Genomic DNA, 112,379 nt, shown 5'->3' with positions numbered 1-112,379 from the left:
GTGCCGAACACCGCCTACTCGGGACCGCAGAAGCCCTACCTCGACGAGGTGGACTTCGTCCCCTACACCTCGGACACCACCGAGTACGCGGACCTCAAGGCCGGCAGCGGCGGCGCCAACGCCATCGACGTCGGCTACCTGCCGGCCGAGGACTCCCCGACCTTCAACGCCAAGAACCCGGACGCCGGCAACCCGCTGAGCGGCGCGGGCTACTACATCCCGGCCCCGACCTACCTGGACGAGATCTCGTACTACCAGATCAACTTCGCCAACCCGGACGTGGGGCCGCTGTTCAGGCAGCCCTACTTCACCAAGGCGGTCCAGGACACCGTGGACCAGCAGGGCATCATCAACGGCATCTGGAAGGGCTGGGGCTACCCGAGCACCGGCGCCGTGCCCAGCCTCCCGGCCGGCAACCCGCTCTCCCCCAAGAGCCAGTCCGAGAAGGCCACCTACGACCCGGCGGCCGCCAAGCAGCTGCTGCGCGGCCACGGCTGGAACACCGACAGCACCCCGGCCACCTGCACGAACCCGGGCACCGGCCCCGACCAGTGCGGGGCCGGCATCGCGGCGGGCACCAAGGCCGCGTTCACCATGAACTACCCCTCCGGCCAGGCCGCCCTGGACACCATGGCGGCGGACATGCGCTCGGACGCGGCCAAGGCGGGCATCGGCATCACCGTCGTCAGCCAGACCCAGAACACCATCGGCAACGAGGGCGTGGCCTGCACCGCCGCCCAGCCGGCCGGATGCCAGTGGCAGGCCCTGCTCTACGGCGGCTGGGTCTTCGCCCCCGACTACTACCCGACCGGCGACGCGCTGTTCGCCACCGGCGCCGGGCCGAACGTCTGGAGCTTCTCCGACCCGAAGCTGGACCAGCTGATCGTCAAGACCACCACCGGCAGCGACGTCAACGACCTGTACGCCTACGAGGACTACATCGCGGGCGACCAGCCGGTGATCTACACCCCCAACACGCTCACGGTCAGCGAGGTCACGAAGAAGCTGCACGTCGACGCCGGCGACCCCTTCCAGGGCTACGAGCCGGAGTACTGGTACTACACGAAATGACGGCCACCCGTGAGCGCGCCGCGGCCCCCCTCGGGGGGCGGCGGTGACGGCCTACCTGATCCGTCGGCTGTTCCAGGCCCTCGTGACGGTGCTGATGGTCACGGTCATCTCCTTCGGCCTGATGCAGCTCATGCCGGGCGGCCCGGTCCGGGCGATCCTCGGCTCCCACGCCACCCCGGCCACCATCGCCCACCTGACCCACCAGATGGGCCTGGACCGCCCGGTCTACGTGCAGTACTGGACCTGGCTGGACGGCCTGCTCCACGGCGACCTCGGCTTCGACTACATCCAGCAGCGCCCCATCTCCGACCTGCTGTTCAACGCCCTCGGCGCCTCCGCCTACATCGTCGGCGCCTCGCTGCTGCTCGCCCTGCTGATCGCGGTACCGGCGGGCCTGCTCCAGGCCACCCGCCGCAACAGCGCGCTGGACCACGCCTTCACGGTGTTCTCCTTCATCGCCTACGGGGTGCCGACCTTCTTCATCGGCTTCCTGATCCAGCAGTGGTTCGAGGACGACCTGAAGTGGGTCTCGGTGCACGACCAGGTGGCCACCTTCGGTGAGGCGCTGACCCACCCCGGGGCCGTCTGCCTGCCCGTCCTGACCCTGACCCTCACCACCGTGGCCGGCTACAGCCGCTACATGCGCTCCGGGGTGCTGGACCAGATCACCCAGGACTACGTCCGGTCCGCCCAGGCCAAGGGCGCCTCCCGGCGCCGCACCCTGTACGGCCACGTCCTGCGCAACGCCCTGATCCCGATGGTCACCCTGGTCGGCCTCTCGATGCCCGCGCTGGTCGGCGGCGCGCTGATCGTCGAGTACGTCTTCAACATCCAGGGCATCGGTCTGCTGACCACCCGCGCCGCGCTGCAGAGCGACTACGGCATCACCCTGGCCGCCACCCTGCTCACCGCGGTGGCCACCGTGGTCGGTTCGCTGCTGGCCGACCTCGGCTACGCCGTGCTGGACCCCCGAGTGAGGCTCACCTGATGGCCCCGACACCCGGCACGACGCCCAACCCCCGGCCCGGGCCCCGACCCGGCACGACGCCCGGCCCGCTCGACGCCCCCGGCGGGGAGCCCGCCGGGCGGCCCCGCTCGATGCTCCGGCGCGGCGCGGAGGTCTTCGCCGAGAACCGGCTCGCCCTGGTCGCCGTCGCCGTCCTGGTCGCGATCACCGCGTTCTGCTTCCTCGGCCCGCTGTTCTACCGCGCCGACACCTCGGTGGTGAACCTCTCCGCCGTCACCCTGCCGCCGGGCGCCGGGCACCCGCTCGGCACCGACAACGACGGCATCGACGAGCTCGGCAAGGTGATGGCCGGCGGGCAGACCAGCCTGGAGATCGGCCTCGCCGCCGGCCTGATCGCCGCCGTCATCGGCGCGCTGTACGGCGCCGTCGCGGGCTACCTGGGCGGCTGGGTCGACGCGCTGATGATGCGGGTGATCGACTCCTTCATGTCCTTCCCGCTGATCTTCCTGCTGATCTACCTCAGCAGCGTCTACGGGAAGAGCAAGACCATGCTGATCCTGGAGGTCGGCCTGACCTCCTGGTTCGGCATCACCCGCCTGGTCCGCGGCGAGGCCCTGGCGATCAAGGTCCGGGACTACGTCTCCGCGTCCCGGATGATGGGCGCGGGCGGCGGGCGGATCGTGCTGAAGCACATCCTGCCCAACACCATCGGGACCACGATCGTCAACACCACGTTCTCGATCGCCGACGCGGTCTTCGCCCTCTCCACCCTCAGCTACATCGGCCTGGGCCTCCAGGCCCCCGACAACGACCTGGGCGGCATGCTCGACGTCGGCACCAACTACGCCGGCCAGGGCTACTGGTGGATGATCTACCCGCCCGCCGCCGTGATCATCCTGCTCATCCTCTGCTTCAACGTGATCGGCGACGCCCTGCGCGACGCCTTCGAAACCCGCCTGCGGAAACGGTGAACCGACGGAGGTTCCGGCAGTGGCGCTCCTCGAAGTGACCGGCCTGCGCACCGAGATCCGACTGAAGCACTCGGTGGTGCGGGCCCTGGACGGCGTCGACCTCGCGGTGGACGCGGGCGAGACCCTCGGCATCGTCGGCGAGTCGGGCTGCGGCAAGACCATGACCGCCATGTCGATCATGCAGCTGCTGCCGAACGGCGGCAGCGTCGTCGGCGGCAGCGTCCTGCTCGACGGCCGTGACCTGCTCGCGCTCGGCCCCACGACGATGGACCGGGTGCGCGGCAACGACATCGGGATGATCTTCCAAGACCCGACCACCTCGCTCAACCCCACCATGACCATCGGCCGGCAGATCTCCGAGTCCGTCCGCATCCACCGCCGGGCCTCCCGCAAGGAGGCGCACGAACGCGCCGTCGAGATGCTGTCCCTGGTCGGCATGCCCAGCCCCGCCCGGCGGGCCCTGGTCTACCCGCACGAACTGTCCGGCGGCATGCGCCAACGGGCCATGATCGCCATGGCCCTGGCCAACGAGCCCAAACTGCTCATCGCCGACGAGCCGACCACCGCCCTCGACGTCACCGTCCAGAAGCAGATCCTCGAACTCATCGACCACCTCAAGCAGCAGCTCGGCATGGCCGTCATCCTGGTCACCCACGACCTCGGCGTCATCGCCGGACGGGCCGACCGGATCGCCGTCATGTACGCCGGGAAGGTCGTCGAGACCACCGGCACCGAGGCGCTCTACGGCAACCCCCGCCACCCGTACACCGAGGCGCTGTTCGCCTCGCTGCCGGAACGCTCCGCCCGCTCCGGCGGCCGGCTCTACTCGATCCCCGGCCTGCCGCCGGACCTGACCACTCCCCCGCCCGGCTGCCGCTTCGCCGCGCGCTGCCGCTACGCCACCGAGCAGTGCCACGCGCAGGAGCCGCCGCTGTCCGGGGAGGTCCCGGACCACCGCTACGCGTGCTACTTCCCGGTCGGCGAGGCCGGATCGGGCGTCCGGTCCGCAGCACGGACGGCGGCTGTACAGGCTCCGGCGGTGACCGACGAGGTGACGGCAGCGGCTGACGGCCCGGCGACCGAACCGCTGCTGCGCGTCGAGCACCTGGTCAAGCAGTACCCGGTCACCAACGGCCTCGTCCTGCGCCGGACCGTCGGCGCCGTCAGCGCCGTCGCCGACCTCTCCCTGACCGTCCGCCGGGGAGAGACGCTCGGCCTGGTCGGCGAGTCCGGCTGCGGCAAGACCACCGTCGGCAAACTCATCGTCGGCCTGGAACGGCCCACCAGCGGCAGCCTGGTGTTCCAGGGCCGCGACCTCGCCCTGGCGCCACGGGCCGAGCGGCGCCGGCTGCGCCGCGACGTCCAGCTGATGTTCCAGGACTCCTACGCGGCCATGAACCCGCGGATGCCGGTCCACTCGATCATGCGCGAACCGCTCGACATCCACCGGGTCGACGGCCCGGCCGAGCGCGACCGGCGGATCCGGCAGATCTTCGACCTGGTCGGCCTGCCGCTCACCGCCCTCGACCGCTACCCACACGAGTTCTCCGGCGGCCAGCGCCAACGCATCGGATTGGCCCGCGCCTTGGCCCTCAGCCCCCGGCTCATCGTCGCCGACGAGCCCGTCTCGGCCCTCGACGTGTCGATCCAGTCCCAGGTGCTCAACCTGATGCGCGACCTCCAGGGCGAACTCGGCCTGTCGTACCTGTTCATCTCGCACGACCTGTCCGTGGTCCGCTACCTGTCCGACCGGATCGGCGTGATGTACCTCGGCAAGCTGGTGGAGATCGGCCCCGCGCCGTCGGTGTACGCCCGGCCGGTGCACCACTACACCCGCGGCCTGCTCGACACCGTCCCCGTCGCCGACCCGGCGGTGGAACGGGCCAGGAGCAACCGAGGCGTCGCCGGGGAACTCCCCTCCGCGATCGACCCGCCGTCCGGCTGCCGCTTCCGCACCCGCTGCGCGGCGGCGCAGCAGATCTGCGCCGAGGTCGAGCCACCGCTGACCGCCTACGGCCCCGACGACCACCTGGCCGCCTGCCACTTCCCCCTGCGGCCCTCACCTCCCGGGTGAAGCCGCACCCCGGACCGGCTTCGTCCCGTAGCGTTTTCCTTCCACCGCGGGGACCCGCGGTGTACGAAGGGGAGGGTTACCCATGAACTCGCTTGTCTCGACGGCCCGCTGGTTAGGCTCCCTGGCGGTGGCGGGAGCGCTGCTGCTCACCGGGTCCGGCTCCGCCGGCGCTTCCATCGGCACGTCCAGCGGGCCGGTCCCGGGCGTCCCGCAGACCGTCGAACTGGACTCGTCCCCCGCCTCGGTGGCCGTCAGCCCGGACGGGCACAAGGCCTACGTCGCGGTGAAGGACACCACCAAGGGCGCCAAGGTGAAGGTGGTCGACACCCAGAGCGGCGCGATCACCGCGGTGGTGACACTGTCCACCGGTCTCGGCGCCGGCCCGGGACCGCTGGCCGTCAGCCCTGACGGCTCACGCGTCTACGTGCTCTTCTCCACCGCCCGCAAGGCACCGCTGTCCAGCCTGGGCGCCATCGACACGGCCACCGACACCGTCGTCTCCAGCACCGAGGCACCCGACCAGCCGCGACCCGACGGCACCTTCCCCGGCGCCCTCACCTCCCTGGCCGTCAGCCCCGACGGCGCCACCGTCTACGTCGGCCAGGACGGACCGGCCCGCTACCACCGCCCGGCCGAGCCGGGCGCCCGGGTCCTGTCCTTCTCCCCGCAGCAGCAGGCCTACACCACCGCCGTCCCGGTCCCCGGCCACTACCTCGGCTCGATCGTCACGCCCCCGGACGGCGACACCGCGTACACCGCCACCGACGAGAACCTGGTCCGCCTGGACACCAGCACCGCGACCCCGACCATCACCGGAACCACCGCCGCCACCATCGGCTCCCGCCCGATCCTGGCCCTCTCCCCGGACGCCACCCGCCTCTACGGCGTGGGCAACAACGGCACCGGCTACGCCGTAGACCTCGCCACCGACACCCTCACCACCCTCGACCTCGCCCCCGGCCAGTGGCTGCAGAACCCCTCGGTGTCCGCCGACGGCACCCGGCTCTATCTGGTCCTGCAGGACCTCACCAGCGGCGACAGCAAGGCCTCGGTCCTCGCCCTGGACACCGCGACCAACACCCTCGTCCCCGCCGAGGAGATCACCGGCCTCAACTGGGTCACCGCCCTGGCCCTCGGCCCCGACGCCCACACCTTCTACCTCACCGTCAACTCCACCCTGCGTATCCTCGCCCACTGACCGCACCCGCCGCACCCCGCCCCGCCTTCGGGGCGGGGTGCCCCCGTCGGGACCCCCAACCCCAAGGGGGTCCGCCGGGGGCTCCCTCCAGCGTTTCCGTCGCCCGCACCGTCCTCGTCCTCAACGGAATCCGGAAGTGACCACTGCCGGGAATGAGTCAGTGGAACACGATGGCGTGGCCGCCCTCGATGCTTGCCAGGCATGCCCGATAGAGCTGGTACCAGGTGAAGCGCTCCGTCGCGAACGGTCCGTCCACCGCGAGATCCCGAGCCTCCCAGGCCTCCCCCGAACCGGAGGGAACGCTCTCGTCGTCGACGTTGATGCCGATCGACGGCGCCAGGTCCGACAGTTCAGCCAGCAGACGCTGACTGGAGCCGACGATTCCGGCGCCCTCGACTGCCGCCTCATCAGGGAGGAAGAGCGGATCCTCGAACTCGACCGGCACGTAGTAGCCGGAGCTGTCGGAGTGACAGAGCAGATGGGAGGCCAGCCTCGACGTCTCATCCTGGATCTTCTCGCAATCGCGGTCGAACTGGCGCCCGCTGACCTCCAGAGCCGACGTGACAGGTTCGCCGAGGTTCACGAGCACCAGGATGCGGCGCAGCTGGGTCAGGTACCCGTAGGGAAAGCCACCGGAGAAGGTACGGGCACGAGGCGGATCGGTGATCTCCGGCTCGTGCCAGCCGATCCCCTCCTCCACGAGCGCCCGGCCGAGGCGGGCGAAGGCCGCCCGGTGATGGTCGAGACCCTCCGCATCGTTGCGAGCCTGGTCGTAGAGGAGTCCCACTGATATCGAAAGTCCCATGGGCCGGAGTCTAGGAACGACCCCTGACGACGACGGTTCCGCCGCCGCGCCGACAGCCTTGGAGCCCGTGCGAACCGAGTCCGTTGCTCGCCTCCTGGCAACCCGCCCCTCCCTTCGTGAAAGGCTTTCCGGCATGCACGACGTACCGGAGGACCACGCCGTACGGAGCCTTCTGTCAACGATCCGCGCCGGCGACCTGTGTGGTGGGGTCGCATCAGAGGTCACCCGCTCCGGGGTGGCGGTGGCGTTGGACGGGTTCCCGACGAGACCGCTGGGGTTCGTCGGCTCCTTGGACCTGCCCTGGGGGCGGCGTACTTGCGGGCTACGCGGCCGGACCCCTTCCAGGACTTCTCGGAAGAGCACGTCCTCGCCGCCGGGCTCGGGTGTCCCGATCACACAGGTGGGACCGGGGTCGTCGGGCACGGAGCGAGGGCGCGTCGGGGGTGGACAGGAAAATCGGGCGCTCGTTCGTACCGCCTCGGGTACCGTGGCGCACTGCCCTGTCGGGAAAGGCCGCAGCGAGGCGGGGAGGAACCGGTGGAGATGGACGAGGCGGCGCGGGCCGCATGGTGGGAGAACCTGCCCGCGGGGATCCGCGACGAGATCGACGGGTACGTCCTCCAGGACTCCCTCTTCCACGCGCTGCGGACCGTCGTCGATGTGGGCCGCGTCCCCTCCGGCATCGGCATCCGCATCGCACAGGACATCGTCAACGACCGCTACACCCACCACGGCGACCGGATCGCCCGGAGCCCCGACAGCCCCCTCGACCTGGAGTCCCTGGCGTTCCGTGCCGCCGGCTGCCCCGGCCGCGTCGTGGCGATCGAGGTGGTCTGGGACGGCGACACCGTCCACGACTGGTTCACGGTCCTGCTGGCGATCACCGAGGACCCGGTGCGGGAGCACCCGTTGGCCACCGTCTACTCCACCACGGCCAGGAGCTACCTGGACGGGGAAGGGGTCGGCAGCGGACAGCTCGTGTGCGCCGCGGCCGCCGAACACGCGGGCCGGGCCCTGGCCGAGCGCCTGTCGGTCCCCTTCCACTTCGCCAGCCCTGACACCCCGGACGACGAGGCTCCCCGCTGGCGGGAGTGAGAGGTGCGGCGCTGTCGGCCGGAGCTCGGCCGACAGCGCCGCTCAGCGTCGCCGCCCGCCGGGGCATAGACGCGACCGTCTCGAACCCGGCCGGACCGCCGAGCTCGCACACGCCCTCGCCGCCTGCGCACTCGGCTCCGCCACCCTCCCCGAGCCCCTCCGCGACCAGCTGGAGGCCGCCCTCGCCGACGCCCGGGCGGTGCTCGAAGCCTCCCCTCCGGACCCGGACCCGGCCCCGGCCCCGCCGGAAGGCGGCCCGTTCGAACCTCGCGCCCCAGCAGCAAGGAGCTGAACCGCGCGCACCCTGACCGGCGCGCGTCGTGCGGACGGGGGTACAACGGCTGCGGCCGGGGGCGCGGGAGGCCAGGATCGAGCCATGGCCATTCGCTTGGGACTCGGGCTGCCGCAGATGAAGTGGTACGACCTCGCACGTGCTCCGGCGGCGGTGGCACGGGCGGCGGAGCGGGTCGGCTACGACAGCCTGTGGGTCTTCGAGCGGGTGCTGGTCCCCGAGCGGCCGCGGCAGGGCCTGTACGACGTGCCGGGGCTGGCCTGGCCGGACTCCTACCGGTCGGTCGCCCATCCGCTGGTGGTGCTCTCGCTCGCCGCCGCGGCGACGGAGCGGGCCCGGCTCGGCAGCAGCGTCCTGGTCGCGCCCCTGCACGGGCCGTTCCAGCTGGCCCGCGCCCTCGCGACGCTGGACGCGGCGAGCGGCGGCCGGGTGGTCGCGGGGCTGGGGACGGGCTGGTCGCTGGACGAGCACGCGGCCGCCGGGCACGCTCCCTTCGAGGAGCGCGGAGCCGTCCTGGACGAACTGCTGGACGTCTGCGCGGCGGTGTGGGGCCCCGACCCCGTGTCGTACCGGGGCAGGCACGCCCTGATCGACGAGGCGGAGGTCGGGCCGAAGCCCGTACGCCCCGTGCCCGTCTACCTGGCGGCGTCCGGCGGCAATGCCCTGGACCGGGTCGCCCGCCGCGCCGACGGCTGGCTGCCGACAGGCATGACGCCCGGGCAACTGGCCGTCCTGCGGCGTGAGATCGGCGAGCGGGCCGCGTTGTACGGCCGCGATGCGGGCGCGATCCAGGTCTGCGCGAGGGCGAACGTCCGGATCACCGAGGCCCCGGTCCGCGATGCCGAGCGGAAGCCCTTCGTCGGCACGGTCGAGCAGATCGTCCAGGACACGGCCGGCTACGCGGCCGCGGGGGCTGACGAGGTGCTGCTCGACCTCCAGACGAACGCGCGGGACGCCGACGAACTCGCCGATCTGGCGGCCCGGGTGCACGCGGATATCCGCGGCGCGGGGATCTGAGACCCCTGGAAGCCGCCGTCGCCCCGCCGTCAGCGGCTCACCGGACTCCTTCCCAGAGCGACCGCTCCCGGCCGCCCGGGTCCTGCCTCAGCCGGAAGGCGTCACCGGTCAGGTGCAGCACCGAACGGTCCGGGCCGTAGGGCGGCCAGTCGGGCTCCGGCCGTCCCTCGCGGGCGAAGGCGAGCCAGGCGGCGCGCATCCGGTCGGACAGCTCCTTCGGAGGCTCCGCCCCGAGGAGCGGGTCGGTGGTTCCGAAGACCAGGCCGATCTCCGCCATGTGGCAGGCGCCCAGCCGGCCGTCCAAGGCGGGCGAGGGGTGGGCGAACTCGTAGACGAAGGTCCGTGCGCCCAGGGCGGCACGGGCCTCCGCCACGCGGACGGCCGGGATGCGGTAGGAGTGGTCGGTCATCACGGCCGAGAACAGGTCCCCGGGCGTGGCCTCCGGACGGCCGGCCCGGTAGGCGGCGGCCGCCTGCGCGGCGTCGAGCCCGAACGAGGCCAGGAATCCGTGCAGGACCTCGTCCGTGATGCGGTCGGCCATGCCCAACGCGACGAGGAAGAGCCGGAATTCGTCGGTGGTCGTACCGGTGAGCAGGTCGATGTCGCGGCCCGCCCCGGCCGCGACGGCGTCGACGGGCCGGGCGCGCAGGGTCGTCCCGTCGACCACCGGCAGCACCGTGGTGCCGCCGCCGGCGGACTCGCCCCACCGGCCCGGGGCCGTGTCCCGGGCCATCTCCTGGCCGAGGGCGGCGTTGGCGGCGATCAGCCGTTCCGGGGGCACGGCTGCCAGGGCCTCCGTGGTGTGCTCGACCCCGGCGATGGCGGCCAGCCGCTCGGTGATCCGGCGCCCGGTCTCCAGGAAGTGGCAGTGGTGCCCGGCGCCGCTCTGGGTGATCGCGCGGTGGAACAGCCCCTCGGCCCGCTCCATGGTCATCAGCGCCGTGATGCTGATGGCTCCGGCCGACTGGCCGAACACCGTGACGTTGTCCGGATCGCCGCCGAACGCCGCGATGTTGTCACGGACCCACTCCAGGGCGGCTATCTGGTCCAGCAGGCCGAGGTTGGCCGTTCCGTCGGGCAGCAGCAGGAAGCCCTCGGCGCCCAGCCGGTAGTTGAGTGTGACGCACACCGCGCCGTCCGCGGCGAGCCGGGTGCCGTCGTAGCCGGGCAGCGAACCGGATCCGTTGCGGAACGCCCCGCCGTGGATCCAGACCAGGACCGGAAAACGGCCGGCGGCACGCCCGGGTGCGGGGGACCACACATTGAGGTTGAGACAGTCCTCCCCCGTCTCCACGGGCTCCACCAGGAGTTCGGCCATGGCGGAGGAATAGCCGGGCTGCGGCGCGGCCTGCCCCGGGCGGCCGCAGTCGCGCTCCCCCGCCCAGGGCTCGGGCGGCCGCGCCGGACGGAACCGGCGCGGCCCGAAGGGCGGCGCCGCGTACGGGATGCCCAGGAAGGCCGCGACGCCTTCGCGCTCCTGGCCCCGCACCTTGCCGTACGCGGTGGAGACGGTCACGCTCGCCAAAGCAGCACCTCGCATGATGGTCGATCAGCCGACGCGTCACTCCACCACGGAACGCCCGGGAAGCGCCAAGGGATTTAGCCCCAGGTGAAGGCGCCGCAGGGAGCCGGCGGGTCCTCCGGGCCGAGGTGGGGCGGCGCGTACTGGCAGCCCCAGGGCCCGCAGTCCTGGACACGGACCGCGAACGTACCGGTGGCCCTGGTCGGCGCGGCCGCGGCCGGTCCGGCGGGTGCCCGGGGCGCGGGAGCTGCCTGGGCCGGGACGGGAGCGCCCAGGAGGGACAGCGCCAGCACCAGCGGGGCGGAGGAGACGAGGCAGGGGACGCTTCTGCGCATGGGAGCCTTCCTTCGGCCCGGCACCGGGGGACGCGCCGGGCGGCGAGCGGCCGTCCCTCGCCGGGCCTGTTGCCCGGGGACGCCCGCTCCGGTGACCTCCTTCCTCCCCAGGCCCGGGAGCCCCGCACGCCCGACGCAACTCGAACAGATGAACCCGCTGCGCCCGCGCCCCCTCGCGCGCCCCGGCGACGAGCCGGTCGCCCACTTCCCCGCCACCGAGTACGGCCCCGGGCCGCCGCGCGAGCAGTCCACCCGGCACGGACACCAGGACAGCAGCTCCAAGGAGACCCCGGTCGGGGCCAGGCGTGTGCCCGGACGGCGCCGAGCAGCAGCCCAAAACCTCGTGGCCATCCCGCCCACCCGCTGTGAAACTGGCCCGATGGAAGAAGCGCCCACCGCACCGACGCCCGTCGTCCTCGGCATCGACGACCTGCGACCGCTCCCCCGGGCCACACGGATCGCCCGCACCAGCCGCGAAGGCACCCGGCTCCTGGAGGAGCACCGCGACGGCTTCATCGACGAACTCTGGCTCGACCACGACCTCGGCGGCGACGACACCGTCATGCCCGTGGTGGCCCTCCTGGAAGAAGCGGCCTTCGAGGGACGGCCCTTCCGGATCGGAACGGTCTACGTCCACAGCGCCAACCCCGTCGGCTCCGCCTCCGTCGTCCGGTCACTCACGCGCTGGAACTACCGCGTCCGGCGGGCATCGGCCCAGGATCCGGCCGCGCCCACGACCCGTCGACCGAGACGCTAGTGTGTGCGGATGAGTGAGGAGCCGCAACCGCAGGTGTTCTCGAACCTTTGGGCTGACGCCGGCGGTCCCGGCGGCCACGGTTCGCCTCGCGATCGCTGCACGTGCATCGAGCACGTCCGTACCAGGCCGCAGGGGCCGACCCGCTTCCACCGGGAACGCCAGGACACCACCGCACCGGGATGGATCCGCCTTCTCGAACTGGTCGAAGAGGCGGCGGCCGACGGACGTGAGGTCTTCAAGCCGCTCGTGGACCTCACGGCGGAACAGCGGCGCCAGGTCGTCACGCTCCCGCCGACCATCGCCAAGCTCACCTCGGTCAAGCACCTCGTGCTGTACGGCAGCAACCTGGTGCGCGTCCCGCCCGAGATCGGCGCGATGCGCGGCCTTGAGGAGTTCACCCCGTACACCTCCTACCGCCTGCACTGGTTCCCGTACGAGATCACCCGGTGTGCCGGCCTGCGTCGCAGTACGGTGAGCACCCGGGCCGTGTACGGGAACTACAAGCGGCGGCCGCCCTTCCCGCAGCTGCCGACGGCGGCCTCCGCCCGGGGCGTCGACGTCGAGGACCTCGACCCCGGTGTGTGGGGTGCCTCGGCGATCCGTACGTGCAGCGTCTGCGACCGGCGCGTCGAGGGCGTGAACCTTCGTCAGGCCTGGATCTCCCTGTGGACGTCGGGCGCCGACGTCCTGCCGCTGCTGGTCAACGCCTGTTCGACGGCGTGCATCGACGCGCTGCCGGTGCCAGCCGAGGGCTACGTCCAGGTGCCGCACGCCGGCGGGCCGGGTGTCGAGCAGCCGACGGCCGGCCGTCGGCCTCGCTGACGCGGTGCGGCCACGACCGCCGGGGGCGGGGCCCACGACGCAAGGTACGGTCCGTCACATGTCGAAACACGGACGACGGATCCGCCTGACCGCCGGGGCTGCCATAGCCTTGCTCGGCGGCGGCTTCGCGATCAACGCCTGGATGAACCGGGTTCCGGAGACCAGGGTCTACGAGGGCACCGAGGCCGGCCGGTTGCTGCTGGTCGGCTCGGACGGCCGGACCCTGACACTGAGCATCGGGTGGGGTTGTGAGAAGCAGCCCGAACTCGTGGCCCGCGAGTCCGCCGACGCGGTGAAGGTCTCCCTGCGGCACACAGTCCCCCCGGGGTTCTGCGACCCGGGTGGCATCGGACAGATCACGACCCACCTGAACAAACCGCTCGGGGCCAGGGCGCTGAACGACGCCTCCGGCAAGCCCGCCGTCCACTTCGACGAGCGCGACCTCCTGCGGCCCGTGTTCCTGCCGGAGAACTACTCCCCCTATCCCGCGGGCAGGATGGTCCACCTGCCCGGTCTGGCCCCGCTCCCGACCGACACTCCGGCCTGGGCCAGCGGGTACCGACTGGGGACGGGCCCTGAACAAGGCAATCTGATCATCAGCCAGACCCTCCGGAACAGCGCACCACCGGAGGGCCGGGCCGCCCTGGTCAAGGGCCACCCCGCGGCCATCACGCAATCCGATCCGAACGGCGGGCCCCGTTCGCTGACATGGTCGGACGGGACCTACACCTTCGTCGTCACGACCGGTGCTCCCCCGCGGCTCTCGGACGAGGAACTCGTCCGCGTCGCCGAGAATCTGCGGTGACCGACACCACGACGACGTCCGGCGGCCGTCCGTCAGGCCGACCCGGCGGAGTCGCGGCCGCTCCTTCGCCGGTCAGGGCGGAGAGGCTTCATCGAGTCGGACGCCCCCGCCTCCGGGACGTGCCGGGGGCGGGGGCGTCGGGTGCGGGGTGGGCCCGGGGTCAGCTCCGGGTGGCCACGAGCTGGCTGGAGCCGTCCGGCAGGCCCGCGATGGCGGCGCGCAGGGCCGGGAAGGTGCTCGCGCCGTACGGGCCCTGGACGGCGGCGAAGCCGGACCAGGAGCCGTTGCCGAAGCGGGTCTCGTGGTAGACGTTGCCGTCGTTGCCGACCACCGCCACCTGGGACGAGCCGTCCGGCAGGCCGGCGATGCCGACCGTCCGCGCGCCCATGGTGGGCGCACCGACGCCGGAGAGCGGGGCGAAGCCGCTCCAAGTACCGTTGGGGAAACGGGACTCGTGGTAGACGTTGCCGTCGCTGCCGATCGCCAGGACCTGCGAGGAGCCGTCCGACAGGCCCGTGATGGCCACCCGGCCGGCCGCCATCCGCGAGCTGTTCACCCCGGGGAGCGGGGCGAAGCCGCTCCAAGTGCCGTTGGAGAAGCGGGTCTGGTGGTAGACGTTGCCGTCGTTGCCGATCGCCAGGACCTGGGCGGAGCCGTCGGGCAGGCCGGCGATGGCGACGTCCCCGGCCGCCATGGTCGGGGTGCCGACGCCGGGGAGCGGGGCGAAGCCGGACCAGTTGCCGTCGGAGAGGCGGATCCGGTGGTAGACGTTGCCGTCGCTGCCGACGGTCAGCACCTGCGAGGAGCCGTCCGGCAGGCCCGCGATGGCGGCCCGGCGGGCCTGGGTGGCGGGCGTGCCGTCGTCGGGGAGCGCGGCGAAGCCGCTCCAGCTGCCGTTCGCGGCGCGGACCCCGTGGTAGAGCCGGCCGTCCAGGCCGATGCCCAGCTCCTGCGAGGAGCCTCCCGGCAGCCCGGCGATCGCGGCCTCCGAGCCGCGGAAGACGCCCGCCCCGCCCGTCAGCGGGCTGAAGCCGGGCCAGGCGCCCGAGCTCTGGCGCACGCCGAGGAAGAGCGCGGAGGACAGGGAGGGCGGGGCGCTGGTGAGCTGGATGTCGACGTAGTCCTGGTCGATCGCTATGGAGTAGCCGCCCCAGCTCTCCGGGTTCGCCGGCGAGGCGTACTGGTGGGCGCGCTGGTGGTTGGACCAGTAGCCGGCCGGTATCGACGGGTCGGCGGTGTCCTCCTTGCCGTTCCAGTTGGCGCTGAAGACGGCGTCGGGCATGGTGTAGGCGCTGTTGCCGGCGTTGGCGGCGAGGTCCTTCATGCCGGACGAGGAGCTGCTGTAGACACCGGAGTTGTAGCCCCAGGCGTGCAGTTCGTTGGTCCAGGCGGTGAGGAAGGCGAGCACCGTGGCCGAGTACTGCGGGGTGGTGTAGCCCTCCATGTCGTAGTAGAGGAGCGTGCCGGGGCCGAAGCCGAGGGCCTGGGCCTGGGCCACCGCGTCGTCGGCGGCGTTGGCGCCCTCGGTGGCGGGGTAGGCGATCTTCGGGGCCTGCACACCGACGTACAGCGGCATGAAGGACCAGCCCGCGGACTGCTGCTGCTGGACCCAGGAGGCCGTCAGGTTCGGCTGGGCGCAGCCCCGCCTGACACCGCCGATGTAGATGCCGACCGCCCGGTACGGGGAGGAGGTCATCCACGCGTTCATCGCGGCGCCGGAGGGCGCCGTGCAGGCGTCGAAGCCCTTGCCGGTGTAGTTCGTCGCCGACGCGGGCACCTGGGCCGCGGCGGCCATCGGTGCGGCCATGGCCCGGCTGGACGGCGCGGCGGCGGACTTGGGCGTGGCGGACTTCGCGGCGGGGGCCGTCGGGGCTGCGGCGGGCGCCGGCTCCGGTCGGTGTTCCGGCGCGGGGGTGAGCCCGGCACTGGTGATGATCCGGCGCACCAGCGGCTGGTCCGTGTCGTACGTACCGGTCACCGCGACGACGCCGTCCTCCGCGCGGATCGTCTGCGCGACCGGGTTGGAGCCCTCCCGGTCGGGCGCGGCGCCGGCGGCGGGCTCGACCAGCAGGGCCTCCGAGCGGCCGGTCAACCGCGGTGGGCAGACCTGCTGTTCGCCCGGGTGGCCGAGGTACACCGCGTGCTGGTCGAAGCGAACGCAGGCCTGCGGGTCCGCGGCCAGGTCGACGACCGGCCAGGCCGTGGGCACCTGGAAGACGCGGCCCTGGTAGGTCACCTTCTTGGTGTCCGGGCTTCCGGCGGGGGCGGCTACGGCGGAGCCGGCGGCGGGCGCCGCCATGAGGACGGCCGCCGCGACGACCGCGGCGCTCCGGAGCGCTGTCATACGGGTCTTCACCCAGATATCTCCTGACACGACGAAAGGCCGCACGCCGACAGGTCGGCCGCGCGGCACGGGCACGTCACCCTATCCGCGCCCTCGGACAGGTGGTGTCACAGGCCCCTCCGGTCCGGCCGACCGTCCGTCAGCCGTCGCCCCGGGGCCCGTTCCCGCGCGTCGGGCCAGCCCGGCGGACAGGACACGTTCTGTTCTCAACTCCGGTCGCGTGTGGGACCGTTGACAGCGGTAGTCGTCACGGAGAGACCCGGATCGCGGGGGAACGGGGTGGTGGACATGACGGACCGGCCGAGCCCGTACGGACCGAACCGCCGGGGCCTGCTCGCCTCGGCCGGCGCCCTGCTGGCCGGCGGCGCGGCCTCGGGCCTGCCGGGGGCCGCGGGGTCCGCCGGAGGAGCCGCTCCGGCGCAGGCCCCGGGCCGGAGCTCGGCGGTGATCCGGCGGGGCGACCCCCGGTACGCGAGCCTGCTGCGGGGCGACAACTTCCGCTTCGCCGGCGACCCGGACGAGATCCGGGTCGCCGCCACCACCGAGGACGTCGTACGCGCCGTCACGGAGGCGCTGCGCTCCGGGCGGAGGATCGCGCCGCGCAGCGGCGGCCACTGCTTCGAGGACTTCACCGCCGATCCGGGCGTCCGCCTGCTGCTGGACCTCTCCCCCATGGACGCGGTCGGCTACGACCCGGAGCGGCGGGCGTTCGCCGTCCGGCCCGGCGCCACGCTCGGGCGGGTGTACCGGGCGCTGTTCACGGGCTGGGGCGTGACGGTCCCGGCGGGCGCGTGCCCCGAGGTGGGCGCCGGCGGGCACTTCGCCGGTGGCGGGTACGGGCCGCTCTCGCGCCGCTACGGCTCGGTGGTGGACCACCTCCACGGCGTGGAGGTGGTGGTGGCGGACCGGGCCGACCGGGCGCGGACGGTGGTCGCCACCCGTGAGCCGGACGACCCGCACCGGGACCTGTGGTGGGCCCACACCGGCGGTGGCGGCGGCAACTTCGGCGTGGTCACCCGCTACTGGCTGCGCTCCCCGGACGCGACGGGCGACGACCCGTCCCGACTGCTGCCGCCCTCGCCCCGCGAGCTGAAGGGCTACCAGGCGGTCTGGGCCTGGGACGAGCGGATGACGGAACAGGCGTTCACCACCCTGCTGCGCAACTTCGGCACCTGGCACGAGCGTCACAGCGAGCCTGGCTCCCCGTACGCGGGCCTGTACGCGATCCTCTCGGTGGCCCGTCGCGGCGGCGGCCCGATCACGATGTTCGTGCAGGCCGACGCCGCCGTCCCCGACCTGGACCGGATGGTGGCCGAGCTCGTGTCCGCGGTCGGCGCGGGCACCGGCGTCGAACCCGCCGTCGACCACCGGACCGTACCGTGGCTGCACGCCCTCACCTGGCCGGGCGCGGGAGCGGCCGGGGACATGTTCAGCCGGCGCTACAAGCTCAAGGCGGCGTACCTGCGCCGCTCGTACACCGACGCCCAACTCGCCACCACCTACAGCTGGTTGACGGACAGCGCCGCCGTCTCGCACGGCGGTCTGCTGTTCGTCGGCTACGGCGGCCAGGTGAACGCGGTGGCGCCGGGGGCGACCGCGACCGCCCAGCGGGACGCGGTGATGAAGGTCGTCTACCAGACGGTGTGGACGGACGAGCGGGAGGACGCGGCGAACCTCGCCTGGGTGCGGGGGTTCTACCGCGCGATGTACGCGGACACCGGCGGCGTGCCGGTGCCCGGCGAGGTCAGCGACGGCTCGTACATCAACTACCCCGACGCCGACCTCGCCGACCCGGCCTGGAACCGCTCCGGCGTCCCGTGGCACACCCTCTACTACAAGGACGGCTACCCGCGGCTCCAGGCCGTGAAGGCCCGCTGGGACCCGTACGGGCTCTTCCGGCACGCCCTCTCCGTCGAGCCCCGGCCGGCCCCGTGACGCCGCTCCGGAACAGCCGGGTCCCGTACGGACGGACGGCGGGTCAGCGGACGGTCACCTGCCAGGCGCTGTAGGCCGTGGCCATGCGGCCGGCGATGCTGGGGCAGTAGTAGGTCGACGGGTTCATGGTGGCGGCGGGGAAGACGGTCGAGTTGGAGGGGCCGGCGTCGCTCCAGGCGCCGGTGGCGGGGGTGCGGACCTTCAGCCCGGTGGTCTCGACGACCCGTCCGCTCAGGTCCTGGCAGACGCCCACGTTGCCGGTGGCCGTCCGGTCGGAGTAGTACTCGAACATGTCCCAGCCGTAGTCGAGGCCGGTCTGGTCGGTGCCCCGGCTGGTGAAGAACGGGTCCCAGGTGCTGGTGGCGACGTTGTAGAGGGAGGCGCTCCAGGTGTTGGTCCGGGCGTCGGTGAGCTGGACCTGGAGGCTGTAGGCGGAGCGGCCGTTCACGGTGGCGCCGTACTTCCGGAGGAAGGCGGCGTCGATGTCGACGGTCGCGCCGACCGCCTGGGAGGGGTCGGTGGTGCACCAGTCCCAGGCCCATATCTGGGCGCTGTCCCGGGTGTGGACGGTGACCATCTCGATGCAGGAGTTGCTGCGCGGCTTGGTGGTGGGGGCGTAGAGGAAGTCGTTGGCGCCGCTCAGGCGCAGCGCGTCGTCGAGGGTGTGGGTGGCGATGACGGCGTCGTAGCCGGTGTTGCCGTTGGGGCCCAGCTCGGTGCCCCACCACCGGTGGGCCTGGGCGGCGATCGGTGCCGGGGCGGTGCGGTTCGTGGCCGTCTCCGAGGGTCGCGCCTCCGTGGCGAGGCCCGCGCGCAGCTCGCGGAACCGCTGGACGGCGGGCCGGTCCTGCGGCCTGACGCCGGCGTCGCCGAGGACGCGGCCGGACACGGGGGCGCCCGTCGGCGCGTCGGCCCGCGGGGCGGCCGGGTGGGCGGCGTGGGCCGGAGCCGACGCCGGGACCGGGGTCGCCTGGGCGCCAGGTGCGAGGGCGGTTCCGGCGACGGCGAGGGCGCACGCGCCGGCGGCCGCGGCCGCGGTCCTCAGTACGGACGAACGGCGCGACAGCGTCGTGCTCATGACACTCCTAGATGTGGGGGAACCCGAGGGGGTGGCAGCCACCGCCCGCCGGGGAGCGGACCCGGAAGCGTGGGGGGATCCGGTCACCGGCGAACGGAGCGGGTGGCCATCAGCGTGGGCCAGGCCCCGGCACGACACAATCCGGCTGCCGGAAGTACCCATACTCAATCAATCCACCCGGCCTGAAGGCTGGTTGCCCACCCGGGCGTCCGAACCCCGAACCGCGGGCATCCTCACGATCGGGCCCGGCGGGCGGGCGCAGCCCCGTACGCACCGCCAGGACGTACGCACCGTCAGGACGAGCGGAGGCGAGCATGAACGACCCCTGGAAGGCCGTGCTCCACGGTTCCCTCGCCAACCCGGCCCGCCCCGGGACGGTCCTGCTGGTGGAGGGCCCGTCCGGCACCGGCAAGTCGCACCTCGTGGCAGGGCTCCGCCGCCGGCGCCCGGCCGGCTCCAGCTGCCTGACCCTGACCTGCGCCGGCCCGTCCGACGACGACGCACAGCACACCTTCGACGCCCTCGACGCCCTCACCCGCGCCCTCGGCGACCCGACCCGGACCGCCGTCCCGACCCTGCTGGTCGTGGAGGACGTCCACCGGGCCGACGAACGCACCAGGCGCCGGATCCGGCACCTGGCCCGCACCCTCCCGAACGGCTGCGCCCTGGCGCTCACCTGGCGGCCCGAGGACCTTCCCGCCGACCGGCCCCTGCTGGGCGAGCCGCTCTCCTGCCCGCCCGGAACCGCCGTCCTCCGGATCCGGACCGGTCCGCTCCCGGCCGCGGCGGCACGGGAGTTGACCGAACGGACCCTGGGCGCCCGGTGCCCGGACGACGTGATCGAGCGGCTGTACGCGGTCACCGGCGGTGTCGCCCAGGTGCTCGTGGACGTCCTGCCCGTCCTGGCCGGCACCGTCCTCGCCGACACTTCCCCGGGCGGCCCGACCGTGGACGCCGTCGAGGCACTGGAGGCCCCACCACGCCTGGCCGAGACCGTACTTCGCCGACTCGCCCACCTCCCGGCGGACGCCCGGCGGCTGGTGCACGCCGCGGCGGTGCTGGGCGAACCGGCCTCCGAAGCCGAGCTGGCAGCCCTGACCGACCTGACGGCGGAGACGGTGCGCGGCATGCTCCTCGCCGCCCTCACCGCGGCCGTGCTGACCGACCTCGGCCCCCGGCTGTACGGCTTCCGCGTGCCGCTCGCCGCCCGGGCCGCGGCCGCGAGCCTCCCCGCCCCCGAACGCGCCGACCTGCACCACCGGGCGGCGCAGGTGCTGAGACGGCGCGCCGACGTCCCCTGGCCGCAGGTCGCCGGGCACCTCCTGGCGGCAGGGGTCCGCCGCGGCCTGGTCCGGGCCGCCGAGCGCGCCGCCGAGACCCACGCCGCCGCCGGGCGGCACCGCGAGGCCGCCCGGCTCCTCCAGGACCTGCTCGCCGACCGCCGGATCCCCGGCCCCGCCCGCGCGAGGCTCGCCACGGCGGCCCTGCGCCGCATCGCCGGGTTCACCCTCCAGGACGCCGGTGTCCTGCTCGACACCCTCACCGGCGCCCCGCTCCTGCCCGGCCCGCTGCGCGCCCAGGCCCGGGTACTGCAGGGGCTGTCGCTGTGCACCCCGACGACACCGGACCACGACGGCTGGCTGCACCTGGAGCGCGCCGCCAGGACCCTCCCCGACGAACCCGGCCTCGCCGCCCGCGTCCTGGCCGCGATGTCCATGCCGCACTGGCCCGGCATCCCCCTCGCCGAGCACCGGCAGTGCGCGGAGCGGGCGGGCGCCGCGCTGGCGGCCACCACCGACCCCGTCCTGCGGGCCGCCGTCAACGCCAACCTCGTCGGGCTGCTCCTGACCCTCGGCGACCCCGGGGCCGAACAGGCGCTCCCGGCCCGGCCGTTGGGGGAGTACCAGGGCAACGGTGACGCCGCGTCGGCCGGTCACCGGGCCCGCGCACTGTGCAACGCCGCCGACGCGACCCTGTGGCTAGGCCGCTACCACGACAGCCGGTCGTTCCTCGAACGCGGCGCGGCCCTGGCCGGACGCCACCACGCCGGCCCCCACGTCGCCCACGGCATCCGCAGCATCCGGCTGCTCCTCGACTGGGCCACCGGCCGCTGGACCGGCCTCGCCGACCGGGCCGCCGACCTGGTCGCGGACACCGCGCGAACCCCGGTGCTCGGCCACGAGGCACGAACCGTCCTCGCCGCGCTGTGCCTCGCCCGCGGCGAGTGGTCGCAGTGCCGGGCCTGGCTGGCCGGCGGCCTGGCCCCGCACCCGGACCAGCAGTTGGCACCGGTGGCGGCGCTCTCCTCGACCGTACTCGTCCGGCTGGCCCTGGCCCGCGGCGACCACGACGACGCCAGAGCGCACGCGACGCAGGCCTGGGGACGGCTGCGCAGCAAGGGCATCTGGGCCTGGGCGGCGGAACTGGCGCCCTGGGCCGTCACGGCGGCGCTGAGCACCGGCGACCCCGCCACGGCCCGGACGATGGCCCGGGACCTCCGCACGGCCCCCGGCGCCCCGCACCTGCCGCTCGCCGCGGCCGCCCGACGGTGGTGCCGCGCCACCCTGGCCGAGCACGACGGGCACCTCGCGCGCGCCGCCGACGGCTACCGCGCCGCCGCGGACGCCTACGCCGCGCTGCCCCGCCCGTACATGGCCGCCCTGGCGGCGGAGGCCGCCTCCCGCTGCGCCGCGGGCGAAGGCGAGGGCGCCGACCGCGACACCGTCGACCGGCTCACCGACGCCCTCCTCGTGCTGACCGGGCTCGGCGCCACCCACGACGCCGCCCGCGTCCGCTCCCGTCTGCGCGCCCTCGCACCCCCGCGCCGAGGCCGGCCCGCCCATCCCGGGCTCTCCCCGCGCGAACGGGAGGTCGCCGAACTCGCGGCCGGAGGCCTGACCAACCGTCAGATCGCGGCCGCACTGCACCTGTCCACCAGAACCGTCGAGAACCACGTGGCCAGGGTGCTGCGCAAGCTGTCCGCGCCGTCCCGCCGGGACCTCCCCGCACGCCTCTGACGCGCGCCTCTACCGGCTCAACGTCCGGGCCGCCCCGGAGCCCCGCCGTCGACCGGCAGCTCGCCCGGGAGGTAGCCGTAGCCGGCCCGGCCCGGCACCGCCTCGGCGAGGGCCCGGACCAGCGCGGCCGGCGGCGCCGCGAATATCCCGGGGTAGTCGCACTCCCCCAGCTCCGGCCGCACCGGCCAGGCCAGCCGTTCCCGCTCCAGGTCGTACCGCGCGTCGACGCCCTCACGGTTGCCCCGGGCGTCCAGGCGGGCCCAACGGCCGTTCAGGTGCACGGCGTTGAGGGCGTGCAGCACGAAGTCGCCCTCGCCGTCCGCCAGCCGCTGGTAGCACAGGCCCGTCGGCACGCCCTGCGCTCGCAGCAGCGCCGCCAGCAGGTGGGCCTTGCCGTGGCAGATCGCGTTGCCCGCGGCCAGCACCTCCGAGGCGCGGAACGCCCCGCTGTAGGCGCCCGCGTCGGCGGAATGCCGGACCTCGTCGCGGACGTGCTGGAAGGCCGCCTCGGGGGTGGCCAACTCGGCGGCCAACCGCCGCAGTTGCCGGTCCTGGTGGTCGATGACCCCGTCCGCCACGAGGTAGGCGGCGAGGTCGTCGGTCTCCGGTTGCAGGATCATGCCGCCCATCGTGCCCCGCCCCACGGGCCGCACGGGCGGAGTTCCAGCCCGTGGACAGGGCCTGGGGCCCGGGAGCGGGGCGGCCGGAAGCGGCGTTGCCGGAAGCGGGTTCGGACGTACGGCGAGCCGGGGCTACTTGGGGGCGGCGGTCATGGAGGCGACCGCGTCGGCCACGCTGCCCCGGTAGTTGCCCATCTTGGGGTTCAGGACGTGGGCCCCGGCGGGGAGCGGGAAGTTGCGGGTGTTCGCGAGGGGCATGTTGGTGCCCTCGCCGTCGACCAGCACGTTGATCTCGTTGATGCCGGGGGCGGTGCCGGTGGTGGCGCCGCTCGGGTCGAGGTCGATCACCGCGTAGGCGCTCCGGCCCGCCGGGACCGGGAACCGCTCCGTGCCGCTGGCGAGCACCGGCTTGAGGTTCTTGCTCTGGTCCCGGGCGGCCGAGTCGCCCAGGTCGACGCTCGGGGAGGAGCTCAGGCTGCAGGCCTTCGCGCCGGTGTTGCGCACCTCGATCACCCACTGGTTGGCCGCCCCGGCGCGCGCCGACGCGTTGATCGAGAGGCTCTGGATGTCGCACGGCTGGGCGGCGGCACTCCCGCCACCGGCCCCGCCACCGCTCGACGGGCTCGCACCGGCCGGCGTGTGCGCGGCGGTGGGCGCCGCCGAGCCGGCGGGAGCCGGTGCACCCGGAGCCGATGCGCCCGCCGAGGGAGCACCGGCGGCCGCCTTGGTGGGCGCGGAGCTCGCCGAGCCGGCGGGCGCGTCGGTGTTCTCGGGCCCGCAGGCCGTCAACGCGAGCCCCGCCCCGACGACGAGGACGGCGGAGACGAACAGCGGGCGACGGCGACGGACGGACATGGTGGCTCCCCGATGACGATGCGGACTGCTTGATCGAACACACCACAGGACGGCCGGACGACGGCTTTCGGTGCCATCCGCAGCGTCACAATCGCCAGGACATGACAGGGACCGGACTGTGACATTCGGTCAGCCGCAAGGCAGTTGACGGCACCCCTGCCCTGCCGGTATGCCCGGCCTCCCAGCCCGGCCCGGGTGCGGCGTATCCGCGGGAGTACTCCGGCCTGGGCCACCGGGGTTCCCATTCGCCTCACAGCACATGCGTCGGAGGACTCCCGTTGTGACGATGTCCCCATGAACCAGATCTAACGAACGGATAGGCGAATGGCAGCCTCGGGCTCTGTGACACGACGTACGGCAGGTCGGCGTCCACCGCTGCGGCACGCGGTGGTGCCGCTCGGGGCGGTCGCCCTGGTCGTGGCACTGGCCGCTCCCGCCGCCGCGGCGGAACCGGCGAACGACGGGGTGGAGATCGCCACCGCGAGCACGTCCGGCAGCGTCCTGACCTGGACCGGCAGCTACTCCTGCGAGACGTCCATGCTGATCGCCGGCATCACGGTCACCGCCACGGACACCACCGGCGGCTCCGGCTCGCAGACCATCCCGGTGAGCTGCCTGGGCGGTCCCACCGGCCACGCGGTCAGCGGTCACGTCGACAACGGGCTCCTGGGATCGGGCGGCGACTGGGGCGACGACATCACGGTGACCATCACCCTGGACGGCGCACTCGGCACCGCGCTGGGCTACGACCGGATCGTGCTGCTCGACAACCAGGTGGGCGAGGTCTCCCTCGACGGCGCGACCCCGGACCAGAGCGGTAACCTGGCGGTCACCGGCGGGTTCACCTGCCCGGCCGCCGGCACCGGCACCATCACCGCCGACGAGAGCGCCCCGTTCCAGAGCCCCGTCCTGGCGACCGGCTCGCTGCCCCTCAGCTGCTCCGCGCCCGGAGCCCAGGCGACCTTCACCTTCCCCACCGCGAGCACCAGCCCCCGCGGCCGGGCCACGGGCACGGTGAAGTGGTTCAACTCCGAGAAGGGCTTCGGCTTCATCACCCCGGACAGCTCGACCGCCGACGTCTTCGTCCACTTCAGCGGCGCCACGGGAGGGACCCCCGGAAGCCTGGACGCCGAGCAGCGGGTGACCTTCTAGCCGGCCCGCGCCCCGCTCCGACCTCCGGCCGGTCGCACCTGCCGGACAGGCCCGGTACCCCGGGGGCGTACAGAGCGCCTCCGCTCCGGTCCGACGAAGAAAGGGAACCCGCATGTCCGTACGTCGAAGCGCCCTGACCGTGTCCGCCGTCCTCGCCGCGCTGGCCACCGGCGTGGCACCGGCCGCCGATGCCGCCCCGGCAACCGCCTCGGAGATCCTGAACTGCACCGTGAACGCCGCCGTCACCTTCGACCCGGCGTTGTCGGCCGGCCCGGAGGCCACCACCGTGACGATCGGGGGGACGGCGACCGGGTGCACCGACTCCCAGAGCGGCCCGACGGCCGTGGTGGGCGGCACCGTCACCGCGACGCTCACGTTCGGCACGCTCAGCTGCAACCCGCTCACGGTGCCGGCGCTGGTCCCGGGCTCCACGGCGACCTTCACCTGGAACCTGCAGAACGGGACGCATGCCAGCAGCACCATCACCAACATCGCCGTCGTCGAGGTCGACGGCGCCGGCACCCTCACCGGAACCGTCACCGGCTCCTCCTCCCGCCTCGCCGGGGAGACCCTGACCGCGGTCCTGAACATCGACAGCGACCAGCCGATCATCGACAACTGCATCGACGTCCTGCTCGGCGCCCCGCCCATCGCCCACTCGACCCTCACCGCCGCCACCGCCTTCAGCTGACCCCGCGTCACACCGGCTCCGCGCGGCGCCCGGGACAACCGGGCGCCGCGCGGGTGCCGGGTCCGGGCCGGGAGGTACGGGCGGGGCGGACACTCCGATGGATCCACCGGGAGGCACGAACACGAGTGCGATGCAACTGTGTTCGTATAAATACCAACCCCGCTCGTACGCGACCTGCGTGACGGGGCAGCCCGGTTCCAGCGCCTCCACCCACCCGGAGCCCGGCGAGACCTGCGTGGACCTGCTCACCCGCCTCACCCCGTACACCGAGGTCATCACCTGGCAGGACGGCACCAAGAGCACCATCGCCTGGACGTCCGTGGAAGCCACCCTCTCCGGCGCCACCGCCACCGGAACCGTCATGTCGGGCCACTACCTGGGCGACAGCGCCACCAAGGTCGTCGACGCCCTGTCCTTCACCGGAACCAACCCCGAGCTCTGCCCCCTCGGCGACGGCACCGTCTCCGGCGTCAGCGGCACCGTCGCCCTGACCATCGAATCCCTCTGACACAAGTGCCCGGCCGAGCCGCGCCGGCAGCCTCGGCGGCGGGCCAGGGCCGCGACGCCCGCGGCGAGTGCACGGCCCGACTCTCCGGGCCCAGGGTGTCCCGCCCCCGTGCCGAGGCGGGAGCGGGACACCCCAGGAGGCCCAGGCCTAGCAGGACCAGCGGTGGGAGCGGAGGTGGACGCCGGTGCCGCCGTTCTGCGAGAAGTTACCCCTCGCGCCCGCCGCCGTGCACACCACCCGCTGGCCCGTGTAGTTCGCGCCGGGGTAGAACGCCACCGGCCTGCCGGAGCCGCCGTGGTTGTACACCGAGCGGACCTTGGTGGTGGCGGACCAGCTGCAGCGGTCTCCGGCCTGCCAGTCCGGGTCGTCGTAGGGCCAGGCGCAGACGCTGCCCGTCCCGTCGGGTCCGCTGTAGACGCAGACCCGCCCCTCCACGCACGACCACGGGTCGAGGGCGGCGTGGGCGGGCTGCGGGACGGCGAGCAGGGCGGCTGCGGCGAGGGAGGCGATGAGGCCGAGGTGCCTACGGGTGCGTTCCATGACGGTCTGTCCTTCCGGTGGGGGTTGTACGGTGTGCGCCAGGCCGGGCGGGGCCCGGACTTCGGGCGGGCTCAGGCTCCGGGCGAGGCTCAGGCCCCGGGCGGGCTGACGTAGCCGGAGACGTGCTGGTGGTTGGTGCTCACCGTCGACGGGTCGAGGTGGGTACGGAGGGCGACCTTGTCGCCGAGGTTGCCGTCGACGGTGTCGAGGGTTCCGTTCGCGTGGACGGCGGCGACCACGCCGACGTGGCCGAGGGATTCGCCCACGAGGTGGAAGTCGGCGCGCTCGGCGGGGACAGCCGCTGTTCGGCCCCGAAGCCCGGGCCGTCCGGCACTCGGCTGCGAGCCTGTGCGATGGTGCAGCCCCGTCAGGTCCTGTTCGCGGTCCGGATCGACAATCCGACGAACGCGCCGGTCGAGGTGACCGCGAAGGTGGCCGGCTCCTGGTCGGGCATCCAGCACTCCTGCGACCCCGGACGCTCCGTCGTACACACCACCATCGCACCGGGCGCCACCTTCACCAGCGACCCCGAGGAGTGCGTGACCCCCCGCCGCACCGCACCGCTCGCCTACCAGGCGGAGGTCTTCGCCGCCGCCGGAGACGGCCGGCAGTGGACCGGCCACCTGTTCTCACCGCGCGCCAACGTCTACCCGGACCGCGAAACCCTCTGGCGCTGCGTCGGCGACGTCCCGTGCTGAGCCCCTCGCCCGTGCCACCGTTCGACGAGTTCGCTCGAGGCCACGGGGCCGCTCCCACGGGCGGGGAGCGTCATTGCCAGGGCGCGGTATCCGGGCTGGTCCACGGGTCGTCGTGGCACTCCTCGCCGGGATCGGACCAACTCGGCTCCTCGTGTTCCACCCTGCGGGTCCAGAAGCGCCGCTCCTCTTCCCGTTGGGCAGCCGCACCGGGGACGGCGGCGATCGCCTCGGCGAAGCGGCCCTGCTGGACCAGCAGTTCGGCCAGGTATGTCGCGGCCCGGGTACCGGGCAGCGGGCGCAGCCGGGCGATGGCCTCCTCGATGCGGCCGTCCCGGGCGAGCAGCCATGCGATGGTCTGCTCGCGGTCGTCGACCTCGTCGGCCGGCAGGGCCTCGACCTCCGCGATGGCCTCCCCGGCACGGCCCGCCTCTCCCATCAGCCACCACCGGTTGGAGCGGAGCCAGAAGGCCTCGTTCTCGGCGAGGAACTCGGGACTGCGTCCCTCGGTGAGTTCGAGGGCCTGGTCGTGCCGGCCCTGTTCGGCGAGGAGGACCATAGTCGCCTGGAGGAGGTTGCCGTCGTAGAGGTCGTCGAAGGTGTGCTCCACCGCCTTGACGGCGTCATCGAACCTGCCCTGCCGAATCAGCAGTTCCATCAGCGCGTTCTCGTACCAGCCCGGATGCCGGGCGGCGATGAGGCCGCGCAGGTACGCCTCCGCTTCCGCGGCCCGGCCCAGGTTCTCCAGGGCCGTCACGTACGGCCTCGCGGCGACGTACCGCTCGCGGCCGGCGGCGAGTTCGCGCAGTTCCTCGATCCGGCCGTGCCGCGCGAGCAACTCCGCGTAGTCCTCCACGGTTGACCCGCCCCGCTTCGCGGCGGCATCCGCTGCCCGCAGCCCGATCGCCTCGTCGACACGGCCCGACCGTTCCAGGACGCGGGCCTGCGCGGACAGCGCGTCCCGCAGGTCGCGGCCCCCGGGCTGTTCCGGGTCGCGGCGGAACGCCTCGGCGATCGGGCCCAGCAGTTCCAGCACCCGCTCGTCGCGCCCCCGCCCTTCGGTCACCGTGACCAGGGTCCACAGCGTTCGCCCGTCACGCGGCCGCCGGGCGAGCGCGTCGATCGCCTCGTCCACCAGCCCGGCCTCGACCAGCACCTCGGCGTAGTCCCGCCACGCGTCGTACGCGGCCCTCTCCCCGGCCCCGGGGCTCGCCAGTTCGAGTGCCTGCGAGGTACGGCCCCACCGCAGCAGGACGTCGGCGCCCGTCCGTACCGCCGGCCGCCAACCGGTGGCCACGAACGGCTCCACCACCGCCCACGCCCGCTCGAACTCCCCGCATCAGCTCCCGCCTTCCCGGTTCGGGGAGACGGGTGCTGGGCGGGGCGGCCGGGGCCGTCGAGGTTCCGTGTGATGGTCAGCGGACGGTGACCTGGATGCTCTTGGAGATGTCGCACCGGTCCCCCTTGTACTTCGGCACGCCGGCATCGCAACTCCCCTCCCCGAACAACCAGGTCAGTGTGGTGGTTCCGGGCGCCAAGGCGCTGAAGGTCAGGTCGAACTCGGAGCCGCAGCCCGCCATCGGCGGGTCCGTGGGGCAGGGGCTGATGACGAAGTCCTTGCCGGGTCGCAGCACGCCGCCGTCGCCCGCCGAGTAGAGGTACCACTTCTTCTGCAGGGCGCCCCCGGTCGTTCTGACGCCGAGCCGCTGTCCGACCGTCAGGGTCACCGTGCTGGTCGGATACGGAGAGGTGGCGTTCGACGCCTTCTCGGGGAGGGGCACCTCCACCTCCGGTCGGGGGGTGGAGGCGACCGTGGTGCCGGCCGGGCCGGAGTCGGACCACCAGCCGGCGAGGTGGGAGACGAGCAGCAGGGCGCCGACCAGGAGCGCCGCCACGCTGGTGATGACGGTTCGGCGCATCAGCTGCCCTCTTCCCGGACCCGGCGCCGCATGGTGATCAGCCCGGCCACGGCCAGGGCCTTGCCGATCGCGCCGAGAAGCGCGGCGCCGATGAAGAAGCCGGAACCGGGGTGCGTGATGGACTGCTGCGCCTTCTGCAGGTCCGCGACCTTGCTCATCGGGTCTGCGCCGGGGTCAGCGATGCGGCGGCCGTCGTTTCCGCGGCGCGGTAGTTGGCGCTGGTGGCCGACATCTTCTGGACCAGTTGCCCCACGGCGCGCTGTGTGACGTGCAGTTCCTGGCTCCAGTTGGTGTCGAAGCCCGCCCACGCCCGGTCCACCCCGAACTCGCCGAAGTCGGCGGACTGGTAGGGCTTCTGCGCGGTGTAGGCCTGGTTGGCCGAGGCCAGGTCGGTTGCGACGTTGTTGAGCCCCGTGGTCACGTGGTCCAGCGCGTCGGGTTGGACGGTGTACCCCACCGAGTCGGACATCGGCTGCTCTCCCCCAAGAAGCTCCATGGCCCGCCGTAATCGAACGAGCACGGTCGACGAGCATAGACGCTGCGGGAGAAGCGTCGGACCCCGGAGGAGCTGGACATCTTCGGGATCTGGGACGAACAGGTCCTCGCAGGCGTAGTCATGACCTCGGCGTTGCAGTTCACGGACGCGCGACTCGAGCGCGACGTCGCCCTGAGTCGCAAGCTCGGCGCGGATGTGCACCTGCTCGCAGCAGTCGACACGGTGCCGGACGCGACCCGGGCAACAGCGGAACGTCTCTGCAAGCAGGCTGGTCCGGAGCTGCACGTCTACGACCGCAGCCGGCTCCGGCCGGCTCCTCTCCCCAAGTTCGCACCGGCAACTGCCGCCGACGGTCCGCGGTGGGCCCTCTCCGCCGCCCAGGAGCTGCGGGCCTTCATCACCACCGGCAAGCCGATAACCTCGGGCCAGGCTGCGAAGGTGCTGAAGACGGCTTCGGGGGCACCAGCCCGGTCGGTGGTCAGATCGCAGCGCTCACCGAGGCGGTCAACCACCATGGGGCCGCACTGACTCAGCCGCTCGAACACCTGCGACGCGAGGCCCGGTTGCTGCTGGACCCACTCAACACGCGGCAGTAGAACCCGGGCAGTGCGCGGGGCCGAAGGACTGCCCGGCCCCGCGTCGTACGCAGCGCCATCAGGATGGCGCATCCGATTCGGACCCCGCCGGACCCCCCTCCCGTGCCTTATTGCACAATAGTTGCAGTTGCATATCGAGGAGCAATAAGGAGTGGGTGCGATGCCGGCCTCGCCAGTGGTGCTGGGGATCGAGTCCTCGTGCGACGAGACCGGTGCCGGTCTCGTCCGGGACGGGGTCCTGCTCGGGCAGGCGGTCGCGTCGAGCATGGACGAGCACGCCCGGTACGGCGGGGTCGTGCCGGAGATCGCCGCCCGCGCCCACGTCCACGCGATGGCGCCCGTGGTCCGCGAGGCCCTCGACCGGGCCGGGCTCACCCTCGCCGACGTCGGCGCCGTCGCGGTCACCGCCGGGCCGGGCCTCTCCGGTCCGCTCCAGGTGGGGGTCGCGGCGGCCAAGAGCTACGCCTTCTCGCTCGGCGTGCCCCTCTACGGCGTCCACCACCTCGCCGGGCACGTCGCGGCCGCCGCCCTGGAGGGCGAGCCGCTGCCGAACCCGTGCGTCGTCCTGATCGTCTCCGGCGGGCACACCTCCCTGCTGCTGGTACGCGACCTCGCCCGCGACCCGATCGTCCACCTCGGCGACACCCTGAACGACGCCGCCGGCGAGTGCTTCGACAAGGTCGCCCGGATCCTCGGCCTGCCCTACCCCGGCGGGCCCGCCATCGACCGCGCCGCCCGCGACGGCAACCCGAACGCGGTGCGCCTCCCCCGCCCGCTCAGCGGGCCCAACGATCCCCCGTACGCCTTCTCCTTCTCCGGCCTCAAGACCGCCGCCGCCCGCTGGGTCGAGGCCCAACGGGCCGCCGGCGGCGAGCCGCACGTCCCGGACGCGGCCGCGGCGCTCCAGGAGGCCATCGCGGACACCCTCACCCGCAAGGCCGTCCGGGCCTGCACCGACCACGGGATCGGCACCCTCGTCGTGGTCGGCGGCGTCGCCGCCAACTCCCGCATCCGCGCGCTGACCGAACAGCGCTGCGCCGCCGCCGGGATCACCCTGCGGGTGCCGCCGCTGCGGCTGTGCACCGACAACGGCGCGATGATCGCGGCCATCGGCGACCTCCTGGTCCGCTCGGGCGCGGCCCCGTCCCCGATGAACCTCTCGATCGACCCCTCCGCGCCCCTGGAGTACGCGGCGCTCTCCCCCCTCGCGGCAGTCCGAGCCGCGTGACGACCCGCAGGTCCCGATGGCCCGGCCGCACACCCCTCGGCGCCTCCTGACCACCCGGTTCCCGGCCCGTCCGGCGACGGCGACGGCGATATGGGGAGCGACGCTCCGGATCACTGTCCGCACCCCGAGCCGCCCGGGAGAGCGGTCGCGGGAGACGAGCGCGGCCCGGGATCCACAGGTCCGATCCGGACTCCCGAGGGGACGCCATGGCGCCACGCCGGGAACCGAACCACCGCCGCGCCCGGCTCGAGGACGGGTCCGACACGGCCGGACGGCAGGGGCCGCCGGAGCGGGTCAGAAGCGGGGGCTGCACCGGCCCGGCTGCTGCCCTGCTCAAGGAAGCGCGGTAGACCGCTTCGAGCGCAGCACCCGGGGAGCGATCATGGACCGGACGGGTTCGCTGAGTGCCACCAGGCCTCCTGCACAAGGGAGTTGTCCCGACGCTGCGACCGGAGGCCGCGGCCCGCGCCCCGTTCGGCACCGTGCAACGACAGCTGTTCACCATGCGGACCACCCATGCGGACCCGACCGCGATATGTCATGATCGCGGCAAATCTCACCCTCCTCCGTCCTCGACGGCGCGGACGGCACGGACGGCTCCACCTTCAAGGTCCGTCCTCCAATCTCGTCTTCTTGGCCCCACAACAGGGCCACCATTCTTCGGAGTTGGTATGGATACGGGGAAATTCAGCCACGAATCGGCATGCCATGTGTACAGCCACGTGCTGAACCACGAGGCGGACCGCAGTGCCCCGGCCGAGCGTGCGTCGAACTCGCAGAACAACGACTCCCCCGCGCCCTTCTTGAAGGCCTGGCCGGGCAGCTTCGCGTCGAGGTCGAGGACGGACGCACTGCGGGACCGGACATCGATCACGCGGTGGTCCCCAGGAAACCCACCGGGGTGTCAGCGGGCCGTCGCGGCCAGGCTCTGGCGCGTCCGGAAGAGCAGTTCCAGGATGGTGTGTTCCGTCGTGCGGTCCGGGCCGAGCAGGCGGTTGCAGTGCAGGTGGACGTAGCTGTCGCAGAGGTCGGGCAGCGGCTTGCCGAGCAGCCGGTGGCGGTCCAGGTCGGCGAGCCGGGCGGCGACGTCCTGCGCGGCGCGGCGGCGTTCGGCGAGGACGGCGTCGATGCCGGGCGGGGCCGGGCCGCGCAGCAGTTCGCAGAACTCCGCCTTGCGGGTGCGGTACTGGGCGCCGGCGGAGCGCAGTCGGTGGGTCCAACGGTCGTGGATCCGGCGGTAGAAGCGCAGCCGGTCCGGTTCGTCGAGGCCGAGGCCTGCCAGCAGATCGTCGATGGTGAGCAGGGCGAGCGCCGTGTCGTCGAGCGGCAGTTGTCCGGTGCGGCCGAGGGACAGCAGGTCGAGGACGGCGAGGCTGTCGGCGGTGTAGAGCTGCTCGGTGGCGTCCATGGCGGGGAGGCCGCCGTAGCGTTCGATCTCGCGGTCGTAGACGTCGAAGCCGAACCGGGAGAGGTGTCCGTCGGCCAGGAGGGTTCCGGCCCAGTCGCCGAGTGCGGGGATGAGCCGGCCGGGGTCGCCGCGCAGGCGCAGCCGCAGGTGGGGGTCGGGGTCCGCGTAGCGCAGGAATATGCGGCGGTCCGTGTGGTGCGCCGTGGCGCGGACGAGGTCCCTGACGCCGTCGGCGAGCAGGGAGTTCTCGTCCTGCCGGTCGCCGTAGAGCTTGACGTAGGTCCAGTCGCTTCCGGGGTGGCGCAATCGCTCCGTGCGGCCGATCGGGGCGTGGACGGGCCGGGGCCGCCGTGCGGGAGGGGCGGCGGCGCGGCGGGTCATGGAGACGACGAGTTCCACGATGTGGGGCCCGTCGGGCCCGGTGGCCCAGGCGTCGTCGAGGCCGGGGAGGGCTTCTTGGAGGACGACGGCGCCGCCGGGCCGCAGGTGGTTCACGGCGCGGCGCAGTTCCTCCGTGTGGGAGCGCGCGGCGAGGTCGATGAGGAGTCGGTGGTCGGCGGCCTCGTCGCTGCTCGTCAGGTAGGTGTGGCGGGGCACCCGCCAGTGGCGGCGCCAGGCGTCGAGCGCGGCCGGGAACCCGTCCGGGTGCCCGGTGAGCTCCTGTCCCCGGGCGTGGTCGAGGCGCCACTGGGCCGGGCGCAGGACGAGCGGGCCGCGGGTGACGCGGGGCAGGTAGGGGAACCTGCGGGCCGGTCCCCAGTCGAAGCCGGTGAGCAGGGCGGTGCCGTCGCGGCTCAGGTCGGCGAGGAAGCGGCAGACGGCCGGCGCCCGGCTGTGGTTGAGCATGTGTCCGGCGCGGACGGCGATCTCCCGGACGGTGCCGGTGCGGTCGTCCCAGATCAGCGCGAACCTGGCGTCGGTGACCCGGACGGCGAGTTCGTCGAGGGGGATCCAGCGGGTCGGCCCGGGCTCGGCGCTGGTGCGGATGCCGATCTCGTGGTCGCGGACGGCGGGGCGCACGACGACGTTGGCCGAGCGGGTCTTCTCGGGCAGGTAGACCAGTTCGGCCTGGACGCGCTCGGGGTCCAGGGCCTGTTCGGCGTCGGCGATCCCGGCGAGGGCGGGAACGGCTTCGGGCAGTACCCCCGCGAAGCGGCCGAGGTTGCGTCCGGCGGCTCCGGCGCCGGTGTTGGCGCCGACCACGAGCCGGAAGTCGCCCGCGTCGATGGCGGTGGGCGACGGGGCGGCGACCATGGCGTAGAGGTCGAGCGAGGCGGGCAGCCGGTGGGGGTCGGGGTCCGCGAGGGCGATCCGGTCGATGGTGTCCTGGTCGAGGTCGATGCCGGTCAGGTGGTCGTGGAGCGCCTCGGTGGCGAGCCGGAGCAGGGTGTCGGCCCGTGTGGTGTCCAGGGGTGCGCCCGCCGCGGACGGGGAGGGTGTGCCGAGGCCGGCGACGGGGTCGAGGAGTTCGAGGAGGGGCACGTCGCGGTCGGTGCCGTACCGGGCCTCGAACGCGCGCCGGTAGCCGGCGATGTGCGGCGGCCCGTCCGGGAAGGGGGTGAGACGCAGGAGCAGTTCGGCCGCCGCCACGGCCGCGTCGGCGACGTCGCGGGATATCCGCCCGGCCGCGAGGGGCAGCGCCGCGTCGACTTGGAGGGGCGTGGCCGTGGCGAGGCCGGTGACCCGGCGGACGTGGTCGGCGAGTGCGGGGAACGTGGCGGCGCCGGTGTCGGGGGGCTGTTTCTCCCAGTCCCGGACGGCCGCGAGCAGCGCGTCGAGGTCGGCGTGGGCCGCAGCGGCCTCGGGGATGCGGGCGAGGTGGCCGAGCACGTGCGCGGCGGGGTCGAGGCAGGTCAGCGGCGGGTGGAGGTCCGTCAGGAGGAAGGCGTGCCGCCACAGGCGGTACAGCAGGTCGTCGACCTTGTCGGGGGTCGCTCCGGGGACGGTTCGCAGGAGGTCGGCGGCGAGGTCCGCATGGGCGACGGGGGTACGGGCGAGGGCGAGGGCCCGGGTGACCGCGCCGGTGGCCCGGAGGGTGACGTTCTCGCCGCCGGTGGCGGTGCGGGGTGCTTCGACGCCGCTCAGGGTGACCCGGCCGGCGCGGTGCAGTACGGCCGGGTTGGCGATGACCCGGGTCTCCCGGCGGATCTCGGGGACGGATTCGAGGGCGGTGACGAAGTGCAGGAGGGCGTGCATGTCGAGGCGGGCGTGGGCGTCGGGCGGCCGGTCGGCGAGGCGGACGTCGGTGACCGGTGCCCAGTGCCCGAGGGCGGCGCCGGCACTGAGCCCGAACGGGGTGGGCCGGGTGCTGAGGCGGATGAGGTAGCGCAGGAGGCTCGATTCGAGGTGCCGCCGGTCGCGCTCGGTGCTCGCCGGCCGCCGCAGGGCGGCCGCCAGGGACAGCGAGGAGACGACGATGGCCCGCCGGGCGGCGTCGTTGTCCCGCACGCGCGCGGTGGCGGACACGGCCCCGGGGGTGGCGGGCTCGGGCCCTGGGGCGTCGCCCGCGGGGTAGTCCGTGACGGGCAGGACGGGGGTGCGGATCATGACGAAGTCGAGCGCGCGGTACAGCCGCGGCGCGGCGGCGGGCCGTGGCGGGGCGCCGGGCGGGCGGGAGGCGTCGGCGGTCATGACAGGAGGAAGAACCGATCCCAGGCGGGTGGCTCGGGCATGGCGGCGGCCAGCAGGGCGAGGGCGACCCCGGGGGTGCCTTCCAGCAGGCCGACCCGGTCCGCGCGGGTGCCGTCGGGTTCGATGCTGCGGTAGCCGAAGGGCGATCGGGGCTGGTACTCGTCGAGCAGCTGGTCGACGAGCCGGCGCGCCCCCGCGATGATCTCCGGGTCCCCGGTGTCGGCGGCGAACCGGAGGGTGACCTGGAGGAGGCCGGCGATGCCGTGGCAGAAGCCGGGCGAGGCGATGCGCCGCTGGGCGACCGGTCGTCTCAGGACGGCCCGGACGGCGGCCGTGGCCGCATCGGTGAGGCCGGTGTCGGCCAGGGCGGTGCCGGCCAGCCACAGGGCGCGGGCGACACCGGGGCTGCCGTAGCACCAGGCGTCGCGCGCCGGTGAGGGCGCGGGCGCCCGCTCACCGAGCGCGACGACCGCCGGGTACCCGCCGCCCCGGGGATCGTCGACGTGCCGTGCGGCGAGCCAGGACGCGGCCCGACGGATCGCCTCGGTGTGTCCCGGGACGGCCGGGCCGTCGGCGTGGGCGAGGGCGAGCAGGGCGAGCGGTCCGGTGATCCCGTGGGCCAGGCCGCAGTTGGCGACCGCGGACGGGTACCGCTCCCGCATGCCCTCGTCGGCGATGAGGTGGTGGGGGGTGTGCCAGGCGGGCATCCCGTCGTCGTCCCGGCACAGGTCGACGAGCCGGCCGAGCAGGGTGTTCAGGGCGCGGTCCCGGTTCGGGTCGGCCGGCCGGGAGTGGAGGTAGGCGGCCACCCCGGTCCAGCCGGAGACGAGGTCGAAGGCGGCGACGGCGAGGCCCGGTCCGCCGACGGCGCGAGGGCCTCGGGGCCCGTGGTCGTCCAGTCGGGCCACCTGGTCGTACAGGCTGTCGTCGATGTCGTCGAGCAGGCCCCGGTACCGTCCCCGGCCGTTGGCCAGGTAGGCGGTGGTGAACGCCGTTCCGGCGAGGCCGGCGAAGAGTCCCGGGCCCGTCACGGGGTGCCGTGCGGTGCTGTCGACGGCGTGGGCGAGGTGGCGGTGGGCTGCGAGGTCCCAGCCCTCGCCCGGCAGGCAGCGGTCGAGGTGCCCGAAGGCCAGGGCCAGGCCGCAGGTGCCCTGCGCGGTGCTGGACGGCGTCCAGCGCGGGCGCCCGTGGCGCGGGGCCGCGGCGCCGGCTCCCTCCGCGACGGCGGGATCGCGCAGTCGCGACAGCACGTCCAGGCCCGTGGCGCGGACCGTGTCCGCGGTCCGCGCGTCGCCGATGACCGGCTGCCAGGTGGCCGTCGCGTGGGCTGCTACGGCCATCAGCCTTCCCGCGGGTTGCGCTCCACGCGGCGGATGACCTGCTCTCCGGCGGCCCTGCGGGTGATCCCGTCGCCACGGACCTGGCTGACTTCCAGGATGTAGTGGTCCTCGAAGAGCCGGACCTCACCGCATCCGGCCCCGGTCGCGCCGGCGTCGCACTCCGAGGTGCACGACCCGCAGGTCTCACAGGTCTCGGTCTCGTTGTCGGTGCAGCCGCTCTCACAGGTGCTGGCGCAGCTGTTGGTGCATTCGTCACCACAGGTGCTGGCGCAGCTGTCCGTGCCGTCCGGCAGGTTCCGGGTGAACCTGTCGACGGCCTTCGTGACCACCTTCACGCGGATGTCCAGATCGAACTGGTCGTCGGTGATCTCCGCTCCTATGATCCGGTCGTTCATGGCGCGACCTTCCAACGCCTCTTGCCGGGCTGTGTTCCCTCGATTCCACTATCTCAGCGCCGGCGGGGGCCGCAAGCGGGGGCACCGGCGGCCGATCCGGCGGGGATGTCGTCGCGGAACTGGTCCGCCTCCGTGAACACGAACCCGTCCGCGGGCTCGCCGAGTCCCTCGGTGATCATCCGGGGAAGGTTCCGGCGCCAGAACAGGCTCTCGGAGTCGAGGTACACCTGGTGGCCGTCCAGGTGCCGCTTCGGGCAACCGCCCCAGCACACGGGCAGGAACGAGCACCTGGAGCAGCTCGGCAGGCGCGTCGGGTCGAACTCCGCCCACCACGACCGGTCGGGGAAGCTCTCCGGCTCCGGCTCCGCTCCGGCCTGCGCCGGCGGGAGCACCGTCAGCGGGAGCGCCTTCATCGGAAGCGCCGCCGGCGGGAGCGTCGCCGTGGGGAGCGCCCTCAACCGGCCTACGGCACGGTGCTGCTCGCCCACCTGAAGACCGCAGCGGTATTCCAGCCCGTCGGCCCCGACGACGGCCGAGCCCTCCGCGAGGGCTCCGCACACGGACGTCTTCGGGTGCGGGAATCCGCCCACGATGTCCTGGGTGTCCCGGGCCCGCGGCGGAAGCATGCTCCTGGCCGTCTCCTCCAGCGCGGAGAACTCCTCGGTGTCCAGCTCGTGCGGGCGCAGGAAAGCCGAACGGTCCGAGTACCCGGACACCCTGGCCACCGCCAGGACGCAGCGGAAGGGGCCGTCGAACCAGCCGCGGGCCGTCGCGAACCGGATGAACGGCGCGAGGTCGCCGGCGTTGCCGTGGTCGGCGTTGAACCGGACGTCCACCCGGGTGTGCCGGACGAGCACGTCCACCAGGTCGGCGGCCCGCTCGAAGGAGGAGTGGTCGTCCTCCCGGCGGTACCCCTGCCGGTACCGCCGCCTCCGGTCGTGGTTGTCCTTCATCCCGTCGAACGTGATCTGCACCTCGCGGATCCTGTGGCGCCCGACGAAGGACGCGGGGTCCTCGGGCCACCGGGTGCCGTTCGAGACCACGGAGGCGTGGTAGGCGATCCCCTTCTCGCGGCAGTACTCCTGGAGCGCGATCGACCCGCGCTCCAGCGCGTCGATGTTCATCAGCGGTTCGCCGCCGTACCAGTCCACGTGCAGGGACTTCCTGTGGTCGCCCAGCCGCTGCGCCGCGAGGGCGACGAGCATGTCCGCGTCGTCGAGACGGAGCGCGTCGGAGGAGCGCGACTCGTAGCAGTAGTAGCAGCCGAGGTTGCAGTCCATGGTGGTGGTCACCAGGAGGACGGCCGGGGCGTTGCCCCGGGCCGCCCAGTACCGCTCCCGCACCTCCGCGACCTCGTCGAATTCCGGGTCCACCAGGAACCCGTTCCGGCGCAGCCGCGCGGTGAGCCGTTCACCGAAGGAGTCCGGGGCGACCAGCCGGCGGTTCCCGCTCAGCAGCGCCGTGGCCTCCTCGGCCTGCGGTCCGTCGAACTTCATGACGCTGCCGCTACTGGTGTTGAAGAGGGCGTAGCCCTCGGTCAACGGCACTCGCAGGGTGTACCGGGAGGTGGCGAGCGGGGCGGTCATGCCGTCTACTCGGTTTCCAGGATGGCCACGCAGGTCGAGCGGCTGCCGCACAGCCGCGCGGGACTGAGGGTTCTCCCGCTGGAGGTCTCCTCCACGATGTCGCTGAGCTGCGAGTCGACGATCGTGGCCGTGACGATCTCGTACGTCTGCCCCGGGGGTACGTGGACCTGTGGGTCGGTGTCCTCCGAGGCGATGAGGCGGACCTTGGCGCGTGGTGCACGGTCCTTCGGCACGCTGCTCCCCTTCCTGGGCGCGGGCCGGGCACCGTCGCCGGCCGTCTGTGGACGGAGGCGGTTCCCGCTCCGGTGCCGGCCTACCCGCCCGCGCCCGCTGCCGGAGTGATGACGGCGCGGGAGCGAACGCCCGGCTGCCGGTTCATCGCGGAGCGCCGGTGCCCGGCAGTTCGCGCCGGGTGCGCAGCGGCGAGAAGAAGATCGGTATCCAGACCGTGGCGAGCCCGGCGGCCCCGGCCCACAACGCGGTTCGGACGGAGGCGAGTTCGCCCAGCAGCCCGGCCAGGGCCGCGCCGATCGCGAGTGAGCCCGTCAACAGGACGCGCATGGTGGCGTTCATCCGGCCGAGCAGGTGGTCGGGGGTGACGCTCTGCCGGAAGCTGACCTGGATCACGTTGTCGACGCCGATCTTGTACGTGGTGATCAGCCAGGCTCCGGTGGCGAGCCAGAGGGCCGGTCCTCGGTCGGCCAGGGCCAGCAGGGCGCCGAACGGTGCGACGGCCAGGCCCACCGACCACAGCAGCCGCCCGGCGCCGAACCGGCGGGCCGACCAGCGGGCCGACATCGAACCGATGAGCACGCCGAGACCGCCGACGGCGAAGAACAGGCCGATGACACTGCCGGAGAGGCCGAGCTCCCGGGCGAACAACACCGGCACCATGGTCTGGCACAGCTGGACGGACAGGTTCGTCAGTGCTCCGGCAAGCGCGACGGCCCGCAGGATCGGGTCGCCGAGCACGAAGCGCAGTCCCTCGCGTATCTCGCGGCCGAGCCCCGCGTCGGGCCGCTGCCGCGGACGCGGCTCCGGCCGGCGGATGCGCAGCAGGAGGAGCGCCGACCACAGGTAGCCGACGGCGTCGACCACGATCGCCGCCGGGGCGGAGAGCAGGGCCGTGAGGAATCCGCCCGCGCTGCGCCCGCCGATCTGGGCGAGGGCGTCCACCGTCACCAGGTGGGCGTTGGCCTGGGTGAGCCGGTGGCGCCCGACCAGGTCGGGCAGTTGGGTCAGCGTGGCCACGTCGAAGAAGACCGTGGCCACGCCCGTCAACAGGACCACCAGGTAGAGCTGTTGGATCGTCAGGCAGTCGAGCGCCCAGGCGGCCGGCACCGACCCGAGGAGGGCGGCCCGGACCAGGTCGGCGGCGATCATCGCCGGCCGCTTGCGGATCCGGTCCACCCAGGCCCCGGCCGGCAGGCCGATCAGCAGGAAGGCGAGGGTGCTCAGCGTCGCCAGCAGGCCGACCTGTCCGGGCGAGCTGTGCAGGGCCAGGACGGCGGTCAGCGGTATCGCGAGGGCACTCACCGCGGTGCCGAGCTTGCTCACCGCGGCGGCGCCGACGAGCAGGCGAAAGCCCGGGTCCCGCAGGACCGAAGCAGACGGATCGGGGGTGGTAGCGGCCGTGTCCGGCCGCTGGGGAAGATCGGTGCTGGTCATGAGCCGAGGTTCCCGCCGCACCGGCCGGCGGGCGAGGAATTTAGGCTGTACTGAATCCCGGGCCGCCGGCCGCTGGGTCCTCCGCCGTCGAGGGGGCATCGTGCTGGATCTGGCGTTCTCCGTCCGCGACTTGGCCCGCACCAGGTTCACCCTGTCGCCGCTGTGGGAAGTGGTGGCCAGCGTCAGAGTGCTGAAGCATCCGGCCGAGCACCCGCTGCACCGCCCGTGGAGCGTCGAGGCCGGACGCCGGCTGGCCGCCTCGGGGCTGGACTGGCGTCTGCTCGCCGATCTGGTCCCGGATCCGCCCGGGTCGATCCCGATCTTCCTCGCGCCGCCGCCGGCGGGCCCGGCCGCCGATCTGGACAGCGAGTTGGCCGTCCTGCGTGCCACGCCCGCCGAGCAGGTCCGGTCGGGCCTCGGCGCTCCGCGCGCGCCGCGTTCCGAGCGCGTCGACCGGCTGCGCGGCGATCCGCGCCGCGGCCTCGCCGAACTCGCCGACCTCATCGCGTCGTACTGGGAGATCGCGCTCGCGCCGTACTGGCCCCGCATGCGCTCGCTGCTGGAGGGGGACGTGCTGCACCGTGCCAGGCTGTTCGCCGAGCACGGGGCGGACCGACTGCTGGGCGACCTGGGGTCCGTCGTGACCTGGGACGACGACACCCTGCGCGTCGGGCACCACTACGTCCACGGCAGCCGGCGGCTCGGCGGGCGCGGCCTCCTCCTCGTGCCGTCGGTGTTCGTCTGGCCCCGCGTCTTCTCCGTCGTCAGCCCGAACTGGCAGCCCACCCTGCGCTATCCGCCGCGCGGGGTGGCCGCGCTCTGGGAACGGCAGGTCACCGTCCCGCAGGCCCTGGCAGCGGTCGTCGGCCGCTCCAGGGCCCGGCTGCTGGCCGACCTCGACACGCCCGCCTCGACGACCGAGCTGGCCCGCCGCACCGGGATCACGCCCGGCGGGGTCTCCCAGCACCTGACCGCCCTGCGCACCGCCGGCCTGGTCGACGCCCACCGCAGCGGCCGGTACGTCCTGTACGTGCGCACCGAGGCGGCGGAGGTCCTGCTCGCCGCGGCGGACGGACGGCGTGACGGTGCGCAAGCGCCGCCTTCGCCCCGGAGTCCTCCTCGTTGAGGACCGGCAGGAGCGTCCGGTGCGCGGGACGACCCACCAGGGTCTCGGCTGTCACGACGAGGACGCCTTCACCGGCCTCCGCCTGCCGGGCCCGGGCCGTCTCACGATCCGTCCCATATCCCCAGGCGCTTGAGCCGACGCTGCCGGAGCCGCTCCGAGGCCGCGGTGAGGCCGAGGATCAGCCACGTGGCCAGCCCGCCGATCACGACGAACAGGGGGCTGTCGGTCTCATCACCCGACACCAGCCACAGGAAGAGCGTGAGGGGCGCGGCCACCCACAGGCCGGCCTGGACCGGGTGCCGGCCCGCCCACTTCTGGAACCTGGTCGGACGCCGTTGCCCGCCCAGGACCTTGTCGAGAGCCCACAACCCATCAGCCAGAGACCGCCGCCATGTCGCCATGGCAGAAGGATAGGGCCGCTGCGCGGCGGCCCCACCGCCACTCCCGTCACACTCCGCAGGCTCATCCGACGCCCCCCGAGACCGGGTGACCGGCCTGGTCCGAGCGCGATCCGAGAACGGCCGTCGGCCGGACGGGTGGTGGGCAGGGGGTGGACGAAGCACGGGAGCAGGGCAGTAGGGTGCGGCGCTGACGGGTTGACGGAGTGTCGGCAGCGACACGGAGAGGCGTGAGGAACTCGGCGTGACGTACGGAGATCAGGGCTCTTTCCCACGGAGCCCCTACCCGCGGGATCCCCGCCAGTGGCCGCGACCGGCCGGAGTTCCGCTGTGGCAGCGGTTCCGGGGCGAGGAGTGGCCCACCCTGCGGGAGTTGCTGGCGCCCGCGCGGCGGGTGGCCAGGTGGTGGGCCCTGGTGCCGCTGCTGTTCTGCCTGTGGCCGTTCCTGGTCTTCCTGGCGCTCTATCCGATGGCCAGGTCGGCACGGCGGCTGGCGCGACGGGTGTTCATCGTGCCCGGGCCCCGGGGGATCACCGACGAGGTGGTGCTGCGGGTGCAGAGGATACGGGGGTGGCTGGCGCTCGGGGCGGCGCTCGTGGTGCTGCTCGTGTACGGGACGGCGGACGACTGGGACCAGCTCGACGACCAGTTCGAGACCCGGCTGACGGTCACCCCGTTGCTGGTGCTGGTGACCGCGCCCGTGGTGGTCGGGGTGCTGTTCCGGCTCGCCGGGCCGGCCGCGCGCCCGGCCATGCGGGCCCAGGTGCGGCCGGCGGTCCTGATGGCTTCGCAGTACCTGGGCGCGTGCGCGGCGGTGCCGGTGCTGCTGTGGCTCGCCGGTCAGGCGCAGGGGTCGGTCCAGGGGCTGTTCCTCGGGCCGCTGTTCAACCTGCTGGTCCTGGCGTTGCCGATCTGGGTGCTGATGTTCGTGGCCTTCGCCTCGCCGACGGTGGTTCGCACGGCCTTCACCATGGACCGGGTGCACCCGGTGTTCCCGCCCGTCCTGACCGGCGTCCTGGTCTGGGAACTCGCCCTGATCGGGCTGGTGTTCGGCGGCCTGCCGCCCGGCCCGCCGGCCGTCCGGCTGGCCGCCGTGGTCGGCGGGCCCGCGACGGTGACCGCGGTGGCGTGGTGGGAGGTGCACCGGCTCCGGAGCCGCTTCGGGGTCTCCCTGCGCGGGCGGGCGACGGCCGGGAGCGGACGGTAGCCAGACCGGCGGCGGTCTCGGGACCCGCGGCGATAGCGGGCCGGGCACGCCCCGGAGATCGGGCGGACAATCGAAGGCATGGGCGGAGCGGACCGGTTCGACACCCTCGGTGAGATGTACGAGGAGATGTTCCTCCTGCCCTGGCGCCGACACCTGGAGTCGTTCAGCGTGTTCGCCGCACTGGGCACGGTCACCGGCCGCAGCGTCCTGGACATCGGGTGCGGTACGGGCCTGTACAGCCGGGAGCTCAAGCGACGCGGCGCGGCGCGGGTGGTCGGGTACGACGTCTCCGGCGGCATGCTCGACGTCGCGCGGCGGGCCGAACGCGCCGAGCCGCTGGGCATCGAGTACACCGAGCGCCGCGACCTCGTCGAGGACGGCGCCTTCGACGCGTGCCTGGCCGTGTACGTCCTGCCGTACGCGGAGGACTACGGAGCACTGCTCTCCCTGTGCGCCCTGGCATCACGGACCCTGCGCCCGGGCGGCCGGTTCGTCACCCTGCCGGTGAACCCGGACTTCCACGGCGAGCGCACCTACTACGAGCGCTACGGCCTGCGCCTGGTGGAGACCGAGTCGCGCCACGACGCCTCGCGGGTGACGCTGGAACTGTGCTTCGGCCGCTACGACGAACGGATCACCGCACGGTACTGGAGCCGGGCCACCCTGGAACGGGCCCTGCGCGAGACGGGCTTCGCCTCGATCTCCTGGCCCGCCTTCCGGGTCTCAGGGGAAGGAACCGCCCGCCACGGCGAGGACTTCTGGCGGCCGTACCTCGCCTGCCCCCACGCGGCGATCATCAGCTGCACCAGAACCTGATCCCGGAGAACCCGACCCCCGGAGCCCGATCCCAGAGACACCACCATGGCGACCACACCACGGGACCACCGCCGCCCCGGCCCGATCGAGGCAGGATTCCCCCCGTCCCCCGCGGCGGTCGACCCCGCGCGGTGGGACCGGCTGATCGGCCCGGACAACTTCTACAACAGCAGCGCCTGGGTGCGCGCGCTCGAACTCGCCCACGGCGACACCGGCGCGCTCACCGCCGCCTCCGGCGGTCGGCTGCTGGGCGCCCTGTCCGTCTGGCCCGGCGAGAACGACGAACCCGGGCTGTTCCACCTGCCCACGCTGTTCCCGGACCTGGCGGCCGCCCGGTCCGCGCGATGGCTGTGGCTGGGAGCCCGGCGCTCGACCTACAACGAACTGGTCCGCACCCGCAGCGAGGACCGCGACCGCGCCCTGGAAGTCCTGCTGGAAGGGGCGCTGCGGCTGGCCCGCGACCGCGGCCTCGACGGCGTGGTCCTGCCCTACCTGGCCGCCGGCGACGCCCGGGAGCTCACCCGGATCCACCCCCGGGCCGTCGTCCTGCTGCACGACGCGGACGCCAACGTCGCCGTCCCGGCCGGCGGCTACGCCGAGCAGTCGGCGCGGATGAGCCAGCCCGACCGCACCCACCGCCGGGCCGAACGCCGGGCCTGCGAGCGCGGCGGCACGACCGTGGAATGGCGGCCCCTGGCCCACGGGGACGTCGCCCGGCAGGCCGCGGCCCTGGTGACGCAGACCCGTGCCAGGCACGGTGGAACCAGCGACCCCGCCTGGATGCTCCGCTCCTTCGCGGCCCAGGCCACGACGGGCGTGCTGGACCGGGCCGTCGGCTGCTTCGCCGTCCGCGACGGCCGCCCCGTCGCCGTGAACGTCTGCTACACCCACCACGACCGGCTCTACGGCCGCTACTTCGGCTTCGACTACCGCGCCGCCCAGCCCCGGAGCGAGTACTTCGTGCTCTGCTACCAGGCCCCCGTCGACTACGCGGCCGCCGGCGGCTTCCGCCGCTACCGCCTGGCCGTCTCCGCCTGGCAGATCAAGATCCGGCAGGGCGCCGTGCTCTCCCCGCTCGCCGCCGCCGTCCTGCCCCTGCACGGGCGGTTCTGCGACCCGCGGACGGCGGCCCGGCACAACACCCACACCGCCCGGCTCTGGACCGGCCGGTGCGCCGCCCGCCCCTGGGCCCTGGCACCCGAGTGGAACGACTGGGCCCAGGACGGCCCCGACGCTCCCGCCTCCGGCTGACCGCCGCCGACATCGGAAGGAGACCCGCCGTGCTGCACCTGGTCTACCTGATCCAGCCCACGCCGGACGCGGAGACGGACCCGCACGCCTTCTGGGAGTGGGTCCGCGCCCGCGAGTCCTGGTACTACGACGGACTCGACACCGTCCTGCGCACCCGGTGGGCGGTACGCACCGTCGGCGCCCACGTCCACACCATCGAACACACCGTCAGCTTCGCCGACGAAGCCGGCTGGGGCCGCTACCGCCGCCAGGTCGCCGACCGCGGCCGCGACCCGGCCTGGGAACACCGCCGCACCGAACAGACGCGCTGGTGGACCCTGCTGGACGCCACCCTGCTCAGCGACCCCCCGGTCCCCCTCGGCTTCGACCGCACCCCCGCACCGGGACGCACCCCGTGACCGACCCCGACGAACTCCTGCGCCGCAGCGGGCACCTGCTCACCCACGCCCGGTTCATGACCCTGGCCACCACCGACGGCACCGAATCGTGGGCCTCCACCGTCAACTTCGTGCCGCTGCGCGCTCCCGGCACCCCCTTGCGGCTGCTCTACTACTCGCTGCGCACCGCCCTGCACTCCCGCAACATCGGCTGCCACCCCCGCGTCGCGGGCTCGCTCTACCTGACCGGCCTGCCCGGACTCGGCCTGGACGGGGCCCAGTTCACCGGCACCTGCCGCGCCACCGACGACCAGGGCGTGGCGGAACACCACCGGCTCTACTACGAGTTGAACTTCCCCGACCCCGCCGTGCGGAGCGAATGGCTCCTGCCCGCATCCGACTTCCGGGGTTCGGGCCCCCGCCGCTTCTACACTGTCGAGGTCGACCGCTGGTGGCTGTTGGACATCGACCGCTGGCTCGTCGACAAGCACGACCAGCGCGTCGAGGTCCCCCTCCACGCCCTCACCGGGCCGGGCTGAGCCACCTGGCGCACCGCCGCCCTCCCGCCGTCACCCGCGACGGTGGCTTCCCCGCGTTGCGGGGGCGTCCCCCGGAGCGCCCCCTCTACCGTTCGCCGCATGCCGCCGCACGCCGCCCGCGCGGCCAGGGAATCGAGGACCACATGACGTCGGCCGTGAAGAGCAAGAAGTTCAACACCCTGTTCGACTGGTTCGACCTGAACGGGGACGGACAGCTGTCCCAGGAGGACCTGCGCGGCACCGCCGACGTGTTCGCCCGGACCGCGACCAGGGACGACCAGGCCACTATCCGGGCCCTGCACGACGCCTTCGCGCGCTGGTGGGACCTCCTGCTGGAGCACGGGGACACCGACGGCGACGGACAGGTCTCGCGCCAGGAGTTCCTCGCCGTCATGAAGGCCGACGTGACCACGCCCGCGCACTTCGAGGGCACGGTGCTGGCGATCGCCGACGCCCTGCTGAACGCCTACGACACCAACGGCGACGGCGTCCTCAGCAAGGAGGAGTACGTCCACATGTACGAGCAGCTGGGCGTGCCCCGCGTGCACTCCGAGCAGGCGTTCCCACGGCTGGACCGGGACGGTAACGGGGTGATCAGCCTCGACGAGTTCCGCGAGGCGATCATCGAGTTCTACCTCAGCGACGACCCCTCCGCGCCGGGCAACTTCCTCCTCGGGCCGATCGGCTGACGGCCGGATCGGCTGGATCGGCTGGATCGGCTGGATCGGCTGGATCGGTTTCACCGGATCCGGTCCCGCGCCGCTACTCGTGGCACAGGGTCTCCGGGCCCAGGACGCGGCGCCGCCGCAGGGGGTAGCCGCCAGCCGAAGCCCGACCCTCCGTAGCGGGGCGGGGAGCCTGCCGCACAGCAGGATCCCCGCCCCGTTCTCACGCAAGGAAGGGGAAAGTCGACGTTAAGGCACGGGAGATGACGATCAGTCGGACGCTGCGATCCGGGGGAAGGCGGTCCTCCGGACCTGACGGGCACCCGACTCCGGGACACCGCGCGGCGCCCGCGGTAGTCGGTCGTGCAGAGCATGGGTGGCCGACCGCCGTGAGAACCGAGCTTCCTTCGGCTGTGGACCCGGTCCGCGGGGATCGGTGAGGATTCGGGCCCCCGTGCCGTCGCGCCGCCAGCGGCGGAAGAGTCCGTAGACCGTCTCCCACTCGCCGTACCGGGCGGGCACGTCCCGCCTCGGCGCACCTGTACCGCCCCCACCGTATGCCGTCGATCAGCTGCCGCTTGACCAGACCGGAGGCCGTCCTGGCTTCTTGCCTGCCGGCAACATCGCCGCCAGTCTCGCCCACTGCGCGTTCGTCAGATCTCCCCGCCCCATCCGAAGATCATCTCAGGCCGTGATCTACTTCCGATCGTCCTGCTGATCGATGAGGAGCCAAGGCTATGACCGACCACTGCTGCGAGGCGATGACGGGCCAGGTGAACTGGCACTGCGACCAGCACGACGACCCCTTCGCCTGCCCGGACGCGCTGATTCGCTTCAGCACCAAGTTCCAGGACTACGGGTTGATCATCCACGACGGTGGTGCATCGATCATCAGGATCGACTTTTGCCCGTGGTGTGGACAGCGCCTCCCCGAGTCCCAGCGGGATCGCTGGTTCGACGAACTGGAGCGTCGCGGGATCGATCCATGGGAAGACCAGCTCCCGGCCGAGTTCCAGGACGCGAGCTGGCTCGCTTCGCTTCGTCAGGAGTGAAGCGGCTGTTGATCCACTTCTGAGACACGCCCTGGTCGGAGGGACCAGGCCTTGCGGGCGCGGGCGGGCGCCACCACCGGCCCGCACGGCATCGTGCTGCCGGGCTCGACGCTGGGCGCCGGCACCACGGTCGGGCCCGCCGCGCCGGTGAATGCACGGCGGGAGGATCCCGGACGGGACGCGTCGGAAGCGGAGTACGTCAGGGTGCGGCAGTCGTCACGGACGGCACACCGCACCGGGTGTCGGCCGCCGTACGCGTTCCCCGCGGACGGCGGCCGACGGCGTTCCGGGGCGGTCGGGGGTGGCTGGACCTCGGGCGAGGGCGTCGGGCCGGGCCGTCAGGGTGCCGGGGTCTCCGTGCCCTCGACGTCGGCGAGCAGTTTGCGCAGGAGCCCGTCCAGGGTGGCCCGTTCCTCGCCCGAGAGGGCGGAGAGCAGCGCGGTCTCGTTGGCCGCGTGGTCGGTGAAGGCGGCGTCCACGAGGGCGCGTCCGGCCGCGGTGAGGGCAATGCGGACGCTGCGCCGGTCCGCCGGGTCGGTGCGGCGTTCCACCAGGCCCGCCGATTCCAGCCGGTCGATCCGGCTGGTCATGCCGGCCCGCGACATCAGCAGCAGCGCGGCGAGTTCGGAGGGCATCAGTTCGTACGGCGCGCCGGAGCGGCGCAGGGTCGCGAGAACGTCGAACTCGCCGCGCTGGAGGCCGTGTTGCTTGAACACCTCTTCGACGACCCGGCCCGCGAGCAGCGCGAAGCGGCCGAGGCGGCCGACGGTACCGACCGCCGCCAGGTCGAGGTCCGGGCGCTCCCGGCTCCACTGGTCGAGCATGACGTCCACGTGATCCATGGGGGAATGTTATTCGATGGAAGATAGTTAGACGTAGTACTATCAGCCGAGGAACTATCGGAGTGCTCACCGTGGGGAGAGACCAATGACGTTGATCGGACCGGAAGCCGTGGTCGTGCGGGGCGACGAAGCCGAGACCGTCTCGATGCTCGGCGGCCAGGGGCGGCTGCTGGCGGACTCCAGCGCCACCGGCGGCGCCCTGAGCACCCTGCGCGTCACGCTGGGGCGCGGCAAGGACGGCGCCACCCCGCACTACCACGGGGGCTCCTCGGAGCTGTTCTTCGTCGTCGACGGCTCGGCCCAGGTGCTGGTCGGGAACGAGGTCGTCACCGCCCGCAGCGGCGACCTCGTGGTGGTACCGCCCCACCTGCCGCACGCCTTCGCGGCGGCCCCGGACTCCGGGGCGGACCTGCTGATAGTGATCACCCCCGGCGTGGAGCGCTTCGACTACTTCCGCCTGCTGGAGCGGATCCGCGCGGGCGAGGCGACGGTCGAGGAACTGCTCGCCAAGCAGGACCTCTTCGACAACCACTTCCTGGAGTCGCCGAGCTGGCGCGACGCCCGGGAGGAAGCCGCCCGGTCCGAGCCGTAGAGCGCCCGGCACCGAGCCCGGCCCGACACCAGGAGAGGAAACCCGTGACCGACACCCGCGCCATCACCAACCCGCCCGGCCTGCACGACCCGACGCCGTTCGGCTACAGCCACGCCGCCTCCGCACCCGGCGAACCGGTGTTCATCGGCGGCCAGTACGCCTCCGACGCCGACGGCCAGGTCGTGCCCGGCGACTTCGCCGCCCAGGTGGAACTCGCCCTCGCCAACCTGCACACCGCGCTCGCCGGAGTCGGCCTCGGCTTCGAGCACGTGGTCCGCCTCGGCTCGTACATCGTCGACCACGACCCGCAGAAGCTCGCCGTCCTCGGCAAAGCCCTCGCCGGGGCCTGGGGCGACCGGCTGCCCGCGCAGACACTCAGCGGAGTCGCCTCGCTCGCCCTGCCCGGGATGCTCTTCGAGATCGACGCGATCGCCGTCCGACCGACAGCGGCGGCAACCGACTGGCCCACCCACCCGCAGGGGTCCCACCCGCCGGTGGGACCCCTCGCCGTACCGCCGCCGTACCATCGCCGTTCGAGCCGGCCCGGGCCACTCACACGGCCCGGGCCGCCGCCGGTGGAACCGTCCTGCGCGCAGGTCGCGGAGCCGGCGACGGACCGAGGTGGCCCGGATGAGGCTGCCCGTCGCCCGCCCCTGTCGCACAATGCCAAAAGCTTGTCGGGAAAAGACGATACGGCCGCCCCGCGAACCACGACAGTGGACCCATGACCACACACCGCACCGACGTCCTCGTCATCGGCGCCGGAGTCGCCGGCATCGGCGTCGCCTGCCGCCTGCGCCGGGAGCTCCCCGGCCGTGACTTCGCGATCCTGGAGCGCCGGGCCGGCATCGGCGGCACCTGGGACCTGTTCCGCTACCCGGGCGTCCGCTCGGACTCCGACATGTTCTCCTTCGGCTACCGGTTCCGCCCCTGGAACGGGACCAGGGTGCTCGCCGACGGCGAGTCGATCCGCGACTACGTGACCGCCACCGCCCGCGAGTACGGCGTCGACAAGGCGATCCACCACGGACTGCGGGTGCTGGCCGCCGACTGGTCGAGCGAGCACCAGCGGTGGACGGTGACCGCGCTGCGCGAGGCGACCGGCGAGCGGGAGACCTGGGTCTGCTCCTTCCTCGTCACCTGCACCGGCTACTACGACTACGACCGGGGCCACCTGCCCGAGTTCCCCGGCGCCGAGCGGTTCGAGGGCGTGCGGATCCACCCGCAGCACTGGCCGCGGGACTTCGACCACACCGGGAAGCGGGTCGTCGTGATCGGCAGCGGCGCGACCGCCGTCACGCTCGTCCCGGCGCTGGCCGACCGGGCGGCCCATGTGACGATGCTCCAGCGCTCGCCCTCGTACGTCCTCTCGGTGCCCTCGGTCGACCGGATCACCGCCTGGCAGCAGCGGTTCCTGCCCGGTCCGCTGGTCGCCAGGATGACCCGCCGACGCAACATCGGCCTGCAGCGCGCCCTCTTCCGGACCGCCCGGCGCTTCCCCCGCGCGACGCGCCGGATGCTGCTGGCCGGGGTGCGCCGGGCGGTCGGCCCGCGCATCGACATGACCCACTTCAGCCCGGCCTACGACCCGTGGGACGAGCGGCTGTGCGCCGTCCCCGACGGCGACCTCTTCCGGGTGCTCCGGGAGGGCCGCGCCGACGTCGTGACCGACACCGTCGAGACCTTCACCCCCACCGGCATCAGGCTCGCCTCCGGCCGGGAACTCGCCGCGGACGTCGTCGTCACCGCCACCGGCCTGAACCTCCAGGCCTTCGGCGGCGCCACGATCAGCGTCGACGGCGAACCGCGCGACCTGCACGACGTCTGCACCTACAAGAGCGTCATGCTCGAGGGCATCCCCAACCTGGCCTGGGTCTTCGGCTACACCAACGCCTCGTGGACCCTGAAGGTCGACCTCGCCGCCGCCTACCTGGTGCGCCTGCTCAGGCACCTGGACGCCACCGGCCGCACCGTCGCCGTGCCCGTCGACCACGCGGCCAACGCGACCGCCGAGGGCGTGGTCGACGAGCTGACCTCGGGCTACATCCGGCGGGCGAAGGACGTCATGCCGCGCCAGGGGCGCGAGTTCCCCTGGCGGATGGTGATGGACTACCACCACGACCGGAAGGTCCTGCTGTCCGACCCGATCGAGGACGGCGTCCTCGCCTTCGGCGGGCCCGGGAGTGCGCGTCTTACCGGTCCGTGACGCCGCCCCGTGTCGACCGGCCGCGGGCCCGGTCGGACGCTAGCGTCGGCGGCATGAGAATCCTGGTCACCGGCGGTGCCGGCTTCATCGGCGCGTCCGTGGTGCGCGCCCTGGTCGCGGCCGGGCATCACGTGCGCGTCCTGGACGCCCTGCTGCCCGCGGTCCATCCGACCGGGAACCCGCCCGCGCTGCCCGCGGGTGTCGACTTCCGGCGCGGGGACGTCCGGGACGCGGAGACCGTCGAGGAGGCGCTCGCCGGGGTGGACGCGGTCTGCCACCAGGCGGCGATGGTCGGCCTGGGACTGGACCTCCAGGACGCACCGCGGTACGTCGGCTGCAACGACCTCGGCACGGCGGTGGTCCTGGCCGCGATGGCGCGGTCCGGCGTCCGACGGCTGGTCCTGGCCGGATCCATGGTGGTCTACGGGGAAGGGCGCTACCACTGCGCGGAGCACGGCGAGGTGGCACCGGGGCCGCGGCGGCCCGCCGACCTGGACGCCGGACGGTTCGAGCCGCCGTGCCCGGTCTGCGGCGCTCCCCTGCGGCCGGGCCTGGTCGCGGAGAGCGCACCCGCCGACCCGCGCAGCGTCTACGCGGTGACCAAGCTCGCGCAGGAACACCTCTCCGCCGCCTGGGCACGCGCCTGCGGCGGAACAGTACTGACGCTGCGTTACCACAACGTGTACGGCCCCGGGATGCCGCGCGACACCCCGTACGCGGGGGTGGCGTCGCTGTTCCGCTCCGCCCTCGCCCGCGGCGAGGCGCCCCGGGTCTTCGAGGACGGCCGCCAGCGCCGGGACTTCGTCCACGTCGAGGACGTCGCCGCCGCCAACCTCGCGGCGCTGACGGCCGTGGGCGACCGGCCGCCGGGCAGCGTCCGGGCGTACAACGTGGGCAGCGGCGAGGTGCGCACCATCGGTGAGATGGCGGCCGCGCTGGCCGCCGCCCACGGCGGCCCGGCCCCGACGGTGACCGGCGAGTACCGGCTCGGCGACGTGCGGCACGTCACCGCCGACTCGAACCGGCTGCGCGCCGAACTGGACTGGCTGCCGCGCGTCCCGTTCGACCGGGGCATGGCGGAGTTCGCCGCCGCACCGCTGCGGGTCTGAGGTCAGCTCCGGGCGGACGGCAGAGCGATCTCGAAGCAGCAGCCGCCCGCCACGTTGTGGACGCGGGCCCGCCCGGCGTGGGCCTCGACGATGCCGCGGACGATGGCGAGGCCCAGGCCGGCACCGCTGCCGCCGGCCTCGGGCCGGTCGGACCGCCCGCCGGGATCGGCCGGCCTGGGCGTGCGGGCCGCGGTGCCACGCCAGCCGGTCTCGAAGACCCGGGTCAGATCCTGGGCGGGGATGCCCCCGCAGCCGTCGGTGACCGAGAGCAGCACCTCGTCCGCCTCCCGCCGCGCGGAGACCGTGACCACGCCGTCCTGAGGGGTCGAGCGGATCGCGTTGACCAGCAGGTTGCCCAGGACCCGGGTGATCTCGCGGCTGTCCACCTCGACCGGTTCGGGCTCCACCTGCCGGCCTTCGAGCCGGACACCGCGCTGCCGGGCCAGCGCGTGGGCACCGGCCAGCGCGTCGTCGACCAGGTCGTAGACGGAGACCCGGGAGAGCGAGAGGGCGAGCGTTCCGGCCTCGATGCGGGAGAGTTCGAACAGGTCGTCCACCATCCCGGTGAGCCGCTCGACCTCGGTGCGGATCCGCCGGAGGTAGCGGTCCGGCTCCTCGGCGACGCCGTCCTCCAGCGCCTCGGCCATCGCGCGCAGCCCGGCCAGCGGGGTGCGCAGGTCGTGGGAGATCCAGGCGACCAGCTCCCGCCGGGACTGTTCGAGGGCCTGTTCACGGCCCCGGGATTCGGCGAGCCGGGCGCTGGTGGCGGACAGTTCCTCGCTCAGTTGGGCCAGTTCGCGGCCCAGCGGGTGGACGGGCGCGGTGAAGCCGGTGTCGCTGCCGACGGTCCGGGCGGCCGCGGTCAGGGCCCGGCTGCCGGCGACCACCTGTCGGCCCAGCAGAGCGGCTGTGCCCAGGGACACGACGGCGGCCATGGCGAGCACCGTTATCACGACACCGAGGTCGTGGGCGGAGAGGAACATGGCCTGCGCGACGGCGAAGGTGCCGGAGACGACCGCGAGCACGGTGACGACGGCGACGCAGAACAGCGAGAGCGCCATCGAGCGCCTGCGCAGCAGCCGGACGGCCGGCCAGCCGAGCAGGCCCGCTCCGCCCGCGCCGAGCGCGGCGAACAGGGCGATCAGCAGCAGGTCCTTCACCCGCGGACCTCCCCGGCACCGGGCACCGGGTCGTAGCGGTAGCCGACGCCCCACACCGTGCTGATCATCCGGGGGGCGGCGGGATCGTCCTCGATCTTCTCGCGCAGGCGCCGCACGTGGACGGTGACGGTGGAGAGGTCGCCGAAGTCCCAGCCCCAGACGCGGGCCATCAGCTCCTGGCGGGAGAACACCGTCCCGGGGAACCGCAGGAGGAAGGCCAGCAGGTCGAACTCCCTTGCCGTCAGGGACAGTTCCCTCCCGGAACGGTGAGCACGACGGGCCGGCCCGTCGACGGTGATGTCCCCGGAGCGGACGGGCCCGGCCGGGGCGCCCGTCGCGGGTGCCGCGACACGCGAGCGCCGCAGCACCGACTGGACCCGCAGGACGAGTTCGCGTGGACTGAACGGCTTGGTGACGTAGTCGTCGGCGCCCAGCTCCAGGCCGAGGACGCGGTCGGCCTCGTCACTCCTGGCGGTGAGCAGCACGACCGGCAGCTCACCTCCGGCGGCCTGGCCGCGCAGCCGCCGCAGCACCTCCAGGCCGTCGATGCCCGGGAGCATCAGGTCCAGGACCACGAGGTCGGGCTGGTGGGCACGGGCGAGGGCGAGCCCCCGCGGACCGTCGGCGGCGTGGTCGACGCGGTGGCCGGCCCGGGTGAGGTAGCCGGCGACGACCTCGGCCACGGTCGGGTCGTCGTCGATCACCAGGATGCGGCCGGCGGCCGACGGCCCGGCGATGGCGGAGGGCTCGTTGGCGGAGGGCTCGTTCACCCCGCCGAGAATAGGCGCCGGGCGCCGGTGCGGACGCCGCCGCCGTCCCCCCGTTCGACCTCCGTAAGATCCTGGGCCCCGTCCGCACACCGGTCCGCACACCGGTGCGGGCCCCGACGGCTCCCCGGTGGGCCGTCGGCGCGACGTTCGGCTTCCGTAAGGCTGCGGCACCACCGTCCCGGGCCGACACGCCCTTAGCGTGGCCGACGTGACCTCCGCTACCCCTCGTTCGTCCGGTGTCGATGTCGTCCTGCCCTGCCTCGACGAGGCCGAGGCGCTGCCCTGGGTGCTCGGGCGCATCCCGCCCGGCTGGCGGGCCGTCGTCGTGGACAACGGTTCGCGGGACGGCTCGGCCGAACTCGCCCGATCGCTCGGAGCGACCGTGGTCGAGGAGTCCCGGCGCGGGTTCGGCGCCGCCTGCCACACCGGGCTCCTCGCCGCCACCGCCGAGCTGGTCTGCTTCCTGGACTGCGACGGCTCGCTCGACCCCGCCCAACTCCCCCGGGTCACCGCTCCGGTGGCCGACGGCACGGCGGACCTCGTCCTCGGCCGCCGCCGGCCGGTGAGCACGGGCGCCTGGCCCGTGCACGCACGGCTCGCCAACACCGTGCTGGCCCGCCGGCTGCGGGCCCGCACCGGCGCCCCGCTGCACGACCTGGGCCCGATGCGGGCCGCCCGACGGGAACGCCTGCTGGCGCTCGGCCTGGGCGACCGCCGCTCCGGATACCCGCTGGAGATGGTGCTCGCCGCCTCGGCCGCCGGCATGCGGATCACCGAGACCTCCGTCGACTACCTGCCGCGCGCGGGCCGTTCGAAGGTCACCGGCACGGTGCGCGGCACCCGGCAGGCGATCCGGGACATGCGGGCCGTGCTCGCCGCCCCGCCGCCCACCCTGCTGGTCATCGCCAAGTCGCCCGTACCAGGCCGGGTGAAGACCCGGCTCACCCCGGCCTGCACGCCCCAGCAGGCGGCGGCGCTGGCCGAGGCCGCGCTCTCCGACACCCTGCACACCCTGGCCACCGTGCCGGCCGGGCGGCGCCTGCTGGTCCTGGACGGCGAACCGGGCCGCTGGCTGCCGCCCGGGTGGCAGGTGCTTCCGCAGAGCGGCGGCGGACTGGACGCCCGGCTGGCGGCGGCCTTCGGCCACGCGGCCCGGCTGGCCCCGCACGCGCCCGCGCTGCTGGTCGGCATGGACACCCCGCAGCTCAGCGCGGCCACCCTGGCCGAGCCGCTCTCCCCGGCGGGCCGGGCCGGGGCCGACGCCTGGTACGGGCCCGCGACCGACGGCGGCTTCTGGGCCCTCGGCCTGGCCCGGCCGACCGAGGACCTCGCCCGCCGGCTCCTCCTCGGGGTCCCGATGTCGACCCCGGACACCGGGCAGGTGCTCCTCGACCGGCTCACGGCGGCCGGCCTGACGGTGCGCACCCTGCCCGAAGCCACCGACGTGGACACCGTCGAGGACGCCCTGCTGGTCGCCTCCCAGGCGCCGCGGAGCCGGTTCGCCGCCCGCCTGCACTCGTTCCGGACCGTCCCCGAGGTGGCGGGTTGACCGGCACCTCGACGGCATGGATCGACGACCCGTTCGCCGACGCCGTCCGCACCGGACGCGGTCCGCTGTGGCTGCGCGGCGACGACGGACGCCGGATCCCGCTCGACATCGAACGCTGGTGCGCACCGGCCGCCGGCGGCGACCACAGCCTCCTGATGCGCTGCTTCCACCTGTCCGCGCCGGTCGTGGACCTCGGCTGCGGACCCGGCCGACTCGTCGCCGCGCTCCTCGCCGTGGGCGTCCCGGCTCTCGGAGTCGACGTCACCCCGGCGGCCGTCGCCCGCACCCTGGGCCTCGGCGGCGCGGCCCTCTGCCGGTCGGTGTTCGACCGGCTCCCCGCCGAGGGCCGCTGGGGTGCGGCCCTGCTCGCGGACGGCAACCTCGGCATCGGCGGGAACCCGGAGGCCCTGCTGCGGCGTGCGGCCGAACTGATCGCGCCGGACGGGCTGTTGCTGGTGGAGGTCGAGCCGCGCGAGGTCGACGAACGCGTCACCGTCCGGGTCGAGGGCCCGGACGGCCGGCTCGGCCCGCCCTTCGCCTGGGCACGCCTCGGCGCCAGGGCCGCCGCACGACGGGCCCACGGCGCCGGGCTCGTCGAAGCGGAACGCTGGACCTCCCACGGCCGACGCTTCCTCACCCTGCGCCGCCGCACCGCGCCCGCCCGCTGAGAACCAGTGATCGAACGGAAGGCAGCTACCCGTATGACCACCATCGAAGAGCGCATCATCAGCCACATCTCCGAGAAGCTGGGGCCGGGTCACGACATCGCCGCGGACACGGACCTCTCGTACGTGCTGGACTCCACGGCCGTCATGGAGGTGGTGGTGTGGATCGAGGAGGCGTTCGGCTTCTCGGCCGAACTCGACGAGATCAACCCCGACACCTTCGGCTCGCCCGCACGCCTGGCCCAGTGGGTTCGCCGGAACGTCGAAGGCGCTGCCACCTAGCTCGGCCGCCGGTCAGTTCCCGGCCCCCGCCACGGCGGCGACCCGCCCTGTACGGCGCTGGCGCAGCAGCGGGACCAGGAGGACGACGCACAGGGCCGTGCCGTAGGCGAACTGCTGCGCCACCGGGCCCTGCACCAGGTAGAGCGCCTGCCCGGCGGCCGGGACGGCCAGCCACTCCCAGCGGCCGTCGAGCGCCACCAGCGCGACCACCAGGAGCCCGTACCAGGGGTAGGAGGGCGCGACCAGCAGCAGCGCCGTGCCCGTCACCAGGAGCGCGCCGGCCCACGGCCGACTCCGGTCGCCCCGGCGGAGGACCCGGACCACCATGGCCGCCAGGACGAACGCCGCCGCCCACGGTGCGAGGCGGTCGGACAGCACCAGCCGCAGCAGCCCGAACCGGTCGATGTGCCCCTGCTCGTAGCCCTCCTCCTTCAGGTAGCCCGGCAGGTAGCCCAGGACCGAGGTGCCCGAGGCCACGACGTACGGCAGGTAGGACAGGGCGAAGGCGCCGAGCGCGGATCCGACCAGCAGGACGTCCTTCCGCGAAGGGCGCCGGGCCGACAGGCCCGCCAGCGCGCCGGGGAGGACGAGGGCCGGCAGCAGCTTGGTCGCGACCGCGCCGCCCAGGAGGACCCCGCCTCGCACGGCCCTCCCGCGCGCCGCGCAGCCGAGTCCGGCGACCGTCAGCAGGGCTCCGAGCGTGTCCACGTGCGCGTCGTTGACCGCCCACACGGCCACGCCGGGGAACCACCCCCACAACGCGGCCCGCCACCGCTCCCGCCCCACTCTCAGCAGCAGGGCGGTCGTCGCCACCGCCAGCACCGCACCGCCGGCCTGCACCCCGCGGACCCCGCCGCCGAACGGGTGCACGACGACGAACCAGACCTGTGCCACCGGCGGATAGATGGTGTGCACGGCCGGCCGGTTGATCCGGGTGCAGTCCCCGGCCGTGGTGCGCCGCTCGTCCCAGCCCGTGCAGCCGTCACCGACCGGGAAGAGCCCCGGGTCACGCAACCGGGCCAGCGCCGGATCGTCCGGGGTGTGGGCGTAGGGCGAGATCCCGGCCGCCTGGACCCGGCCGTCCCAGACGTAGCGGTAGGCGTCGTCACTGGTGCGGGGCGGGGCCAGCAGCCCGACGGCGGCGACGGCCACGGCGCCGACCAGGACCAGCGGCGCGACCAGCCGACCGGGCACCCTGCGCAGCAGCAGCACCGCGACCGCGAACAGGGCCGTGTCGAGGAGGTACCAGACGGCGAGCGGCACGGAGCCGCCGTCGGTGACGGTCAGCGCCAGCGCGCTGACCAGGGCCGCGAGCGCGAGCACGCAGGACGGAACGGTACGGTCGATCATCCTGTCCAACCTCCCACTGATGAGGCCTCACGGCCCCGGCGTTCCCTCGCCGGGGTGGGGCGTCAGACGCCGGGGACCCCCGGAAGACCGGTCGTGAGACCGTCCAGGGCGTGCGGGCAGGGGCACTCGCGCACCAGCGGCAGCCGTTCCACCGCCTTGAACAGCACGGCGCGCAGCCGGTCGACGTTGCGGGCGAACTCCTTCAGCACCTCGCCGTGGGTGACGCCCGCGCCGCTCTCCACCCCGGCGTCGAGATCCGTGACCAGGGCCAGCGAGGCGTAGCAGAGGCCGAGTTCACGGGCGAGGACGGCCTCCGGATGTCCCGTCATGCCGACCACCGACCAGCCGTTGGCGGTGAACCAGCGGGACTCGGCGCGGGTGGAGAAGCGCGGGCCCTCGATCACCACCAGCGTGCCGCCGTCGACGGGCTCCCAGTCCGCCTCCCGGGCGGCCTCCAGTGCCGCCTTCCGCCCCGCCGGGCAGTACGGGTCGGCCATGGACACGTGCACCACCTCCGGCACCGTGCCGTCCGGCAGCGGCAGGCCGTCGTAGAAGGTCTGCGGGCGCCCCGAGGTCCGGTCCACGAACTGGTCGGGCACCAGCAGCGTGCCCGGCCCGTACTCCGGGCGCAGCCCGCCCACCGCGCACGGCGCGACCACCTGCCGCACACCCAGCGTGTGCAGCGCCCACAGGTTGGCGCGGTAGTTGATCCGGTGCGGGGGAAGCCGGTGGCCGCGCCCGTGCCGGGGCAGGAACGCGACCCGGCGGCCGGCCGCCTCTCCCACGAACACCGCGTCGCTCGGTTCGCCGTACGGGGTGTCCACCCGTACCTCGGTCACGTCGTCCAGCAGCTCGTAGAGCCCGGAGCCACCGATGACGCCCACCTCGGCGCTCGGCGGGACGTCCTGGTCGACCGTCATCCCGGTCCACCTCTCTTCTCGGGAACAGCCCCCCGGCCAACTCTAGGAACGGACCGGGCCGGAACCGGGGCACCATGCCTTACGGATCACGAACGTCCCCGCGCCGCCGGCTCGCGGCGAGGCCTGTGCGACCGTCGCCGCCGGGCCGTCGCAGCGAGCAGGCAGAGCGCCGAGACGGCGAAGAACGCCGCGGTCAGCAGCAGCCAGCGCCCGAGGAAGACGTCCGGGTCCAGGCCGGTGGCGGAGCGGTACCCGGGGACGCGACGCAGGACGAGCGGGTACCAGACGACCAGCAGCAGCAGCGAGAGGAAGGCGGGGACGCGGACGTAGTTGACCGTCGGCATCCGGTGCGTACCGCCCGCGGGAGCCTGGCGGACACCCGTCAGGGCCTGGGCGGCCCGGTCGGTGAGCGTGTAGAGCGGCAGCAGGACCAGGTCGTGGAGCAGTGCGGCCCCGACGAACCAGATCGCGACGCCGAGCGGATCGCCCTTGAGGAGGCGGATCCCGGCGTACAGGGCCAGGGCGAAGGAACACAGGAGGAGGAGCAGGTGCAGGGGGGACGCGCCGTAGCGCTCGCGGAGGCCGCTGCGGCGCTTCATCCGGTGGCTCCGAAGGTGAGGCGGGTGACCCATTTGGTGTTGTGGACACCGGGGTTGGCGGGAACGATGATCCGGGCCGGGTAGCCGTGGTCGGGCGAGAGGTCGGCTCCGTTGACGCGCAGGGCCAGCAGGGAGCGGGCGTCGCGGACCTGGTTGTCGCGCAGGACGGTGGAGGAGAAGGACCCGCCGCGTTCGACGGATTCCACGAAGACGTCCGGTGGGCTGTCGGTCAGGCCGACGAGCGCGGCCAGCTCGGTCAGCCGGACGCCGGTCCAGTCCTGGTCGGGGGTGGACCATCCCTCGACGCAGGCGATGGGCAGGGCCGCGGTGGTCTGCGGCAGGCTCCTCAGCTGGTCCAGGGTGAGGACGGTTTCGCGGCCGGGGCCGCGGACGGTCAGCCGCCAGTCGGGGCCGATGTCGGCGGGGCGGATGCCGACGACGGCGGCGGTCTTGTTGATCTGGAAACCGTTCGGGCCGTCGCCGGGCTCCTGGCCGTGCGGGGCGAGCAGCGCGGTCCTGCGCCACCATCCGCCGATGCTCTGACCGACCGTCACCGCGAACAGCGCGAGGGAGCCCGCACCGACCAGCGCGAGGGCTCCGCGCCGGGAGACGGTCGCGGGGGCGGGGCGCGGGGAGACCAGACCGGTGCCGTCGGGCGGCTCGGGCAGCGTGTCGGCGGCGCCGGTGCGCAGTTCGGTGCGCAGGCGCCGGCTGCGCAGCGCCCGGACCATGACCGGGACGCGGAACACCACGTGGACGGCGAAGGCGCCGATGAAGACCCAGGCACCGTAGTAGTGCAGGGTGTAGAAGGAGCCGGGGAAGATGTAGTGCAGCTGGATGTTGAGGATGCCGGTGGCGAACTCGAACAGCGCGCCGCCGACCAGGAGCAGCAGCGACAGGCGCTCGACCGCCTGGGCCGGCGAGCGGAGCGGCGGCCAGGCGAAGAGCTTGGGGATGACCGACCAGAGCTTGGCCAGCAGCACCGGGACCAGCACGATGCCGAGGGTCACGTGGATCCCCTGGTTCAACCGGTACAGCCAGCTGGGGCTGGTCGGCCAGGAGAAGAGGTAGAAGCCGAGCCAGCCCTTGTCCGGGGTCTGGTCGTTGACCGCGGCGAGGTCGGGGTTGTAGGCGGCGTAGGACAGCAGCCCGGTCACGAACACCACCGTGATCCCGGGCAGCAGCACCAGGCCGAACACCGAGGTGAGCCACGGGCCACGCAAGGGGCTGCGCCAGAACTCCGGGCGCGCGGGCCCGGGCGGGGGGCCGGCGGCGAGCGCGGCACGCAGGCGGGATCCCCTGGCCTTGAGGGCTGTGCGCGTCGGCGCGTGGGGGGCCGGTCGCCGTCCCTCCGCGGTGTGGTCGCGCGGCGGCGCCGGGGGCTGGTCGGGCTGCTCGGGCTGCGGGAGCGGTGGCGGAGGTCCGGCGGCCGGCTTGCCCGCGGAGGGCTGCGGTGCCGGGACCGGCCCGGGCTCCCGCTCGGGGCCGGGTTCGGGGCGGTGGGGTCCGTCGGCGTCGTCGTGGGCGTTCAGGGTGGCGCTCCTTCGCGGGTGCGTGCGGAGGCGGGTTGGCCGCGCTGACACGACCGTATGCCGCAGATCACCCATGAAGCAGCAATCAACTTATTACGGAATTACAGGTCGCCGTCGGTCATCGAGGAAGCATCCGGCGGCTCGCCCCATGGACCTGAATGCACGTCAGATCATCTTCTGCCGCGGCACCCTGGCTCGGCCGTCCGAACCCCAGCACCGGCACGGCGCAGCAACCGGTCGCGCAGCGCCGCGGTCACGGGCGGACGGCGGCTGTCCCGCGCCTCGAACGAAGGCCTCGCGACCGACATCCGGTTCGTCGGGATCCCCGACGCCGGCCACTTCCTGTCGGAGGAACAGCCGGAACTCCTGAGCCGCGAACTGATCGGCTTCTTCAAGGCTCGCGCGAACGCGGCACCCACCAGGCAGCCGGTCATTTGAGTTCGACGAAGATGATGTGGGTGTCCGTCGTCCCGATGTTCTCGCCGACGTGGGTCCGGGCCGGCAGCCAGTTCGCCTCAGGTGCCCGTGTCCGTTCGACCTCGACCACGGTGTCGCCCTCGGTCATGCGGCGTCGGAAGGTGCTCAGGACGACCATGACGCTGTCGGGGTGGTAGTGGAGCCCGGTCTTGACCCCCGGGGTGTCGCGGTACTCGAGCACCCGGACGCGCGCGTTCTCGAAGACGATGCGGTAGAGGTCAGGGTCGGTGACGGTGGGGTCCTGGTCCTCGGCATCTCCTTGGCCCGTCATACGGCGGCAGCCGCCTCGCCGGCCGGTGCCGGATCGACGCCGCGCTGTCCGGGCAGGCTGTCGGGCCCCCGGGGGCCCGCGGAAGCGGGAGCTTGGGCGGTGCTCTGCGTCATGCTGGGCCTTTCGACTTGAGGGAGAACAGCCGGCCGTAGGCGGCCTGCGACAGCGGCGAACGGGACGATGACGACCAGCGGCGGACCGCCACGCGCGACGACAACCCCGGGCCTCCGACACTGCCGCGATCAAGAACGAGGCGCAGCCTGACGCCGCCAACCGGCCCCAACCCGCGATTGCGCCGAACGTGGGCGTCCTGGTCCTACGACCCCTTGAAACCGTTGCTCAGATGAGGCCGCACGAACCCGTACGGGTGACTGCGATCAGCACCTCCACCGGCTCCTACCCGACCCTGACCACGTACTTGCCCCGGACGCCGCCCGCCTCCAGCGCCCGGTGTGCCGCTGCCGTCTCCTCCAGGGGGAAGACCGTGTCCACCGCGGGGCGCAGCTTGCCCTCGGCCACGTGGCGGGCGAGGTCGTCGAAGTCCGCCCATTTGGGGTCGCCGCTGAAGAAGCGGACCCGGCTCTGTCCGTGGACCGTGCTGGCCGCGACGTAGCCGAACGTCGCGGCGGGCCGTTTCGGGTCGAAGGCGAGGGCGACCATGCGCCCGTCGGGGGTCAGCAGGCGCCGGAAGGCCCGCAGGTCGGGCCCCACGGCGTCCAGGACCACGTCGAAGCGGCCCAACTCGGCCGAGCGCACGGTCCGGTGGTCGACGGCCCGGTGCGCGCCGAGCCCGCGGACGAAGTCGAGGCTCGCCGCGCGGGCGAGGGCCGTGACCTCGGCGCCGTACGCCCGTCCGAGCTGGACGGCGGCGTTGCCGACACCGCCCGCCGCGCCCCGGACGAGGAGTCGTTCGCCGGGGCGCAGCCCGGCCTTGTCCCGCAGCGCGGTGATGACGGCGGTGGCCACCGGCAGCGCGGCGGCGTCCACCGGGTCGAGGCCGTCGGGGAGCCGGCCGACCCGCTCGGCGGGCACGGTGACGTACTCGGCGGCGCTGCCGAACCCGGAGGTGCGGCCCAGGACTCCCCAGACGCGGTCGCCGGCCGCCAACCGGGTGACTCCGGCTCCCGGTGCGGCGACCTCGCCGGTGAAGTCCAGGCCGACGCGCTTGGGGAACGTCCGGCCGCTCAGGAGGCGGAGACGGCCGGAGCGGACGGCCAGTTCGCCGCCGTTGACGCTGAACGCGCGCACCTTCACGAGGACCTCGCCGCGGGCCGGCTCGGGGCGTGGCACGCGGCCCGTGTAGAGCACGTCGGGGCCGCCGTAGCGGTCGTAGAGCACTGCCTTCATCATGTGGTCGTTCATCGTTCCGCCTTGCCGCCGGGGGCCGTAGGGATCTGGCAGCGACCGTAGGCTCTCAAGTGGACGCAATCGTCCGTTTCGACCGGAAGCGAGAGACAGTGATGGCGGAATCCTCTCGGATCACAGCCCGGGACGGGGTGCGGGCGGACGCCCGGCGCAACCGGGAACGTGTCCTCGTCGCCGCCCGTGCGGTCTTCGCGGAGCACGGGATCGACGCCCCGATGGCGACCGTGGCCCGTCGGGCCGGGGTCGGCGTGGCGACGCTGTACCGGCACTTCCCGACCCGGGACGCCCTGGTGCGGGGCGCGTTCGCGCGGCAGATGGAGACCTGCTCGCGGGCGCTCACCGAGGCGCTGGCCGCCCCCGACCCGTGGCAGGGCTTCCAGCAGCTGGTCGAGACGGTCTGCGCCCTGCAACGGGAGGAACGCGGCTTCCCGGCCGCGTTCGTCACGGCCTTCCCGGACAGCACGCCGGAGCACGCGCAGTCCCGGCGACGGGCCGAGCGGGACCTCACGACCCTGGTGCGCAGGGCCCAGGCCTCGGGCGCGCTGCGGGCCGATTTCCACCCCTCCGACCTCACCGTGGTCCTGCTGGCACACTGCGCCCTGGTGACCGCCCTGCCGGACGACGGTGCGGCGTCCCGGCGCCTGGTGGCCTACCTGCTCCAGTCGTTCCGCGCCGACGCGGCCAACGGACCGCTGCCTCCGCCGGCCGCACTGACACTGCGCAACCTCCCGATGCCGACGGACAGTTCGCAGCGGCAGCGGCACCCCAGGGGCTGACACAAGACGGCACCTGCCGCAGGGGCACGCCAGTCCGACGACTCCGCCGACGTCCCGCCCGTCCGGTTGCGGGGCGCTCGGGGCCGGTGCCCTCACGCTGGTGTCGGGGACCAGGAGCCTCAGTCCCGTCCCGGGGAAGCGACGACCACCCCCGGCCCTACGGGGTCCGCCGCTCCACGCCGTCGAGCAGCAGACCGAGCCCCAGCTCGAACCCGCGGTCGTCGAGGCCCGTCGCGCCGCCGCCGCGGGCGAAGGAGCTGTCCAGGGCGTCCGCGAGCGCCGGGTACTCCGGCCGGTACTCGGCCGGTGCCCGGGTGAAGCCGGCCGCGAAGGTCTCCACCGCGGAGCCGAGGACCAGGTAGTCCACCGCCGCGGCGACCTCCGCCGCGTCCGCGGGGCCGAGGCCGGCCCGGCCGAGGAGGGCGAGCAGCCCGTTGTAGCCGCGCAGCGCGCTGGCTGCTTCGACGCGGCGGCGGGCGAGCAGGGCGATGGCGTTCGGGTGCCTGAGGAAGACCGCGCGGTAGCCGCGCGCGTACGCCGCGAGGCCGGCCCGCCAGTCGGGATCGCCCAGCGGTGTGTGGTCGATCTCGTCGTTGACCAGCCCGGAGACCGCGTCGACCAGCTCGTCCTTGCTCTGGATGTGGTTGTAGAGCGAGGCCGCCTTGACCCCGAGCCGCTCCGCCAGCGCCCGCATGGTCAGGCCGTCGGGGCCGTCCTCGTCCACCACCTGGAGCGCGGCGAGCGCGATCCGCTCGCGGGTCAGCACTGCCCTGCTCGGTCGGCCCACCGAAAAATCCCCTCTTCCGCTCCCCGTGTCCGGAGGCTATCGTGCCAGATCAACAGCGGTTGCTAACAAAGTTAGTTTTATCTGGAAGGCGCAGCCCGTGGCCGAGACCACCCCGACCGATGCCGACCGGCTGGCCACGCTCGGCTACCAGCAGGAGCTGCGGCGCAGCCTGACCGTGCTCGGAAACATCTCCATGGGCTTCGCCGTCGTCTCCCCGGTCGTGGGGCTGTACGCCGCCGTGCAGGTCGGCATGAGCGTCGCGGGCGGGGCCTGGGTCTGGGCGCTGCCGCTGTGCCTGCTCGGGCAGTGCCTGGTCGTCGCCGTCTACTCCGAGCTCGCCTCGCAGTGGCCGCTGGCCGGCGGCGCCTACCAGTGGAGCAGACGCCTGGCCAGACCGGCCGTCGCCTGGCTGAGCGGCTGGATGTGGCAGTTCGCCGTGATGTTCGGCAACACCACCGTCGCCTACCTCGCCTCGCCCTGGCTCTTCGCGCTCTTCGGCACCGTCCCGACGCCCACCGAACAGGTCCTCGTCTCGGCCGGCTTCATCCTCTGCTGCACCCTGGTCAACGCCTACGGCATCAACTTCCTGCGCTGGTTCGTCGGCCTGGGCATCGCCGCCGAAGCCGTCGCCTCCGTCCTGGTCGGCCTCACCCTGCTGCTGGTCTTCCGGCAGCACGGCCTCTCCCTGCTCACCGACTTCCTGAACGCGCCGAAGGGGCTGGGCATCAGCGACACCGGTGCCCTGCTCGCCGCCCTGGCCGTCGCCGGCTGGGCCTTCATGGGCTTCGACGCCTGCGTGTCGACCGCCGAGGAGACCAAGGACGCCGCCCGACAGGTCCCCAGGGCGATGTGGTGGTCCCTGCTCAGCGTCGGACTCGTCGTCATCCTCAACGCGGTCTCCGTCGAACTCGCCCACCCCGACCCCGCCGACGTCGTCGCGGTCAAGGACCTCGACCCGGTCACCACCGCCGTCACCCACGCCTTCGGCGGCTGGGCCGAGAAGCCCTTCGTCCTCGTCGTCCTGATCAGCTTCACGGCCTGCCTGATGGCCTCCCAGGGCGGCGCCGCCCGCGGCCTCTACTCCCTCGCCCGCGACGACGTCTTCCCCTTCTCCCGCCACGTCCGCAAGGTCAACCGGCACAAGGCGCCGATCGGCGGCCTCGTCGCCGCCACGGCGGTCAGCTGCGCCGCGCTGGTGCTCGGCCTGAACACCTCGGCCATCGGCAGCCTGATCACCTTCGGCAGCGCGGCCATCTTCGTGCCGTTCTTCATCCTCGCCCTCGTCGCCCTCGTCGCCCGCCTGCGCGGCACCTGGACGCCTGCCGGAGCGGTCGACTACGGACGCCTCGGCACCCCGCTCAACGTCCTCGCGGTGCTGTGGACCGGCTTCGAGCTGGTCAACATCTGCTGGCCGCGCGCCATCCTCGCCCCGGCCGGAGCACCCTGGTACCAGATCTGGGCGGCGCCGCTCGGCGTCGGCACCGTCACCCTCGCCGGCCTCGCCTACCTGCTGGCGCGCCGCCCCGACCGCCGCATGACCGACACCGACCAGGAGCACCCGCACACCGCCGAACTCGCCCCCGCCGTCCTGTAGCCGGCGTCGGCCCGGGCGGCACCGCTCGGCCGACGCGTGCGAAGCTGCATCCCATCCCCCGGGCGGGGTCACGTCCCACCAGCGGCCCAGCGCCGCACCTTCGAGGCCCGACACCTCGGACCGTTCAACCGAAAACCCTGGAGGCACCCGCATGACACGCGCATTCGACGTCGTCGAGACCGGTATCGCCGACCTGCGCGCGGCGTTGGAGAAGGGCGAGACCACCGCGGTCGGCCTGCTCGACGCCTATCTCGCCCGGATCGACGCCTACGACCGGCCCGGCACCGCCACCGCGCTCAACGCGATGGTCGTGACGAACCCCCGCGCCCGCGCCGAGGCCGAGGCCTCCGACGCCCGCCGCGCCCGCGGCGAGACCCTCGGCCCCCTCGACGGCATCCCCTACACCGCCAAGGACAGCTACCTCGCCGAGGGCCTCACCGCCGCCGCCGGCTCACCGGCCTTCGAGCACCTCGTGGCCCAGCGCGACGCCTTCGCCATCGAGCGCCTGCGCGCCGGCGGGGCCGTGCTCATCGGCCTGACCAACATGCCGCCGATGGCCAACGGCGGCATGCAGCGCGGCGTGTACGGCCGCGCGGAGAGCCCGTACAGCGCCGACTGGCTGACCAGCGCCTACGGCTCCGGCTCCTCCAACGGCTCCGGCACCGCCACGGCCGCCTCATTCGGCGCCTTCGGCCTCGGCGAGGAGACCTGGTCCTCGGGCCGGGCCCCCGCCTCCAACAACGCGCTGTGCGCCTACACGCCCAGCCGCGGCGTGATCTCGGTGCGCGGCAACTGGCCGCTCGTCCCGACCATGGACGTCGTCGTCCCCCACACCCGCACCATGGCGGACCTGCTCGAACTGCTCGACGTCATCGTCGCCGACGACCCGGACACCCGCGGCGACCTGTGGCGCGCCCAGCCCTGGATCCCGCTGCCCGCGCCGTCCCAGGTCCGTCCGGCCTCCTACCCGGCGCTGGCCCCCGCCGACGCAGCAGCGGCGCGCGCGACGCTCGCCGGCCGGCGCGTCGGCGTCCCCCGGATGTACATCAACGCCGACCCCGACGCCGGCACCAACCCCGACGGCGGCATCGGCGGCCAGACCGGGCAGCCGATCGACACCCGCGCCTCGGTGATCGCCCTGTGGCAGGCCGCCCGCCGCGACCTGGAGGCCGCCGGCGCCGAGGTCGTCGAGGTCGACTTCCCCGTGGTGACCAACTACGAGTCGGACCGCCCCGGCGCGCCCTCCCTGCTCACCCGAGGCCTGGTCAGCCGCGACTTCCTCACCCACGAGATCCTCGACCTCTCCGCCTGGGCCTGGGACGACTTCCTGCGCGCCAACGGGGACCCCGCGCTGGCGACCCTCGCCGAGGTCGACGGCGCGCTCATCTGGCCCAAGCACCCCGGCGAACTGCCGGACCGCTACGCCGGCTTCGACGACGGGATCGCCGACTACCCGCGGCTGGTGCGCGACAACCCCTATGCGTCGATCACCGAGATGCCGCACCTCGAGGAAGGCCTGCGCGGCCTGGAGGAGACCCGCCGGATCGACCTGGAGACGTGGATGGACGAACTCGGCCTGCACGCCGTGGTCTTCCCCACCGTCGCCGACGTCGGCCCCGCGGACATGGACGTGAACGAGGCCTCCGCCGACCTCGGCTGGCGCAACGGCGTCTGGGTCGCCAACGGCAACCTCGCCCCCCGCCACCTCGGCATCCCGACGGTCACCGTCCCCATGGGCACCATGACGGACACCGGCATGCCCGTCGGACTGACCTTCGCGGGCCGCGCCTACGACGACAACAGCCTGCTCCGACTCGCCGCCGCCTTCGAGTCGACCGGGCACCGCCGCACGGAGCCGCCGCGCACCCCGCGCCTTCCGGTCGTCTGACGACCTGACGAACCGTCAAGACACCGAGGAATTAGCGGGTTTACACCTTCCCGACCATGATTCCACAGACCGGAGAGGCCGCTTCCACCAGAAGGTGGAGGCGGCCTCTCCGGCCCTTCCGCCCCATCCGCGGGTCAGCTCGAAGCCTTGAGCCAACCGGCCGAGGCACTCGACCGGGCGCACCGCACGGGTCATCCCCTGCGCGCGACGCCACCTGGAAGGACCGTTCACGGCGCCGGGGTGAGCACAGGTCCATGTCCTCGCACCGGCGCCGGTGCGACGTGGGCAACCCCGATCGGAACACCGCCGCACGGGGCAGCGGGTACTACCAGGCGATGAGGATGTAGCCGTCGCCGCCGCCGGCCGCGTCGGACGGGTTCCGGGCTCCGGCCCCGCCGGCGCCGGGGACGTCGTCCTCACCGGGCGGATTCTCGCCGCCGTGGCCGCCCGAGCCGCCGGCGCCGCCGTCGGTGCCGTCGCTGCCGGCGCCGCCCCGCCCGACACCGGGCGGCAGGGTGGCGCCGGGCGGCAGAGCGACCGTCGGGATCCCGCCCGCACCGCCGGCGGTGCCACCCTGACCGCCGCGGGATCCATTGCCGCCGCCGCCCGGGCGGCCGCCGGGGGGAAGCGCGTTGGCGCCGTGTCCGCCGGGGGCGGCGTCGCCGCTGGCCGCGCCGGCCTGGCCGGAGCCCCCGGAACCGCCCGGGGCCACGCTCACCGAGACCGTGTTCCTGCCACAGGTCTTCGGGGACGCCCTGAACGCGGCGCCGCTCCCACCCCGGCCGCCCGGACCACCCGCGGCTCCGGTCCCGCCGCCTCCGCCCGCGCCGCCGAGCGAGCCGGTGGACGCCTCCCCGCCCCGGCCGCCCCGCCCCGCACCGGCCGGCTCGCCGGGGAACCCGCTGTGGCCGCCGCCGAAGAGGAGTTCGACGGAGCGGTCGCTCGCGCGGACGTAGGTGTAGCTTCCGTCCGGGCTGAAGAGGCTGGCCCCACTGCCCGGGGTGCCCGCGGCACCGGGCTTGGCGGGCCGCGCGGTGGCACCCTCCCGGCCCCCGGCACCGCCGGTACCACCCTGGGAGTTGTTCCTCCTCGGCGGGCCGCCCTTGCCGACCGTGACGGAGAGGACCGTTCCGGGAGTGACCGACACGGCGCAGGTCACGAACACCCCCGCGCCACCGCCTCCTCCTCCCCCGCCCCCTCCGCCACCCGCTCCGCCACCCCCACCGCCGCCCGTGGCGTGGCCCAGGAAGGTCCAGTTCCCGCCCCCACCACCGCCGCCCCCACCGCCGCCTCCGCCCCCGGCGGCTCCGCCCCCGCCGGAGCCGAGCGCGTAGAGGGTCACGGTGCTGACGCCCTCCGGCACGGTGAACGAGTACTTGCCGGCCTGGGAGTACGCCTGTTGGCCGTGGGGCTGATCGACCGCCGCCCGGGGCCCGGCCCTGCCGACCTCGGCCTGAGCGGGGGCAGCGGTCACACCAAGGACGCAGCACAGTGCGGCGGGCACGCACAGCAGGGCCCGCCGGCGAGCGCGCCCGGAAGCGGGCCCACCACCCGAGGCCGACATCGGCGACGACACAAGGAACCCGCCGGGGCGGGAACCGAGGGGACCATGGAGTCTCATGGCTGCATCGTGTGCCAACTCCCATGGCACCGCTGCGCTTTCGACGCGAACTACCTCGTTCGGGTGGGTCGTTCCAATGGGTCGGCCAACGGGCGGAGCTCCCCACCCGCCAGCCGTGACACGGTGACGGTCGTGCTGCCTTTACCGCTGGAATGCAGGACCGGTCGACCCCAAAGGCCCCGCCGGCGTGGCGGCGGGAGCGGAGGCATGGCATATAGGACGCATGCGGACTTTTTGTAGTCGCGCGACTTCCCTGAGTCAGGGGATCGGTGTCGCCGCGGCCGCCAAGGCCGAACTGCACCGCAGTCCTGAACCGGGCAACAGCACCACTCCGCCTCTGGAACCACCACGCCAGAGCCGGCCTCCCACCGCAGGTCTTCCACCCGCGGAACACCGCCGGAGGGCGTGACCGGCGGTCACCGTACCCCGATCATCCCGACAACCGGGCGGCCGGAAGCGCAAGTTGGCCCTCCGAGTCTCGCCGAGACCGGACGCGGCCGGATCGCACAACCGAACTCAGCAGAAGGAGCAACATCCGATGATGAGAAGCCTCATGGCCACGAGCACGGCCAGCGGTCTGCTGGCCGCACTCTGCGCGGCGGGCGCAGGTACCGCGCACGCGACGTCACTGGTCGACAACCTCACCTGCGAGGCGAAGGACGCCGCGCTGACATTCGCGAAGGGGGTGACCGACACCCCCGCCGCCAACAGCTACACGCTCACCGGCAACCTCATCAACTGCGAAAGCATGTCCGGGGCCTATCCGAACGTCGACCACGGCACCGTCGTCGCGGTGGGCTCCGGAACGCTCTCCTGTGGCGCCACTGATTCCTTCAACGGCAACGCGACCTTCACCTGGTACGACGCCTCCAACAGGAACGTCGGCACCACCACAGTCTCCTTCCAGGGCGGCGGGAAGGGCACCTCGGCCTCCGGCGACATCTCCAACCACGAGACCGGTATCACCAACGCGACCAGCACCGTCGCACCCCTCAACAACTACGACAGCAGCTTCGCGCCGACCGGTTTCACCGGCTCGTGCACCGACCCCGGCGGGGTGACAGCCCTCACTGGGGACAACTTCTTCGACTTCAGTCTCATCCAGGTCTGAGCCCCGCCCGACGGGGCCGCCGCCGCACGCACGGGCCTGGCCCCCGCCGCAAAGGTGGCGTTCCGGATCGGGCAGTGCGCCCCCCACGTAGCCGCGAGGACGTCTCCCTCAGCCTCGCCTGACTCCGCCCCGCAGCGGCCTCCCGGACGGTCTGCGGGGCGGAGTCAGGCAGCACATGTGCTACCAGGTGATCAGGATGTAGCCGGGGCCACCCGCGCCACCCTGCCGACCGGTGCCGCCGCCGCTGCCGGAACCGCCCGGCTGCGAGCCGGGGTTGGGGCTCGGGGCGCCGCCGTTTCCTCCCTGGCCTCCCGTGCCGCCGGCGCTGCCGTTGCCGCCGCTTCCTCCGACACCGGTGCCGGCGGGCGGGGCGACGGAGGCCGCCGGGGCCGCGGCGCCGGTGGAACCGGTTCCGCCGGCGCCGCCCGAACCGCCGCGCTCGCCCGAACCGGGGCTGCCCTCCACACCCTGGCCGCCGGTGATGCCGTCGTCGCCCGCAGCACCGGACTGGCCGGCGGTCCCGGGATTACCGGGCAGTTGCGTCAGCGTCCCCGAACAGCGCGTGATGGGGGAGGCGGACGCCGACCCGCCGCCCGCACCCCCTCGTCCGGTGGTGCCGGACACACCTCCGGCACCACCCGCACCCCCCGACGCGCCGATCTTGCCGTTCTCCCCGCCCTGTCCCGCACCGCCGCCGGAGCCGGAGCCCCCGGCGCTCCCGTTGCCGCCGGGCTTCGCGAAGACCCGCGTGCTGAGCCCCGCGATGCCGGTGATCGGTCCGGTGGTGTCGGCGCTTCCTCCGCCGCCGCCCGCGCCGGCGGTGCCGGCCCGGCCGCTGGTCGCGATGGTGCCGGCCGCGCCTCCAAGGCCGCCCGCACCTCCACCGCCGCCCCCGGACGGCCTGCCGGGCCCGGCCACGTAGACCTCGAACCTGTCTCCCGCCGTGACGGCGGTCGTGCACTCCGTGTAACCGCCGCTGCCGCCGCTGCCACCCGCGCCCCCGCCACTGCCGCCCGCACCACCGCCCCCGCCCCCACCACCGACCGGGTTGGCGATCAGGGGCGGGTAGCTTCCACCACCACCACCGCCACCGCCTCCCCCACCCCCGCCACCGCCCGCTCCGGTGCCGCCACGGCCCCAGACGCGCACGGTCATCCGGGTCACCCCGGCCGGAACCACGAAGATGTACAGGCCCGGCGTGTACGCCTTCTGACCGCTCTGCAGCACCGTCCGGGAGATGTCCCGCGAGGCGTCGGCCGCCCCCGCGGGGAACGGCGCGGTGAACGCACTCGTCGTGGCCACCAGCACCACGAAGGCCGCGCGCGCGGCGGGCAGCCGCCCCGGCCCTCCCCGGCCCAGGGAAGTGAACGGTGTCCTCACAGGTCTTCTCCCTTACCGTCGGGGCGGCTCCAGCCGGGCGGCCGAACACGACCAGCGCCGCCCGCGCCCCTTCCCACCCGCCACTGGGCCGACCAGCCACGACGATCACGCCGACCAGCCCTGCCACGCGAGAACGAACACCCGGCCTCGGGAGAGGAACTACCCCCTCCACACCATCGCGACGGGCCCCGCACGACCGCACGCCCCGACCACGCCTCCAGCGCCGGACAGCACTCCGGCGGACTCGCCCTCGGCTACGGAACCACCGGCCCACCACCGCGACGCCGACATCGTCGGCCTCATCACCGTCTGGACAGCGGCGCTCCACCGGTTCGGCACCGGCCTCGCAGACGGAGCCGGGCCACGTCGCTCACGCGCTCACTCGACCGCCCCCAGGTCCCGCAACGGCTCCGGACGAGGCCCGCTCGGTGCCGTCCGTCGCCGTAGGCGCGGTGTCCACCAGTTGAGTTCGCCGAGCAGGCGCATGGTGGCGGGGACCAGCAGCATGCGCACCACGGTGGCGTCGACGGCCACGGCCACCACGACACCGATGGCGATCTCCTTCACGGTCAGGACGGGGCTGGTCGCGAAGGCGGCGGCGACCAGCACGATCAGAGCGGCGGCGGCCGAGATCAGCCCGCCGGTGCGCCCGAGGCCAGTCACCACGGCGCTCGCGTTGTCCATGCCGCCCCGGTGGAGCTCGCGGATCTGCGCGATCAGGAAGAGCTCGTAGTCGACGGAGAGCGCGAAGACGAACATCAGCATGATGGCGGACTCCAACGCTCCGACGTACCCGGCGGGTTGAAGGCCCAGCAGCCGGGCGCCGTGGCCGTCCTGGACGGTCCAGGTGACGGCCGCGAAGGCGATGCCGAGGGACATCGTCGTGGTGACGACGGCTTTGAGCGGGACCAGCAGCGACCGGAAGGCCAGGAAGAGCAGGCCGAACGTGACCACCAGCAGGTACCCGACCAGCGCCGGGAGCCTGGCCTTCAGGGTGTCCAGGACGTCGACATTGACGGCGGCCGGTCCGCCGACCAGGACGCGGCCGCCGTCAGGCGGGTCGAGCGCCCGCACCGCGCGCACCAGTTCCTCGGCGACGGGGGCGTCCGGGGCGGCGGGGGCGGTGACGCTCATCAGCGCGCTGTGCGCGGTGGTGGCGCGAAGTCGGACGTCCTGGGCGTTCGGCAGCCCGGCGAGCCGCTGCTGCCAGTGGGCCAGTGCGGTCCTGCCCGGTTCGCCGCCGATGTCGTCCCGCAGGTGGGCGACGACCTGGAGTTGGTCGAGCCCGGCCGCCGGGAAGTCCTCGTGCAGCAGTTCCTGTGCTCTGCGGCTGGCCGCCCCGGCGGGCAGGGTCCGCAGGTCGCTCGCCGCGAGGTGCAGCCCGACGACCGGGACGCTCAGCACGGCGATCACCGCGACGGCGGCGGTGAGCCAGGCCCAGGGGTGGGTGACGGCGCTCCGGCCCAGCCGGTACCAGAATCCCGTCTCCTCGCCCTCGGCCCAGGCGCGGCCGAGACCGGCCCGCCCGAAGCCCGGCAGCCGGACGCACCCGGCCTCGACACGCGGGCCGAGCACGGCCAGCACGGCGGGCAGCATGGTGAGGCTGGCGGCGCCGGCCAGCGCGACGGTGACGGCGGCGCCGATGCCGAGGGAGCGGGTGATGGGGAACGGAAGCAGGGTCAGGCCCAGGACGGCGAGCGAGATGGCCGTCGCGGAGTAGAGCACGGTGTGCCCGGCGGTGGCCATGGTGGCGGCGACGGCCCGGTGCGGGTCGCCCCGGTGGCGCAGCTCGCGCCGGAAGCGGACGACGACGAACAGGGCGTAGTCGACCGACAGCCCGAGGGCGATCATGACGACGACGTTGCGGGTGATGTAGCTGACCGGCACCAGCGGGGAGAGGAGGCGCAGCACCGCGAAGGACATCGCGAGGCTCGTACCGGCCACGGCCAGCGGCAGCAGGGCCGCGGTGAGGCTGCCGAAGAACAGCAGCAGCAGGAGGAACAGCAGGGGGAAGACGTAGAGTTCGGCGCGGGTGAGGTCGTCGTCGACGGTGCGGTCCAAGTCGACCTGGAGCGGCACCTCCCCGGCGTAGGCGACGGTGAACCCGTCGACGTGCAGCAGCCGGCGCAGCCGCTCGTAGGAGGCGTCCTTGGCCTGGTCGCCGGTGCCGGCCAGCCCGACGACCACGCAGGCCGCGTGCCCGTCGGCGGAGAGGAGTTCCCGCTTGCCGGTGTTCCAGTAGTGCTGGGCGCCTGCCATCACGGTCCTGGGGACGTCGCCGAGCGCGGTGCGCACGGCTTCGCCGAACTCCAGGTCGTGCACGGTGAGGGTCTCGCTGCGGAAGATCACGACCGTGCTGGTGCCGCCCGCGTTGTAGTGGTGTTCGACGGCTTCGAGCGCCCGGCCGGATTCGGCCCCGGGGTTGGTGAAGCCGCCGTGGGACAGCCGCGCGGGCAGCCCTGCCCCGACGGCCGCGGCGACGGCCAGCAGCAGGGCGGTGGTCCACAGCACCGCCCAGCGGTGGCGGGCGACGAGTGCGCCGAGCCGGGCCCCGGCGCCGTCCGGCGGCGCCTGGGAGCCCCGGGCCGTGCTCGCCCGGGGGTCAGCTTCGGCGCAGGGCGAGGACGACATTGTGGCCTCCGAAGCCGAAGGAGTTGCTGAGCGCCGCGTCGATGCGTTGTCGGCGAGCGGTCCCGGTGACGCAGTCGATGTCGAACTCGGCGAGGTCGGGGGTGAGGTTGGCGATCGGCGGTACCAGTCCGTGCTCGATGGTCAGCACGGTGAGCGCCGCCTCGATCGCGCCGGCCGCGCCGAGGCTGTGGCCGAGCACGCCCTTGGGGGCGGTGACGCTGGGCCGGTGCGGCAGGGCGCGGGAGATCAGGCCGGCTTCGGCGGCGTCGTTGAGCGGGGTGGAGGTGCCGTGGGCGTTGACGTGGTCGACGTCGCCGGCGCCCAGGTCCGCGGTGCGCAGCGCCGTGCGCAGCGCCTGCTCGGCGCCGGCGGCGCCCTGGGGCGGCGCGGTCGGGTGGTGGGCGTCGTTGCTGGCGCCGTGTCCGGCGAGCACGGCGCGCGCCCGGGCGCCGCGCGCCTTCGCGTCCGCGGCGCGCTCCAGGACGAGGACGGCGGCGCCCTCGGCCAGGACGAAGCCGTCCCGGTCGGCGGCGAACGGCCGGGAGGCGCCCGGTACGTCGTGTCCGCGTGCCGACAGGGTGCCCATCCGGTGGAATCCGGTCGCCACCAGCGGGCTGAGGGCGGCTTCGGTGCCACCGGCCAGGACAATGTCACAGGACCCGGCGACCAGCAGGTCGTGGGAGACGGCCAGCGCCGTGGCGCCGGAGGCGCAGGCGGTGGCGCAGGCGAGGGTCGGGCCGCGCGCGCCGAACTCCTGGGCCACCTCGCCGACGGCCATGTTGCCGATGACCATCGGGACCAGTGTCGGCGAGACGTGGGCCGGCCCGCGCTGTTGGAATCGGCGCAGCTGGTCCTCCCAGTGCGGCGCGCCGCCGAAGCCCACCCCGAGGACGACGGCGACCCGGGCACCGTCCCACCCGCCGGTGTCCAGCCGCGCGTTCCGGACGGCCTCCCGGGCCGCGAGCAGCGCGAGCTTTCCGAACCGTCCGATCCGCCATGCCTTCTTGCGCCCGACCGCCGTGTCCAGGTCCGTGGCGGGGATGCGGCAGGAGAACGCCACCGGGGCGGCGTCGAGGTCAGGGTCCGGTGACGCGGTGGGGGTTCCGGCGCAGACCCGCCGCCAGGTCTCCTCGGTGCCGACCCCGGCCGGGGTGACGAGCCCCAGGCCGGTGACGGCGATCTCGGGGCGGTTCACGCGACGGGTTCGGTCGCGTCGCCGAGGCGGGCCTGGACGATCCGGGCGATGTCGGTGAGCGTGCTCTGCCGGTCGGCGTCCTCCTGGCTGATCAGGATGCCGAACTCGTCCTGGAGGACGAAGGCGAACTCGGCCAGCGCGAGCGAGTCGACCTCCATCTCCTCGAACGTGGCGTCGGGGCTGATGGCGTCCGCGGATACGCCGAACCGTTCGACGAGCAGGGTCTGAGCGGTGTCGCAGACGGCGTCCACGGAGAGCGTCGTGTCCATGGTGGTTCCTTTCCGGAGGGCGAGGGGGCGGGCTCAGCTGCCGGTGGTGCGGTGGTGGCGGGTCAGTTCGGCGATGCCCTGGTCGAAGGTGGTGGGCGGTTCGAAGCCGAGGTCGCGCCGGGCCGCCGTGAGGTCGAACCAGTGCGGCCGGGTGAGCTGGTGGAGCAGGAACCGGCTCAGGCCGTGGCCGGTGTGGCGGCGGACCGTCGCCGTCGTGGCGTCGGCCAGGACGGCGGCGGCCAGCGCCACGGGGTAGGGCACCGGGTGCCAGCTCGTGTGGCGTCCGGCCGCGGCGAGCAGCCCGGTCACCACCTCGCGCAGCGGCCGTGGTTCGCCCTGGGCGACGAAGTAGGCCCGCCCGGCCGCCGGGTGGCCCGGTCGCAGCCGGTCCAGCGCGAGCAGGTGGGCGTGGGCGGCGGTGGCGAGGTGGCAGGTGTCGACGAGGTTGCCGCCGCGGCCCGGCATCAGCAGCCGTCCGGTTTCGGTCGCCCGCAGGAGGGCGGGCAGGAAGTGGGGGTCACCGGGCCCCCAGATCAGGTGGGGCCGCAGCACGGTGGTGGCCAGGTCCGGGTCGTTGGCGGCGAGGACGGCCGCCTCGGCCTCGGCCTTGGTGCGGGGGTAGGCGGCCAGATGGCGCCGGGGCCGGGGCAGCGACTCGTCCCCTGCCGTGATGCCGTCAGGGGTGAAGACCGCGCTCGCGGTGGAGGTATAGACCAGCCGAGGGACGCCGAGGGCGCGACAGGCGCTCAGGACGTTGCGGGTGCCCTCGACGTTGACCGCGCGGTACGGCCGCTCGGGCCCCCGGACTCCGGCCAGGGCCGCGTTGTGGATCACCGCCTCGCACCCGGCGAGGGCCCGCCGGACCGCACCCGGGTCGGCGATGTCGCCCAGGTGCTGACGGACCCCGAGCCGCTCCAGCTCAGGACTCCAGCGGCGGTGCAGCGAGACCGCGATGTCGCCGCGCCCGGCGAGGCGCCGGCACAGCTCCAGACCAAGGAAGCCACTGCCCCCGGTGACCAGGACCCTCATCGCCCGCCTCCCAGCACGCCGCCCGGGCCTCGTCGGCGCAGCTGTCGGCGGGCCCAGCGGGCCAGGCGGGCGCGGTCGACGCGCGAGTTGTGCCTCGGGTCGGTGGGCAGCCGGCGGTGGACCAGCACGGTGGCGATCCGGTGCCCGCCCGGCACCGCCGACAGGGCCTGCCGAAGACTCTGGCGGACAGCCGTCCCGGAGTTGGCCGCCGATGGCGCCAACTCGACGCAGAGCACCGGCCGTTGGCGGCCGACGGGCCCGAGGCCGATCAGCGCGGTGCGGCCGATGCCGGGCACCGCGTCGGTGATCCGCTCGACCACGGCGGTGTCGAGCACGAACCCGGTGCCGTGCACCCGGTGCGCGGAGCGCCCGAGGAACCACAGCCGGCCGCTCTCGTCCAGCCAGCCGAGATCGCCGGTGCGGTGCAGCAGGTCCTCCCCGGTGCCGACCTTGGCGGCGGTGTTCGCTTCCGGGCGGGCGTGGTAGGCCCGGCTGACCTGCGGGCCGCCGACCGTGATCTCTCCGTACCTCCCTCGCGCCATCGGCCGGTCGGAGGCCGACCGGCCGGCCGGCGCCAGGACGTGGGCCGCCATGCCGGGCACCGGGCGGCCCAGGCAGACCCCGCGGTGGGTGTGCAGCGGATCGGCGTGCGCGGCGGCCAGCTCGGCACTGTCGATCACGCTGACCGGCAGGCACTCGGTGGCGCCGTACGCGCTGAGCAGCGTCGCCTCCTCCGGCAGCGCCCGGCGCAGCGCACGCACCAGCCGGTCGGGCGGCGGGGCGCCGAAGGAGCAGATCCGCCGTACCGGGGCGAGCGGCAGCCGGCCGCCCTCGCACCCCTCGGTCAGTGCCCGCAGCACCGCGGGGGAGGCGCACACCACCGAGGTGCGGTGGTCGGCGACGGCGCGGACCAGGTCCGCGCCACGGGTGCGCGCGGGCCTGAGGTGGTCGACGGCCGGGACGACGGTGGTGGCGCCGGTGGCGGGCCCGAACAGGGCGAAGGGTAGGAACCCGGCGAGCAGCACCTCATCGGGGCCCAGCTCCAGCAGCCCGGCGACGGAGCGGACCTGAGCGGCCAGCTGCCGGTGCTCGTACTCGACGCCCTTGGGCGGACCGGTCGAGCCGGAGGTGAAGGCGATCAGCGCGAGCGAGGTCGCGGGTGGCGGGCTCGGCCACGGCGGACCCGGCCGGGCCGGGTCCGGCCGCGGGCCGCGCCGCGCGCGTCCCGTGACCAGCGTGGTGGTGACGTGCCGGCGGGCCCAGCCGAACAGCAGCCGGGCCAGGTGGGCGAGCGGGTCGCCGATGAACACCTCGGGCCGGGTCTCCTCCAGGCAGGCCCGCAGGGCCGGCCGGGGCAGCGCCGGGTCGATCAGCACCGGTACCGCACCGAGGGCGAGCAGCCCGTACACGGTGGTCACCAGGTCGTACGGGTCACGGGCCATCACCACGGCCTTCTGCCCGGCTCCGACCCCCGCCTCGCGCAGTTCCCGGGCACGCGTGCGGCAGGCGGCCTCCAGCGTCGCGAAGTCGACGGTGTGCCAACGCCCGCGCGGAGCGGGCCAGACGAGCGCGGTACGGTCCGGTTGCAGGTCGGCCCAGCCGGCCAGGCGGGCGGCGAGCGTCTCCGGCCAGGCCCCGTCCGCCCGGACGGCCCCGGAGTCCGCGGTCACCACCGCAGTGCCATGACGCCGACACTGGTGCCGCTGGCCAGGCCGACGATCCCCACCAGATCGCCCTCGCGCAGCCGGCCCTGCTCCTGCGCGAGGACCAACTGCAGCGGGATGGTGGCGGTGGCGACGTTGCCGTGGTCGGCGAAGGTGGGGATCACGGCCTCCTCGGGGATACCGGTGGTCGAGCAGAGGATCCGGGTCATGGCCGCCGAGGGCTGGTGGACACAGAACAGCGCGCAGTCGGCCACGGCACCGATCAGCTCGCCCGCGGCCTTGACGGTCTGTTCCCGCAGCCCCGCGAAGGAGGCCGTCAACGCGGCGTCGTCGACCTCCAACTCGTGCATCCGGCCGGTGGCGTACGGGCTGCGCAGTACCGCGCTCGGCCACGCGGCGGGGTTGGCGAAGAACCTGCTGCCGAGGATGCCGGGCCGTTCGCTCGCCTCCACCAGCACGGCCGCCCCCATGTCACCCAGCGTGAGGCTGGCCATCGCCGACGCGAGCCGGCCGCGGTCCGGGACGCGCCAGCGGGTGAGCCGGCTGGGCGCCTCCCCGGTGACCACCAGCACCCGCCGGTAGGAGCCGAGCCTGATCAGCGCATCGGCGCTCTCCAGCGCGCTGAGCACGCCGTTGCAGGCGTTCATCAGGTCGAAGACCGGTGCGGTGACACCGAGTTTGGCGGCCACCACGTTCGCGGTCGCCGGCTCGTCGAGGTCCTTGTTGATCCCGGTGTAGACGAGCAGGTCGATCGCCTCGGGCGGGAGGCCGGCGTCCTCCAGGACGGCCGCACCCGCCCGGGCCGCCAGGTCCGAGGGCAGGTCCCCCGGCGCCGCCACGCACCGCTCGCGCAGCCCGAACATGTGCTCCAGCAGCCCCGTCGGCAGCGCGGCCCCGGGGCTCTGCCGGCACAGCTCCTCCTCGATCTCGCGGGAGCTCTGGCGGGCCTCGGGGACATGGACCCGCACGAGACCGATCCTGCTGTGGGGCGAGGGCATGGGTACCTCTCTGTGATAGGTCGTCACCGCGCGGACAGGAAGCGCCGAAGCGGCCCGACCAGGGCCTCGCCGACGTCCTCCAGGACGAAGTGGCCCGCGTCGGCGAAGGCGTGGACCTCGGCGTGCGGGAATCTGCGGCGCCACTCCCCCAGGACGAGCGGCGTGAACACCGGGTCGCGCAGGCCCCAGCCGATGAACACCGGCAGCCCGGCGTGGTCGGCGCTGTCCCCACCGGGATCGACCAGGGACCAGGCGGGGTCCTCGCCGCTGCTCGGGATCTGTCGCAGGAAGTCCCGTACCGCCCGCCGCCGCCCCGCGCCGCGGTACGGCCACAGGTAGGCGGAACGGACCTCGGCGGGCAGCGGCCGGACCACCCCGGCCCGCAGTGCCGCCCGCGGGAAGGCGTTCAGCAGGTGCGCCGCCTCACCGAGCGGCCCGATGTCGCGCAGCAGGGCCAGCGAGCGCGGCAGCCGGTAGCCCTCGGGCCAGCGGAAGCCCACGCTGTTCAGCACGACCAGCCGGGTCACCAGCCCGGGATGCCGCCTCGCCCAGGCCAGACCGATCGGCCCTCCCCAGTCGTGCACCGCCAGGGTCCAACCCTCCGACGGTGCCCCGCACCGCTCGATCAGGTGGGCCGCCAGCACGTCGAGGTGCTCCAGCCGTTCCGCCAAGGGAATAGGGGCGGCGCCGACGCTCCGCCGGGAGAGGCCCATGCCCAGCTGGTCCGGCACGACGCAACGGAAGTCCTCGGCCAACGCGGTGACAAGGCGCCGCCACAGATATCCCCACGTCGGGTTCCCGTGCAGCATGAGCACGACGTCGCCGGACCCCTGGTCGACGTAGTGCAATCCGGATTCCTCCTCGCGCCGCCAGTGCTCCGTACCCGGAAAGCCGGGCAGACGAGGTCGACTGGGCAGCATGGGGGTCTCCCCTGGTCCGTCGGCGGCCCGGCGGGCCGGCGCTGAAAGGTCTGCCGCAGAACGTAGCCCGACGCCGGCGGAAGACCCGGCAGGCGCACGCCGCTATCCCTCGACTGCCGGACAGTAAAGATCGTCAGCGATCTTTAGTGGCAAAAGTCAACCCATTCATGACTCTTCCCACACGCTGCGACAGTCGGATCAATATCGCACCGTAAAGGCGAATCCGGTCCCGCCTGGATCGCGCAGTTCCATGCCAGTGGTGATCCTGGCACCAGCAGTTCGTATACGCAATCAAAAGGAGGACATTATGGGCTTTCAGCCCACCGCCGCGGACACCCCGTCCGGTCCACACGCCGGAAACTCCTCGACCCGGCGCTGGCGCCTCGCCACCGTCCCGCTCGCCCTGGCCGCCACGGTCGCCGGTGCCGGCCTGCTCATCCAGGAGACCGCCCCCACTCCGGCCGCCGCCAGCGGCTCCACCGGCCACCGCGACACGCTCCTGACCAAGCTCAGCTGCTCCGGGCAGGCGGTCGTCACCACCAGTGCGCCGATCACGGACGCCCCCACGAGCGTGTCCATCACCGCGGTCGGCACCTACGACGACTGTTTCGCCGAGAACGGCGGGCCCGCGAACGTCCTGTCGGCGACGTTCACCTTCGCCGGCTCCGGCACGATCTCGTGTTCCTCCCCCAGCTCGTTCAGCGGCACCGAGACCATCACCTGGTACAGCGGACTGAACCAGACCGGCAGCGTCGTCGGAACCTCCACCGTGACCACCAACGGCGCACAGCCCGTCGAAGGCGACCCCGCGCACGAGGAGATCCTCGACTCGACCGACAGCACGGTGTCCCTCGGCAGCACCGTCCTGCCGGGGGCCGGCGTCGTCGCCACCTTCGAGCCCACCAGCGACATCAGCAACTGCTCCAACGGCCTGAGCAGCATGACCGTGAAACACGACGCCGCGTTCTCCGCCCTCCTCTGACCCCTCCCCTCTCCCAGCCGCCCGACTTCACAGAACAGGAACACCATGCCTTCGCACTCCTGGGACTCCGACCCCGTCCCGACGCGGGAAACGACACCCTCCAAGCCCCGCCGGTGGCACCTGGCCGTCGTCCCGCTCGCCCTGGCCGCCGTGGCCGCCACCTCGGCCGTGCTGCTCCAGCAGTCCGCCCCCGCTTCGGCCGCCGACACGCCGGTCGTGACCGACGGCGCCGACGGGGCTGCCAAACCCCGGGCCACCCCCCTGCTCAAGCTCATGTGCGGCGCGAACGGTACGATCCAGAGCACCCAGCCGGTCACGAACACCCCCACCTCGGTCGACATCTCCATGACCAACGGCGTCGTCGAGAGGTGTCTGACGCAGAACGGCGGACCCGAGCTGTCCGCCGGAACGGTCTCGCTCACCGGGGCGGCCACCCTCTCGTGCAGCCAGGTCGGCCAGCTCACCGGCACCATCGTCGTCAACTGGTCCGACGGAAGCGGCAATTCGGCCGGCGTCTCCACCATCAACGCCGACGGCATGCAGCGCGTCCAGGCCGACCCCTCGAAGAACGAGATCACCAACAACCTCAACGGCGTGGTCTCCCTCGACAGCACCGTCCTGCCCGGTGCCACCGTCACCGGCACCCTCTACCCGGGGGCCGACATCACGAAATGCAGCACCGGGACCATCAGCAGCCTCCCGAACAGTGACATCGTCCTGCGTTTCAACAGCCTCGTCTGAGACTCCCTCGGCACCGGGCCGGGGCGCGGCACCTGCCGTGCCCCGGCCCGGTGCCGTAGCGCCGGTGCCGACAGCATTCCGGGATCTTCCGTCACTGGGCGCTCGCCGCAGGCCGTACGACGATCTCGTTCACGTCGACGTACGGCGGCTGGGAGATCGCATAGGCGACGGCGTCCGCGATCGCGGAGGCCGGCAGGGCCACGGCGCGGTAGGTCCGCATGGCCGCCCGGGCGGCCGGGTCCGCGATGCCGTCGGCGAGTTCGGACTCCGTGACGCCCGGCGAGACCAGCGTGACCCGGACGTCACCGGCGGACTCCTGACGCAGGCCCTCGGAGATCGCACGGACCGCGAACTTGGTGGCGCAGTACACGGCGGCGGTGGGAGAGACCTCGTGCGCACCGACGGAGGCGATGTTCACGATGTGCCCGCCACCCTGGGCGCGCAGCACGGGCAAGGCGGCGGAGATGCCGTGCAGGACGCCCCGCAGGTTCACGTCGATCATGCGGTCCCACTCCTCCGTCCTGAGCGCCTCCAGTGGCGACAGCGGCATCACCCCGGCGTTGTTGACCATCACGTCCACGCGGCCGTACCGCTCTTCGGCCGCTGCCACGAAGTCCCGCACGTCGGCGGCCCCGGTCACGTCCAGGCGCCGGGTCGCCGCCGTGCCGCCCGCGGCGGTGATCTCCGTGACGAGTCGCTCCAGGCGATCGGTGCGCCGCGCCCCCAGGAACAGGCGGTGGCCGTCGGCGGCGAGCCGGCGGGCGGTCGCCTCGCCGATCCCACTGCTGGCACCGGTGATCGCTACAACCTTGACTGTCCGGTCGTGCATGACTGCCCCTCATCTCTCGGTAGGGCACCGAGTCTGGGCGAGGTGTTCCAGGCGGCCCAGGCCGTGTGCTGCCCGGGTGCGGTACACCCAGGCAGCACACCGGGCCCTCGGCATAGCGTGGGCACATGACCGACAACCAGCTGGGTGAGTTCCTGCGGGCACGCCGTGCGGCCGTGCGGCCGGACGAGGTCGGGATGCCGAGCCATGGCGTGCGCAGGGTCGCCGGGCTGCGCCGCGAGGAGGTCGCCGTACTGGCAGGGGTGAACGCGGACTACTGCACCCGGCTGGAACAGGGCCGCGAACGCCACCCGTCCGCGCAGGTGGTGGACGCGCTCAGCCGCGCGCTGCTGCTGGACACCGACGCCCGGGCGCACCTTCACCACCTGTCCGGAACCGCAGCGTCCCGGCGGCCCGTCGCCGCCACCGACCGGGTCGCCCCCGCCCTGCGCGTCCTGCTGGACGGCTACCCCGGCACTCCGGCGTTCGTCATCGACCCGGTCCTGGACGTCCTGGCCGCCAACGCCTTGGCCGAGGCCCTGTACTCCCCCTTCGAAGCGATGGACAACCTGGCCCGCATGGTCTTCCTCGACCCGGCAGGTCGACCGTTCCACCCCCGATGGGACCGGACGGCGGAGACAGTGGTGGGGCACCTGCGCCAGGCGTCCGGCGTCGACCCGGGCAGTCCGCGCCTACGGGCTCTCATAGGCGAACTCAGCACGCGCAGCACGGACTTCGCCCGGCTGTGGAACACCCACACCGTGCGCGGCAAGACCCGCGAACACAAGCACGTCCACCACCCGGACGTCGGCGGCATGACCCTCACCCACCACGCGTTCGACGTGCGGGACGCCCCCGGCCAGCAGTTGATCATCTACCATGCCGAATCCGGCAGCCCCAGCGCCGAGGCACTCAGCCTGCTCGGCTCCGTGCACGCCACAGCGAACCGCGCCCACCGGTCCGCCGGGTGACAGCCTGCTCCGTGACGCCCGGCGAGTTTGCCTTAACCTTCATCCATTGCAACGGGCCGTTGCGTTCGAGGTCAGCGTCATTGCATCAGTTTGCCGCTACTGAGCTGGCATAATGCCTTTCGTACGATTGACGCCACGTCAGGAAAAGCCGTAGCTTTCCAGTTGTCCGAACGTGCGGCAACGCGAAACGAGGCACGGCCATGGGGGAATCCCCGCACACCGTCACCACCATGCCGGCGGCGCGCCGCCCCGGCTGTCCCTTCGACCCGCCCGCCGAGCTGATCGACGCCCGCCGGCACGGGCCGATGAGCCGCTACACCTTCCCCGGCGGGAAGCCCGGCTGGCTGGTCACCGGGTACGACCTGGTCCGGGCGGTGCTGGCCGACACCCGGTTCAGCTCGCGCAAGGACCTGATGCTCCACCCGACCATCGACTACGGCGACTTCCAGATCCCGCCGGCGCCGCCCGGGGAGTTCGTCCTCATGGACGAGCCCCAGCACAGCCGCTACCGCAAGCCCCTGACGGGCAAGTTCACCGTCCGGCGCATGCGGCTGCTCACCGAGCGCATCGAGCAGGTCACCGCCGCCCGCCTGGACGCCATGGAGGCGGCCGGGCCTCCGACCGACCTGGTGACCGCGTTCGCCAAGCCCATCCCCGCCATCGTGATCTGCGAACTGCTCGGGGTGCCGTACGAGGACCGGGGCTCCTTCCAGGAGCAGGTCGACTCGTTCATGAACGGGGAGACGAGCGACGAGGACCTCATGGCGGCCTACGCCGCGACCCAGGAGTACCTGGCGGAACTGGTGGCCGCCAAACGCGCCGACCCCACCGACGACGTGCTCAGCGACCTCACCGACAGCGACCTGACCGACGAGGAGCTGAAGGGGATCAGCCTGATCCTGCTCGCGGCCGGTCTCGACACCACCGCGAACATGCTGGCCCTCGGCACCTTCGCGCTGCTGCGCACCCCGGACCAACTGGCCGCGCTGCGCGCCGATCCCGCGCTCGCCGACCGGGCCGTGGAGGAGCTGCTGCGCTACCTGAGCGTCGCCAAGACCTTCATGCGGACGGCCCTGGAGGACATCGAACTCGGCGGCCGGACCGTCAAGGCCGGCGACCGGCTGATCCTCTCCTTCAACACCGCCAACCGCGACCCCGAGCGCTTCCCCGATCCCCACGTGCTCGACCTGAGCAGGCAGGACGGTGGACACCTGGCCTTCGGCCACGGCATCCACCAGTGCCTGGGCCAGCAGCTGGCCCGCATCGAGATGCGGGTCGCCTTCCCCGCGCTGCTCGACCGCTTCCCCACGCTGCGGCTGGCCGTACCGCCCGAGGAGGTCGCCCTGCGCCCGGAGCTCGCGGACATCTACGGAGTGAAGAGCCTCCCCGTCACCTGGGACGCGTGACCGATGAGGATCACCGTGGACCTCGACCGCTGCATCGGCTCCGGAATGTGCGCCCTGACGGCCGGCGAGGTCTTCGACCAGCGCGAGGACGACGGCACCTCGGTCGTACGACAACCCGACCCTCCCGCCGAGGCCTTGGACGCGGTGCGCGAGGCGGTCGCCCTGTGCCCCGCCTCGGCGATCAGCCTGTCGGCCGACCTGTGACGGCCGGGCCGGTCCGACACATGATCGTCCGGTCGTCTCGCGGAGCCCGAGGCCCCGGGAGGGCCTGCGGCGCCAGGGCCCGCGGCCGGGCGTTCGGTGGCCGTGACCAGCGCCGACGGTCCCGCCTTAGGATGCGGGACATGAACAGCACCACGCCGCCGCACGGAGAGCCCATACCGACGACGCGGCGAACCCGCTGGCAGCAGGCGGGGCAGAGCGGGAACTTCGGCAAGCGGTTCGCCGACCTCATCTCCGCCGGCGAGGACGTCGACGGTGAGGCCCGGCTCGCCGACACCCTCCTGCCGCGCGGCGCCCGGGTGCTCGACGCCGGCGCCGGCATGGGCCGGGTCGCCGCGGCGCTGCTGCGGCGGGGGCACGACGTGGTCGCGATCGAGCCCGACCCGGCCCTGGTCCGGCAGGCCCGGGAGACCTACCCCGGGCTGGCGATCGAGGAGCGCGACATCCTCGACCTCGGCCCCGACGACGGCCCGTTCGACCTGGTCGTCTGCGTGGGCAACGTCATCGTCTTCCTCGCCGAGGACACGGAACGCAGGGCACTGGGCGCGATGCGCGACGTGCTCGGCGAGAACGGCCGGATCCTGGTCGGCTTCCACCTCCAGGACCCGCCGCCGCACGCCCGCACCTACCCGGCGGCGGAGTTCGAGGCGGACCTGGCCGCCGCCGGACTGCGCGTCGACCTGCGGGCCGGCACCTACCAGCTGCACCCCGCGAACGACGCCTACGGCGTCTGGGTCCTGAGCCGCGCCCAGGCGTAACGCCACCTCCCAGGGCCCTGCCTAGCCGCCGGGACGGTGCTCCCGTCCGTCAGGCGCGGGCGGCGGCCCTGCGCAGGCAGTAGGCGGCGGCACCGGCCGCGATCACCGCGGCTCCCCACAGGACCGAGGAGGGCGGCAGGGCGAAGGCCAGGAGCACGCAGCCGACGGCGCCGACGACGGGCACGATCCGCACGGGGCCCTTCACGGGGGTGAGGGTCCAGGCGGACACGTTCGCGATGGCGTAGTAGGCCAGCACACCGAAGGAGGAGAAGCCGATCGCGCCGCGGACGTCCGTGGTGGCGGCCAGGACCGCGACCACCGCGCCGACCGCGAGCTCGGCGCGGTGCGGCACCCGGAAGCGCGGGTGGACGGCGGCCAGGACGTGGGGCAGGTGCCGGTCGCGGGCCATCGCCAGGGTGGTGCGCGAGACCCCGAGGATCAGCGCGAGCAGCGAGCCGAGCGCCGCGACGGCCGCCCCGGTGCACACGACCGGGGCGAGCGCGGGGACGCCGGCGGCTCGCACGGCCTCGGTGAGCGGTGCGGCGGTGTGGGCGAGCCGGTCGGGCCCGAGCACGGCGAGCACGGCCACGGCGACGGCCGCGTAGACGACGAGCGTGATGGCGAGCGCGGTGGGGATCGCCCGGGGGATGGTCCGCTTCGGGTCGCGGACCTCCTCGCCGAGGGTGGCGATGCGCGCGTAGCCGGCGAACGCGAAGAACAGCAGGCCGGCGGCCTGGAGCACCCCGCCGAAGGTCGCGTCCGCACCGACGGCGAGCCGAGCGCCCTCGGCGGCGGGGCCGGTCAGGCAGGCGGTGACCACGGCGGCGAGCACCGCCAGGACGACGGCGACGATCCCCCGGGTCAGCCACGCGGACTTCCGTACACCGACGTAGTTCACCGCGGTGAGCACCACCACCGCGGCGACCGCGACCGCGTGCGCCTGTCCGGGCCACACGTAGGAGCCCACCGTGAGGGCCATCGCCGCGCAGGAGGCGGTCTTGCCGACCACGAAGCCCCAACCCGCCAGGTAGCCCCAGAACTCGCCGAGCCGCTCACGGCCGTAGACGTAGGTGCCGCCGGACTCCGGGTAGCGGGCGGCCAGCCGGGCCGAGGAGGTGGCATTGCAGTACGCCACCACCGCGGCCAGCGCGAGGCCCGGCAGCAGACCGGACCCGGCCGCGCCGGCGGCCGGCGCGAGCGCGGCGAAGATCCCCGCGCCGATCATCGACCCGAGCCCGATCACCACGGCGTCGAACACACCCAGGTGGCGCCCCAGCTCCCCGGCCCGGGCCGCTGCCGGTGTCCCCATCGCTCGCTCCTCGACCACGGCCCACGGCCGTTCCGGACTTCGGTTCCGGCGCACGCTATAGGAGCAAGGTGTCGAGCCGGCCTCGCGGACCGGACCGAGGCGAGGGCCTGGCCACCGCCCGCGAGCCAGGACGCCTCACCGTCAGTCGGCACGAGCCCGCGGGTCGGTCCCCGCGGAGCACGTCATCCGACCTCGCGGGTGGCGGACCGGGCCGGGGCACCGAGCACCCGCCGCAGCTCCTCGACGCTCGGCGCCCCGTCCACCCGGCCGTCCGCGCTCCGGTAGAGCCGGCAGGACACGCTCGGCGGTGTTCCGGGGGCGGCGAACGGGTCGGTCCCGTCGACCAGCAGGGTGGGCGAGCCGTGCATGCCCAGGCGTTCGGCGTCCTCCTGGTCCTCGACCACGTGCCGCACCAGCCCGACGCCCGGCAGGTCGGCCAGCACCACGGCGAGCCGCTCCGCCAGCACCGACTCGTTCGGGCACTGCGGAACCGTCAGCATCTCCAGCCGCACGGCCGCCACCTCCTTCGTCCTCGTCGTCAGCACCGTTCACGCTAGACCGGATCACCGCCCGGCGCGGTGGGTGCCCGGGATTGGCGAGGTGAGGGGTCAGGCGGCCGTCACGTGGCCCCACTCTCCGCATGAGCCGGAAAGGTAAAGATTCTACCAAGTGCGCAAGTATGCCCGCGGCGGAGGACTATGCTTTTCGAGGTTTGAAGAAGGCACCTCGTTCGGTGAGGCTTCTTCACGGACACAGGCCACTGATCCGACGACGTCGAGAGACGCCCAGGGTTAGGACAGATCCTCCCGACCTAAGGGTTGATCCGAAGTGGCTTCCGGCCTATGCGGCCGGACACGCCGTGGAGTGCCAAAGCTCTGACGAGTTGGGGTGAGTCGGCCGCTGTTTCCGCGCGCCGGCGAACTCCTTGCCGTGTCGATCACACGCACCACGGGGTGCGTCGACCGGGAGGAGGCGAGAGACATGGATTGCAGTAGTCCGGGCCACAGTCGCCCCTTCCCGCGCCTGCCCTCGTACACCTCCGGCACGCGGTAGCCACCTTCCCCGCGCGCACACGCGCCGCTGCGTCACGCCCGCCCGACGGCTTCGCCGTGCCCTGCGGCGTCGCGTCCTCGCAGCGCGCAGCGCGGTCTCCACCGGTTGCGATATCGGCACGGGTGCCCCGCGCACCTACCCGCCGATCGTGACGGTCCTGGTCGTCATCACGATCGTCCGGACCGCCCCGGGCGGCTGCCCGCATCGCACCGGGAGCGCCAGCCGCGTGCCACCGTCCGTCCCCCTCCTCCCGTGAAGGAGGTGCCGTCGTGCACACCCTGACCACCGTCGACTTCCTGGTACGGCTCGCCACCGGCGTCGCCTGCGGCGCGCTGATCGGCGTCGAACGCCAGTGGCGGGCCCGGATGGCCGGCCTGCGCACCAACGCCCTGGTCGCCGCCGGCGCCACCCTGTTCGTGCTCTACAGCGAGGCCGTCGGCGACGCCGCCAGCCCCACCCGGGTCGCCTCCTACGTCGTCTCCGGCATCGGCTTCCTCGGCGGCGGCGTCATCCTGCGCGACGGCGCCGGCGTACGCGGCCTCAACACCGCCGCCACACTCTGGTGTTCGGCCGCCGTCGGAGTCCTCGCCGCCTCCGGCAAACTGCGGTTCGCCGTCCTCGGCACACTCGCCGTCCTCGTCGTCCACCTCGTCCTGCGCCCCGCCGGCCGACTCCTCGACCGGGCCCCACAGGCCGGCAGCGACCCCGACTCCACCACCCGCGCCACCGTCCACCTGGAATGCGACCGCAAGTCCGAGACCCACATCCGGGCCCTGCTGCTCCAGGCCCTCGCCGCCTCCGGACTCGCCCCCACCGGCCTGCGCGCCCGCCGCACCGACAACGGCGACGCCACCAGCCTGCGGGCCACCGTCGCGATCGCCCGACAGATCGCCCCGGCGCTCGAACAGGTCGTCACCCGACTGTCCTTGGAGCCCGGCGTACGCGACCTGCACTGGCACCTCGACGACGGCCGCGACTCCGCCGAGCAGCCGACAGCCGGGCACCCGACGACAGCCGCGGAGCCGGCACTCGCCTGAGGACGGCCCACTCCCAGCCGCCCGTCGAAACCACCCCGACCACCCCGACCGAGAGGACACCGCAGTGATCACGGCCCTCGACCACGTCCAGCTCTCCGCACCACCCGGCAGCGAGGCACTGCTGCGCGCCTTCTACGGCGACGTCCTCCAGATGGCGGAGCTGCCCAAGCCCGGGCCGCTGACCGGCCGCGGTGGCTGCTGGTTCGCCGCCGACGGCGGCCGGGTCCGGCTCTACCTCGGCGTCGAGGAGCGCTTCCGCCCCAGTACCAAGGCCCACCCCGGCCTCGCGGTCTGCGAGATCGACGACTTCGCCCACCGGCTCGCCGAACTCGGCGCGCAGGTGGTCTGGGACGACAGCCTGCCGCCCCAGCGCCGCTTCTACACCACCGACCCCGTGGGCAACCTCCTGGAGTTCGTCGAAGCCGCGGCCCCCTGACCGGACGGGGCCGGGCGCGTCACAGCGCGGCTTCCGCCCCGGGTTCGAGCTCGAACTCGGCGTCGTCGGCGTCGTAGTCGTACAGCTCCGCGTACCGACCCCAGTCGATGGCGGTCTCCAGCTGCCGGCGCGCGCCGACCGGGTCGAAGCCGCGCCGCAGCAGGTCGAGGAAGAGGCCCTCGCGCAGGGTGTGGTCCTCGGTGGCCGCCAGGGACTGGACGATGGCGCGCACCAGCGGGGCACGGCGGGCGGCCAGCCGGGCGAAGAGCTGCTTGCTGGCGAGGATGTCGGCGGCCGCGAACTCCCGGCCGACGCCGGTGACCGCGATCCGGCCGGCCATGGTGGTGGCCAGGCCCAGCAGGACGGCGGCGTCCACGATCGGCAGGAGGTCGTCCACCTCGAAGTTGAGCTCGTCGGCGATCTCCGCGAGGCTCTCCTCCCCGCCCATCGCGAGCAGGATCTCCAGCAGGCCGGCGAGGCCGCCCACGCTCGCCTGCGGCAGCGGGACGGTGATCGGGGTCTCGACCGGACGGGCGGCCGGTCCGGCGCCGGCGGCCGCGCCCTCCTCCCGTCCGGTGAGGATGCCGTAGACCGTGTCGACCAGCGCCTCGAACTGCGGGGTGCGGCGGTCGCGGGGCCGGGTCAGGTCCACCGTGAGTTCGGCGCGGATCCGCCCGGGGTTGGAGGAGAGCACCAGGATCCGGTCGGCGAGCAGCACCGCCTCCTCGATGTTGTGGGTGACGATCAGGATCGCCTTGACCGGCGCCTCGTGCCCTTCCCACAGGCCCACCAGCTCGGAGCGCAGGTTCTCGGCGGTCAGCACGTCCAGCGCGGAGAACGGTTCGTCCATGAACAGCGCGTCCGGCTCGACCACCAGGGCCCGGGCGAACCCGACCCGCTGCCGCATGCCTCCGGACAGCTCCTTGGGGTAGGCGCCCTCGAAGCCGTCCAGCCCGATCAGGTCGATCGCGTCCAGCGCCCGTCGGCGCCGCTCCTCCTCCCCCACCCCGCGGGCCCGCAGGCTGAGTTCGACGTTCTGCTGGACCGTCAGCCACGGCAGCAGCGCGAACGACTGGAAGACCATCGCCACCCCGGGGTTGGCGGCGGTGAGCGGATCGCCCCGGTAGGAGACGGTGCCGGACGACGGGGCGATCAGGCCGGCCAGGCAGCGCAGCAGGGTGGACTTGCCGGAGCCGGACTTGCCGAGCAGGGCGACGATCTCGCCCTCGACCAGGCGCAGGCCGATGTCCTCCAGCACCGGCAGGGCCCGCCCGTCGGGGGTGGTGAAGGTCTTGGTCACGCCGACCGCCTCGACGATCGGGGTGTGGACGGTGCTGGTGGTCATCGCGCTCCCTCGGTCCTCGGCCTCTCGGTCCCTCTGTCTCGCCGTCCCGCTGTCTCGCCGTCCCTCGGTCCCTCGGTCAGAGTGCGTAGCGGGTGTCGGCGATCCGGTAGAGCCTGCGCCACAGCAGGCGGTTGAGGGCGACGACGTAGATGCTCATGACGCTGATCCCGACCAGGATCCTCGGGAAGTCGCCGGTGGCGGTGGCGGCGGTGATGTAGGCGCCGAGCCCGGTCGCGGTCAGGTGGTGGGATCCGTAGTCGACGACCTCGGCGACGATGGAGGCGTTCCACGCGCCGCCCGCCGCGGTGATCCCGCCGGTGACGTAGTACGGGAAGACCGCCGGCAGGATGAACGCGCGCCAGCGCAGCGTCCCGCTCACCCCGAAGCCGGTCATCGCCTCGCGCAGGTCGGAGGGAATCGCGTAGGCGCCGGCGATGACGTTGAACAGGATGTACCACTGCGCGCCCAGGGCCATCAGCAGCACCGCGCCGACGTTCAGCGAGATGCCCACCGCCACGAAGAGCACCGTGGCGAAGGGGAAGAGGAAGTTCGCGGGGAAGCTCGCCAGCACCTGCACCACCGGCTGGGCGAAGCGGGTGACCTTGGGGTTCATGCCGATCCACACGCCGATCGGCACCCACACCACGGTCGCCGCGACGAGCAGGACCACGACCCGGCTGAAGGTGACCGCGCCCAGCCACAGGGCGTGGACGAACTCGCCCAGCCCGACCGTGGCGTCGACGTAGTCGAGGGCCCGCCAGGTGCCGAGCAGCACCACGGCCGTCACCGCGCCCGCGAAGAACACGTCCCCGGTCCGCTCGCGCGCCGCCGGAGGGGCCAGCGGGTGCTCGGCCAGGCCGAAGGCCCGGGTGCCGCGGTCGAGCGCCGTGCCGACCGGCCGCAGCGGCCGTCCGAGCAGCTCCGGCACGCTGGAGCGGCGCAGGAGGTCCAGCACGGCGCTGCGCGGCCGCTCGGCGGCCTCCGACTCCTCCACCCGGAACCGCTCCGACCAGGCCACCACCGGCCGCCAGAACAGCACGTTCACCCCGACCACCATCACGACCATCACCGCGATCGCGACGCCCACCTTCCCCAGGTCCCCCTCCTGGATCGCGGCGGCGGCGTAGGACCCGATGCCCGGCAGGGCGTACTGGTGCCCCAGGACCCTGATCGACTCGGACGCGGCGAGGAAGAACCACGCCCCGCCGAAGCTCATCATCCCGTTCCACACCAGCGGGATCATTCCGCCCGGCACGTCCAGCTGCCAGAACCGCTGCCACTTGGTCAGCCGCATCACCCGGGACGCCTCGTCCAGTTCCCCGGGCTGGCTGGTCAGCGAGGCGTAGAAGGCGAACGTCATGTTCCACGCCATCGACGTGAAGATCGCGAAGATCGACGCGCACTCCAGCCCCAGCGTGGAACCGGGGAAGAGGTTGATGAACGCGGTCACGGTCACCGACAGGAACCCCAGCACGGGCACCGACTGGAGGACGTCCAGCACCGGCAGCAGCACCTTCTCCGCCCGCCGCATCCGCGCCGCGGCCGTGGCGTAGACGAAGGTGAACAGCACGGAGACGACGAGCCCCACGAACATCCGCAGCAAGGACCGCACCGCGTAGTACGGCAGGTCCGACGGATCGGTCGACACCGTGGACGGCGCCTGCTCCGGCAGGAACGGCGCGTCCAGCGACGGGGCCAGCCGCAGCAGGCCGTACAGCAGCCCCACCAGCGCCGCCGTCACCAGCACGTCCACCCAGCGCAGTGCCGGGCGCCGCCACACGCCGCGGGAAGGGAACCCGCCCTCGCCCGACATCCGCACCACCCTCCGAAGCCCCTGGTCACCGCCGTCCGCGCCACTGAACCACGCCCGGCCCGCCGGACCGCCCATCCCCGGGCACGCGACGGGACCGCTCACCGGCACGGACCAATGCCCCGGGCCCTGTGGTGTCTCAGGCCGCGAGGCCGACGTCGAGGACCTGGGCGGCACCGGCGGGGCGATAATTCCGGCCGGTCTCCGTGGCCCGCCTGTTAGGCTCCGCGGGTGTTCATCGTGATGTTCATCTGACGGTCCTGGGTCCCTCCCGCCCAGGTTCTGATCCGTCGAGGGTGCGGTTCCGCATGCCCTCCGGACTTCGATCACCGTCAGACGTCGGCGGCCGCGCACACGACTCCGGCCGCGCATCATCGGAGCCTCCTCATGCTCGCAGTGCTTCTCCTTCCCGGCGCGCTTCGCGCCTTCCTCCCCGCCCTGGTCGCCCGGTCCGCCCTGGCGATGGGCGGCCTGGCCCTCCTGCTCGCCGTCCAGGCCAGTACGGGTTCGTACTCCCAGGCCGGCTTCGCCACAGCGACGTTCGGGATCGCCAACGTCGTCGCCGCCCCTTGGCGCGCCCGGGCCGTCGACCGGCTCGGGCAGCGGATCGCGCTCACCGCCATGGCGGCAGGCCAGGCCTCGGGGTTCGTCGCCCTCGCGCTCGTCGCGGGAGCCGAGGGCGTCGCGGATGCCTGGTTCCTCGTCCTCGGCGCGGTGGTCGGCCTGACGGCGCCGCCCCTGGGGGCCGCGATGCGGATGATCTGGGCGTCGCTCACGACGGCCGGCGACCAGCGGACGAAGGCGTTCAGCATCGACGCGGTCTGCGAGGAGCTCCTCTTCGTCGGCGGTCCCGTCGTCATCACCGCGGTCATCGTGGCCACGTCTCCCGCCACCGGCCTCTGGGTGACCGCCGCCACGGTCTTCCTCGGCACCGCGGCGATGACGTCCAGCGCGTCGTCGGGGGCGCTGCGCGGAACCGGAGGGGGTGTCGCGCGGGGTGACCGCCCGCTCCAGCAGCCGGGATTCGCACGGGTGTTGACCGTCCTCGTGGGCGTCGGCGGCGTGCTCGGCGTCGCGGAGATCGCGGCGCCGGCCGTCGCCGCGCAGCGTGACGCCGTCGCGGCCTCGGGCTGGCTCCTGGCGGCCTTCGCCGGCGGAAGCGCCCTCGGCGGGTTCCTCTACGGGCAGCTGAAGCTCACGTCGGGCATCGGCGCGAGGCTGTTCACCCTGTGCACCGGCATGGGGCTCGCCGCGGTGCTCGTGTCCCAGCTGCACCCGCTCGGTCTCTTCGCCGCGGGCCTCGCCCTTGTCGGCCTCTTCCTCGCCCCCTCCCTCATCACCGGGTACCTCATCGCCGACACCGTCGTCCCGGAGTCCGGCCGGACGGAGGCGTCGACCTGGATCAACACCTCCGTGAACCTCGGCGCCTCGCTGGCGTCCGCCGCGGCCGGAATCGTCATCGACGAGTCCGGCGGCTGGTTCGCCCTCCTGCTCGTGGGAGCGATCGCTCTAGCCCTCGCCACGGCCGCGCCGTTCGCACGACTGCGCGAGATGGAGCGGCCCGCGGCCCCGGCTCCCGATCGTTGCGAGAACGGCTGACGATCCCGTTGGCGTCACCGACGCCGACACCGGGCCCGGACCCGGACCCGGACCGGCCACGACGAGCGACGAGGCCGCAGCTGCTGGGCTGCGGCCTCGTCACGGTGAGGAGCGTTTCAGTGCCGAACGCCGCCGTGGCACAGCCGGGCGGTGTGGACGGTGTCGGCCGTGAGGTAGAAGGCGTCGGGACGTCCGAGGATGCCCGCGGACGTGTCGCTGTCCAGGAGCTGCTCCAGCGTTGCGCGGTCCTCCGGATCCAGCCGGTCACCGATCCGGTCGCGCAGCCGGGTCAGACGCAGGTGCAGGTACTCCCGCGCCGACATCCCGAGGGGGGACGTGAGATCGGTGAAGAAGCTGCGCGTTCCGCTGGGGACGAGCCCGGCACGGGCGAGCATGGCCGGCCAGTCCTCCACCGTCGCGGCCGCGCCCGGCAGTTGGTCGCGCATCGCGCCGAAGGCGTCCTCGGCGGCCGCGTCCAGGCGGGCCTGCAAGCCCGGACGCCCCGCGCCGATGTCGCGGGGCAGGAAGCGCGGGGGAAGCCCGCTCTCGGCGACGGCGAGGAGTCCGCCCGGCCGCAGGCCGGCGACCAGGGAGCGCAGTGCCGCCTGCTGGTCACCCACCTGCTGGACGCCGTGACGGCTCCAGATCAGGTCGGCGGCACCCAGCGCGTCGAACTCGCCGCTGACGTCCGTCAGTTGAGTGACGACGCGGTCCGCCACCCCCTGAGCCGCCGCACGCGAACGGACCTGCTCCAGGAGGCCGGGCGACCGGTCGACGGCTACGACCTCGGCGTCCGGGAAGGTCTGCGCCAACAGGCAGGTCACCACGCCCGGCCCGCTGCCGACGTCCAGCACCCGGTGGACGGGAGCGTGTCCGCCGCCGCCGATCCGCAGCAGACCCCGCAACCACTCCACGGCCCGCAGGAGAGCGGGGGCGTGCACACCGGCTTCGCGTTCCCGGAGCGCGCCGGAGGCGTCCCACCCGAGGTCCTGGTCGTGCTGCGGGTTCATGAGTCCATGCCTTCCTTCGTGGGTCGGTCCGGGTCCGCGCTCAGCGGAGGAAGGGGGCGAGCTGGCGCTCCAGGACCGGCTTCGGCGCGGCACCCGTCCACGCCGTCGAGACGGCGCCGTCGGCGTAGACCACGAAGGCGGGGATCGACGTGACCCCGTGCCGCTCCGCCAGTCCGGGCTCCTCGTCGACGTTGATCTTGACGACGTCCAGGACGCCCGCGTGCTCGGCGGCCAACGCCTCGACGATGGGAGTGACCCTGATGCACGGCCCGCACCACGCGGCCCAGAACTGGACCAGGACGGGGCGCTCCGCCTTCAACACGCGGGCGGGGAAGGTCTGTTCGGTGACACTCTCCACGAAGCGGGTGGACTTTGCGGCCATGGTGGGGCTCTCCTCTTCCGGTGCGTTCGCGCACGAGCGCCGCTCCCGGCGGGACCGGACCGGGACCGGGGCGGCGCTCGAACCTCAGCTCCGAGGGTGCGCCCGCAATCGCGGAGGCGGCAAACAGACTTGCCGTTTCCGCAAATATGGTTCCTGGTTCAGGGAAGGTGCGGGGGCCGGGGCACGCTCGGCCTACGCCGCGGCCGGGTCGTGGAGCGACGCGTCGGCGGGCCCCTGACGGAAGCCGGTGAACCGTACCTGAAGGCCCTCGCGCTGCGGGGAGCAGCAGAAGGGGCCGGCTGATGCCACCGCCTCCGGCGCCAGCGGGGCGAGCCGGACCATGCGCCACGGGTCGTCGTCGCGACGGGCCCGGATCGTCAGGGCATCGCCGACGCGGCTGGCCCGGACGGTGATGTGGCGCCCGCTCCAGTCCGGCACGGGGGCCAGGGACCAGTCGGACTGGCCGCGGGTGACGACGGCGCCCAGGTGCGGGACGCCGTCCGTCATCTCCACGCCGGCCTTGATCCACGTCCGCTCGTCCACCCGGACCATGAGTCCGGCCTGGTCGTAGAGGGCGTCGAAGTCGGCGACGAAGGTCACTTCGACGGCGCTGGCGTCCGGCAAGGGGGTCAGCAGCGCGTGCCCGTCGTCCCGGACGAAGCCGTAGCTGGTGGTGCGCCAGAAGTCGCTGCGGTCCCGGGTGGTGACGAGCAGCCCGGAGCCGTCGTGGACGGCGTCCAGCGGAGGGTTGAGCCAGGTCGCGTCGTCCCAGCCGATGGTGTGCTGATCGCTCATGTCTCTGCTTCCGTTGTGCGGGTGGGGCGCTCGGTCGGTGTTCGTCGGCCCCGGACTCCTCCGCGCCCGTCGACGCGAGGGAAACCCGTCGAGCGGCGGGCGTCTACGGGTGGTGGAGGGCGTCGGCGTGGCGTCCCGTCAGCAGGCCCCCGGGGGCCAGGAGGATGCCGGCCCCACCGTGCCCGTGCCGGACACCGGCCGCCCCCGGCCAGGGTACTGGCCAGGGTTCGACACTGGCTCGACGGGCCCGTGGTCCCGGGATCGTGGTCGGTGGACGCCGCACGGCTTCCATGGCCGCGAAGGAGCTGACGGGGGTGGGGCCTGTTGGCAGGGGCTTCCGGCGTCGGCACGACCGCCCTGGGGCCCGCACGCCGACCAGCGCCGGACGCCTTGCCGGCCTGCCGGAACCACGGGTGGACGGGCTCCGCGGCGACGACGCCCGGACGTTGCTCGACTCGATGCCGCCCGGTCCGGTGCACCCCCGCGTGCGGGACGCGATCGTCGTCGAAGCACGCGTCACCCCGCCGGCGCTGCGGGAGCTGCCGCGCGGTGGGAACGAAATCAGGAAGGGGCAAGGGGACATGACCGGGTTCCAGCGATGGGGCGTCACCACGGCGATGGTGGGCCGCGAGGACGAGCAGGCGGAGCTCGCGGCGTTCGTGACGGCCGCGACGGGCCAGGCGCTGGTCCTGCGGGGGGAGACGGGGGTCGGCAAGAGTTCGTTGTTGAGCCACGCCGCCGCGCTGGCGGAGCGGGAGAGCCAGGTCGTCATCCGGGCCGCCGGTGTCGAGGCGGAGTCCGAGCTGCCCTATGCCGGGCTGCACCAGGTCCTCCATCCGCTGCTCACCGACGTCGCGCGGCTGGACGACGGGACCCGGGCGGTGTTCGACGCCGTGTTCAGCGGAGTGCGGGGCGATCCGCCGTCGGTCATGGCGCTCGGCATCGCCGTGCTCAGCCTGCTGTCGCTCTCCGCCGCGCAGCGGCCGCTGCTGCTGGTCCTCGACGACGCGCAGTGGCTGGACGACTCCAGCGCCGACGTCTGCGGCTTCGTGGGCCGACGCCTGGCCGGCGGCCCGGCGAAGATGCTGGTCGCGGTCTGCAGCGACATCACGTCCCGCTTCGACACCGCCGCACTGCCCGAACTGCCGGTCACCGCCCTCACCGACGAGGACGCGGCCCGCCTGCTGGACCACCGGTACCCGGAGCTGAGCCGACAGGTCCGTCGGATCGTCCTGGAGCGGGCCCGGGGCAACCCGCTGGCCCTGCTGGAGCTGCCCGCCCACTTCGCCGGCCGGTCGAGCGATCTCCCGGTCGAAGACCTGGTCGGCCAGCACGGCGTGCCGTTGCCCCGACGGCTGCAACGGCTGTTCGGCACCCGCATCGCCGCCCTCGACGAGCGGGTGCGGACCGAGCTGCTGATGGGCGCGCTCGACGGCGCCGGGGCCCCGAGCGGCACCGACACCGTCCCCGGCACCCGTTACGGCATGCGTGACGCCGACACGGCGGTGGCCGCGGGGCTGCTGGACGTCGAGGTGGTCACCGGCGATCTCGTCTTCCGGCACCCGCTCGTACGGTCCGCCGTCGTGCGGATGGCCACTCCCAACCAGCGCCGCGCCGCCCACCTGGCGCTGGCACAGGTTCACCGGGAGAACCTCGAACGCCGGGCGACGCACCTGGCGGCGGCAACGGTCGATCCGGACGAGGACGTCGCCGACATCCTGGAGGCGGCGGCCGAGTCGGCGACCCGGCGCGGCGGCGCGCTGGCGGCCGTGGCCTGGCTGACCCGGGCCGCCGAGCTCAGCGAGACCCACACCGGCCGGTCCCGGCGCCTGGCCGACGCGGCCTTCGTCGCCGCTCACGCCGCCCGCCTCGGCCAGGCGCACCGGCTGGTCCAGGCAGACCTCACGCCCGGCTCGACGGGGTCGCCGGCCTCGGTGCTGGCGGCCGCCTACCGGGCGCTCCACCAGGACGGGGACGTCCGCTCCACGCACCGCCAGGTCTCGGCCGCGATCGAGAAGCTCCGGGACGGCGGGTCGGCCGTCGCGTCGACTGTCGGCGAAGCCGAACCTGACGAGGTCCTCACCCGGCTGGTGGTCCTGCTCCTGACGATCAGCCAGTACAGCGGGGACCGCGCGGCCTGGGAGAGCACGCACGAACTCCTCGCCTCCCTGGGCAGCCTCCTCACCCGACGCTCGCGTCTCTACAGCGGCACCTGGAGCGACGTGACCAGGCACGGAGCCGGCTTCGCCGGGCCGGTGCGACAGGCCGCCGCGACCCTGCCGGACCTGGAACCCTGGGACGTCACGCAGTTCGGCGCGGCCGCGTACCACCTCGACCTCCTGAGCCACTACCGCCCCCACCTGCAGCGTGTCGTCGACCGCGAGCTGGAGACCGGGGCCGTGGCAACCGGCATGGTCATGCTGCACCAGATCATGCTCGACCAGTTGACGGTCGGAGAATGGGCCGAGGCCGAGGACACCGGACAACGCGGCCTGGACTTGGCGACCGAGCACGGCCACCAGCTGTTCGCCGCCCAGAGCCGCGCGTACCTGGCCCAGCTCGCGGCGCTGCGCGGACAGGTCGGGCGGGCCCGGGACCTGCAGGCCGAGGTGGACGCCTGGGCCCGCCCGCGCGGACTGGGGTTCCTGACCCAGGTCGCCGACGCCGCCGGCGCGACCGCCGCGCTGAGCTCCGGCGACTACGAGACCGCGTACCTCTACGCCATCGGCATCACCCAGCCGGGTGAGTTCCGGCCCTACGCCTACCAGGCCTCGCGCACCCTGCTCGATCTCGTCGAGGCCGCCCGGCACACCGGACGCGTCGACCAGGCCCGGGCGCACGCCCTCGCCGCCCGCGACGCCGGTCTGCCGGAGGTGTCGCCCCGCCTGGGGCTGATCACCTACGGCGCGCTGGCGATGACCGCCGAGGACGAGCGGGAGGCCGCCGAGATGTTCACGCGCGCCGAATCCCAGCCGGACGCCACCCGCTTCCCGTTCGAGCTGGCCCGGATCCGGCTGGCGCACGGCATCCGGGTGCGCCACGTCCAGGGCCCGGCCCCGGCGCGGCAGTACCTGGTCCCGGCGGCCGAGGTGTTCGAGCGGCTGGGCGCGGCCGGCTGGACCGAACGGGCCCGGGCCGAACTGCGCGCCACCGGGGCCCCGCCCCGCGTCCCGACGCTGACCGTGGCCCCGCTGACCTGGCAGGAACGCCGCATCGCCGACCTGGCCGCCGGCGGTCTGACGAACAAGGAGATCGGCGCGCGGATGCACCTGTCGCCGCGTACCGTCAGCTCGCACCTGTACCGCGTCTTCCCCAAGCTGGGCATCACGGCCCGGGCGGCACTGCGCGACGCGTTGAGCCGGACCGACGCGGCGCAGGTCTGATGCCCGCGCTCACCCCTGTGGGGCCACGGCCTCGACGCCGTTGGCGGCCAGCCAGCCGAGGACGTGGTCGGCGACCGAACGCCAGCCGCTGTCGAACACCAGGGAGTGCCCCCGATCGGCGAACTGCTTCAGGTCCGTCACGGCGGAGGAGTCGCCGTAGAGCTTGTAGACCGAGCGGGTCACGACGTCCGGGACCATCCGGTCCTCCTGGCCGGAGACCAGCAGCAGCGGTCCGCGCGCCGTATTGGCCGTGTCCACGACGGTGCCGGCCGGCCCGGTGGCGGTGCCGTCGAGTCCGAGGTCCGCGAGCAGCCGGAGCGGGGCCGGGACCGCGTACCGGTCGAAGAGCTGCTCGGCCTCCCCCTCTCCGACCGTGTTGACGACGAGGTGTCGGAACCGGGCGCGCGGCAGCTGCCCGAAGCCCGGGTGCCGGGTCGGGCCGGCCGACATCAGCGGCCACGGCCGGGACCGGCCGTCGGCCGGCGGCACACCGCCGGCCGGCAGCGGCGCGAGGGCGACGGCGGCGCGGCCGAGGTCGGCCCCGAGGAGGTGCTGGGCGATGAGGCCGCCGGCCGAGTGCCCGATGAGGACCGGCGGGTCGTCGAAGCCGCGCACGACCTGCTCGTAGTGGGCCGCGAGCGCGGCGAGCCCGAGGTCGCGCGGCGGGCCGGGATCGCGGCGGGCCTGGTCGGCGGTGTGGGCTTCGCCGGGCCAGCCCGGGACGCACACCGCGTAACCGTACGCGGTGAACCGCTCGGCCCAGCCCTCCCAGGAGGACATGTGGAACCACGCACCGTGGATGAGGACGACGGGGGTTTGTTTCACGGCCAGACCTTCCGAATTGCACGCACGACGATCCGCCGGCATCACGGCGCTCCATCGAGGATCACCGAGCGGCAGGCCGGCGGACACAGTCGAATGACTGAATCCGGCGGCCCGGCAGACCCTTCGCGGGTCCGCGGGCGTCTTCCCGCGTCTCGACGTCATGTGACCGATGCGTCCGGCCGGCGGCCGGAGAACAGTGGAGGCACCAGCGGGTCTCCAGGAAGGATCAGACATGATCGACAGGCGTGCCTTCACCAAAGCGGTCGGTCTCGGCGTGGGCGCCACGGCCGTGTCGGTCGGCGCGGTCTCGAACGCGCCTGCCGCCCTCGCGGCCGGTTCCGACCGGCCCGGCCGCCCGGCCCCGGTCATCCCGGTCATCCCGGCCGTCACCGCGGGCACCCACACCACGTTCACCGACCTGAAGCGGGTCCAGGCCGGCGTGCTCGACATCGGCTACGCCGAGGCCGGGCCGAAGCACGGGCCCGTGGTCATCTGCCTGCACGGCTGGCCCTACGACATCCACAGCTATGTCGACGTGGCGCCGCTGCTGGCGGACGCCGGCTACCGGGTGATCGTGCCGTACCTGCGGGGCCACGGCACCACCACCTTCCTGTCCCCGACGACCGTCCGTACCGGGCAGCAGTCCGCGATCGCCCTCGACGTCATCGCCCTGATGGACGCCCTGAAGATCCCCGAGGCGGTGCTGGCCGGCTTCGACTGGGGCTCGCGGGCCGCCGGCACCGTCGCGGCGCTGTGGCCGGAGCGGGTCAAGGCCCTGGTGGCGGTGAGCGGTTACCTGATCGTCAACCTCCCCTCGCAGAAGAACCCGCTGCCGCCGAAGGCCGAGCGCACCTGGTGGTACCAGTACTACTTCGCCACCGACCGCGGCCGCGTCGCCATGGAGACCAGGCAGAACCGGCACGACCTGTGCCGACTGGTGTGGGAGGAGACCTCCCCCACCTGGAGGTTCGACGACGCCACCTTCGAACGCACCGCGGCGGCGTTCGAGAACCCCGACTACGCCGCCATCGTGATCCACAACTACCGCTGGCGTCTGGGCCTGGCCGACGGCGAGCGCCGCTACGAGCACTACGAGCGGCTACTCGCGGCCCGACCGCCCGTCACGGTGCCGGCCATCGCCGTGGACCCCGCCCTCGACCCGTTCCTGCCCACCACCGACGGCAGTGGGTACCGGAAGTTCTTCACCGGCCCCTACGAGCACCGCGTCCTCACCGGCATCGGCCACAACGCGCCGCAGGAGGCGCCGACGGCGTTCGCCCAGGCCGTGGTGGACGCCGACCATCTGTGACCCCTGCTGATCCCGCACGGCCGTCACCGCACGGCCGTCACCGCATCGCCGTCACCGCACGGCCGTCACCGCACGGACAGGGCGCCGTCGATCTCTCGACGGGAGGAGATCCCCAGCTTGGCGAAGACCTTGCGCAGGTGCCACTCGACCGTACGGGGGCTGAGGAAAAGGTGCTCGCCGATCTCCGCGTTCGGGTGCCCGGCGGCCGCGAGGCGGGCGATCCGCGCCTCCTGCGGGGTCAGGACCGGCGCGCCGACGGTCCTCTTGCGAACCGTCTCACCGGTGGCGAGCAGCTCACGCCGGGCCCGCTCGGCGAACCCCTCCATACCCGTGCGCCCGGCCGCCTCGTACGCCGCCCGCAGCTCGGTACGGGCCTGCGCGCGCCGGTTCCGGCGGCGCAGCCACTCCCCGTACAGCAGTCGGGCCCGGGTCTCGAACACGCCGAGCCCACCGCGGCCGAAGTGGTCGACGGCCTCGCGGTAGCGGTCCTCGGCCTGCTCGGGTGCTCCGGTCAGGGCTTCGGCGACCGCGTGCGCGCCCAGGGCCCAGGGCGTGCCGGCCCGGCTCCAGTCGGCGAGCCGCTCGCGCGCCCCGGCCGCCACGGCCGGCTCGCCGGCCCTGGTCGCGGCCTCGACCAGCTCGCCGCACGTCCAGACGTGCACCACGAGGTCCTGGTACTCCCCGCCCCGGAGCGCCGCTTCCATGGCGAGCGGATAGTTGCCCAGGCCGTTGTGGAGCACAGCCCTCGCGCACGCGGCTACGCCGACGAGTCGGCCCAGGCCGCGCTGCTCGCCCTCGTGTTCCATCGCCTCGATCGCTTCCAGGGCCGGTCGTTCCCGTCCCTGGTACGCGCTGATCAAGGCCGCCGTGGCCGTGCGCGCCACCGAGCCGGTGACCTTGTCCAGGGCCGCGGCCTCGGCCAGCAGGTCGCCCGCCGGGGAGAAACGCCCCGCGAAGCCCAGCGCGGACGCCTGGTAGGGCAGCGCCGTCGAGAGGAGCGACAGGGTTCCCGTCCGGCGTGCGAAGCGGACCGCCCGGCCGCCGATGTCCAGCCAGCCCTGGAGATCGCCCAGCTCCGCGGCGGCGTTCGCGGCCGCCCACAGGACGGACGGGTCCTCCTCGTCGGTGAGGGAGCGCAGCGCCCGTGCCAGCTGCGGGAAGACGGCAGCCGGCCCGTCCACGCTCCGGGCGACCAGGGCCCTGAGGAAGACTCCCGCCGGCTCGTCGCCGGGCGGCAGGTCCCGAGCGGCCTCGGCGACCCGGCACAGTGCGCCTTCGTCGTACCGGCCGACCCAGATGGCCGCGTCGTACGCCGCGAGGCAGGTCTCCCGCGCGAGGGCCGGGTCGAGGTCCCTGAGCCGACCCGCCGCGTCGAGCAGCGGCTGCACCGCGCCCCTCCCCGAGTCGGTCATGGACGACGCCTTGGCCCGCAGCCGGTCGGCATGGGCCTGCTGCAGCCGGTCCAGCGGCCCCAGCTCCGCGGCGGCGAGCAGGTCGGGCACCCGGGCCGGCACGCCCGCGGCGACATGGGCCGCCGCGGCCGCCAGTGCGCGCCGCGCCCGCGCCTCCGGGCAAGGGGTGAGCGCGGCGGCACGTTCCAGGAAGGAGGCGGCGGCCGCCCGGCCGCCGCGTGCCAGGGCCCGGTCGGCGGAGCTCTCCAGTGCGGCCGCCACCTGTTCGTCCGGCCCGACCGCGGCGTGGGCCCGGTGCCAGGCCCGCCGGTCGGGGTCGCGCTCGGCGTCGGTGGCCTCGGCCAGGGCCGCGTGCGCCGCGTGCAGCGCCGCGGCATCCGCGCCGCGCCACACCGCCGAACGCACCAGCGGGTGCCGGAACCGCACGGCGGCTCCCAGGGTGATCAGGTCCGCGGCCTCGGCCGGCGCCACGGCCTCCGGCCCGATGCCCAGCAGACGCAGGGCGTGCCACAACAGCGGCCCGTCGCCGACCGGTTCGACCGCCGCGACCAGCAGCAGGGCGCGGGTGTCGGCCGGCAGGGCGTCGACGCGCCGGCGGAAGCCGTCCTCGAGCCGGGTCGCCAGCGGGCCGGCGCCGGGCCCGCCGAAGCCGAACGCCAACTCCGCCGGCGACAGGCCCCGGGGCAGCTCCAGCAGGGCGAGCGGATTCCCGCCGGTCTCGGCCACGATCCGGTCCCGTACCCGGGCGTCGACCGGCCCCGGCAGCACGCCGTCCAGCAGCGCCCGGGCGTCGGCATCGGCCAGCCCGCCCAGCGGAAGGTCCGGCAGACCGGAAAGGCCCTCGTCGTCCGAATTCCCGTCGGTGATCCGCTCGGCGAACACCAGCGCCACCGATTCCGCGTCCAGCCGGCGCCCGACGAACGCCAGGATTCGCCGGGACATCAGGTCCAGCCACTGCGCGTCGTCGACCAGGCACACCAGCGCGGACCGGGCCGCCGCCTCGGCGAGGAGCCCGAGGACCGCGAGCCCCACCAGCAGCATCTCGGGCGGGTTTCCCGTGCTCAGGCCGAACGCGACCCGCAGCGCGTCCTGCTGCACCTCCGGCAGCCGGCCGAGGTGCGACAACAGCGGGGCGCACAGCCGTTGCAGGGCCGCATAGGCGAACTCGGCCTCGGCCTCGACACCGGTCGCGCGTACCACCTGCCACTGCCCCGCCTGCCCGGCCAGATGGTCGAGCAGCGCCGACTTGCCGACACCCGCCTCACCCCGCAGCACCAGCACCCGGCTGCGCCCGTCGCCCACCTCGCGCAGCAGACGGTCCAGCACCTCCACCTCCCGGGTACGCCCGATGAGCTGGTGGTTCGCGGACTGCGGCATGGCACCTCCGGGGAGAGTTCCTCCCGGAGGAGCTGCACCCATCCTACGAAGGGCGGGGCCGGCCGAGTCGCACGGGTTCCGTCACGACCGGCGCGCGGCGGTCAGCCGGCGGCACGCGCGGTGGTGCGGGGCCCGGCACCACCGCGCCGTGTCACCTCAGCGTCCTGAAGGCGGCGCGGAGTTCTTCGGCCAGGAGCCGCGGCTGCTCCCGGGCGGCGAAGTGGCCGCCCCTGTCGACCTCGTTCCAGTGGACTCCTCGTGTCGGAACGGGATGTGAGGTGTTCCGCCCGCCGTCGGGCGTCACCGGCCCACCCGGCCCCCCTCGTGACCGGGGCATCGAGGCCTCCGTGCGGAGAGGTCGCCGAGGGCCGTACCGCCCTGGTCCGGGTGGCGTCAGGCCGGGACCACCCGGTAGCTCAGCACCGGCCACGGCAGGTTGAACTGGGCCAGCGAGCCGGTGGCCCACGGGGTGGCGCCGGAGCAGCCCGCGCCGGAGTACAGCACCACGGACGCGGAGCCGGAGGCGACCTGGACCGATCGGGCGGGTGCCGCCAGCGTGTGGCACGTGCCGAAGTCGTCGAGGTCGACCGCGGTCACCGCGCCGCTCCCGCCGGCGCCCGAGTAGAGGCGGGCGCCCGGCTGCAACGGAGGCCAGCCGGCGGCGTGTGCCGTTCCGGCACCGAGGCCGGTCAGGGCGGCGACGACCATCGCCGTGGCGGCCGAGCCGCGGAGCACGGCCCTGGGTGTGAGCATGTGAATCACCTTTCCGTGTGTGTGATGGTGCCGCCGGAGGGACCGGGCCCGGTTCTGCGCCCGGAACACCCGGCCACTGCCGGCGACCGCTCCGGCGCTGTCGGACAGCGGGCTGCTGATGACGGGAGGCACAGACGGGGCGCCGCCTTCGGGGCGGGCGTGTGCTCTCCATCATCGGCTCGGTACTTCTGTTCCACATCGGTCATTTGACGGTGCGTCCGCTCTGCCCTGGACTCCTCGTCCAGCCCGGACCAGGACCGCTCACCCCGGTCTCGGCTCACCGCCCGACGTGGCCGACGCGGTCAACCGGTCGGCCCCCGCCGTCAGATGACCGATGTGCCGACGCGTGGCGGTGAAGCACGCTTGGACCCGCGGGCAACACCAACCCCAGCGCCGTCACGGCCCGTCGCGGCGGCCGGCAAGGAGAAGACGTGAACAGCAGCCAGCTCTTCGACGGTGCCGCACACCCCCGGCAGCACACCTCTCCCGCCCCCGATCGCTCGGGCTCACCGCTGCGCGACTACGTCCTGGGCAGCCTTCCCGCCGCCCTCGGCGACCTTTCGGCAGGGCGCCTGACGTACCATCAACTTGCCGATTCCCAGGAGCAAATGCTCCGGAACGTCACTCCGCAGTGCCTCTCCGAGGACGACGAGCGGACCGCGCGTCTCCTCCAGCTCGATCTGCTCTTCCTGCTCAGCGGCTACGCGCCCGCGGGGCCGCAGGCCGCACCCCGCGCCCTGGCCGAGCTGATATCCGCCCAGTGCGGCAGGTTCCCCGCCCTGGATCCCCATCTGAGCTATGAGCTCCTGATCGACGTCAACTGCGAGGAACACCGGCGCAGCGGGGACATCCGGGTGTTCTCCGCGGGACGGGACGCCCCTCACGAACGGGACTTCTACCTCGGCCACCACCTCTCCGAACCATGGGCCAAGTCGGCCGCCTACGGCCTGCGCTCGCTGGTCCTGCCGACGGCCGCCGCCCGACCGGCCGCGGTCCTGGACGACGTCGTCGAGCACCTCGCGGAGTTCACCCGGTACATGGCCAGGTACCGCAAGCTGTCCCAGCAGGCGTTCAACCGGTTCCGCCCCTACCACATGGGGCATCCCGGCGGCCCGCGCGGCGCGAGCGGTGCGTTCATGCCCAGTGTCCACCTCCTCGAACTGGCCCTGCTGCCGCCGTCGAAGGAGTACGGCGTCTTCCTGGACCAGTCGATGTCCTACTTCCCCTCGTGGTCGCGGCCCGCCATCGCGCGGTGGCGCGGCGATTCCATCCGCGGGGCGAACGTGTCCCAGCGGCTGCGGGAGGGACGGCTGGTGCTCGACCACGCGGGGCGCGCCCGGCTGGTCAGGGTGATCGACAAGTTCGTGGACTTCCGGATGGCGCACCTGGGCGTCACCCGGCACGCGCTCCCCGAGGCGTTCCGGGAGCGGACCGGGCTGACCCGTCGCGGTATCCACGAGCAGGGCGGCGAACACGACATCCTGGACGGCCGGGACCCCGGCACGTCGGGGTTCAGCGTCCGGCACGTGCTCACCAACGCGGTGTACCGGCTCCTCGCGCTTCGCGCCGATCTCATCCACCCCGGCTCCGCTCCGGCCAACCAGTAGGCAGGCAACCGATGTCAGCATTCCGTGTCGCGGTCGTCGACGCGTTCGGCACGTCCTCCGGGTTCACCGGCGCCTTCGGCGCACTGGGCGGCGAGGTGATCCAGGTCCGGAGCACTCCCGCCCCTCCGGTCGGACTCGATCCGGTGGACGACCGGGCCTTCGGTCATGTGCTCGTCCACGACGGCGAGTTGGACGTCCTGACCGCACAACTCGCCGCGCTGGGGCCGGTCGCGGTCCTGGCCGGTCGCGAGACCGGGGTGGAGCTCGCCGACGCCCTCTCCGAACGGCTGGGGCTGGCCTCCAACGGCACCGCCCTGAGCAGCGCGCGGCGCGACAAGTACGTGCAGATCGAAACGATCAAGGCTCAGGGCGTCCCCGGCATGCGGCAGCTGCGAACCGGTGACGAGGCCGAACTGCTGGCCTGGCACGAGGAACTGGGCGGGACCGTGGTCGTCAAACCCCTGCGCGGCTACTGGGGCGACGGCGTGTCGTTCTGCGACGCTCCGCAGGACTCGGTCGCCGCGCTGCGCGCGCTCCGCGACCGCCGCGTGGTGCTGGGCGAGCCGATCACCGAGGTCGTCGCCCAGGAGTACCTGGTGGGCGCCGAGTACATCGTGAACACGGTCAGTTGCGCTGGTGTGCACCAGCTGACCGACGCCTGGCGCACCGAGCGGATCCAGGCCAACGGGGTCCGGGACCTGGTGACCGCGCAGGTGCTGCTGCGCTGCGACGAACAGCCGGTCGGCGAGCTCTTCGGCTACGGCCGCCGGGTGCTGGACGCCCTCGGCATCCGGTACGGCGCGGCACACCTGGAGATCAAGCTGACCCCGGACGGCCCGCGACTGGTCGAGGTGGGTGCCCGTGTCTCGGGGCTGCCCTACTACACGGCCGAGGTCCTGGGCGAGGGCCAGCTGGAGTGGACCGTCGACGCCTACGTCCGGCCCGAGCGGTTCCGGGCCCGGGCGGGCCGGCCCTACCAGCGGCAGCACGCGTTCGCCTGGGCGGCACTGGTCGCTCCGGCCACGGGCCGGCTGCGGGGCTACCGCGCGCTCGACCAGCTCGAGCAACTGGCGAGCTTCCACTCCCTCACCGAGCTGGTGAAGCCCGGTGACGCCATCACCTCAACCACCTACGACCGCGAGTATCCGGTCACCCTGACGCTCAGCCACCCGATGGACGCCGTTCTGCAGCGCGACCTCAACACGGTGCGCTACCTGGACGGCCCCGGGATGTACGAGATCACCCCGGCGGCCGATTGACAGGTTCACCGGCCGGCGGCCGGACACCCCCGCCGACCACCGCGACGAAGTACCGCAACTGGCGCAACTCCACACCCCAGGTCGGCTCCGCCGACGCGGCTGAACGTGCCGTCGACGACGGCGTGGAGGTCGTGGTCGCCCAGGGCTGGGAGGCTGGCGGGCACACCTATGGCGGTCTGCCCACCATCGTCGGTGTGCCCGCCGTCGTGGACGCCGTGGGAGATCGCGCCCTGGTCCTCGCCGCGGGCGGAATCACCGACGGGCGTCAGGTCGCCGCGGCCCTGTGCCTGGGCGCCGACGGCGTGTGGGTGGGTACCCGCCTGGTCGCCTCGCGCGAAGCGCAGGTCCATCCCGAGCACCACCGCCGCCTGGTCGCGGCGCTGGGCGAGGACACCGTACGCACCGGGATCTTCGGCCCTGAGTAGCCGGAGTTCAATCCGATGCGGGTGCAGCGCGACCGTGTGGTGTCCGAGTGGAACGACCGACTGGCCGAGGTGCCGACCGTCCGTGGCGGACTCGAACAGGTCGGTACCACAGTCTTCCAGGGACAAGAGACCGTGCTGCGCACGTTCAACGTGCTACCGCCCGCGCCCGCCACCGAGGCCGACTGGGAGGAGATGCCCTGGCTGATGGGGCAGGGCATCGGCCTCGTGCACGACATCCGGCCCGCCGGACACGACCGTGTCCGACGACATGGCCACCTTCACGGCGCCCGACGGCCCAAGATGCTTTCCGGGGCCGGAGATGGGTCAGCACGGCCCGAGCGTGGACGAGAGTCAAGCCTCGCAGAGAGCAGTCGCCCTTCGCTCGCTCAACGACTCACCTGATCGGCAGGACACTGCCTAGTCGTGCTTTGTTACGTGCTGCGCGGGGTCTGGGCATGTCGGCTGTTCGGCGGTTCGCTGTCGGTGTGACTCCGGACGAACTGGCAGTGTTACGTGATGAGTTGGAGACGTTCGCAGCGGACGTGTTCGGTCCGCCGCGACGTTCCGATCAGCAGGACAAGGGCCTGAGCTACCTGCGTGGCCTGTTGCTGGACGGGCGGCGCAAGTCGATGCAGCCGATGGCCGAGCGCCTGGGCGTCGACCACCAGCGCTTGCAGCAGTTCATCTCCTCCTCGACCTGGCCGGTCGAGGAGGTCCGCGCCCGGATCGCCCGGCGGGCCGTGCAGGCGCTGGCACCGGCCGCCTGGGTGATCGACGACACCGGGTTCCCGAAGGACGGCACGGCCTCGCCCGGGGTCGCCCGCCAGTACTCCGGAACACTCGGCAAGATCGGCAACTGCCAGATCGGGGTGAGTGTCCACGCGGTCACCGACACGGCGTCCTGTCCGCTCGACCGGCGCCTGTTCCTGCCCGCTGCCCGGGACCCGGAACATGCTGCGGATGAGGCCGCCGCCGCCCGCACCAGGCGGCGGCGGGCCCACTGCCGCATCCCGGCGGATGAGGGCCACCGGCCGAAGTGGCGCCTGGCGGTGGAGATGCTCGACGAGCTCGCCGCCCGGCACCTCACCCCGCCGGTCGTGGTCGCCGATGCCGGCCACGGTGACAACGCCCACTTCCGCAACGCCCTCGACGAGCGGGGCCTGCACTGGATCGTGCGGGTCAAGGGCCTGGCAACCGCCCACCCGCCGGACGCGGTCCCCCGCCGGCCGCCCTACGGCGGACTCGACCCCCGCCCCAAGCCCCGCTACCGCACCCGACCTGTCCCGCCGGCCGGGCACGTGCGGGCCGCCGGCCGAGCGGCGGCCCGCACGATCACCTGGCGACACGGCCCCCGCGACCACCTGACCAGCGGCTTCATCGTTCTACGGGTCCGGCTGGCCGGACACCGGCCCCGGATCGAGAAGGACGGCACCGTTCCCGCGTGCCGGCTGCCGGCCCAGTGGCCCGCCCACCTGCCGGAGCCGTCCCACTACCGGGTTTCCAGCCTGCCCACCGACACACCCGTCGAGGACCTGGTGGGCCTGGCCAAGATCCGCTGGCGGATCGAGCACGACTACCGCGAGCTGAAGACCGCCCTGGGACTCGACCACTTCGAGGGACGTTCCTGGACCGGCTGGCACCGCCACGTCACCCTCGTCACCGCCGCCCACCTCTTCGTCACCCTCACCCGGAGCCGCCCAAAAGTGCCTGCTCGGGCATGACCCTCTACCAGGTGGTCAGAGCCCTCCAACACCTCCTGGCCACCTGGAACGGCACATGCCCGACCTGCCAACGACCACTGCCCAGACCAAGACCAGCCCCGACCTAACAAAGCACTACTAGGGCCTGTGTGATGTTGTGATCAGTTGGGTGGTCGCACGAGGTCGTCTATCCAGATCATTGAGGCGCGGAGGTGGAGGCCTGCGAGGTAG

102 protein-coding genes, 3 pseudogenes and 1 riboswitch (1 of these 106 running past the window's edge) are annotated in these 112,379 nt (G+C 73.6%); of the genes and pseudogenes, 54 read left to right on the top strand and 51 right to left on the bottom strand.

The annotated features are described in order from the left end of the window. The 5 genes from ACFVXH_RS35450 to ACFVXH_RS35430 all read left to right on the top strand — a co-directional run. On the top strand, positions 1-1,071 hold the 3' portion of the coding sequence (locus tag ACFVXH_RS35450; RefSeq protein WP_387830116.1) for an ABC transporter substrate-binding protein. 840 nt of this gene lie to the left of the window's left edge; 1,071 of the gene's 1,911 nt are visible here — the last part of the coding sequence; the start codon falls outside the window, past its left edge; the stop codon is at positions 1,069-1,071. A gap of 43 nt (positions 1,072-1,114) precedes the next feature. Next, complete coding sequence (locus ACFVXH_RS35445; protein ID WP_387830114.1) at positions 1,115-2,059, top strand: ABC transporter permease; 945 nt, start codon at positions 1,115-1,117, stop codon at positions 2,057-2,059. Further along, the gene (locus ACFVXH_RS35440) at positions 2,059-3,009 is read left to right on the top strand and encodes an ABC transporter permease (RefSeq protein WP_387830112.1); all 951 of its coding nucleotides are present in this window, start codon (positions 2,059-2,061) and stop codon (positions 3,007-3,009) included. The genes ACFVXH_RS35445 and ACFVXH_RS35440 overlap by 1 nt, the downstream gene beginning before the upstream one ends. Before the next feature lie 19 nt (positions 3,010-3,028). After that, on the top strand, positions 3,029-5,083 hold the full coding sequence (locus ACFVXH_RS35435) for a dipeptide ABC transporter ATP-binding protein (protein ID WP_387830109.1): 2,055 nt from the start codon (positions 3,029-3,031) through the stop codon (positions 5,081-5,083). A gap of 82 nt (positions 5,084-5,165) precedes the next feature. Further along, on the top strand, positions 5,166-6,281 hold the full coding sequence (locus tag ACFVXH_RS35430; RefSeq protein ID WP_387830106.1) for a hypothetical protein: 1,116 nt from the start codon (positions 5,166-5,168) through the stop codon (positions 6,279-6,281). 157 nt (positions 6,282-6,438) lie between these two features. On the opposite strand, the gene ACFVXH_RS35425 is transcribed toward ACFVXH_RS35430, so the two are convergent. Next, entirely contained in the window at positions 6,439-7,086 is a 648-nt protein-coding gene (locus ACFVXH_RS35425) for a hypothetical protein (RefSeq protein WP_387830103.1), read from the bottom strand. 543 nt (positions 7,087-7,629) lie between these two features. Here ACFVXH_RS35425 and ACFVXH_RS35420 point away from each other — a divergent pair. Further along, positions 7,630-8,181, top strand: a complete 552-nt coding sequence (locus tag ACFVXH_RS35420; protein ID WP_387830158.1) for a hypothetical protein — start codon at positions 7,630-7,632, stop codon at positions 8,179-8,181. A 376-nt stretch (positions 8,182-8,557) separates the two neighbouring features. After that, complete coding sequence (locus ACFVXH_RS35415; RefSeq protein WP_387830101.1) at positions 8,558-9,490, top strand: TIGR03619 family F420-dependent LLM class oxidoreductase; 933 nt, start codon at positions 8,558-8,560, stop codon at positions 9,488-9,490. 37 nt (positions 9,491-9,527) lie between these two features. On the opposite strand, the gene ACFVXH_RS35410 is transcribed toward ACFVXH_RS35415, so the two are convergent. Together ACFVXH_RS35410 and ACFVXH_RS35405 are read right to left on the bottom strand one after the other, a co-directional pair. Then, positions 9,528-11,006: a carboxylesterase/lipase family protein gene (locus ACFVXH_RS35410; protein ID WP_387830155.1), complete on the bottom strand. Its 1,479-nt coding sequence runs from the start codon at positions 11,004-11,006 to the stop codon at positions 9,528-9,530. Positions 11,007-11,089: 83 nt separating this feature from the next. Next, entirely contained in the window at positions 11,090-11,347 is a 258-nt protein-coding gene (locus ACFVXH_RS35405) for a hypothetical protein (protein WP_387830099.1), read from the bottom strand. Between the two features lie 379 nt (positions 11,348-11,726). On the opposite strand from ACFVXH_RS35405, the gene ACFVXH_RS35400 reads away from it, so the two are divergent. The 3 genes from ACFVXH_RS35400 to ACFVXH_RS35390 all read left to right on the top strand — a co-directional run bounded on the left by ACFVXH_RS35400 (position 11,727) and on the right by ACFVXH_RS35390 (position 13,731). Further along, positions 11,727-12,104, top strand: coding sequence for a cyclic-phosphate processing receiver domain-containing protein (locus ACFVXH_RS35400; RefSeq protein ID WP_387830097.1), 378 nt, complete (start codon positions 11,727-11,729; stop codon positions 12,102-12,104). A gap of 246 nt (positions 12,105-12,350) precedes the next feature. After that, on the top strand, positions 12,351-12,926 hold the full coding sequence (locus ACFVXH_RS35395) for a leucine-rich repeat domain-containing protein (RefSeq protein ID WP_387830094.1): 576 nt from the start codon (positions 12,351-12,353) through the stop codon (positions 12,924-12,926). A gap of 58 nt (positions 12,927-12,984) precedes the next feature. Continuing rightward, positions 12,985-13,731, top strand: coding sequence for a hypothetical protein (locus ACFVXH_RS35390; protein ID WP_380744078.1), 747 nt, complete (start codon positions 12,985-12,987; stop codon positions 13,729-13,731). 160 nt (positions 13,732-13,891) lie between these two features. Here the strand turns inward: ACFVXH_RS35390 and ACFVXH_RS35385 are convergent, their stop codons facing one another. Next, complete coding sequence (locus ACFVXH_RS35385; protein WP_387830091.1) at positions 13,892-16,075, bottom strand: glycoside hydrolase domain-containing protein; 2,184 nt, start codon at positions 16,073-16,075, stop codon at positions 13,892-13,894. A 288-nt stretch (positions 16,076-16,363) separates the two neighbouring features. Here ACFVXH_RS35385 and ACFVXH_RS35380 point away from each other — a divergent pair, with 288 nt between their 5' ends. Continuing rightward, positions 16,364-18,010: an FAD-binding oxidoreductase gene (locus ACFVXH_RS35380; protein ID WP_387830089.1), complete on the top strand. Its 1,647-nt coding sequence runs from the start codon at positions 16,364-16,366 to the stop codon at positions 18,008-18,010. A 43-nt stretch (positions 18,011-18,053) separates the two neighbouring features. Here ACFVXH_RS35380 and ACFVXH_RS35375 read toward each other — a convergent pair whose 3' ends face one another. Next, complete coding sequence (locus ACFVXH_RS35375) at positions 18,054-19,088, bottom strand: hypothetical protein (RefSeq protein WP_387830087.1); 1,035 nt, start codon at positions 19,086-19,088, stop codon at positions 18,054-18,056. Positions 19,089-19,402: 314 nt separating this feature from the next. Here ACFVXH_RS35375 and ACFVXH_RS35370 point away from each other — a divergent pair, with 314 nt between their 5' ends. Beyond that, a complete protein-coding gene (locus ACFVXH_RS35370; protein ID WP_387830085.1) occupies positions 19,403-22,105 on the top strand; it encodes a LuxR C-terminal-related transcriptional regulator in 2,703 nt (900 codons plus the stop codon). Positions 22,106-22,122: 17 nt separating this feature from the next. Here ACFVXH_RS35370 and ACFVXH_RS35365 read toward each other — a convergent pair whose 3' ends face one another. Next, the gene (locus ACFVXH_RS35365) at positions 22,123-22,725 is read right to left on the bottom strand and encodes a transglutaminase domain-containing protein (protein ID WP_387830082.1); all 603 of its coding nucleotides are present in this window, start codon (positions 22,723-22,725) and stop codon (positions 22,123-22,125) included. Between the two features lie 132 nt (positions 22,726-22,857). Beyond that, a complete protein-coding gene (locus tag ACFVXH_RS35360; protein WP_387830079.1) occupies positions 22,858-23,580 on the bottom strand; it encodes a DUF4232 domain-containing protein in 723 nt (240 codons plus the stop codon). Between the two features lie 1,014 nt (positions 23,581-24,594). On the opposite strand from ACFVXH_RS35360, the gene ACFVXH_RS35355 reads away from it, so the two are divergent. From ACFVXH_RS35355 to ACFVXH_RS35345, 3 genes are all read left to right on the top strand, one after another. Continuing rightward, the gene (locus ACFVXH_RS35355) at positions 24,595-24,732 is read left to right on the top strand and encodes a cold-shock protein (RefSeq protein ID WP_117491311.1); all 138 of its coding nucleotides are present in this window, start codon (positions 24,595-24,597) and stop codon (positions 24,730-24,732) included. A 112-nt stretch (positions 24,733-24,844) separates the two neighbouring features. After that, positions 24,845-25,423, top strand: a complete 579-nt coding sequence (locus ACFVXH_RS35350) for a hypothetical protein (RefSeq protein ID WP_387830077.1) — start codon at positions 24,845-24,847, stop codon at positions 25,421-25,423. A gap of 178 nt (positions 25,424-25,601) precedes the next feature. After that, on the top strand, positions 25,602-25,931 hold the full coding sequence (locus ACFVXH_RS35345) for a hypothetical protein (protein WP_387830075.1): 330 nt from the start codon (positions 25,602-25,604) through the stop codon (positions 25,929-25,931). 147 nt (positions 25,932-26,078) lie between these two features. Here the strand turns inward: ACFVXH_RS35345 and ACFVXH_RS35340 are convergent, their stop codons facing one another. Together ACFVXH_RS35340 and ACFVXH_RS35335 are read right to left on the bottom strand one after the other, a co-directional pair. Further along, entirely contained in the window at positions 26,079-26,471 is a 393-nt protein-coding gene (locus ACFVXH_RS35340; protein WP_387830073.1) for a peptidase inhibitor family I36 protein, read from the bottom strand. An 89-nt stretch (positions 26,472-26,560) separates the two neighbouring features. Continuing rightward, on the bottom strand, positions 26,561-26,737 hold the full coding sequence (locus ACFVXH_RS35335; RefSeq protein WP_387830070.1) for a hypothetical protein: 177 nt from the start codon (positions 26,735-26,737) through the stop codon (positions 26,561-26,563). 87 nt (positions 26,738-26,824) lie between these two features. Here ACFVXH_RS35335 and ACFVXH_RS35330 point away from each other — a divergent pair, with 87 nt between their 5' ends. Then, positions 26,825-27,169: a hypothetical protein gene (locus ACFVXH_RS35330; RefSeq protein ID WP_387830068.1), complete on the top strand. Its 345-nt coding sequence runs from the start codon at positions 26,825-26,827 to the stop codon at positions 27,167-27,169. Positions 27,170-27,239: 70 nt separating this feature from the next. On the opposite strand, the gene ACFVXH_RS35325 is transcribed toward ACFVXH_RS35330, so the two are convergent. The 4 genes from ACFVXH_RS35325 to ACFVXH_RS35310 form a co-directional block, all read right to left on the bottom strand. After that, positions 27,240-28,463, bottom strand: a complete 1,224-nt coding sequence (locus ACFVXH_RS35325; RefSeq protein ID WP_387830066.1) for a tetratricopeptide repeat protein — start codon at positions 28,461-28,463, stop codon at positions 27,240-27,242. 118 nt (positions 28,464-28,581) lie between these two features. Next, positions 28,582-29,085 (bottom strand): hypothetical protein, encoded by a 504-nt coding sequence (locus ACFVXH_RS35320; RefSeq protein WP_387830063.1) that lies wholly within the window; start codon positions 29,083-29,085, stop codon positions 28,582-28,584. Beyond that, positions 29,085-29,243: a hypothetical protein gene (locus ACFVXH_RS35315; protein ID WP_387830061.1), complete on the bottom strand. Its 159-nt coding sequence runs from the start codon at positions 29,241-29,243 to the stop codon at positions 29,085-29,087. Before ACFVXH_RS35315 ends, ACFVXH_RS35320 begins: the two co-directional genes overlap by 1 nt. Next, positions 29,240-29,554: a type VII secretion target gene (locus tag ACFVXH_RS35310; protein ID WP_074003337.1), complete on the bottom strand. Its 315-nt coding sequence runs from the start codon at positions 29,552-29,554 to the stop codon at positions 29,240-29,242. The genes ACFVXH_RS35315 and ACFVXH_RS35310 overlap by 4 nt, the downstream gene beginning before the upstream one ends. Before the next feature lie 147 nt (positions 29,555-29,701). Between ACFVXH_RS35310 and ACFVXH_RS35305 the strand changes: the two genes are divergently transcribed. Continuing rightward, positions 29,702-30,109 carry a hypothetical protein gene (locus tag ACFVXH_RS35305; RefSeq protein WP_387830058.1) on the top strand — a complete coding sequence of 136 codons (408 nt, stop codon included), beginning with the start codon at positions 29,702-29,704 and terminating at the stop codon, positions 30,107-30,109. A gap of 228 nt (positions 30,110-30,337) precedes the next feature. Further along, positions 30,338-31,405, top strand: coding sequence for a tRNA (adenosine(37)-N6)-threonylcarbamoyltransferase complex transferase subunit TsaD (gene tsaD, locus ACFVXH_RS35300; protein ID WP_387830054.1), 1,068 nt, complete (start codon positions 30,338-30,340; stop codon positions 31,403-31,405). Positions 31,406-32,309: 904 nt separating this feature from the next. On the opposite strand, the gene ACFVXH_RS35295 is transcribed toward tsaD, so the two are convergent. The 6 genes from ACFVXH_RS35295 to ACFVXH_RS35270 form a co-directional block, all read right to left on the bottom strand. Beyond that, positions 32,310-35,444, bottom strand: a complete 3,135-nt coding sequence (locus tag ACFVXH_RS35295) for a lantibiotic dehydratase (RefSeq protein ID WP_387830051.1) — start codon at positions 35,442-35,444, stop codon at positions 32,310-32,312. Further along, complete coding sequence (locus tag ACFVXH_RS35290) at positions 35,441-36,784, bottom strand: lanthionine synthetase C family protein (protein WP_387830048.1); 1,344 nt, start codon at positions 36,782-36,784, stop codon at positions 35,441-35,443. Before ACFVXH_RS35290 ends, ACFVXH_RS35295 begins: the two co-directional genes overlap by 4 nt. Next, entirely contained in the window at positions 36,784-37,179 is a 396-nt protein-coding gene (locus ACFVXH_RS35285; RefSeq protein WP_387830045.1) for a hypothetical protein, read from the bottom strand. The genes ACFVXH_RS35290 and ACFVXH_RS35285 overlap by 1 nt, the downstream gene beginning before the upstream one ends. A gap of 53 nt (positions 37,180-37,232) precedes the next feature. Next, a complete protein-coding gene (locus tag ACFVXH_RS35280; RefSeq protein ID WP_387830042.1) occupies positions 37,233-38,765 on the bottom strand; it encodes a radical SAM protein in 1,533 nt (510 codons plus the stop codon). A 5-nt stretch (positions 38,766-38,770) separates the two neighbouring features. Next, positions 38,771-38,998: a hypothetical protein gene (locus tag ACFVXH_RS35275; RefSeq protein WP_387830039.1), complete on the bottom strand. Its 228-nt coding sequence runs from the start codon at positions 38,996-38,998 to the stop codon at positions 38,771-38,773. Between the two features lie 142 nt (positions 38,999-39,140). Then, positions 39,141-40,433, bottom strand: coding sequence for an MFS transporter (locus ACFVXH_RS35270; protein ID WP_380744216.1), 1,293 nt, complete (start codon positions 40,431-40,433; stop codon positions 39,141-39,143). 100 nt (positions 40,434-40,533) lie between these two features. Between ACFVXH_RS35270 and ACFVXH_RS35265 the strand changes: the two genes are divergently transcribed. Beyond that, positions 40,534-41,559, top strand: coding sequence for a DUF5937 family protein (locus ACFVXH_RS35265; protein ID WP_387830036.1), 1,026 nt, complete (start codon positions 40,534-40,536; stop codon positions 41,557-41,559). Positions 41,560-41,660: 101 nt separating this feature from the next. Here ACFVXH_RS35265 and ACFVXH_RS35260 read toward each other — a convergent pair whose 3' ends face one another. Further along, the gene (locus tag ACFVXH_RS35260; RefSeq protein WP_380744212.1) at positions 41,661-41,960 is read right to left on the bottom strand and encodes a hypothetical protein; all 300 of its coding nucleotides are present in this window, start codon (positions 41,958-41,960) and stop codon (positions 41,661-41,663) included. A gap of 370 nt (positions 41,961-42,330) precedes the next feature. Here ACFVXH_RS35260 and ACFVXH_RS35255 point away from each other — a divergent pair, with 370 nt between their 5' ends. The 6 genes from ACFVXH_RS35255 to ACFVXH_RS35230 all read left to right on the top strand — a co-directional run bounded on the left by ACFVXH_RS35255 (position 42,331) and on the right by ACFVXH_RS35230 (position 46,836). After that, the gene (locus tag ACFVXH_RS35255; RefSeq protein WP_387830034.1) at positions 42,331-43,164 is read left to right on the top strand and encodes a hypothetical protein; all 834 of its coding nucleotides are present in this window, start codon (positions 42,331-42,333) and stop codon (positions 43,162-43,164) included. A 78-nt stretch (positions 43,165-43,242) separates the two neighbouring features. Beyond that, positions 43,243-43,980: a class I SAM-dependent methyltransferase gene (locus tag ACFVXH_RS35250; protein ID WP_387830032.1), complete on the top strand. Its 738-nt coding sequence runs from the start codon at positions 43,243-43,245 to the stop codon at positions 43,978-43,980. A gap of 45 nt (positions 43,981-44,025) precedes the next feature. Continuing rightward, positions 44,026-45,231, top strand: a complete 1,206-nt coding sequence (locus tag ACFVXH_RS35245) for a GNAT family N-acetyltransferase (protein WP_387830030.1) — start codon at positions 44,026-44,028, stop codon at positions 45,229-45,231. A 29-nt stretch (positions 45,232-45,260) separates the two neighbouring features. After that, positions 45,261-45,629: a hypothetical protein gene (locus ACFVXH_RS35240; protein WP_049650457.1), complete on the top strand. Its 369-nt coding sequence runs from the start codon at positions 45,261-45,263 to the stop codon at positions 45,627-45,629. Further along, the gene (locus ACFVXH_RS35235) at positions 45,626-46,147 is read left to right on the top strand and encodes a pyridoxamine 5'-phosphate oxidase family protein (RefSeq protein ID WP_387830028.1); all 522 of its coding nucleotides are present in this window, start codon (positions 45,626-45,628) and stop codon (positions 46,145-46,147) included. The genes ACFVXH_RS35240 and ACFVXH_RS35235 overlap by 4 nt, the downstream gene beginning before the upstream one ends. A gap of 143 nt (positions 46,148-46,290) precedes the next feature. Then, a complete protein-coding gene (locus ACFVXH_RS35230) occupies positions 46,291-46,836 on the top strand; it encodes an EF-hand domain-containing protein (protein WP_387830027.1) in 546 nt (181 codons plus the stop codon). Between the two features lie 246 nt (positions 46,837-47,082). Here ACFVXH_RS35230 and ACFVXH_RS35225 read toward each other — a convergent pair. Continuing rightward, positions 47,083-47,343: pseudogene (locus ACFVXH_RS35225) on the bottom strand (hypothetical protein); the annotation flags it as partial. 206 nt (positions 47,344-47,549) lie between these two features. Between ACFVXH_RS35225 and ACFVXH_RS35220 the strand changes: the two are divergent. Further along, positions 47,550-47,864 (top strand): DUF6980 family protein, encoded by a 315-nt coding sequence (locus tag ACFVXH_RS35220; RefSeq protein WP_074003347.1) that lies wholly within the window; start codon positions 47,550-47,552, stop codon positions 47,862-47,864. A 338-nt stretch (positions 47,865-48,202) separates the two neighbouring features. Here ACFVXH_RS35220 and ACFVXH_RS35215 read toward each other — a convergent pair whose 3' ends face one another. Beyond that, positions 48,203-48,706 carry a MarR family winged helix-turn-helix transcriptional regulator gene (locus ACFVXH_RS35215; RefSeq protein ID WP_074003348.1) on the bottom strand — a complete coding sequence of 168 codons (504 nt, stop codon included), beginning with the start codon at positions 48,704-48,706 and terminating at the stop codon, positions 48,203-48,205. Between the two features lie 85 nt (positions 48,707-48,791). Here ACFVXH_RS35215 and ACFVXH_RS35210 point away from each other — a divergent pair, with 85 nt between their 5' ends. The 4 genes and pseudogenes from ACFVXH_RS35210 (at position 48,792) to ACFVXH_RS35195 (ending at position 52,613) form a co-directional block, all read left to right on the top strand. After that, positions 48,792-49,298, top strand: a complete 507-nt coding sequence (locus ACFVXH_RS35210) for a cupin domain-containing protein (protein ID WP_117486302.1) — start codon at positions 48,792-48,794, stop codon at positions 49,296-49,298. 44 nt (positions 49,299-49,342) lie between these two features. Then, a pseudogene (locus ACFVXH_RS35205) lies at positions 49,343-49,741 on the top strand (RidA family protein); the annotation flags it as partial. Between the two features lie 281 nt (positions 49,742-50,022). Next, on the top strand, positions 50,023-51,504 hold the full coding sequence (locus ACFVXH_RS35200; RefSeq protein ID WP_387830023.1) for a flavin-containing monooxygenase: 1,482 nt from the start codon (positions 50,023-50,025) through the stop codon (positions 51,502-51,504). Between the two features lie 53 nt (positions 51,505-51,557). After that, positions 51,558-52,613 (top strand): NAD-dependent epimerase/dehydratase family protein, encoded by a 1,056-nt coding sequence (locus ACFVXH_RS35195; RefSeq protein WP_387830021.1) that lies wholly within the window; start codon positions 51,558-51,560, stop codon positions 52,611-52,613. Positions 52,614-52,615: 2 nt separating this feature from the next. Here the strand turns inward: ACFVXH_RS35195 and ACFVXH_RS35190 are convergent, their stop codons facing one another. Both ACFVXH_RS35190 and ACFVXH_RS35185 read right to left on the bottom strand, forming a co-directional pair. Then, complete coding sequence (locus ACFVXH_RS35190; protein ID WP_387830019.1) at positions 52,616-53,773, bottom strand: sensor histidine kinase; 1,158 nt, start codon at positions 53,771-53,773, stop codon at positions 52,616-52,618. Further along, positions 53,770-54,543: a response regulator transcription factor gene (locus ACFVXH_RS35185; protein WP_387830016.1), complete on the bottom strand. Its 774-nt coding sequence runs from the start codon at positions 54,541-54,543 to the stop codon at positions 53,770-53,772. Before ACFVXH_RS35185 ends, ACFVXH_RS35190 begins: the two co-directional genes overlap by 4 nt. Positions 54,544-54,742: 199 nt before the next feature. Between ACFVXH_RS35185 and ACFVXH_RS35180 the strand changes: the two are divergent. The 4 genes and pseudogenes from ACFVXH_RS35180 to ACFVXH_RS35165 all read left to right on the top strand — a co-directional run. Then, a pseudogene (locus tag ACFVXH_RS35180) lies at positions 54,743-55,435 on the top strand (glycosyltransferase family 2 protein); the annotation flags it as partial. Next, a complete protein-coding gene (locus ACFVXH_RS35175) occupies positions 55,412-56,092 on the top strand; it encodes a DUF2064 domain-containing protein (RefSeq protein WP_387830152.1) in 681 nt (226 codons plus the stop codon). The pseudogene ACFVXH_RS35180 and the gene ACFVXH_RS35175, both read left to right, overlap by 24 nt. After that, positions 56,089-56,760 (top strand): methyltransferase domain-containing protein, encoded by a 672-nt coding sequence (locus tag ACFVXH_RS35170; protein WP_049658826.1) that lies wholly within the window; start codon positions 56,089-56,091, stop codon positions 56,758-56,760. The genes ACFVXH_RS35175 and ACFVXH_RS35170 overlap by 4 nt, the downstream gene beginning before the upstream one ends. Before the next feature lie 33 nt (positions 56,761-56,793). Continuing rightward, on the top strand, positions 56,794-57,039 hold the full coding sequence (locus tag ACFVXH_RS35165; RefSeq protein ID WP_387830012.1) for an acyl carrier protein: 246 nt from the start codon (positions 56,794-56,796) through the stop codon (positions 57,037-57,039). A 12-nt stretch (positions 57,040-57,051) separates the two neighbouring features. Here ACFVXH_RS35165 and ACFVXH_RS35160 read toward each other — a convergent pair whose 3' ends face one another. The 4 genes from ACFVXH_RS35160 to ACFVXH_RS35145 all read right to left on the bottom strand — a co-directional run bounded on the left by ACFVXH_RS35160 (position 57,052) and on the right by ACFVXH_RS35145 (position 61,197). Beyond that, on the bottom strand, positions 57,052-58,389 hold the full coding sequence (locus tag ACFVXH_RS35160) for a glycosyltransferase 87 family protein (RefSeq protein ID WP_387830009.1): 1,338 nt from the start codon (positions 58,387-58,389) through the stop codon (positions 57,052-57,054). Between the two features lie 62 nt (positions 58,390-58,451). Then, the gene (locus ACFVXH_RS35155; protein ID WP_387830007.1) at positions 58,452-59,309 is read right to left on the bottom strand and encodes an S-methyl-5'-thioadenosine phosphorylase; all 858 of its coding nucleotides are present in this window, start codon (positions 59,307-59,309) and stop codon (positions 58,452-58,454) included. 86 nt (positions 59,310-59,395) lie between these two features. Next, positions 59,396-59,908 (bottom strand): hypothetical protein, encoded by a 513-nt coding sequence (locus ACFVXH_RS35150; protein WP_387830005.1) that lies wholly within the window; start codon positions 59,906-59,908, stop codon positions 59,396-59,398. Continuing rightward, complete coding sequence (locus tag ACFVXH_RS35145) at positions 59,905-61,197, bottom strand: molybdopterin-dependent oxidoreductase (RefSeq protein WP_387830149.1); 1,293 nt, start codon at positions 61,195-61,197, stop codon at positions 59,905-59,907. Before ACFVXH_RS35145 ends, ACFVXH_RS35150 begins: the two co-directional genes overlap by 4 nt. Before the next feature lie 300 nt (positions 61,198-61,497). On the opposite strand from ACFVXH_RS35145, the gene ACFVXH_RS35140 reads away from it, so the two are divergent. After that, complete coding sequence (locus tag ACFVXH_RS35140; protein ID WP_380777174.1) at positions 61,498-61,878, top strand: alpha/beta fold hydrolase; 381 nt, start codon at positions 61,498-61,500, stop codon at positions 61,876-61,878. Here the strand turns inward: ACFVXH_RS35140 and ACFVXH_RS35135 are convergent. Next, positions 61,871-62,188, bottom strand: coding sequence for a cytoplasmic protein (locus tag ACFVXH_RS35135; protein WP_380777173.1), 318 nt, complete (start codon positions 62,186-62,188; stop codon positions 61,871-61,873). The two genes, ACFVXH_RS35140 and ACFVXH_RS35135, sit on opposite strands and share 8 nt — an antisense overlap. A 396-nt stretch (positions 62,189-62,584) precedes the next feature. Continuing rightward, complete coding sequence (locus ACFVXH_RS35130) at positions 62,585-63,550, bottom strand: NAD(P)-dependent alcohol dehydrogenase (RefSeq protein WP_387830002.1); 966 nt, start codon at positions 63,548-63,550, stop codon at positions 62,585-62,587. Positions 63,551-63,648: 98 nt separating this feature from the next. On the opposite strand from ACFVXH_RS35130, the gene ACFVXH_RS35125 reads away from it, so the two are divergent. Further along, positions 63,649-64,329 (top strand): TetR/AcrR family transcriptional regulator, encoded by a 681-nt coding sequence (locus ACFVXH_RS35125; RefSeq protein ID WP_387829999.1) that lies wholly within the window; start codon positions 63,649-63,651, stop codon positions 64,327-64,329. 157 nt (positions 64,330-64,486) lie between these two features. On the opposite strand, the gene ACFVXH_RS35120 is transcribed toward ACFVXH_RS35125, so the two are convergent. Further along, on the bottom strand, positions 64,487-65,116 hold the full coding sequence (locus ACFVXH_RS35120; RefSeq protein ID WP_074003363.1) for a TetR/AcrR family transcriptional regulator: 630 nt from the start codon (positions 65,114-65,116) through the stop codon (positions 64,487-64,489). A gap of 97 nt (positions 65,117-65,213) precedes the next feature. Between ACFVXH_RS35120 and ACFVXH_RS35115 the strand changes: the two genes are divergently transcribed. Both ACFVXH_RS35115 and ACFVXH_RS35110 read left to right on the top strand, forming a co-directional pair. Further along, positions 65,214-66,710, top strand: a complete 1,497-nt coding sequence (locus tag ACFVXH_RS35115; protein WP_387829996.1) for an APC family permease — start codon at positions 65,214-65,216, stop codon at positions 66,708-66,710. Positions 66,711-66,861: 151 nt separating this feature from the next. After that, the gene (locus ACFVXH_RS35110; RefSeq protein WP_387829993.1) at positions 66,862-68,598 is read left to right on the top strand and encodes an amidase; all 1,737 of its coding nucleotides are present in this window, start codon (positions 66,862-66,864) and stop codon (positions 68,596-68,598) included. 325 nt (positions 68,599-68,923) lie between these two features. Here ACFVXH_RS35110 and ACFVXH_RS35105 read toward each other — a convergent pair whose 3' ends face one another. Continuing rightward, complete coding sequence (locus tag ACFVXH_RS35105) at positions 68,924-70,072, bottom strand: hypothetical protein (protein ID WP_387829990.1); 1,149 nt, start codon at positions 70,070-70,072, stop codon at positions 68,924-68,926. Positions 70,073-70,772: 700 nt separating this feature from the next. Here ACFVXH_RS35105 and ACFVXH_RS35100 point away from each other — a divergent pair. After that, positions 70,773-71,330, top strand: a complete 558-nt coding sequence (locus ACFVXH_RS35100) for a hypothetical protein (RefSeq protein WP_387829988.1) — start codon at positions 70,773-70,775, stop codon at positions 71,328-71,330. Positions 71,331-71,510: 180 nt separating this feature from the next. Here the strand turns inward: ACFVXH_RS35100 and ACFVXH_RS35095 are convergent, their stop codons facing one another. The 8 genes from ACFVXH_RS35095 to ACFVXH_RS35060 form a co-directional block, all read right to left on the bottom strand. Further along, complete coding sequence (locus tag ACFVXH_RS35095; RefSeq protein WP_387829986.1) at positions 71,511-72,710, bottom strand: hypothetical protein; 1,200 nt, start codon at positions 72,708-72,710, stop codon at positions 71,511-71,513. Between the two features lie 378 nt (positions 72,711-73,088). Continuing rightward, complete coding sequence (locus ACFVXH_RS35090; RefSeq protein ID WP_387829984.1) at positions 73,089-75,341, bottom strand: MMPL family transporter; 2,253 nt, start codon at positions 75,339-75,341, stop codon at positions 73,089-73,091. Continuing rightward, on the bottom strand, positions 75,313-76,536 hold the full coding sequence (locus tag ACFVXH_RS35085) for a beta-ketoacyl synthase (RefSeq protein WP_074003371.1): 1,224 nt from the start codon (positions 76,534-76,536) through the stop codon (positions 75,313-75,315). Before ACFVXH_RS35085 ends, ACFVXH_RS35090 begins: the two co-directional genes overlap by 29 nt. Next, positions 76,533-76,805: an acyl carrier protein gene (locus ACFVXH_RS35080; RefSeq protein WP_074003372.1), complete on the bottom strand. Its 273-nt coding sequence runs from the start codon at positions 76,803-76,805 to the stop codon at positions 76,533-76,535. Before ACFVXH_RS35080 ends, ACFVXH_RS35085 begins: the two co-directional genes overlap by 4 nt. Positions 76,806-76,838: 33 nt before the next feature. After that, positions 76,839-77,834 carry an NAD-dependent epimerase/dehydratase family protein gene (locus ACFVXH_RS35075; RefSeq protein WP_387829980.1) on the bottom strand — a complete coding sequence of 332 codons (996 nt, stop codon included), beginning with the start codon at positions 77,832-77,834 and terminating at the stop codon, positions 76,839-76,841. Further along, a complete protein-coding gene (locus ACFVXH_RS35070; protein WP_387829977.1) occupies positions 77,831-79,504 on the bottom strand; it encodes an AMP-binding protein in 1,674 nt (557 codons plus the stop codon). The genes ACFVXH_RS35075 and ACFVXH_RS35070 overlap by 4 nt, the downstream gene beginning before the upstream one ends. Continuing rightward, on the bottom strand, positions 79,501-80,496 hold the full coding sequence (locus ACFVXH_RS35065; RefSeq protein WP_387829974.1) for a 3-oxoacyl-ACP synthase III family protein: 996 nt from the start codon (positions 80,494-80,496) through the stop codon (positions 79,501-79,503). The genes ACFVXH_RS35070 and ACFVXH_RS35065 overlap by 4 nt, the downstream gene beginning before the upstream one ends. Before the next feature lie 23 nt (positions 80,497-80,519). Further along, positions 80,520-81,344, bottom strand: a complete 825-nt coding sequence (locus tag ACFVXH_RS35060) for an alpha/beta fold hydrolase (protein WP_387829972.1) — start codon at positions 81,342-81,344, stop codon at positions 80,520-80,522. Between the two features lie 379 nt (positions 81,345-81,723). Here ACFVXH_RS35060 and ACFVXH_RS35055 point away from each other — a divergent pair, with 379 nt between their 5' ends. Then, positions 81,724-82,398, top strand: coding sequence for a hypothetical protein (locus ACFVXH_RS35055; protein ID WP_074003376.1), 675 nt, complete (start codon positions 81,724-81,726; stop codon positions 82,396-82,398). A 45-nt stretch (positions 82,399-82,443) separates the two neighbouring features. Next, positions 82,444-83,139 (top strand): hypothetical protein, encoded by a 696-nt coding sequence (locus tag ACFVXH_RS35050; protein ID WP_387829970.1) that lies wholly within the window; start codon positions 82,444-82,446, stop codon positions 83,137-83,139. Between the two features lie 91 nt (positions 83,140-83,230). Here ACFVXH_RS35050 and ACFVXH_RS35045 read toward each other — a convergent pair whose 3' ends face one another. Beyond that, positions 83,231-83,968, bottom strand: coding sequence for an SDR family oxidoreductase (locus tag ACFVXH_RS35045; RefSeq protein ID WP_380741114.1), 738 nt, complete (start codon positions 83,966-83,968; stop codon positions 83,231-83,233). A gap of 125 nt (positions 83,969-84,093) precedes the next feature. Between ACFVXH_RS35045 and ACFVXH_RS35040 the strand changes: the two genes are divergently transcribed. The 4 genes from ACFVXH_RS35040 (at position 84,094) to ACFVXH_RS35025 (ending at position 87,322) form a co-directional block, all read left to right on the top strand. Then, positions 84,094-84,936, top strand: coding sequence for a helix-turn-helix transcriptional regulator (locus tag ACFVXH_RS35040; RefSeq protein WP_380781672.1), 843 nt, complete (start codon positions 84,094-84,096; stop codon positions 84,934-84,936). A 200-nt stretch (positions 84,937-85,136) separates the two neighbouring features. After that, on the top strand, positions 85,137-86,342 hold the full coding sequence (locus ACFVXH_RS35035) for a cytochrome P450 (RefSeq protein WP_387829966.1): 1,206 nt from the start codon (positions 85,137-85,139) through the stop codon (positions 86,340-86,342). 3 nt (positions 86,343-86,345) lie between these two features. Beyond that, on the top strand, positions 86,346-86,546 hold the full coding sequence (locus ACFVXH_RS35030; RefSeq protein ID WP_387829964.1) for a ferredoxin: 201 nt from the start codon (positions 86,346-86,348) through the stop codon (positions 86,544-86,546). A 140-nt stretch (positions 86,547-86,686) separates the two neighbouring features. Next, entirely contained in the window at positions 86,687-87,322 is a 636-nt protein-coding gene (locus ACFVXH_RS35025; RefSeq protein WP_387829962.1) for a class I SAM-dependent methyltransferase, read from the top strand. Between the two features lie 49 nt (positions 87,323-87,371). Here the strand turns inward: ACFVXH_RS35025 and ACFVXH_RS35020 are convergent, their stop codons facing one another. Continuing rightward, positions 87,372-88,631: an APC family permease gene (locus ACFVXH_RS35020; protein WP_387829959.1), complete on the bottom strand. Its 1,260-nt coding sequence runs from the start codon at positions 88,629-88,631 to the stop codon at positions 87,372-87,374. A 182-nt stretch (positions 88,632-88,813) separates the two neighbouring features. Further along, complete coding sequence (locus ACFVXH_RS35015; RefSeq protein ID WP_387829957.1) at positions 88,814-89,176, bottom strand: alkylmercury lyase; 363 nt, start codon at positions 89,174-89,176, stop codon at positions 88,814-88,816. Between the two features lie 173 nt (positions 89,177-89,349). Further along, positions 89,350-89,526: riboswitch (M-box (ykoK) riboswitch) on the top strand. 427 nt (positions 89,527-89,953) lie between these two features. On the opposite strand from ACFVXH_RS35015, the gene ACFVXH_RS35010 reads away from it, so the two are divergent. Beyond that, entirely contained in the window at positions 89,954-90,721 is a 768-nt protein-coding gene (locus ACFVXH_RS35010) for an MgtC/SapB family protein (RefSeq protein WP_387829955.1), read from the top strand. Positions 90,722-90,785: 64 nt separating this feature from the next. After that, positions 90,786-91,157 carry a VOC family protein gene (locus ACFVXH_RS35005; RefSeq protein ID WP_387829953.1) on the top strand — a complete coding sequence of 124 codons (372 nt, stop codon included), beginning with the start codon at positions 90,786-90,788 and terminating at the stop codon, positions 91,155-91,157. 19 nt (positions 91,158-91,176) lie between these two features. Here ACFVXH_RS35005 and ACFVXH_RS35000 read toward each other — a convergent pair whose 3' ends face one another. Together ACFVXH_RS35000 and ACFVXH_RS34995 are read right to left on the bottom strand one after the other, a co-directional pair. Beyond that, on the bottom strand, positions 91,177-92,502 hold the full coding sequence (locus tag ACFVXH_RS35000; RefSeq protein ID WP_049650703.1) for a nitrate/sulfonate/bicarbonate ABC transporter ATP-binding protein: 1,326 nt from the start codon (positions 92,500-92,502) through the stop codon (positions 91,177-91,179). A 76-nt stretch (positions 92,503-92,578) separates the two neighbouring features. Continuing rightward, positions 92,579-94,315: an ABC transporter permease gene (locus ACFVXH_RS34995; protein ID WP_387829951.1), complete on the bottom strand. Its 1,737-nt coding sequence runs from the start codon at positions 94,313-94,315 to the stop codon at positions 92,579-92,581. A 384-nt stretch (positions 94,316-94,699) separates the two neighbouring features. Here ACFVXH_RS34995 and ACFVXH_RS34990 point away from each other — a divergent pair, with 384 nt between their 5' ends. Next, positions 94,700-95,911, top strand: a complete 1,212-nt coding sequence (locus ACFVXH_RS34990) for an MFS transporter (RefSeq protein ID WP_387829949.1) — start codon at positions 94,700-94,702, stop codon at positions 95,909-95,911. Between the two features lie 116 nt (positions 95,912-96,027). Here the strand turns inward: ACFVXH_RS34990 and ACFVXH_RS34985 are convergent, their stop codons facing one another. From ACFVXH_RS34985 to ACFVXH_RS34975, 3 genes are all read right to left on the bottom strand, one after another. Beyond that, positions 96,028-96,921, bottom strand: a complete 894-nt coding sequence (locus ACFVXH_RS34985; protein ID WP_387829947.1) for a class I SAM-dependent methyltransferase — start codon at positions 96,919-96,921, stop codon at positions 96,028-96,030. 40 nt (positions 96,922-96,961) lie between these two features. Beyond that, positions 96,962-97,303 carry a thioredoxin family protein gene (locus ACFVXH_RS34980; RefSeq protein ID WP_387829945.1) on the bottom strand — a complete coding sequence of 114 codons (342 nt, stop codon included), beginning with the start codon at positions 97,301-97,303 and terminating at the stop codon, positions 96,962-96,964. Positions 97,304-97,495: 192 nt separating this feature from the next. Next, the gene (locus ACFVXH_RS34975) at positions 97,496-98,098 is read right to left on the bottom strand and encodes a DUF1349 domain-containing protein (RefSeq protein ID WP_387829942.1); all 603 of its coding nucleotides are present in this window, start codon (positions 98,096-98,098) and stop codon (positions 97,496-97,498) included. 617 nt (positions 98,099-98,715) lie between these two features. On the opposite strand from ACFVXH_RS34975, the gene ACFVXH_RS34970 reads away from it, so the two are divergent. Then, a complete protein-coding gene (locus ACFVXH_RS34970) occupies positions 98,716-101,481 on the top strand; it encodes an AAA family ATPase (protein WP_049650715.1) in 2,766 nt (921 codons plus the stop codon). Positions 101,482-101,490: 9 nt separating this feature from the next. Here ACFVXH_RS34970 and ACFVXH_RS34965 read toward each other — a convergent pair whose 3' ends face one another. Next, positions 101,491-102,306, bottom strand: coding sequence for an alpha/beta hydrolase (locus ACFVXH_RS34965; protein ID WP_387829940.1), 816 nt, complete (start codon positions 102,304-102,306; stop codon positions 101,491-101,493). A gap of 232 nt (positions 102,307-102,538) precedes the next feature. Here ACFVXH_RS34965 and ACFVXH_RS34960 point away from each other — a divergent pair, with 232 nt between their 5' ends. Then, positions 102,539-103,615, top strand: coding sequence for an alpha/beta fold hydrolase (locus tag ACFVXH_RS34960; protein WP_387829938.1), 1,077 nt, complete (start codon positions 102,539-102,541; stop codon positions 103,613-103,615). A gap of 65 nt (positions 103,616-103,680) precedes the next feature. Here the strand turns inward: ACFVXH_RS34960 and ACFVXH_RS34955 are convergent, their stop codons facing one another. Both ACFVXH_RS34955 and ACFVXH_RS34950 read right to left on the bottom strand, forming a co-directional pair. After that, positions 103,681-106,404: an AAA family ATPase gene (locus ACFVXH_RS34955; RefSeq protein ID WP_387829935.1), complete on the bottom strand. Its 2,724-nt coding sequence runs from the start codon at positions 106,402-106,404 to the stop codon at positions 103,681-103,683. A 393-nt stretch (positions 106,405-106,797) separates the two neighbouring features. Further along, on the bottom strand, positions 106,798-107,157 hold the full coding sequence (locus tag ACFVXH_RS34950; protein ID WP_387829933.1) for a hypothetical protein: 360 nt from the start codon (positions 107,155-107,157) through the stop codon (positions 106,798-106,800). A gap of 431 nt (positions 107,158-107,588) precedes the next feature. Here ACFVXH_RS34950 and ACFVXH_RS34945 point away from each other — a divergent pair, with 431 nt between their 5' ends. From ACFVXH_RS34945 to ACFVXH_RS34930, 4 genes are all read left to right on the top strand, one after another. Then, a complete protein-coding gene (locus ACFVXH_RS34945) occupies positions 107,589-108,764 on the top strand; it encodes a hypothetical protein (protein ID WP_387829930.1) in 1,176 nt (391 codons plus the stop codon). Positions 108,765-108,775: 11 nt separating this feature from the next. Then, positions 108,776-110,023: an ATP-grasp domain-containing protein gene (locus ACFVXH_RS34940; RefSeq protein ID WP_387829928.1), complete on the top strand. Its 1,248-nt coding sequence runs from the start codon at positions 108,776-108,778 to the stop codon at positions 110,021-110,023. After that, complete coding sequence (locus ACFVXH_RS34935; protein WP_387829926.1) at positions 110,020-110,448, top strand: nitronate monooxygenase; 429 nt, start codon at positions 110,020-110,022, stop codon at positions 110,446-110,448. The genes ACFVXH_RS34940 and ACFVXH_RS34935 overlap by 4 nt, the downstream gene beginning before the upstream one ends. Before the next feature lie 485 nt (positions 110,449-110,933). Then, positions 110,934-112,169, top strand: coding sequence for an IS701 family transposase (locus ACFVXH_RS34930; protein WP_387829922.1), 1,236 nt, complete (start codon positions 110,934-110,936; stop codon positions 112,167-112,169). The last annotated feature ends 210 nt before the right edge of the window (positions 112,170-112,379 follow it).

The organism is Kitasatospora sp. NPDC058184 (assembly GCF_042883725.1).
In the GTDB taxonomy this organism is placed as follows: Bacteria; Actinomycetota; Actinomycetes; order Streptomycetales; family Streptomycetaceae; genus Kitasatospora.
The sequence above is the reverse complement of the archived record's forward strand: the minus strand, read 5'-3'. Positions and strand labels throughout refer to the sequence as shown.

What these genes read in the sequence shown, in the direction of transcription:
- ACFVXH_RS35440 (WP_387830112.1), top strand. Translation starts at nt 2,059, where the DNA reads ATGGCCCCGACACCCGGCACGACGCCCAACCCCCGGCCCGGGCCCCGA.
- ACFVXH_RS35430 (WP_387830106.1), top strand. Translation starts at nt 5,166, where the DNA reads ATGAACTCGCTTGTCTCGACGGCCCGCTGGTTAGGCTCCCTGGCGGTG.
- ACFVXH_RS35425 (WP_387830103.1), bottom strand. Translation starts at nt 7,086, where the DNA reads ATGGGACTTTCGATATCAGTGGGACTCCTCTACGACCAGGCTCGCAAC.
- ACFVXH_RS35420 (WP_387830158.1), top strand. Translation starts at nt 7,630, where the DNA reads ATGGACGAGGCGGCGCGGGCCGCATGGTGGGAGAACCTGCCCGCGGGG.
- ACFVXH_RS35415 (WP_387830101.1), top strand. Translation starts at nt 8,558, where the DNA reads ATGGCCATTCGCTTGGGACTCGGGCTGCCGCAGATGAAGTGGTACGAC.
- ACFVXH_RS35405 (WP_387830099.1), bottom strand. Translation starts at nt 11,347, where the DNA reads ATGCGCAGAAGCGTCCCCTGCCTCGTCTCCTCCGCCCCGCTGGTGCTG.
- ACFVXH_RS35400 (WP_387830097.1), top strand. Translation starts at nt 11,727, where the DNA reads ATGGAAGAAGCGCCCACCGCACCGACGCCCGTCGTCCTCGGCATCGAC.
- ACFVXH_RS35390 (WP_380744078.1), top strand. Translation starts at nt 12,985, where the DNA reads ATGTCGAAACACGGACGACGGATCCGCCTGACCGCCGGGGCTGCCATA.
- ACFVXH_RS35385 (WP_387830091.1), bottom strand. Translation starts at nt 16,075, where the DNA reads ATGACAGCGCTCCGGAGCGCCGCGGTCGTCGCGGCGGCCGTCCTCATG.
- ACFVXH_RS35380 (WP_387830089.1), top strand. Translation starts at nt 16,364, where the DNA reads ATGACGGACCGGCCGAGCCCGTACGGACCGAACCGCCGGGGCCTGCTC.
- ACFVXH_RS35375 (WP_387830087.1), bottom strand. Translation starts at nt 19,088, where the DNA reads ATGAGCACGACGCTGTCGCGCCGTTCGTCCGTACTGAGGACCGCGGCC.
- ACFVXH_RS35370 (WP_387830085.1), top strand. Translation starts at nt 19,403, where the DNA reads ATGAACGACCCCTGGAAGGCCGTGCTCCACGGTTCCCTCGCCAACCCG.
- ACFVXH_RS35365 (WP_387830082.1), bottom strand. Translation starts at nt 22,725, where the DNA reads ATGATCCTGCAACCGGAGACCGACGACCTCGCCGCCTACCTCGTGGCG.
- ACFVXH_RS35360 (WP_387830079.1), bottom strand. Translation starts at nt 23,580, where the DNA reads ATGTCCGTCCGTCGCCGTCGCCCGCTGTTCGTCTCCGCCGTCCTCGTC.
- ACFVXH_RS35350 (WP_387830077.1), top strand. Translation starts at nt 24,845, where the DNA reads ATGTCCGTACGTCGAAGCGCCCTGACCGTGTCCGCCGTCCTCGCCGCG.
- ACFVXH_RS35340 (WP_387830073.1), bottom strand. Translation starts at nt 26,471, where the DNA reads ATGGAACGCACCCGTAGGCACCTCGGCCTCATCGCCTCCCTCGCCGCA.
- ACFVXH_RS35330 (WP_387830068.1), top strand. Translation starts at nt 26,825, where the DNA reads ATGGTGCAGCCCCGTCAGGTCCTGTTCGCGGTCCGGATCGACAATCCG.
- ACFVXH_RS35320 (WP_387830063.1), bottom strand. Translation starts at nt 29,085, where the DNA reads ATGCGCCGAACCGTCATCACCAGCGTGGCGGCGCTCCTGGTCGGCGCC.
- ACFVXH_RS35315 (WP_387830061.1), bottom strand. Translation starts at nt 29,243, where the DNA reads ATGAGCAAGGTCGCGGACCTGCAGAAGGCGCAGCAGTCCATCACGCAC.
- ACFVXH_RS35310 (WP_074003337.1), bottom strand. Translation starts at nt 29,554, where the DNA reads ATGTCCGACTCGGTGGGGTACACCGTCCAACCCGACGCGCTGGACCAC.
- ACFVXH_RS35305 (WP_387830058.1), top strand. Translation starts at nt 29,702, where the DNA reads ATGACCTCGGCGTTGCAGTTCACGGACGCGCGACTCGAGCGCGACGTC.
- tsaD (WP_387830054.1), top strand. Translation starts at nt 30,338, where the DNA reads ATGCCGGCCTCGCCAGTGGTGCTGGGGATCGAGTCCTCGTGCGACGAG.
- ACFVXH_RS35295 (WP_387830051.1), bottom strand. Translation starts at nt 35,444, where the DNA reads ATGACCGCCGACGCCTCCCGCCCGCCCGGCGCCCCGCCACGGCCCGCC.
- ACFVXH_RS35290 (WP_387830048.1), bottom strand. Translation starts at nt 36,784, where the DNA reads ATGGCCGTAGCAGCCCACGCGACGGCCACCTGGCAGCCGGTCATCGGC.
- ACFVXH_RS35285 (WP_387830045.1), bottom strand. Translation starts at nt 37,179, where the DNA reads ATGAACGACCGGATCATAGGAGCGGAGATCACCGACGACCAGTTCGAT.
- ACFVXH_RS35280 (WP_387830042.1), bottom strand. Translation starts at nt 38,765, where the DNA reads ATGACCGCCCCGCTCGCCACCTCCCGGTACACCCTGCGAGTGCCGTTG.
- ACFVXH_RS35270 (WP_380744216.1), bottom strand. Translation starts at nt 40,433, where the DNA reads ATGACCAGCACCGATCTTCCCCAGCGGCCGGACACGGCCGCTACCACC.
- ACFVXH_RS35260 (WP_380744212.1), bottom strand. Translation starts at nt 41,960, where the DNA reads ATGGCGACATGGCGGCGGTCTCTGGCTGATGGGTTGTGGGCTCTCGAC.
- ACFVXH_RS35250 (WP_387830032.1), top strand. Translation starts at nt 43,243, where the DNA reads ATGGGCGGAGCGGACCGGTTCGACACCCTCGGTGAGATGTACGAGGAG.
- ACFVXH_RS35245 (WP_387830030.1), top strand. Translation starts at nt 44,026, where the DNA reads ATGGCGACCACACCACGGGACCACCGCCGCCCCGGCCCGATCGAGGCA.
- ACFVXH_RS35230 (WP_387830027.1), top strand. Translation starts at nt 46,291, where the DNA reads ATGACGTCGGCCGTGAAGAGCAAGAAGTTCAACACCCTGTTCGACTGG.
- ACFVXH_RS35220 (WP_074003347.1), top strand. Translation starts at nt 47,550, where the DNA reads ATGACCGACCACTGCTGCGAGGCGATGACGGGCCAGGTGAACTGGCAC.
- ACFVXH_RS35215 (WP_074003348.1), bottom strand. Translation starts at nt 48,706, where the DNA reads ATGGATCACGTGGACGTCATGCTCGACCAGTGGAGCCGGGAGCGCCCG.
- ACFVXH_RS35210 (WP_117486302.1), top strand. Translation starts at nt 48,792, where the DNA reads ATGACGTTGATCGGACCGGAAGCCGTGGTCGTGCGGGGCGACGAAGCC.
- ACFVXH_RS35200 (WP_387830023.1), top strand. Translation starts at nt 50,023, where the DNA reads ATGACCACACACCGCACCGACGTCCTCGTCATCGGCGCCGGAGTCGCC.
- ACFVXH_RS35195 (WP_387830021.1), top strand. Translation starts at nt 51,558, where the DNA reads ATGAGAATCCTGGTCACCGGCGGTGCCGGCTTCATCGGCGCGTCCGTG.
- ACFVXH_RS35165 (WP_387830012.1), top strand. Translation starts at nt 56,794, where the DNA reads ATGACCACCATCGAAGAGCGCATCATCAGCCACATCTCCGAGAAGCTG.
- ACFVXH_RS35160 (WP_387830009.1), bottom strand. Translation starts at nt 58,389, where the DNA reads ATGATCGACCGTACCGTTCCGTCCTGCGTGCTCGCGCTCGCGGCCCTG.
- ACFVXH_RS35155 (WP_387830007.1), bottom strand. Translation starts at nt 59,309, where the DNA reads ATGACGGTCGACCAGGACGTCCCGCCGAGCGCCGAGGTGGGCGTCATC.
- ACFVXH_RS35150 (WP_387830005.1), bottom strand. Translation starts at nt 59,908, where the DNA reads ATGAAGCGCCGCAGCGGCCTCCGCGAGCGCTACGGCGCGTCCCCCCTG.
- ACFVXH_RS35140 (WP_380777174.1), top strand. Translation starts at nt 61,498, where the DNA reads ATGCCGCAGATCACCCATGAAGCAGCAATCAACTTATTACGGAATTAC.
- ACFVXH_RS35135 (WP_380777173.1), bottom strand. Translation starts at nt 62,188, where the DNA reads ATGACGGGCCAAGGAGATGCCGAGGACCAGGACCCCACCGTCACCGAC.
- ACFVXH_RS35130 (WP_387830002.1), bottom strand. Translation starts at nt 63,550, where the DNA reads ATGAACGACCACATGATGAAGGCAGTGCTCTACGACCGCTACGGCGGC.
- ACFVXH_RS35125 (WP_387829999.1), top strand. Translation starts at nt 63,649, where the DNA reads ATGGCGGAATCCTCTCGGATCACAGCCCGGGACGGGGTGCGGGCGGAC.
- ACFVXH_RS35110 (WP_387829993.1), top strand. Translation starts at nt 66,862, where the DNA reads ATGACACGCGCATTCGACGTCGTCGAGACCGGTATCGCCGACCTGCGC.
- ACFVXH_RS35100 (WP_387829988.1), top strand. Translation starts at nt 70,773, where the DNA reads ATGGCCACGAGCACGGCCAGCGGTCTGCTGGCCGCACTCTGCGCGGCG.
- ACFVXH_RS35090 (WP_387829984.1), bottom strand. Translation starts at nt 75,341, where the DNA reads ATGTCGTCCTCGCCCTGCGCCGAAGCTGACCCCCGGGCGAGCACGGCC.
- ACFVXH_RS35080 (WP_074003372.1), bottom strand. Translation starts at nt 76,805, where the DNA reads ATGGACACGACGCTCTCCGTGGACGCCGTCTGCGACACCGCTCAGACC.
- ACFVXH_RS35075 (WP_387829980.1), bottom strand. Translation starts at nt 77,834, where the DNA reads ATGAGGGTCCTGGTCACCGGGGGCAGTGGCTTCCTTGGTCTGGAGCTG.
- ACFVXH_RS35065 (WP_387829974.1), bottom strand. Translation starts at nt 80,496, where the DNA reads ATGCCCTCGCCCCACAGCAGGATCGGTCTCGTGCGGGTCCATGTCCCC.
- ACFVXH_RS35055 (WP_074003376.1), top strand. Translation starts at nt 81,724, where the DNA reads ATGGGCTTTCAGCCCACCGCCGCGGACACCCCGTCCGGTCCACACGCC.
- ACFVXH_RS35050 (WP_387829970.1), top strand. Translation starts at nt 82,444, where the DNA reads ATGCCTTCGCACTCCTGGGACTCCGACCCCGTCCCGACGCGGGAAACG.
- ACFVXH_RS35045 (WP_380741114.1), bottom strand. Translation starts at nt 83,968, where the DNA reads ATGCACGACCGGACAGTCAAGGTTGTAGCGATCACCGGTGCCAGCAGT.
- ACFVXH_RS35040 (WP_380781672.1), top strand. Translation starts at nt 84,094, where the DNA reads ATGACCGACAACCAGCTGGGTGAGTTCCTGCGGGCACGCCGTGCGGCC.
- ACFVXH_RS35035 (WP_387829966.1), top strand. Translation starts at nt 85,137, where the DNA reads ATGGGGGAATCCCCGCACACCGTCACCACCATGCCGGCGGCGCGCCGC.
- ACFVXH_RS35030 (WP_387829964.1), top strand. Translation starts at nt 86,346, where the DNA reads ATGAGGATCACCGTGGACCTCGACCGCTGCATCGGCTCCGGAATGTGC.
- ACFVXH_RS35025 (WP_387829962.1), top strand. Translation starts at nt 86,687, where the DNA reads ATGAACAGCACCACGCCGCCGCACGGAGAGCCCATACCGACGACGCGG.
- ACFVXH_RS35020 (WP_387829959.1), bottom strand. Translation starts at nt 88,631, where the DNA reads ATGGGGACACCGGCAGCGGCCCGGGCCGGGGAGCTGGGGCGCCACCTG.
- ACFVXH_RS35000 (WP_049650703.1), bottom strand. Translation starts at nt 92,502, where the DNA reads ATGACCACCAGCACCGTCCACACCCCGATCGTCGAGGCGGTCGGCGTG.
- ACFVXH_RS34995 (WP_387829951.1), bottom strand. Translation starts at nt 94,315, where the DNA reads ATGTCGGGCGAGGGCGGGTTCCCTTCCCGCGGCGTGTGGCGGCGCCCG.
- ACFVXH_RS34990 (WP_387829949.1), top strand. Translation starts at nt 94,700, where the DNA reads ATGCTCGCAGTGCTTCTCCTTCCCGGCGCGCTTCGCGCCTTCCTCCCC.
- ACFVXH_RS34985 (WP_387829947.1), bottom strand. Translation starts at nt 96,921, where the DNA reads ATGAACCCGCAGCACGACCAGGACCTCGGGTGGGACGCCTCCGGCGCG.
- ACFVXH_RS34980 (WP_387829945.1), bottom strand. Translation starts at nt 97,303, where the DNA reads ATGGCCGCAAAGTCCACCCGCTTCGTGGAGAGTGTCACCGAACAGACC.
- ACFVXH_RS34975 (WP_387829942.1), bottom strand. Translation starts at nt 98,098, where the DNA reads ATGAGCGATCAGCACACCATCGGCTGGGACGACGCGACCTGGCTCAAC.
- ACFVXH_RS34970 (WP_049650715.1), top strand. Translation starts at nt 98,716, where the DNA reads ATGGTGGGCCGCGAGGACGAGCAGGCGGAGCTCGCGGCGTTCGTGACG.
- ACFVXH_RS34960 (WP_387829938.1), top strand. Translation starts at nt 102,539, where the DNA reads ATGATCGACAGGCGTGCCTTCACCAAAGCGGTCGGTCTCGGCGTGGGC.
- ACFVXH_RS34955 (WP_387829935.1), bottom strand. Translation starts at nt 106,404, where the DNA reads ATGCCGCAGTCCGCGAACCACCAGCTCATCGGGCGTACCCGGGAGGTG.
- ACFVXH_RS34950 (WP_387829933.1), bottom strand. Translation starts at nt 107,157, where the DNA reads ATGCTCACACCCAGGGCCGTGCTCCGCGGCTCGGCCGCCACGGCGATG.
- ACFVXH_RS34940 (WP_387829928.1), top strand. Translation starts at nt 108,776, where the DNA reads ATGTCAGCATTCCGTGTCGCGGTCGTCGACGCGTTCGGCACGTCCTCC.